We start from the raw sequence: 115,343 nt of genomic DNA on the forward strand, positions 1-115,343 counted from the left end.
TGTCCGACCTCTCAACCGGGGGGTATGAGAAGCCGGAACCAATAATAATATTGGCACTGACATTCATCGACACACTATTGAGTTCTCAAAGAACAGGCGCACAAAACAATTCCCGAGTCGGTGACTCAGGAATCCGTTGAGGCTGTTTCTATAGCTTAGCCCATCCTGCTCGGCGGAACCAAATCCGCTGATCAAGTGGAGCTGACGGCCAGGCGCTCCTCGTACAACCTCGTTATCCCTTGCCGCGCTCAGCCTTTCGGCTCTGCGTCTCGGCCCGGGTCGGTGTCCGTGTCGCTCTGACTCGAACTAAGTTACGGACGGCGGCGAACGAAGTCAAATCGGCTACAAAAGAGCTGGTCACCGCCCCCAGGCCAGTTTTATGCGAGTCGTGGCGAGGAAGTCGGCGGTCAATTCGCGCAGCGCCAGGAACTGGCCGCCGGAGCCGTACTTCTGACGGAGGGTGCCGAAGTCGGTGAACTCGGCGGCAGCGGCGATCTGATTGGACTCCGGGATTCGGGTCGGGAAAAGGCGCGGCAGGGTGCGGTTCTCGCGCAGGTCCTCCAGGATGCGGCGATGGATCGCGGAGGAGCGGCGGTACTTGGTGATCACCACGCCGAGCTCCTCTATAGGAGTGGACCACCGGGTGGAGAGGTGGCGGATGTGCGACTGCACCGGTGGGATGCCATAGGTGGACATCACGTCGGGGATGGTGGGGATCAGGTAGCCATCGGAGATCCGGAGACCGTTCTGGGTGATGATGCCGAGATTGGGCGGGCAGTCGATGAGCACGAAGTCGTAGCCGGCCAGGACTGCGGTCAGCGCGTCGGCCAGGACCCTGGTCGGGTCGATTCCCGCGAGGCGCGTCATATCGTCTTGCAGGGCAATGAGTTTCGGTGAAGACGGCAGCAGGTCCACCGAGGTGACCATCTGCATCGGGGAAACCTCGTGCTGGACCAGCGCCGAGACATCCTTCAAACGTTTTCGGTTCAGCGCGGCGGTGAATACCGCGGTGAGGGTCTGATCATTCGAATCCAGTTCCGCCGCACGAGTTTCCCCGACCATCATGGTGGTCAGATTTCGCTGCGGATCGAGATCGATGAGCAGGACTCGTTTGCCGAACTCGGCGGACAGGATTTCGGCGAGAGCGGCGGTGGTGGTCGTTTTTCCGACGCCGCCCTTGAGATTGAAGGTGGCGACCACATAGGGGCGTACTCGGCCGGCGACCGGGTTCGGTTCCCAGACACGTTGCGGGCGGTCGAATTCCAGAGCCCGGATGTTCTTGCCGGGCAACTCCCAGCCGAAACCGTTCTGGGGCGCAGCGATATCCGTCGAACGTGCCCGCCCGCCGGGCACCACGTCACCACGCAACTCCACCAACTCAACACCCTTCATCACCGTGACCGTCACGACAGTCGGCCCGAGCCTAGTTACTCGGGCCCCCGTGAGGGGCGCGACACGGAAAGCTGTGAATGAGCGGCTACCGAACTTCGCGACACGGCGGATAACGCGCCGAGCGGCCGAGTTCGTCGCGGCGAAGCACGGTTTCGAGGACAGAGCAGCGAATACACTTGCCGAGTGCAGAGAGATGACGCGCTCCGCAAAGGTATTCCGGATCGCGATGAGGCGCTCCGCAAAGCCCTGGAAACCATCGAAGCGCACTTCGGTCCGAGACGGGAACCCACGAAGCGTCCCCCGCCGAAGGAGCCGCGGCGCCCGCGGCGCAGCAGCACGCTCACCTACCGGGTGCTGGTCGAGTCGGTGAAGCCGAACGGGCGGATATGGCGGCGGCTGGAGGTGGCCTCCGATCTGTACCTCGATGAACTGCAGGATCTGCTGGAAACCGCCCTGGGGTGGGAATACCAGCAGCGGAAGCACTTCGGGTCGGCGGCGGTCTACAAGGATTACGACACCCAGCATTACCTGTGCACATGGGAAATCGAACGAGGCTGGCGGGGCGTACCGCTGGATCGAGTGCGGCTCGATGAGCTGCTGGTCGAGGCCGGGGATGAGCTGTTTCATCGCAATGGGCCCCGGAAGGAATGGCAGCGGGTGGTGCGGGTCGAGGCCGTGAGCGAGTTTCACGCCGACTCCCCGCGCGCGGTATGTCTCGAAGGCCCCAAAGGGGTGGATGTCGAAGCCGTCAATCTGGAGCTGAGCACCTTCGGGCAGGGTGCGGCCGATGAGGCGCCCATCAATCCCGAGGGTTTGCCCGAAGCGCTGGTGCGGATGCTGGGCGGTCCGCCGGGAAGGTCACTGCGGCGATTGCGGCATTTGACGGGGCAGGCCATGGTGAATCAACCGGTCACGATCGATCCCGTGGGGGCGGCCGATGCGATGCGGCCGTATTTGCGGTTGCTTGCGCATATCGGCGCCGATGGGACTCCGCTGACCGACACGAGGACGCTTCCACCACAGGTTCTTTCACCCCTGCTGGCCGAACTTCAATTGAATGCGCGATGGCTGCACGAACGGGGTGAGCCGGTACCGGTCGACGAATTGCGGGCTACCGCAGCCTATTTCGGTTTGACCGAGGAGAGCGGCGGCCGGTTGCGACTGACCGAAACCGGCATTCGACTGCTCGCGGATCCGGTGGCGCTGTGGTGGTATATCGCAGAACATCTGCCACGATCACCGCGCGATGAAATGACTGTGCTGCAGGTGCTGGCACTCGCGACAGATACCGGCGATCCGATCCGCGCGACCATGGGAATCTACAACGACCTGTACCAGTGGCCCGGGCCGGACCCCGACGAAGCGCCGGTAATCAGCTCGATGCACGATTCGTGGCGGGTTTTCCAATGTCTGCGGATGACGCCGCGAAATCAGCACTCGTACTATCGAATCCAGCATTCTTCGACGCGCAAATTCGCGCGGGCGGTGCTGCAGCGGTGGCCGCGCAGCACCGACTCCGATTAGGGCGGCGGGCGCAGCGCCCGCTCCCCCGCGCTGACTTCACCGAGACTTCCGTTGCGTGGCCCGTTGACAAGCAACACCTCAGCAACAATCGTCGATGTTTGAGATCGTCGACAGGCGGAATGCTCGAGCTGATCAGGCCGCGCGGTTGGCTCGGGCCTTCTGAGCCTCGGGCCGGGACAGAGGAGTCTGCGTGAATTCACCGGTGGGTGCGCACAGGTCGACGGGATCGGGGGCGGACAGCCTCGGGTACGTCATCTTCATTACCGCGGCAGCCGCCATGGGCGGATTCCTGTTCGGGTACGACAGTTCGGTCATCAATGGCGCGGTCGAGGCCATCCGCGACCGGTACGACATCGGGTCGGCGACCTTGGCGCAGGTGGTGGCCATCGCACTGATCGGCTGTGCGATCGGTGCGGCCATCGCGGGACGGATCGCGGATCGGATCGGGCGGATCTGGGTCATGCGGATGGCCGCGGCGCTGTTCACCGTCAGTGCCATCGGATCGGCGCTGCCGTTCGCGCTCTGGGATCTGGCCATGTGGCGTGTGCTGGGCGGCATCGGTATCGGCATGGCATCGGTGATCGGGCCTGCCTATATCGCCGAGGTTTCACCGCCGGCGTATCGCGGGCGGCTCGCCTCGTTCCAGCAGGCGGCGATCGTGCTCGGCATCGCGATTTCGCAGTTGGTCAATTTCGCGATTCTGAAGATGGCGGATGGCAACCAGCGCGGGCATATCGGGGGGCTCGAGGCTTGGCAGTGGATGCTCGGGGTGATGGTCATACCGGCGACGCTGTACGGGCTGTTCTCCTTTGCCATTCCGGAGTCGCCGCGGTATCTGATCTCGATCGGGCGGATCGATCGGGCCAAGAAGGTGCTCGAAGAGGTCGAGGGTGACAACCCCGATCTGGATGCCCGGGTCTCGGAGATCCAGCAGGCGATGCACCGCGAGCACAAGGCCTCGTTCCGGGATCTGCTCGGGTCGAAATTCGGCTTCCTGCCGGTGGTCTGGATCGGTATCGGGCTGTCGATGTTCCAGCAGTTGGTCGGCATCAATGTGGTGTTCTACTACTCCGCCACGCTGTGGCAGTCGGTCGGCATCGATCCCTCCAGTTCGTTCTTCTACTCCTTCACCACCTCCATCATCAATATCGTCGGCACCGTGATCGCCATGGTGCTGGTCGACCGGATCGGCCGGAAACCGCTGGCGCTGATCGGATCCAGCGGTATGGCGATATCGCTGGCCCTGGAGGCCTGGGCGTTCTCGGCCAAGCACGGATCCGGTGACAATGTGGCGCTGCCACACCTGCAGGGTGTTGTCGCGCTGGTTTCGGCGCATGTGTTCGTACTGTTCTTCGCCATGTCCTGGGGTGTGGTGGTGTGGGTGCTGCTGGGCGAGATGTTCCCCAACCGGCTGCGCGCCGCCGCACTCGGAGTCGCGGCGTCCGCGCAGTGGATCGCCAACTGGGCCATCACGGCCAGCTTCCCCAGCCTGGCCGACTGGAACCTGTCCGGCACCTACGTCATCTACGCCGCCTTCGCCGTGCTCTCGATTCCCTTCGTGCTCAAGTGGGTTCCCGAAACCAAGGGCAAAACCTTGGAGGAGATGGGCTGAGCTGCCTGGTCACGCTGCGCTGTCTCATGGATGAAGCTAAACAGCCTGCTGAGGGGTGCGCTTCTGGTTCGAAAGGTTCGCACCCCAACACGCCAGTGCGGTGAGTTAGTTGTCCAGGATCTGGTGCAGCTTGGCGGCGAAGCCGTCGGGATCGCCCTGCTGGCCGAATTCGCCGCCGAGGAATCCGGCGTGGTTGCTCGGGAAGACGACGGGGTCGGTGCCCAGCTTTGCGGCAATGGCTTCCGCGCTGCGGCAGGCCAATTCGCCGGTGGACTCGACGCCGATGGCGATGACTACCCGGGTGGATGCGGTGCGGAGGGCGTCGAAGTCGACCTCGTAGTGGGTGCAGGTGACGACGTTCTGGCCGAGCAGGGGGTCGCCGCGGGTGCCGTCGTCTTCGGTGGGCAGGCCGAACATGGCCGGATCCATCGGCTGGTCGACGAAGGCGGCGGGGATCTCGCCCTTCATGGAGACCAGGGCGATGAACTTGGCCATGGCGGGGCCGAAACCGTCGCGCTCGTAGGTCTCGTGGATGTTCGTGGTGGCGGCGAGGGCCTGTTCGGCGTCCGTGCCGTAGCGGACGGCGGGCGGCTCGTGCGCCACCACGGTGAGGATCTGCTCCGGGTGCTTTGATACCAGGGCGAGGGCATTGACCGCGCCGCCGCTGCTGCCGAACAGGTCCACGGGGCCGCCGCCGAGCGCGTCGATGACCCGGTGCAGGTCATCGGCGTGCTGCTCGGGGGTGGATTCGCTGGCGGGGTCGGCCTTGGTGCTGCGGGCGGTGCCGCGCGGGTCGTAGGTCACGACGGTCCGGTCCGAGAAGCGTTCGGCCAGGCTGACGAAGCCGCTGGCGTCCATCGGGGAGCCGATGATCAGCAGCGTCGGCTTATCGCCGGTGCCGCTCTCGGCCTGCCGTACGTCGTAGGTGATTACGGCGCCGGGGGCTTCCAGGGTGTAGGTCTTCATCTCGGACATCGGTGGCTCCTTGCTAGGTCGGTTGCTGGGTAGACGAACCGCGCCGGCAAAAATCATCGGTCTCCGCAGAGCCTACGACGGCTATTTGATGATCTTGGTGATCTGCCCCGCCCCCACCGTGCGGCCGCCCTCGCGGATGGCGAACTTCAGCCCCACCTCCATGGCGATCGGCTGGATCAGGACGACGCTCATCAAGACATTGTCGCCAGGCAGGACCATCTCGACCTCCTTCGGGAGCGTCACCATTCCGGTCACATCCGTTGTGCGGAAATAGAATTGGGGTCGATAGTTGACGAAGAACGGGGTGTGGCGGCCACCCTCCTCCTTGGACAGGATGTAGGCCTGACCCTCGAATTCGGTGTGCGGGGTGACGGTGCCCGGCTTGATGACGCATTGGCCGCGTTCGACGTCCTCGCGCTTGATGCCGCGCAGTAGCAGGCCCACGTTCTCACCGGCTTGGCCCTCGTCCAACAGCTTTCGGAACATCTCGATGCCGGTGACGATGGTTTTGGTGGTCTTCGGGCGGATGCCGACGATCTCGACCTCGGCATTGACCTTCAAAACCCCGCGTTCGATGCGGCCGGTGACCACCGTGCCGCGGCCGGTAATGGTGAAGACATCCTCGATCGGCATCAGGAACGGCTTCTCCACATCGCGGATGGGAGTGTCGATCCAGTCGTCGACGGCATTGAGGAGTTCGGTTATGCCGGAACCCCATTCGCCGGTGGGGTTTTCCAGCGCCTTGAACGCGGAGACACGGATCACAGGGGTGTTGTCGCCGTCGAAGTCGTACTCGCTGAGCAGGTCGCTGACCTCCATCTCGACCAGCTCCAAGATCTCCTCATCATCGACCATATCGCACTTGTTCAGTGCCACAACCATTTTGGGGACGCCGACCTGGCGGGCCAGGATGACATGCTCCTTGGTCTGCGGCATGGGGCCGTCGGTGGCGGCGACCACCAGAATCGCGCCGTCCATCTGCGCCGCACCGGTGATCATGTTCTTGATGTAGTCGGCGTGCCCGGGGCAGTCGACGTGCGCGTAATGGCGGTGCTCGGTCTGATACTCCACGTGCGCAATGGAAATGGTGATGCCGCGCTGGCGCTCCTCCGGAGCTTTGTCGATCGCCTCGAACGGCGTGAAGGGATTCAAATCCGGGTATTTGCTGTGCAGCACTTTGGTTATCGCCGCGGTAAGAGTGGTTTTACCGTGATCGATATGACCGATGGTGCCGACATTGACGTGCGGCTTGGTTCGCTGGAATTTCGCCTTCGCCACTGGAATCCTCCTGCGCGCTACGATCCGAAGCGGGCGGCAGGGGCTCGGAGTGGACACCGCCTGGCGGGCCCGACGACAGTGTCTTCCCAGCGTAGGGGGCGAATGCGGTGCGATGTCGGGGAAATGCGGGAATACGACGTCCAGCGGAGTTGACGGAAGATCAACTGGGCGTGCGTAGTTCGAGATACTCGGGTGCGACCGCGTCGGTGAGCCAGACGCCGTTTCCGGTGACGTAGAAGACGTGGCCGTCGCGGCACATGGCGGCGGTGTCGACGGTGAATACCGCGGGGCGGCCGTGCCTGCTGCCGACGTTCGTCGCGGTATCGATGTCCGCCGACAGGTGCACGGCATGGCGATTCATCGGCAGCAAGCCCTCGGCCAGGATTACCGGGACCGTTCGCTCACCGGTGCCGTGATAGAGCACGGCGGGCGGATCAGCGGGCTCGTAGCCGAGATCGACCGGAATCGAATGCCCTTGGCGCGCACGGATCATGACGCCGGTGTCGTCGAATTCGAAGCGCTTCTTATTGTTCTGCTCCACCACTGTCTCGAGGTGCGCGCGGGTGAAACGGTGACCACGGGCAGCCGAGAGTCGCAGCAGGTCGTCTACGCGCACCCAGCCGGCCGAATCCGGGTCCAGCCCGATGGCTTCCGGGCGGTGCCGCAGCCAGCTCGACAGGCGCTTGGACAGGCGGACGATTTCCTTGTCATTCATACCCGGCACACCGTCCCGCATCCGCGGGTGCGGCGCAAGCGAAATTCGGGAGTGTTCCCGGCCACGATCACGCTGAGCAGAAGCACATGCCTCTGCGGGCATACGTCATACGACCGGCAGGGACCTCACGGCAGCGCTCGAACAGGGGGCGCGCCGGACAGGTGGCCGCTCGGCGCTCCCAGTAATCTGGGCGCATGACAGCTGTTGCAGATCGTTCGCTCGGACCGGAATTGGCACGTACCGAGAGCATCGGCGAGGCCGATGTGCTGGTCGTCGGACTCACCTCCTCCGATGATGGGCCTGCGATCGCGCCGGCGGATGCCTTCGAGGATGTGCTCGACAGCGATGCGCGGGAGTCGCTGCTGGCCGCACTGCGCGCGGTCGGCGCGAAGGGCAAGCCGGAGGAACTGACTCGGATTCCCGCACCGGCGGGACTCGGCGTGGACAGCGTGCTCGCCGTCGGGCTGGGTGCGGCAGACAAGATCGATGCCGAACAGATCCGCAAGTCCGCGGGCGTGGCGGGGCGGGCGCTGACCGGCGTCGGCACCGCGGTCACCATTCTCTCGGGGCTGGATCTCGGGGCGGCGGCGGAGGGGTTCTACCTCGGCGCGTACCAGTTCAGTGAGTTCAAGTCCGGCAAGTCCGCGCCGAAGCCCGGCGATCAGCCGGTGCAGCGGGTCGAATTCCTCGTTCCCGATGCGGGATTCGGCGAGGAGGCCTTCTTCCGGGCTCAGGCGGTGGCCGAAGCCATCGCTACCGCACGGGATTTCGTGAACACTCCCCCGAGCCACCTGTACCCGGCCGAATTCGCCGACCGGGCAGCGGAATTGGCCAAGGCGGCCGGGCTGCTGGTCGAGGTCCTCGACGAGAAGGGGCTCGCCGCTGACGGTTACGGCGGCATTCTCGGCGTCGGCAAGGGGTCCTCGCGGCCGCCCCGGCTGATTCGCATCACCTATGCCGGTGGCGACACCAAGGTCGGGCTGATCGGTAAGGGCATTACCTTCGATACCGGCGGCATCTCCATCAAGCCTGCTCAGGGCATGGAGAACATGACCTCCGATATGGGCGGCGCGGCCGCGGTCATCGCCACCACGCTGCTGGCGGCGCGGTTGAGCCTGCCCATCACGGTCACCACGACCGTGCCGATGGCGGAGAACATGCCCTCGTCCACCGCGCAGCGGCCGGGCGATGTGCTCACGCAGTACGGCGGGACGACCGTCGAGGTCATCAATACCGATGCGGAGGGGCGGCTCATTCTTGCCGACGCCATTGTCCGTGCGGGAGAGGATGATCCGGATTACATCATCGATGTCGCGACGTTGACCGGTGCGCAGATGGTTGCCCTCGGCACCCGGACGCCCGGTGTGATGGGTACCGACGAATTCCGGGATCGGGTTGCGCGCATTTCGCAGTCGGTCGGCGAAAACGGGTGGGCCATGCCGCTTCCCGCCGAGCTGCGGGCGGATATCAACTCCAGGGTTGCCGATCTGGCGAATGTCGCGCCGCATCGGTGGGGTGGAATGCTTTCGGCCGCACTGTTTTTGAAGGAATTCGTGCCCGAGGGTGTGCAGTGGGCGCATCTCGATGTGGCGGGGCCGGCGTACAACACCGGTGGGCCGTTCGGGTACATCGGGAAGGGCGGGACGGGTGTGCCGGTGCGGACGCTGATCTCGACACTCGAGGACATCGCGGCCGAGTAGGTGTGATCCGGCCTGAGCGGTCAAAGATTCGCTTGGAGCGTCAAAAATTGACGGATCAGGGCAGTCTTTGACCGCTCAGGCCGGTTTCAGTAACCCTCGCGCGCGCGGCGCTGCAGGATCCGGAGCCGGGCGTCGTGGTCGCGCATGCGCTGCGGGTAGCCGACCTTGCGCACGTCGTAGACGGGGATGCCCAAGGTTGTGGAGAGCTTCTGCGCGCCGCGCTCACCCACGACTCGACGGGTCCATTCACCGTCGAATGCCACCAGTACGACCGTCACATCGGTGACCGTGGTGCGTGGTTCGACGAAAGCCTCGACGCCGCGGTGCGTTCGCGTCCATTCCGCGAGATGGGCCGCATCGGCCGGGTCCGCGCCTCGGTTCGAGGCGACGCTGCGGCCGAGAAAATCCAGGAAACTCATGTCGTAACCTCCTCCCCGGAGGTCGACTACGCACCGCCGGTACTTCGATAGTGCCAGCTCTTCGGGGGTAAGGGCGGGTCTCGCGGCAACTCCGAAGGGATACCTCAGGTAGTCCTCAGGAGCGGCTCAGGAGATGGCGTGTGCGAGGGGCCGTGGGCCTGTGAGCGGACAGCGACGGCCGAGCCGCGGATACGCTGCTGGTGCGAGGGGATTGGATGACGGGTCCTTCGCACCGATGCAAGCGCGCCTCGGGCGCTGTCGGGGGGCCGCGCCGATTCCGGCCGAAACGCTCGGGTACTTCCAGACCGGGCAGCGTTTGCCGGGAGCTACTCGCGGTGCTGCTTCCAGGTGGCTATTTCCATAAATGGCCATTCGCGACATTTGGTGCAATTCACGGCAATCGAACGGCCGAATACCGCATATCGACCAACCCCCTATTCACAATTGCGGAATGGCAGTTGCCGATTTGTCGGCGGTACCCGCTAATCTCATCGGCGTGGGCACTGGGGTGGAGGTGTATGCCGTCGAATTGCGCAGTGCGGCTGACTGGCTCGATGGCGCGGCACGGGATCTGGGTGAGCGCATCGACTCGCATATGCGTGCGGTGCGCGGGTTCGTCGGCGCGGAATGGACCGGTGCTGCGGCGGGGTCGCACGAAGAACCGTGGACGGACTGGGAGGACGGGGCTCGGCGCACCATCGCGTCCTTTCGCGCGGATGCGGGGATGCTGCGGATGGCGGCCGGTGAGTACGAGGCGAATGACCGGGCCCGCGCCGATGCGACCGACGCCGGCGGGTCGAGCCTCGATCTGCCCGGGGTGTGAGCGGTGGTCGACTATCGGGTGGATCTTGTTGGGCTGCAACAGCTGATCGATGCCACGGCCAAACTGGAGACCGCGATCGAACAGCAGGTGACGGCGATCGAGGAGCGCGTGGACGCGCTGCACGTGAGCTGGTCGGGCGATGCGGCGAACGGGCACCGGCAGGCGCATGACCAGCGCATTACCGGAGTCGCCGAAATGCGCACGGCGCTGCGGGAGTTGCGCGCCAAGCTCGGCATCGCGCGGGATGCCTATGCGAAAGTCAGTGAGACCAACCACGGGATGTGGCCGTGAGCGCCCCGGCCGTTCCATTGATCCTGTGCCGATCCGGCGAATATCACTCCGCCGCAGCGGTATTCGGCACACTCGCGCAGGATGCGGACACCACCCACATCGCATTGCTCGGCGTGCTCAATGCCTGTGCGGGCATGGCGGGCAGCGATAGCATCGGCCAGTCCTGGGCGACCTCCTATGACGACGCGGTCGGCTTGGCGCTCGCCGCCTCCGAACGACTCATCACCGCGTCCTCGACCACTGCCGACCTCATCACCACCGGTGCCCACAATCACGAAACCGGTGAAGCCGCAGCAAGTTTCGGCAACCTCGCTCCCCCGCTCGCACCTTCCGCGTGGCCGGTCCCGTGCGTTGTCACCCAAGCCGCCTCGGCCGCAGGCGACGGCCTCCCCGAACCCTTCGGCTGGTCACTCATCAAAGATCTGGTCGGCGCCGCCTGGCCCAACGGCCACCAGGACGAACTCCGCAGCGCCCAGACGGCGTGGTTCACCATCGCCGCCGACCTGTGCACCCTCGCCCTCCGCATCCCCGAAGCCCTCACCCTCCTCGGCAATCAGCAATCCCCCGAAATCCCCACCGCCCTCACCACCTGCACCGAACGCCAATCCGACCTCAACTCACTCGCCGACATCAGCCAAACATTGGGCGACGCCTGCGGCGACTACGCCAAACACCTCGACGACGCCCACCACCAAATCCTCGACGAACTCGAGGAATTCGCCCTCGAATCCCTCATCGGCGAGGGCCTCTTCGCCGCCGCCACCCCCTTCACCGCCGGCCTCTCCGAATACCTCGGCAACGCCGCCCTGGCCGCACGCCTCGCCGCCAAAGCCCGCCGCGTAGCGAGCATCATCACCGAACTCGCCACCCGCGCAGCCGCAATCACCACCAAAACCCTGAAGCCCCTCCTCGAGCACATCCGCCCGCTGGTGGCGAAGATCGGGAAGTGGGTCGACGACGCCAGGGTGACACTCCTCGGCGCACCGGCAGCCGGCAGCGCCGCACCGGCCGACGAAATCCTCGCGGCAATCCGGACAGTGAATCCTGGCAACGGAACCATGAATTGCGTGAACTGTGTAGTGACCACCGACCGAGTCCTAGATGGACTCGAGGTCTCGGCGCCGCTGCACGGCCCCGCTCCGATTGCGGTGCTGGAAGAGCATTTCGGAGCGAAGTTCGCCGCGACAACCGGGCGCCCCGGGATCGAGCAGCTGCTCTCCGAGGCCGGTGACGGCGCGCGCGGCGTGGTGTTCGCCTCGAACGGGCCCGGGCAGGTAGGTCATGTCTTCAATGTCATCAACGAACAAGGCACCGTGCGATTCCTCGACGGTCAGAGTGGCGGCGAAGCAACATTCGATGGCTTCAAGAACTTCTACGTAATGAGGTACAGATGACGAATATGAGCACAGCCAGGGAATCCGCGGAGCAGATGTTGGCCGAGCTGGCGGCCGCCGGCAAATTGGGCGAAGTGCGGATCGTGGACGACGCGATCGTCGAAACCGAAACCGATTGGTACTTCCCGTACGACGCCGTCGCATACATCGAACGCGGCGATATCTCTGCTGCACTCGCGGGGAACATCCCCATCCGGGTGACGAAGAGCGACGGCCAGATCAGTCTCTCCCCGCCGCCCAGGTAAACACGTTCACTGCGCAATGGATCGCGGCGAGCAGGCCTGCCGCTCCAGCGAACGTCGAGCGAACTCGGGGTGCGACACGCGTGGGGCTTGTGATGCAGGCCTCGGGATGTGGGTTGGTCGGGGTTGTGGGGGGTTTTGTCGGGTTGGTGGTTCCGGTGAACGGCCGCCCTGTGACACGCCGCACGCGATCGAGTGCAAGGATGGGGACCCGGAACAACAACCTACGGGTCTCCGGGGCTGCCGAAGGGTTGGCGGCCGCACGGGCTTTCGTCGCGACCAGCGGCGGACGCCCGCCGGGGGACGAACTGTTTAACCCGACGAGCAGTTAGAGGAGTCAAAGCACATGGCCTTCTCCGTCCAGATGCCGGCTCTTGGTGAGAGTGTCACCGAGGGCACTGTGACCAGGTGGCTGAAGCAGGAAGGCGACACGGTCGAGGTCGACGAGCCGCTGCTCGAAGTCTCCACCGACAAGGTCGACACCGAGATCCCGTCGCCCACCGCGGGCGTGCTGGTCAAGATCAGCGCCCAGGAAGACGATGTGGTCGAGGTCGGTGGCGAACTCGGCGTGATCGGCGACGCCGGCGAGGCTCCGGCCCCCGCCGCCCCGGCTCCTGCCGAAGCCCCTGCCCCGGCACCCGCACCTGAGCCCGCCCCGGCCCCGCAGCCCGAGGCCGCCGCACCGGCACCCGCCGCTGCCGCGCCCGCTCCGGCCGCCGCCTCCGGCGATTCGGCCTCCGGCACCTCGGTGAAGATGCCCGAGCTCGGAGAGTCCGTCACCGAAGGCACCGTCACCCGCTGGCTGAAGCAGGTCGGCGATTCGGTCGCGGTCGACGAGCCGCTGCTCGAGGTCTCCACCGACAAGGTCGATACCGAGATCCCGTCGCCCGTCGCCGGCACCCTGCTGGAGATCACCGCGCAGGAAGACGACGTCGTGAACGTCGGCGGCCAGCTCGGTGTAATCGGCAGTGGCGCACCGGCTGCCGCTCCCGCGCCTGCCCCGGCTCCCGCTCCGGCACCGGACCCCGCGCCTGCTCCGGCTCCCGCGCCGGCCCCCGCAGCCGCCGCTCCGGCACCTGCTCCGGCGCCCGCCCCCGCGCCCGCCCCGGCACCGGCTCCCAAGCCCGCTCCGGTTCCGGCCGCGGCCACTCCGGCCGACGAGCCCTCCACCAATGGCGGCGGCCCCTACGTGACCCCGCTGGTCCGTAAGCTCGCCACCGAAAACGGCGTCGACCTGGGCACCCTCCAGGGCTCCGGCGTCGGCGGCCGCATCCGCAAGCAGGATGTGCTGGCTGCCGCGGAAGCCAAGAAGGCGCCGGCTCCGGCCGCCGCCCCGGCTCCCGCTGCCGCCGCTGCTCCGGCCGCGCCCGCCGCCACCGCGGCCGCGCGTCCGAACCTGGCACACCTGCCGGGCACTGTGCAGAAGGCCAGCCGCATCCGGCAGATCACCGCCACCAAGACCCTCGAGTCGCTGCAGACCACCGCGCAGCTGACCCAGGTCCACGAGGTCGATCTGACCAAGGTCGTGGCATTGCGCGCAAAGGCCAAGGAGGCCTTCAAGGCTCGCGAGGGCGTGAACATCACGTTCCTGCCGTTCTTCGCGAAGGCGGCGATCGAGGCGCTCGGGGTGCACCCGAATGTCAACGCCTCCTACAACGCGGACACCAAGGAGATCACCTACCACTCGGTGGTCAACCTCGGCATCGCCGTGGATACCGAGCAGGGACTGCTGTCCCCGGTCATCCACAATGCGAACGATCTGTCGCTGGCCGGGCTGGCGCGGGCCATCGCGGATCTCGCCAACCGTGCGCGCAATGGCGGGCTCAAGCCGGACGAGCTGTCGGGGGGCACTTTCACCCTCACGAATATCGGTTCGCAGGGCGCGCTGTTCGACACCCCGATCCTGCTTCCGCCGCAGGCGGCCATGCTCGGCACCGGCGCAATCGTGAAGCGCCCCATGGTGATCACCGACAGTGGCAGCGAGTTCATCGGCATTCGCTCGATGGCCTACCTGCCGCTGACCTACGATCACCGCCTGATCGACGGCGCCGACGCGGGCCGCTTCCTCACCACCATCCGGCACCGGTTGGAAGAGGCGGCCTTCGAGGGCGACCTCGGCCTGTAAGTACTCGGTATGAAGGTCGTGGTCGCCGGGTCATCCGGGTTGATCGGGACGGCGCTCGTCGCGGCACTGCGCCGCGACGGGCATGAAGTCACCCGTTTGGTGCGCCGTCCCGCCAATGCACGCGATGAATTCCGCTGGGACCCGGCCAGTGCCGACCTGGACGAACGCGCGCTGCGCGGTGCCGACGCCGTAGTGAATCTCTGCGGCGCCGGCATCGGGCGGCGGCGCTGGAACGGCAGCTACAAACAGGAGCTGCGCGACAGCCGCATCGTCCCGACCGATGTCCTGGCCTCCGCGGCCGCCGCCGCGGGAGTGCGGACGCTGGTGAATGCCAGCGGTGTGCACTACTACGGCGGCGACAGCGGCGACCGCATCGTGACCGAAACCTCGCCTGCCGGAACAGGATTCCTGGCCGGGCTGTGCCGGGATTGGGAAGCCGCCGCGCGACCGGCCGCCGATGCCGGAGTGCGCACCATTCTGCTGCGCAGTGCCGTCGTCCTGGCTCGGCACGGCGGCATGCTCGGAATGCTCTATCCCCTTTACTTTCTGGGTCTCGGCGGCCGACTCGGCAGCGGACGGCAGTACGTCCCGTGGATCTCATTGGACGATGAGGTCGGCGCGATTCTGTTCGCCCTCACCGATGATTCGCTCTCGGGCCCGGTGAATATGGTCGGCCCCGCGCCGGTCACCAATGCGGAATTCACCCGTGCACTGGGACGCGCCCTGCATCGGCCGACTCCCCTGATGGTGCCCGCCTTCGCGCTCCGCATGACCGTGGGCGAATTCGCCGATGAGGGAATCCTGCACGGCCCCAGGGCAATCCCGACCGCTCTGGAAGACGCCGGCTACGCCTTTCAGCACCCCACCATCGGCGCTGCACTGGCCGCTACCGTCGGCCGCGGCTGAGAGGTCCGCGGCCGATCTCGTCATTCCCGCGTGCGTTCGGCGGGAATCCCCCGATATCAGCTGCGCCGCTACAGGTGTGGATCCCGGCCAAAAGCACGCCGGGATGACCGGAGCGGCACACCGGCGGACGAGGTGGGCGCGATCCAGATCACAGGGGTTCTCGCTATACCGTGTTGGGGTGAGCAATGAACCTCCCCTGCTCGCGCCCGCCGAGCTGCTGGTGCGGGATGCGCGCGAGAGCGATCTGCCGGAGATCCTGGCGATCCACAACCATGCCATCGCCGAGACCACGGCCATCTGGGATACCGAACTGGCCGATCTGGCCGAGCGGCAGGCCTGGTTCGCGGCCCGGGCCGTGGCCGGATGTCCGGTGCTGGTGGCCGAGATCGACGGTGCGGTTGCGGGATATGCCAGCTACGGGCAGTTCCGGCCGAAGTCGGGTTACCGGTTCTCCGTGGAGAATTCGGTGTACGTGTCCGAGCGGTTCCATCGGCGCGGAGTGGCCAAGGCGCTCATGGTGGAGCTGCTGGTGCGGGCGCGCCGGGGCGGGGTGCACACCATGATCGCGGCGATCGAATCCTCCAACACCATCTCCGTCACCCTGCACGAGAAGTTCGGATTCCAGGTGGTCGGACAACTGCCCGAAGTGGGACACAAGTTCGGGCGCTGGATGGATCTGACGCTGATGCAGCTGACGCTCCCCGATGGCGTAGCGTCGCAGCAGTGAGTGATAGCAAGACGGCCGCCGCCCCGGCACACCGGGGGGCATCGGCTCGGCTCGACGACACACCCCTGCTCGTCGAAGATCTGGGCCTCATCGACTACAACGACGCCCTGGAAGTGCAGCGCGGCATCGCCCGCGAGCGCGCGGAGGGCATCGGTCAAGATCGGCTGCTGCTGCTGGAGCATCCCTTCGTATTCACCGCGGGCCGCCGCACCGAAGCGGCGGATCTGCCGATGGACGGCAGCCCGGTGATCGAGGTGGATCGCGGCGGCAAGATCACCTGGCACGGTCCGGGGCAACTCGTCGGCTACCCGATCATCCGGCTCGCCGAACCCGTGGATGTGGTCGCGTACGTGCGCCGGCTGGAGGAGGCGCTGATCACCGTATGCGCCGGGCTCGGGCTGGAAACCGGACGCGTGGACGGTCGTTCGGGTGTCTGGCTGCCCGCCACCGAATTCCTGCCCGAGCGCAAGGTCGCGGCCATCGGCGTGCGGGTGCAGCGCGGCGTCGCCATGCACGGCATCTCGCTGAACTGCAATTCGACCCTCGACGGCTTCCAGGCCATCGTGCCGTGCGGCATCCGCGATGCCGGCGTCACCACGCTGACCCGCGAACTGGGTCGCGAAGTGACCGTCGAGCAGGTGCGCCCGCTGGTTGCCGATGCCATCACCCGGGCGCTCAATGGCGAACTGCCCGTCACCGACCACAGCTTCGCGCGCCCGGCCCCCGTTGCCGCACCGGTGCCCGCCAAGGCCGAATGATCACGAGCGTAGGGTGAACTGAGTGACCTCCGTCGATACCCCGACATCGAATACCCCTGAACCCACTGGGGCCCGGCCGAACACCGCGGCAACCGCGTCCGCTCCCGCCGGTCGGAAACTGCTCCGCATCGAGGCTCGCAACTCCGAGACCCCGATCGAGCGCAAGCCCAAGTGGATTCGCACCAAAGCCACCATGGGCCCGGAATACACCGAGCTCAAGGGGCTGGTGAAACGCGAAGGGCTGCACACGGTCTGCGAGGAAGCGGGCTGTCCCAACATCTTCGAATGCTGGGAGGACCGCGAGGCCACCTTCCTCATCGGCGGTGAACAGTGCACGCGGCGCTGCGACTTCTGCCAGATCGACACCGGTAAGCCCGCGGCGCTCGATCGCGATGAGCCGCGCCGGGTAGCCGAGAGTGTGCAGGCCATGGGTCTGCGGTACTCCACCATCACCGGCGTCGCGCGCGACGATCTGGACGACGGCGGCGCCTGGCTGTACGCGGAAACCGTGCGCGCCATCAAGCAGCTGAACCCGCACACCGGCGTGGAACTGCTCATCCCGGATTTCAATGCGGTTCCGGAGCAGCTGGCCGAGGTGTTCTCGACCCGCCCGGAGGTGCTCGCGCACAATCTGGAGACGGTGCCGCGCATCTTCAAGAGCATTCGCCCGGCGTTCAAATACGACCGTTCACTGTCGGTGCTGACCGCCGCCCGCGAGGCCGGGCTCGTCACCAAATCGAACCTCATCCTCGGTATGGGCGAGACCCCCGAGGAGGTCACCCAGGCCATGCGCGATCTGCACGAGGCCGGGTGCGACATCCTCACCATCACCCAGTACCTGCGGCCCTCCCCGCGGCATCACCCGGTGGATCGCTGGGTCAAGCCGGAGGAGTTCGTCGAGCACTCCGATATGGCCAATGAGATCGGCTTCGCCGGTGTGATGGCCGGGCCGCTGGTCCGCTCCTCGTACCGCGCGGGTCGCCTCTACGCGCAGGCCATGAAGCATCACGGCCGCGAAATCGCCCCGGAGATGGCACATCTCGCCGAGGGCGGCGCTGCCTCGCAGGAAGCGACCAGCGTTCTCGCGCGCTTCGGTTCCTGAGCTTCATAGCTACCGACACCAGGCCGGAACTCACTCGAGTGGGTTCCGGTCTTGTCGTCTCTACCTTGCTGTTTCCGGCGAAAGAACACGCCGGTGAAATGGCGGTGAACGTCTTATAGGCCGATTCGTGGACGGGAGCACCTCGCCGGTGGGAAGCTCGAAGTACCGCACGAATCGACCCCGGAGCGAGCCATATGGTCGAGCGAACGACGACGTCGGTAGGCGCCAACGGCAAGATGATCACGGCCGAACGGCCGGAGGACATCCGCAATGTGGTGCTCGTCGGCCACAGCGGGTCCGGCAAAACCACGCTGGTGGAAGCCCTCGCCCTGGCAACCGGGGCGGTGCCCCGGGCCGGGCGGGTGGAGGACGGCACCTCGGTCTCGGACTATGACGATATCGAGCAGCGACAACATCGTTCGGTGCAATTATCGGTGATACCGATGGGCTGGGACGGTACGAAGGTCAACCTCTTGGACACCCCCGGCTACGCCGATTTCGTCGGGGAACTCAGGGCCGGTCTGCGGGCAGCGGATGCGGCCCTTTTTGTGCTCTCGGCCGCGGCCGGGGTGGAGGGGATCAGCGGGCCGACGCTGGCCCTGTGGGAGGAATGCGCGAGCGTCGGCATGCCGCGCGCCATTGTGCTCACCCATTTGGATACGGCCCGGGCCGATTTCGAGGAGATGACCGAGACCTGCCGGGAGATTCTGGGCGGCGGCAGGGCGGAAAGCATGCTGCCGCTGCATCTTCCGGTGTACGGGCCGAAGAGTGCGGACGGCCATCGGCCGGTCATCGGGCTGATCGATCTGCTCTCACAACACGTTTACGACTACTCCGCGGGCGAGCACACCGAAACACCTGCCTCCGAGGAGCAATTGCCGCTCATGGCGGATGCGCGGGACCGGCTCATCGAGGGGATCATCGCCGAGAGCGAGGACGAGACCCTGATGGATCGGTATATCGGCGGTGAGGAGATCGACCTCGCCACGCTGGTGGAGGATCTCGAAAAGGCGGTCGCGCGCGGCAGTTTTCATCCGGTGCTGATCGCCGCGCCGCCGCCGGAGGGTGCGCGGCAGGGACTGGGCACGGTGGAGATCCTGGATCTGATCACGCGCGGATTCCCCACGCCCGCAGAGCATCCCGTCGCGGCCAGCAGCGCGGGCAGGTCCGAGCAGCTGGTCTGCGATCCCAAAGCGCCGCTGGCGGCGGAGGTCATCCGTACCGCCTCCGACCCGTACGTGGGCCGAATGTCGCTGGTACGAGTGTTCTCCGGGACACTGCGCGCCGATGACACCGTGCACGTGTGGGGGCATAGGACGGGCGGTGTGGAGGTCGAGCACGACTCGGACGAGCGCATCGGCGCCGTCTCCGCGCCGTTCGGTAAGCAGCAGCGGCCACTGGGTCAGGCGATCGCCGGTGACATCGTGTGTGTCACCAAACTCACCCGCGCCGAGACCGGAGATACCCTGTCCGCCAAGGACACTCCGCTGCTGATCGAACCGTGGTCGATGCCGGATCCGCTGCTGCCCGTCGCCGTCGAAGCGCACAGCAAGGCCGATGAGGACAAGCTCTCGCTCGGTCTCGGCCGATTGGTCGCCGAGGATCCGACGGTGCGATTGGAGCAGAATCCCGATACGCATCAGCTGGTGCTGTGGTGCCTGGGCGAAGCGCATCGCGATGTCGCGCTCGAACGGCTGCGTTCGCGTTTCGGTGTGCAGGTCGATGTGATCGATCACCGGGTGGCGCTGCGCGAGACCTTCGCCGGGACTGCGAGTGGGCGCGGACGGCATGTGAAGCAATCCGGTGGTCACGGCCAGTTCGCCATCTGCGAGATCGAGGTGGCGCCGCTGCCGGGCGGGTCCGGCATCGAATTCGTGGACCGGGTGGTGGGCGGAGTTGTTCCGCGCCAGTTCATTCCGTCGGTGGAGAAGGGTGTCCGGGCCCAGGCCGCGCGGGGCGTGGTGGCCGGATATCCGCTCGTGGATGTGCGTGTCACGCTGTTCGAGGGCAAGGCGCACTCCGTCGATTCCTCCGATGCGGCCTTCCAGATGGCCGGAGGTCTGGCACTGCGTGAGGCCGCCGCGGCCGCTCGACTGAGCCTGCTGGAGCCGATTGCCGAAGTGCGCGTGGTGGTCTCGGACGACTATGTGGGGCCCATCCTCGTCGACCTCTCCGGTCGCCGCGGGCGGGTGCTCGGCACCGAACCGGTGGGGTTGGGCCGCACCGCGATCCGCGCCGAAGTCCCCGAGCTCGAACTCAGTCGCTATGCCGTGGATCTGCGCTCCCTCGCGCACGGCGCGGCGACCTTCACCCGCACCTACACCCGCCATGAAGCGATGCCCAGCCAGTTGGCGGACACGATTCGCGAGAAGACCAAGAGCGCCGGATAGTTTGCCAATTTCGAGTCACTAGAGACCAGAATTGGGGCATTGACGAGGGCTGGGGGAACACACGCGAACGTCCGATTGATCCCGTCGCGAACCAATCGGTACCGGGCCACTATCCTGATCCCATGGCAGCAGGTAAGGGCGGCAACACCCCGTCGAAGGAAGCGAAGGCCGCGGCGAAGGCGGCGCGCAAGCAGGCGTCGAAGGAGCGCCGCCAGCAACTCTGGCAGGCATTCCAAATGCAGCGCAAGGAAGACAAGCTGCTGCTGCCGCTGATGATCGGCGCTCTGGTCGGCGTGACAGTGGTGTTCCTGGTGATCGGCTTCATATTCGGCCTGCAGTGGTTCCTGCTGCCGATCGGTCTGCTGCTGGGTGCGCTGGCCGCATTCATCCTCTTCGGACGGCGCGTGCAGAAGAGCGTGTACGCCAAGGCCGAGGGGCAGGCGGGCGCCGCGGCCTGGGTGCTCGACAATCTGCAGGGCAAGTGGCGTGTCACCCCGGGTGTCGCCGCCACCACCCAGATGGATGCCGTGCACCGCGTGGTCGGACTGCCGGGCGTGGTGCTGGTCGCCGAGGGTTCCCCGCAGCGGGTGAAGTCGCTGCTGGCGCAGGAGAAGAAGAAGGTCTCCCGCCTGGTCGGCGATACCCCGATCTACGACATCGTCGTCGGCAACGAGGGCGATCAGGTGCCGATCAAGGATCTGCAGCGCTACCTCACCAAGCTGCCGCGCAATATCGACGCGAAGCGCATGGACCTCATCGAGGGCCGCCTCTCCGCGCTCGCCACCCGCGGCGGCCCGGCGCTCCCCAAGGGCCCGCTGCCCGCCGGCGCGAAAATGCGCGGCGTCCAGCGCAGCATGCGCCGCCGCTGAATCACCCCGTTCCTCTTCGAGGCCCGCGTCCACACCGGACGCGGGCCTCGCGCTTTTTCAGCCGAAGTCCGCAGAGCGGGCACCGTCGGCCCGACCGGTGATGCGGTCCGCACTGCCCGCATGACGCGCCGCCCGGTCGAGTGATCCATCTTCGGACAAACGACACGCCTTTTCGCCGTCGCCTGTTACTAGACAGCTGATCACCAGGAACTGATGGCGGCATCGGCCGAGAGACGACCGCCATCAGTTCCTGGTGATCATGAAAGGCGCTCGGGGTAGGCGAGTCCGCTCACCGGACCGGTCGGGCGGGCTAGACCTCGGGTGCCGGGAGGCAGATCGCGGCGCCGTCGCCCAGGTCTAGCCAGCGGCCGGAGGGGGTGGTGGTTATGCGTAGTACCACGGCAGTGCAATGGGGGCAGCGGGCTACCGTGCCGGGACAGCAGAAGTAGACGAGGGCGCGGGCCAGGGGTTCGACGACTCCGCATGTGCCGCAGCGGCATCCGCAGGCGGTGAGATCGGCGGCGAAGATCTCGGACAGGACTCCGGCGAGGGCATTGCCGTCCAGGTAGAACGCTTCGGAGGTGCCGGTCACGTCGTTTGTCATGGCTACTTCCCTGTCGGTCCGAAGCGCTCGGTTCTGATCATGGCCGGGTCGTGACCGGCGGATACCAGTGCGGTGGCGGCGAATTCGACAAAAGGGGTCGGGCCGCAGACGTAGCAGGTGACGTCGGGTGCGGGCGGCAGGGCGTGGACCGCGATTTCCGCGGCGGTGAGCCGAGCTGGCGGGCGGGGATCAGCTACGGGCGCACTCCGGCTGTAGGCGAGGAATACGCCGACGTCGCCCTCGGATCCGCCGGGCACAGTGAGGGCGCCCGGGCGAACGGACAGGTCACCGCGGGATCCGGTACTTCCGTCACGAAGTCCGATCCCTCTGTCGCCAGGTTCGGGCACTCCGTCGCGAGTCTCGGTGAGGTCGTCGCGGGGCCCGGCGGGCTCGTCGGATGCGTCAGCGAATTCGCCGGGTGGGGCGAGGAGTTCGTCGCGGTAGTAGAGGTCTTCTGGGGCACGAAGGGTGTAGATGAGTCGGAAGGGTTTGGCGGCCATGGTGTTGCGGCGGGCGCGGAGCATGGCGGCGAGGGGGACTATGCCGGAGCCGCCTGCGACCAGGACGGCCGCTCCCCCGCTGTCGGGATTCCAGACGAACCAGCCGCCGACCGGGCCGCGGATCTCGATGAGCGCGCCGACCGGAAGTACATCGACCAGATAGCTGGAGACTTCGCCCCCGGGGACGCGCTGAACGGTGAGTTGGATGCGGTCTCCGTCGGCCGGAGCGGCGAGTGAGTAGCTGCGTTCGGCCTGGTAACCGTCGGGCGCGGTGAGTCGGACGTCCACGTGCTGGCCGGGCAGGTGCCCGGGCCAGCCGGGCACCCGCAGGGTCAGGGTGCGCGCCGAGGGTGTCTCGAATCGGGCGGCCAGGAGTTCGGCGGGCTGCCAGCGCATCAGTCGCCCTGGTAGCGCTGCTCACGCCACGGATCACCGTAGCTGTGGTAGCCGGCGCTCTCCCAGAAGCCGGGCTCGTCGTAGTCCAGGAGCCGAATTTCCTTGACCCACTTGGCTGATTTCCAGAAATACAGGTGCGGAACGAGCAGCCGGGCGGGACCGCCGTGTTCCGGATCCAGGTCCTGACCACCGTAGGTGTGCACGATCCACGCCTTGCCGCCGGTCAGATCTTCCAGCGGGAGGTTGGTGGTGTAGCCGCCGTAGCTGCTCACCAGCGCGAATTCCGCTTGGGTTTCGACGTTTTCGAGCAGGTCGTCCAGGGAGACGCCCTGCCAGTTGGTGTCGAGTTTGGACCACCTTGTCACGCAGTGGATGTCGACGTGCGGGCGGTCCTGTGTCAGCGACATGAACTGCGGCCAGCTCCAACTGTATTGGCGGCCGGTCTCATTGGTGATGGAGAATTGCCAGCGGGTCAGGTCGACGCGCGGGGTGGGTCCGGCGGACAGCACCGGAAAATCCTCGGTCAGATACTGCCCCGGCGGCGTTCGATCACTCTGCGGCCGGGGACGACCTTGAAAACCTGGCGAGAAGATACTCATGCGATCCCTTCCGGCGGAACGGCAGGTGTCACAGCGTGGGCGGCGTCGGCCTTGCACTTGGGGACAGATTACGCCGCGTTCGGCCAGGAAAACCGGCGATTCGGACAGCGAGAAGTCGTGAGCGCAGCGCGCCCCACCGATGCACCGAACCGGCCTCAGCCGACGTGACGGCCGAGGAAGCGGACCACATCGGGAGTGACCGTGGACCAGTACTCATCGGTGTGCGCACCCGGTGTCACCAGCGCGACCTCGAGGCGAGCCCGGCTCATGAACTGCCGGCAGCCGTCGATGAATCGGTCCCGATCCCCCACCCACACGCCGGTCGGGGCCGGGCCCAGCTTCGCAATGTTCTGCAGGGGATCGAGGGCGGCCCAATCGTCGGCATTGGCGAACGCATTGCGCTTGCTCATCTCGTTCCAGGAGGTGATGAGCCCCGGCGACATGGTGGCAATCGCCTTCGCCGGCCGCCCGCGTTCGGCCCGGCGGCGCGAGTACAGCAGTGCGCCGAAGCCGCCCATGGAGGTGCCGGTGCAGGCGAACGGCTCACCATTCGCGCCCGCGAGTCCGCGCGCGGCCAGCCAGCGCGGGGCCTCGTCGAGCAGCATGGTCATCGGGTCGTCGCCGGAGAAGTGCTGATGCCAATAGTTGTCGCCACCGTCGATGGCCATGAATCCGAAGGGCTGTACGAGCCGGGTCGAGACGGCCGCGGTGAGCACGTCACCGAGCCTGCCGACCGCGGCATTACGGGCATTGCCGTGTAAACCGTGCAGCAGCAGCGACATCGGCAGACCGTCGGCAGGCACGCCCGGCGGCAGGATGGTGACCACATCCACCTCACGCCCGCGCGCGGTGGAGTACACCCGATCGGTTCGGACAATCGGTTCGATGCCGAGCACGGTCCGCTCGATCGGGCCGCCGTACATCGTGTGCTGGTCACCGTCGGCGTCGGGAGCCGCGTTGACGCCCGCGCTCACCGCCGCCCCGGCCGCGACCAGACCCAGCAGACCCGTGGATGCCAGTACCGACCGCCGGCTGAATTTCCGCGCGGCAGCCCGGTAGCCCTCATCCATGGATCCTCCATCAGCACATCAACAGCTATCCGCCGGAGCGCACATTCGCATGCTCAGCCCCGCCAGACCGCCTGCGACCATACCGATCGAAAGCAACACGCGGTGAACTACGAGCTACATCTGCGAAGACGCCAGACCAGCAATCACATGATGGAACCGGACATATGAGGAAAGCGTGAGGATTCGAATCTGCTCGCGCAGAAAAGATGCTCGAGTCACATAGCGAGCGACCGAGCCGCAGGCGATCGACAGCGATCACCCGGAAATACCGGGCAACCCTCAGCGAGTGTGGGTCAGGGCGGTGCCGGTCGCCCGGTCGTGCATGCCACGGCCGTCGGAATCGGTGAAGAGCGCGGGGACCACGAAGACCAGGATGGCCTGGCGGGCCAGCGCGCGGATGAAACCGACCGGCCCATCCGTATCGACGCGACTCACACGGATCTTCATGAAGTACTGGCCGGGCGTGAACCCGAACAGGGTCACCGCCACCACGCCGAGCACGAACCACACCAGCAGCGTCGGCGTGGAGAGCGAACCCATCACCACCACGAAGTGCGGCGGCGGCGCCTCGCCCGCGGGCAGCTTCATCTTGGCGATGAGCTGATCGGCATTGGGCCGCACCAGAATCGCCGCGAGGCCGATCGAGATGAACCAGTCGAACAGCAGCGCGCCGATGCGGCGGGTCATCGGCGCGAGCGCGCCCGCACCGGATTTCGGCAGCCCCAGTTCCTTGCCCTGGTAGTCACCAGCGGGGTCGTCACCGGGATCGGCGTTCGGTCCGGACAGCCAAGAGCCGGTGATGCGTGCCATGTCTCCACCTTATTCGCCGCCGGCCTTCCGCTCCGCACAGCCCTCGCCACACAGGATTGCGACGGCGCGCGATCGGTGCGAAGCTACCCGCACAATTTGTCCGATGGATTGCGCAGCTCGGTGAGGATTCTCACGGCGCTCGGTCACGACTCGGTAAGACCTCTATATTTTCGCAGTCTTAACAACGCCGCGCCCGAGGTCGGTGGCAGGATATCGATGCTGGTCGAACGCCGCTCGGCGGGCGAAGCCGATGTTTCCGACATGTCGGGACACCGACGAACCCCCGGCCAGCTGTACGTGTAACACTGGCGAAACACAGCCTTCAGAGGCATACGGGCTGGTCATGAGGGAGATCACAACACCCCCGGGGCATCGATTAGTCATTTCGTAGTCAAACTCCCCAGTTTCAAAATTTCTGCGAACTCCTTGAGGGCTGGGGTGTTGTCGACGACGCGGCGAGTTCGCCCGGCCTTGTCGATGTAGTGCTTGATGGCGATGCTCTGGCCCTCCGCGTGGCCCAGCTGGGCACTCGCGCGCTTCGAATTGTCGTAGAAGTCGTCGACGACCGTGGCCACGGTGTCGCGAAAATGGGGGTACTTCAGCCAATCGAGCGGCGTCCCCTTGCGGGCGTTGATCAACGATCGACCGGAGGCGGTTCCAGTGAGAGCGCCGCCGGTTCGGGCACTGAATACAAAGTCCTTGTCGTCATCGAACCGGCAGTCCTGGCGCCAGTCGTCCAGCTCGGCCGTCAGCCACCCTGGCAGCTGGAGCCAGTACTTGTCACCCTGCTTGCGCCCGTCCTGCCGAATCGGTGGATCACCGAACACCGTGCCGTTGATGTGCGCAATCATCCAACCTTGTTCGTCGCGCTCGGCGATGTCGCACCATCGAAGCGCGCGGGCCTCCCCTGGGCGCATCCCTGTGCCCAGGAGGGTGAGGATCATCGGGCGCAAGTACTGCGCCCTGCCGTGACCGACTTTCGGCCACAGCATCGGCAGGCGTTCGACCTCAGACGCCAGTAGCGCCCTCTGATCGCCGCCCTCGGCCGACATCGGCTGCGGGACCATATCCATGGGTGACTTGTCCCAGGCGCCGCCGAGAGTGGCCATCTTGAACACGGCCCTGAGAATCACATGCTGAACGCGCGCAACACCCGGCGCCTTGGCTTCCACCGCATCGATGTAGTCGGCCAGGAAGGCTGGGCGTCCAGCCTGCCCGAGAGTCAGCCGGCCCATCTCCCTGTCCAGCCTGGGAGCTGTCTTGCTGGCGCGCTCGCCCGTCGGGTAGATGAATCGGCGGTAGTCACCGCACGACTGCTCCTTGATCTTGCCTCGGGCGACCTTCTGCTCCTGCAACACGAGCCAATGCTCGAACGCATCGGACATCAGATCCGTCGTCGCCCACTGTCGCCGTCGCGAGGCCACCGCAACCTGGGCGCCGCCATTGTTCACGTTCCGGTCGAAACTCTTGCGAAAATCGGCGGCGCAATCCCTCCTCGTCTTGCCTTTACCGCTGGAGCGGACGAGCTTTCCCGACCAGGCGCGATGCCAGGTCTGAGGAATCCTCCACACCCCATCCGCACCCTGCTTCGGAACAACATCATCCGGGAATTCGCCCGGTTCAAGCCGCGATGCGCCCATCGATCGTCTCCTACATCAAGTTGTTTTGCTCCCAGATTTCAAGCTCATCGGAGGGGTACAAGCACGTCCCGGTGCCGCCGCGCCTGACGTATTTCGGACCGATCCCCTGACTTGCCCAGTTAGCGAGCGTTTGGATTGAATGACGAAGCCGTTCAGCGGCTTCGGCGCGGGTGAAGTAGCTCGGTGCGCTCATTGAGACTCCTCAACACGGATGTCGTTCCACAAGAACCCAATAGGTAGCCAAGGTGTTGCTATGCGAGGGGCTGCATGGTCGGTGCGGGAAATCTCTTCACCCGAACGCAGACCAACAAGATCGCGTCAAATGACCACGAGATAGCCCCCGGAGGCAGTCGCCGATCAGCACACAGACTCCCGCCACACTCCAACAAATGACCAATGGTCGTGCGAGTTAAGGGAGTCATGCGCAAGAACCGAGTTGCACTCGAACTGCACACCGCATTCCGCGCCGTCAGGGCTGCCATCACAGTCCCTGGGATCCGATCACGTATATCCGACGTTGCCAATGGATTGCCGGGATCAGGTGTTATACACAGTATTCCCCGCGTATGACATGCGCAACATCTGCATCGTGGGCGATTTAGCAGCAGATTTTCATGCATGGATGCGCATATGTCAATTCAGCAGTTTAGGCAGTCTTGGCGCCCAACGGTTCAGTGCCGAATACGCACCCTCACCCGTAACGCCAGTGGCCCGGTCTCCAAAATCGGAGGGACGCTTAGGCGTTGGAGTTCGACTTCAACATTCCGCCACTGCCCTGTACCCCAAACAGGAATGCCATGGACTGAGCCACGCCTAGGGCGCTCTCGTAACACGGGGTGAGAGGTTGCGATCCCAGGGGAATCCCAACCCGTCCACCAGGGGAATCCCAACCCGTCAAGTCGGTCTCGTCAGCCTTTCGAGGGCGCGCTACGTCAGCGTAAGCCTTTGCAGCACAGAGGATTATCTCGACTGAGGCACGTTTTCGGCGGCGTGGCATTTGGACGAACCTGCAGAGAGGCCTCGCGAGCATGATCCATGGCACACTGTCGAATTCATACACGATCCCATGAAGGACACTGCGTACATGCACGACGAGTCTGCCCGCGACGGGCTGCCGGGTGGAGTCGACTCTGCCACAGGAGAATTCGAGCGTGCGGTGCCGTCCCGGCCAGTTCATGTATCAGACATTCCCGGACTAACCCCGAGCAACGACGCACCCGGCGCCGTCCAGAACGGCTCTCCGGATATCGATTTCACTCTGAGTAGGGGAAGTGCCCAACCTGCGCCGGAAGCCATCGAGCCGACAAAGGATTTGAGTCAGCGGGTCATTGCTGAACTCGTCGAACTAATTGCGCCGGACTGGCAGCGACTCGATGCGGTGTTCGCGATGACGGTGTCCGACGAGGCGGCGCAGATCGTGGTGTCAGACGATCGGCGAACCGCCAGGGTACTGCCTCCTGCTGAGCTGGTCGCGCGATTGCGCGAACTACGACACCTATCCGCGGAATCGGGCGATGGGCCGTGGTGGCGCGTGTTGGTGTCACTGAGCGACGCTGGTGACGTGCAGGTCGACTATGACTATGGGGCGGAACCGTTTCCGGACGACCAGCTGCTTCCTCCTCAAGCTTATCTCGCCGACCTGCAGGTTTATCCGCGGAAGCGGCTACCGGTATGGCTCGCAGCATATGTCGGTCACAACGGTAGCCAGGGGCGCAGCCCGAGGACAGCCGTGGCCCAGGTGCAGGCCGACCGCGCAGCTGAGGTCCAAGCAGCTCCGGTTACGAAAGGACTGCCACCGTTTCCGCTGTTGTGGGCGCGTTGGGCGGTGATTTCAGCGGCTTTCGTCGCAGCGAAATCGCCGTGGGGACCGCGGATCACGACCGCGCTCGGGTGGTTCGAAGGATCATCACGCAGCGGATCGACACTGCATCGATTTCCGGGCGATCGTGCGGTGCTGTCGGGAGGGCTGTGGAATGCACCGGAATTGGATGCTGTCTACAACGATGGTGCGCCGATGCCGTCCTTCTACCGTGGTGCACCGGAATGGGTGGCCGATCCTGTAGTGAATCCTCGTGCGGCGAACGGATTGTTGTCCTTCTGCTTCTGGTGGGACGGCACCGGGTGGCACCAGGGCGAATCGCCAGAGGTCGCTGGGCTGGGCGCGGCCCTACCCGGTATCTGGACGTCGGAAAGCTCTGTGGACGTGATTATTCGGGTACTCGCGGCCAGCCAGCGAAGTGCAATCACCGAGCTGGTCGCTGCCGCGGAAGCGGGCACTGTGACACGCTCCTTGCTCACCAGGTCATTGGAAGGTGAGCGCGTCGACGTCGACAGTGCCTACTACCAGCTGATGTCGGCCGGTGTGGTGGCGCAGGCTGTGCGACAGCCACTTTGAGTTCGCATCGGTTGCTCTGCCGTGTATAAGATCGGCAGCAGTTTGCTCCGATCATCAAGGCGGGGGTGGCATGGCAGGCAAGGTGGAAGTCGAAGTCGCCGGATTGCGGTCCACGGCAAGCGGACTCGATAGTTCAGCGGCCCGGATTCGCGCAATCCTGGCTGAGATCAGCGCGAAAGCGCATGCATCGAACGGTTGTTGGGGCGACGACGAGTTCGGGCGTCCGTTCGCTGAGGGGGACCAAGGGTACAAGGCCCGGAACGAGGCGCTGCAAGGGGTTCTCGGCAAGCAGGCCACGAACTTGGAAACCGATGCCGGCGGTCTGCGCGACGGTGCGACGACCCTGGAGACGGCGGAAACCAACAACACCGACAGTTTCCGATCCTGACAGATCACGTCGGGCGCAACGGCTTCCAGACCGTTCGAAGAGTGGGGACAGGGCAGTAGAGCATGGCGAATGAGGCAGAGAAAGCGCGACTAGCCGAGCTGAAGGAATTGGTCCAGGGAAGCTTCGCCTCGATCGCTCGCGCACAACAGGACCGATCTCGGCTGACCGCGACCGCCCATGCTGGCGGGCGGCGCATCACGATCACCGTCAATGCGGACGGTGTGGTGATCAAGACCGAATTCTCCGGTGACATCGAAGATCTGACCTATTCCGAGATCGCCGCCGCTGTCACCGCCGCGACACAGGACGCCGCCCGGCAGGTGCAACAGCAGGCTCAGCAGATCATCACCGCTGCGCAGCAGAAACAGGCCCAAGTCCCGCCAGTGTCCGAACTCTTCCCGATGATGCCCGACATTCAGTCCATGATCCCCACGCCGCCCGAGGCATCGCTGACACCGCCGGGATCCCCGGATCGAAAGGCAGTCGAACCCGACCCCGCGGTGCAGTTCACCGATATCGAAGAGTTCGAGCATGATCCGACGATTCGGGAGCGGTCCAGCATCGCCGCTCCAGAGTGGTGAGTGAAGCGGTCCGGGATTATTCGTGTCGGGATGGACGACGGTCGGGGATCAACTTCCCAACTCGTTGATGGCAGCACTCAACTTCTTTTCGGCCTATCCAAAGGGCGATCAGGACGAGCTGTTCGCGCTGGGTGATGCCTGGAAGCAGGCGGCGACCGAGCTCGGAAACCTCGAGACCGACCTGAAGCAGGTCACCGGCGGTTTTTCCCAGTACTACACCGGTGAAGGCGCTGACGCGATCCTGAAAGACTTCGCCGGGTATTTCGACAGCTCGGACACTTCCTTACCGGCACTGGTCAACAGTCTGAACCAGCTCGGCCACGACGCCCGCGCCACCGCCGCCGAAATCGAGTACACCAAGATCCAGGCCGAGATCTTCGCTCTCCTCACCCTCGTCGCCGTTGGGCAATTGTTGGCCAGTCTTGCAGGTTCGCTGGCGGTGCCGGCATACCTGGCGGTTTCCCGTGAGGTGTTGGCCGCGTTCGCACGCACGATGATGGAGCGCATCGAGGCGATCACCGCGCGAGCCGCGACACGAACGCTGGCCAAAGCAGTGACCAAAGAAATCGCCATCCCGCTCGCCGAGCGGGCCGTCACAAAGGCGCCCGCGAGCTTGCTCGCGAATACCCTCAAGGGCGGGGCCATCATGGCCGGGCTAGGAGCCGCCTCCGACGCCGGCGTCCAAGCCATCCAGCTCGGGGAAGGCCATCTCGACGACGGGTTCGACCTGAAGAAGACCTTCCAAACCTCGATCGAATGGGGCATCGGCGGACTCATCGGCGGACCGGCGCACATCAAAATCGCCGACATGCTGGGCAAACGCGGATTGTCGCCGCGCCTCGGCGGGTTGATTTCCGGAGGCCTCGGCGGCATGGCCGGTGGCGTCGGCATGTACGGCGGCGGCCTCGGAAATCAAATCTACGACCACTTCAAAAACAGCAAGCGCATCGACTGGTCGTTCAGCCCCCAACTCCTGCTCGGCGGCGCAGCACTCGGCGGCGCAGGCGGTCTACGACACGGGATTCGAAACGGCCACGCTGCGCCTATCGGCGAGGGACCCAGCGCTACCACAGCGGGCAACCGGATCGGCACTGATCCGCTGCACAATCACGTCGTCACCCCGGATAGCAATGCGAACGGAAGATCGCTCTACCGTGGCCTGCAACGCCAACTCCACTCGGACGTCCTAGACGGGAACGCTGCTCAGGCCGACATCCGATCCCACAGCGCGCAAATCAACGAACAGCTGTCCAAAATCAATAGTGAGTCAAAAACACTCGGCGGTTACAGCGATCAGCATGTAGCCCGGCTGGAGGACTTGCACAGCGAGTGGCAGAAGATCACCGTCGAAGGCGGTGACGGAAGCGTCGTCCACCCTGATGCTGGGACTACGAACTCGCACACGCCGGCCAGTCCGCCGGAACAGCGCGCCGGAGCCCCCGGCAGTGTCAGACCTGCCGACGTTCCGACCCGGCCAGCCACCGATTATACTGCGCGCCCGGGAATTGCGCCTGACCGTGCAGGTGACCCATCCGCGCTCCGGGATCCGGCGCTAAACCGGCAGTCGACTGCGGACAGTCCGGCGCGCATCGTCGCGAGCACGGCTTCCCCCGACAACGCCACGAATGTCGCTGCGGGAAACCAAGACAAGGCCGCACCGGCAAGCCAGGTATCCCCGCCCCGGACCGTCACTGCGGGCCCCGAAACCGAAATACGACCAGCCCCTTCTGAATTAACCCCGCGAAGAATCGGCACCGACACCCCCGACGCAGCCGCTCAACCGCAGCGTCTGCCCGAACCGCAACGCCCGCTCGCCGGAGACGCGAACTTGCGGACCGGCGATCACCAACCTGCGGTACCAAACCAAGACGCGAACCCGGCTGCCGACAGCCCGCCCTCCCCCACTGGATCAGAGCTGGTTCCGACCACACCCCCGCAGGCCGGCAAAGAAAACCCACTCGAATTCCGGCGCCGCATCGACCACATCACCGGCGTCGAACCCGATCCGGCACAGGCCAAGATCCGCGCAGACTTGCAGGACTTTTACCGAAACCAAAACATCGAAGCCGCCGACGCCACTCCGGTCACACCTCGTGAGGCCCCATCGGGCTCTCCCGCACCGGCATACGAAACGCGGCGGTTCAGCTACGGACCCGACAACTTCGTCCACAGCCTCACCATCCGCCTGCACCTCGACGGTGTCGACCATCTCCCAAATGATCACCTCGCCCGAATCCTCGACCAGCTCCACGCCACGGTCGACAGCACCTTCAACACCGGCCAACGCCTTCTGAGCGGTGACCACCTACAGATCCATATCGAACTCACCGACAATCTCGCCGAAGCGCACCTCCGCGCCACCGTCGGTGACCCCCAACATATTTCAGACCCGCGCACCTGGACCCGCGACACCCACCCGGACACGCTCGCCCGGCAACTGCGCGAACACCTCGGCCTATCAACCGACCCGAGCAAACAAGAACTCGACCATATCGACGTCCGTCAGCTCAGCAATGACATCGCGACCGCCAACACCGATAACCAGATAGCCGGGCTACCCCGAACACGAGTCATCGCTGAACATCGCCTGGATGATTTGGAAACGCCTACACACCAGTGGGCTGTCGAAGACGCACTCCGCGACGGCAACGGCTTCCTCGTCGGCGCGGACCCCCGCACCAACCCATACGGCGACCTCGTCAACGACGGCGGGCCCCATAACGACGGTCGCGGCAACAACTGCCTGGACAACAGCCTCGCGGCGCTGTCTTCGTTCCACGGTGATCCCCAGGTCGCCCACCCCCGTTGGCCCGACGTGCTTCCCGACGGCACGATCGACCAGTGGGGCCCGGAACAGCTGGGTAACGAGCGTGCACTCGACTGGCTCGGAGGCGGTTTCAGTACCTGGGCCGGGCAGATCAACCCCCCGGACGTCCCCCAGCAGTTCGCATGGCTGCACGACCATCTCTCTCAATTGGGTGAGATGTCCTCCGCCCTCGTGATCAACAAATGGAACGGCCCCGGCGCTCACGCCACTGTGGTCGTCTACCCGAAGGGCGCGAAGGGCCCGCTTTGGTGGGACCCTCAGCAGCGGACGATCTCCGAAACACCGCCCGTCAGTCTTACCCATGGCTCGACGGGACTATGGTTCCGTGCGCTCGATCCGAACGAACCCAATGGAGGTATCACCGGTGCCGGAGCAGTACCGAACTCAGCAGCAAGTGGAGCAATACCTGGCCCAGATCTTTCGTCCGGATCAGGAATTCATCATCCAGCAGAGCGAGTACGGCTGGATCTGCCACCCGAAACCCACGGAGACCGAACCTCGGAGCCCGACCATGCCACCGGAGCCGGGCCAGGCGAACTTCGTGGTGAACGCCCAGACCGGAGTGGTGACAGTCCACTCGAGCCTGTCGATGGAGATGATCGGGCAGCAGTACGACGAAGCGATACGGACCCGACAACCGATACCAGGCCATCAGATCTATCCCCATCGCTGGACAGTGACGATCCAGCGGGTCAGGGAGGACCAGACCGAGATCGAGTACCGGGTGACCGCCGAATCCCTGACCACGCCACCGGAACCGAACATGGAACATCAACTGATCATCGACAAGAGCACCCTGCGGTCCCGAACGAACCTGCTCGGAATCCCGGAGCCATGCAGGCGCGCGAAGGCCTGGGCCTACGCGAACCGGACGAACGAAATCTGGCCGGAAACCGGGACGTTCGAGTACTAGACGAAAAGCCCTCGCCACCAACACCATTCCGCGATAGTGCGCCTACACATCAAGCACCAAACTTGGAAGGCTCTCACAGCCAGTCCGTGGGGAGTCCCACCCCGGGCCAGGTTCCGAGCAACCACCCCGTCGAGGACAAGCCGTACTACGCCAACCCCGACTTCATCGACCCGCAGGCAGAACGCCGCTACGTAAGCAAATACGAGCACGGCTGGCGTGAGGTCCACACGATCCGAGCCGAGGAATCGGAACGACACCCGGCGATTGCCGGACTGACCGACGCCGAGCTCCACGCCATCAGGCGTAACCAGTTCATGGACCTGAACGAGGCAGTGAACAACGCCACCCGATGGGGCGACCTCACCGCTCTCGAAACCTACGACCCCGAAATCCGCACGCTGGTCTCGGCATACAACAAACTGCCCGACCACCAGGGCATTGTCTACCGGTCACTGCATCTCGGCGATCCCGTAGCCCTAGAACGTTTACTGGACGCCTACCAGCAGGGCAAGGTCGTGCCAGACCACGGATTCGCCTCCTCCGACAAATCCACCTCGATGCCGGGCGGAAACGTCGAGCTCATCATCGACTCGCGGTACGGCAAAGACATCTCGTGGACCACCCCCGCCCAAGAGGAAGTCGTCTTCCCACCCGGCAACCACTTCCTGGTCAAAGACCAGTACGTCGGTGCCGACCGTTACGGAAACCCCAAGTTCTACATCGAACTGCTCGACCTCGGAAGGGAACATGATGACACCGGAGGAGTTAGCCCGCATCGCACAGAAAGTGACGGCCAGACGCCAGCCTCTGTCTCCCGAGGACCAGGCCAGGGCCAACCAAATCCGTCAGCACACAGCGGAATTGGAAGCGACCGGACGCCCACCGGCAACCGAGGAGCAGACCAAGATCTGGCAAGCCTGGGGCGAAGCGGAGACCGAACGGATTCGCCAGGAGACGAACGAGGACCACTAGCCGATTCCGAGCAGAAAACAACCGACGACTACTACATCCCGTTCAGTCTGGGAGACGCCGTCGAGCCGAGCCTCCACGCGCCTTCGGCTCCAGAGCAGGCCGTAGATCCGGCGCCGGAGCCCGCGCCGCACGAGACCTCACTTGCCGCAGTGGAATCGGGTGCCCCGTCACCAGACGAGAAGCCCTTCACCCTCTCCACCGACCACAAGACGACCGCATCACCGCCAGACGCCGGAGCGCAGTCGGTCGAACCCACCGGATCGGGACCGCAGCGGACGCCCCCCGCTGAACTCCCGACCCGAGAACCCGGCAAACACGGTCATCCCCAGGCCGAGCTCGCCGATTTGGGTCAGCACGAGGAAAATCCGCTCCCCACAACCGAATTGGCCCGGATCGAGCAATCCTTGCCGATCACGGAAATGGTGCCGACCGAGGAGGTGCGGTTCACCCAGCGCACTGTGAGCCGAATGACCTCGACCGGTGTGCTGCTCACCGACCTAGCCGCGAGCATGGCCGAAAAAGGCTGGCGCGGCGGGCCATTACACGCGGTGGTGTTGGACGACGGCCGAATCGTCAGCCTGGACAATCGACGGCTCACCGCCACACGAATGGCGGGGTTCGAGCAGGTGCCTACCGCGATACACGCGCCGTCCGAACGTCTGGCGGACTGGCCGCACGAGTGGGATGCCACCCGAGGTGGACGGTACGCGCTCGCTGTCGATATTCGGCAGCTTGCCGACGGCACCCTGCGCGCGGGTGGAGATCAAGGGGTAGTCCTCTATCGCCGCGGTCAGATCCCGGAAACCTGGGGTGAATTCGCACAGTTCCGGATGGCCGATCCACGAAATCCCTTCCCGAGCGACCTGACCGGTTCCGGGCACGCACCCGTATACGCAGCCAAGCCCGCCGAAAAGGTCGATGTCCAACTGCCAGCAGCGGACAAGGAGTACATCGCGGCCGCAGTCGAGAACGCGCGGCCCGAAGCGGACCTGATTCTGGACGATCTCCGTGCCGCAACCGACCAGGTGACAACGGACCTCGGCACCGCGCACAACCCGCTGGAGCTACGCGGCGAAGAGCACCGGGTGAAGTCCGAGGAGTCCCTGGAGCGCAAGTACTACACCGAGCGCGAACACGGGGAGAGCGTCGATCAGTTCATCGACCGGGTCAACGATCTGATCAGGTTCTCCGCCCGACTACCCGCGGGTGAAGGCTACTTGCCCGCGCTCGAGGCGACATTCGAACGGCTGCGCGGTCAGGGATACGAGGTCGTGGATGTCAAGAACTTCTGGCTGGAGGGCAACCGCTACTACGGTCTGAACTCGACACTGCGATCGCCGGTCGGCAGGGAGTTCGAAGTTCAGTTCCCGACCGATACGGCGTGGCGGGCGAACAAGCTGACGCATGAGCCATACGAGATCTTCCGGCGGGGAGATGAACCCATTGAACGCCGGATTCACGCGTTCCTGGATACCTTGCGCATCAACAGCGAACTCGGTCTCGCGCACGAGATTCCGCCGGGTATCAGTGACCGCTGGCCAGCGGTCGACACCAGCTTGAACAAGTGGACAGGCAAGAACCCAGCACCGTGGCAGGGATACCACAGCTGGCTGGCGGAGAACAACCGTGGTCTGAGCTGGGTCACCGAACAGTTCGGGCTGGATCTGCGCAAGATGCTACCGAATTATGAATCCAGTCCACACGAAGTGGCGAACACCCCAGAGGCCGACCAGCCGCTCCTCCCGCACGAGTTCGCGACCAAGGGATCGATTGCGCTGGAGGAGCTTTCCCGCGAAGCGCAGCAGTTCGTGCTCGAGCTGTCGACGGTGGATCATATCGGAGTCGAGCCCGGCGAAGTGAGTACAACGCACCTCGCCGAACTGCAGCGCTATACCGGTGTCGAGCACGCGGTCGTGCAGAACGCCGCCGGCGAACTGCGACTCCTGCGCGGCGCGGAATCAATCATCACCATTCCCGAATCCCTCAGGGGTGAGTACGAATTCACCGTCCACACCCATCCCGAGGAACGCCTCCCGGGACCAGCCTCCGAGCACGAGATCAGCACCGCCGCAGCGACCGGCGACAGTATGCGGCTCGATGTACTGCACAAGGTCACACCGTATATCGAGGCCGTGGTCAGCAGTGACGGACAGGTCCGGTTTTTCGACGACTCCGGAGTGCTGCCCGCCGGAACCCACCACGAAGGCGGCCCCATCGACAGCCAGGGCCGGGTGGTCCCGGTCCGCGACCTCGCAGCGGCGAAACCGTCCGACGGCACTGCACCGACGCGGGAGATGGCACGGCATGCCCGAGGACCGGACGGACTGCCGTACCGACACGAACCTGGGAATCATCCTGGGGCTGGGCCTTACTGGGACGTCCGCCACGCACAGCGCGACGCCGAGGCGGCCGGTCCCGACCGCATCACGCCCGCAGCTCAGGCCTTTCGTAATGCGGCCGTGGAATTCCCAACCAGGCCACATCAGGAAAGAGCTGCAGACGCATATCGGCTTCCCGGTGAATCCGCCAAGCCGATCCCCGCGGTCCCGGAACGGTACGAAAAACTGCCGGCCGAGGCAGCTGCGAAGGGCCTGCAGCTGGGCCGTGACGGGTTGCTGTTCAAGGAGAATGACAAGCCGGACCACTGGCGCTCCGCCAAGGACGGGCATCTGCATGAGAAAAACGATAGGGCCGGGACCTATCGGGACGAGGGCTACAATCTCCGCGATGTATCAAAGCCCAGCCAGTTCGCCAAGGACCAAAATGTCGATCACAGTGGCGCTCCCCTCTATAAGGCACAGAAGGGCAAAGAAACGTCGTACCAGGTTACCGAGACGACTTCAGCCAAAGCCCTCGACGATAAATCCATCGCGCGAATAGATCAGCAAGCGGATCGCGATCCCGCCGGAGCAGCCGCTCGCGTACATTTCCCCGAATTCGGGATCAATCATATCAATGAGCTGTCCGCAAAGAAACTCACAAAAAAGGTGGCCGAGCTCACGGGGAATATCAAGAAGGAGAATATCAGCAGCGCGGACAAAAAAGCGAAACTAGATCGACTGGATGAAATGCGCGACAATGCCGATAAATATCACACCATCGGCACGGAAATGAATAATACTTCCAAAACCATGGGGGAGATTGCCACACTCGCATACGCCAACGATCCCGCGCAACATCCCAACGCCGTTGTGCTGGCCCCCCTCGGTCGCGCGATAGACGGCAGAGACACTTTCGATATCCCGGTGTTTCTACGGGAATCCGAAGGTCAGCCTCCAACCTTCAAGGCGCTCGAGGCCAAGGGCCTCGGGTCCGAACTTGGAGATGCGGATACCCCCGTGGGGCGTGCGGAACAGTGCTCTTCAGAGTATTACGCCCGAACAATGATGGAAGAGAAGAACCTGGCTCTGCTGCTGGCGGAAACACCAGAAACGTTGCGCGCACGCGGCATCGACCCGAACGAACCTCGCGTACAGAGAGTTCTCGAAGCTCGCGACGAGATGATGCGTGCCTTCCAGAACGGCACCCTCGTATACAAGTGCGAAAAAGTGCACGTCGATATCAATGGCCGCGTCACGGTGACCGAGTACATCCTCGAACGTGACGGCATAGCGATGACCATCGATAATATTGCTGGAATCGAACGTGTCCGCACCCCCCTCCTGGAGCTCGCAAAACAGCGAGAACTGGAACTGGTCCGAGTCATCGAAAAAGAACGTGAGCAGATTCTCGCAACTTTTACACCTGAGCAGCGGGAAATCATACAACTTACGCTTGATATAGCCGACGAGAACAGAAGCTTCGCTGCGGCACAACAGATCATCCTCACCCACGAGGCATTGACCAATATTGTGCGAGCGATGGATGACCACGACTCGCCTACACAGGTGAGCAAAAGCCTCGTCGATGCCAACGATGCCGCAGCGAAGGCAATACAGCTCGAAAGCGACAGTCGGCTGGCCGGGCTCCGCGAACTCGACCTGGGTCGTGATGCCGAAGTGATCAAACAGTTGGTGGGCCTGGACTCGGAATTGCGGAACCACGCGCTCATCGCCCAGATCAATATCCTCGAACGCGAACTGGTCAACCGGGCGATCGCGCAGACGATCGATGCCAGAGAAGTACCCTCGAAGGACCGTGCGATCTTCGTCCAGCACAATCTGAATCTCGTTCGGGCGATCGAGCCGGGCGCACCGCCCGAGAAGCTCCCGCAGCTGCGGGAGCTCTGCGACGCCTACGACTCCGTACGACAGGTGAACGAGCAGGAGCGCGGGCGTGACGCGCACGCGCTCGAGCGGATGGGATTGGACGAAAGCCACGCCCGTGCCGTCAGGCAAGCTCTGGAGGCCGACCGCAGCCGGACTCTCGAGCGGGCAGAAGAAGCCTTCGCGAGGGAGATCGTCCGGCAGGCAAGCGAGCAGACGCGTGACGCGCGTTCGCAGGAACAGGACGTACGAGCCAGGTCCGTCGAACAGGTGCGTGAGCTGGAGCGCGACTACCTGAACGGTACCGAACCCAGCCCGGTGCCGATCCGGGAAGTACACGATGCGCTTCATCGCGTCCTGGAACAGGAACGCGCTCGTGAGGCACAGACGCTCGAACGACTGCAACTCGGTGACCATCAGACACAACAGGTCGCCAGGGCACTAGAAGTCGAACATCGCCGCGACGCCGGACAGACGCTGGATGTGCTCAGTCGAGAGCTACAGCGGCAAGAGCACAATCGCATGTTCGGACCCGACAGTGGGATGCATATCCCGGGGCGAGCGGTGGAAAAATTCGATGCGCGGACCTACCAGCTCTGCCGCGAGAACCTGCCGGTCGAACTCAACGCCGCGAATAGGGCGCTCGTTTACCAGCAGGATGGGCGCACAATCGAAGTCCCATACGACTCGGAGGCTCGACGCCTGGCACAGGCCGCGCAGGAATTGGAGCACGGGCGGACGCTGGAGCAGGTACAGATCAATTACGCATTGAGTGTCGGCCAGGCCCGCGAGGCCGAAGCAGCGGTTCGGGATCGACAAACCGAAGCGGCGCAAGTGGTCCGGGCGCGGCAGCTCGAAGCGGCCGCGCGCGAACGGTCACGCGACCGCTCACGCAGACTCCTTTGATGGGCGACCGCCCAGCCGACACGTTTCAGGATTGGACTAGGGTGAATAAATGACCGAATGGCGTTCACTGACTGCGCCTGAAGTAGCTAACCTCGCCGCCCGGTTGCGATCTTTGGAGTGGTCTTGGCTGCTCACGGATGTACCGGCATTGGCCACCGAATTCGGCTGGACCGTAGAAAGAATCGGTCCGTCCTCCGCCAGGCTGGACACCGGATTCGGAATGGCCAGCGGCGACGTCTCAGGAGGGTCCGAGCGCCTCGGCCGAATCCGGGTGCAAGTCACCGATTTCGCGGACGACGATTCGGCTGGACGGGCGCGGGTTCGTGACGCTTTCACGGACATGGCGGTCGCGATCACCGGTGCGCTCGGCTCACCGACCCTCCGCGAGCCCGGCAAAGAGGCCGAGATCCGCTGGGCCGGAGCCGAAACCACCGTACGACTGTGGCAGTTCACCAGCAGCGTCTCACTCTTCCTGATGACCAACGCACTACTGGCTACCGAGGACCAGATCACCGAGATGGACGAACAGGGGCTGTTGTGACCACCTGGGACGAGTTCACCGATGGCCTGGCCGAGGAACTGGCCACACTCCCCGCCGGAGCCCTGGTGACCATCGATACCGATGCACCCGACACCCAGGCTGGTTTCGCACAGTTCGCCCAGACCCAGGACAAACTGCACGCCGAACTCGGTGCCTACGCCGATCTGGATCCGGCAGCTGGACCCGACGCACCCGGGAACCGACTTGTGCTCGGCGCGGGCTGGCACGCGCCCGGCGGTGATAACGACATCAACTGGTGGTTCGAGTTGCCTTGGCCTGTACGGTCGGCGATCTATCGGGAACTGGCCGCAATGGTGGTAGTCGGTCTGCGAGACGCGTTCCACGTGCTTGGACCCGACCGGTTGGTGTACCAAGCATGGAATTCGAGCGCCAACAACCAGCCTCTGGACCTTCCCCTGTTGGGGATCGCGAAGCAATGAACACCGAATACTCACCGCACCAGGATGATCCGGAGCCAGCCGCGGAGAGCCGGCGGCTGCTGAAACGACGCCTGGAACTGAACCTGCGTGGGGAACTCGACGCCGAGCAGCTCGACCAACTGCGAGGCAACCTCACACTCACCACGCCGGGCGTATCGAAGGATCCGGCGAATATCGTACTGGGGCAACGGATTGAATACCACCGACGCTATTCCAGAGTGGTGGCGATGGATATGCGCCTGCTACGCACGGGTACCGAAGAGTGGACGCTCACCATCGACGCCCTCCCCAACAGTGATATCGAACCGTGGCGCTGCCTGGCCGAAATAAGTACCCGCACAGCAAGATTGAAGATCGTAGCGATCAGAGAGCCCGTACACGATGCAGCTCCTGAGCAAGCGGAGCAGAACGAAGCGAGTCAAAATTCGGACCGGCCGAAACTTCGGGTCCGAGGATCCCTGGGCGCTGAACCCGTGAAAGATATCCCCGGCACGACCGCGATCGCCGACTTCACCGATTTCGAGATCCGGCTGCCGATCCCGCCGCGACGACCAGCCGAGCCCGGATGGTTCACCCTTACCGACACCGAGGTCGTCCACCTCGCGAAGGTGATGTGCGCCCTCGTCTGGACCTGGCGGATGAACGACATACTGGGATTGGGCGCGGTATTCGGCTGGGGCATTACAGATCTCGAGCCGGGCCTCGTCACGCTGGACACCGCCCTGGGGACCGCCGACAGCTTCGTTCACGGACTCGGCACCGCCGCCTACTCCCTCGATGTGGCGCTGACCACATACGCCGACGACACCGACGCCGGGCGCGACGCCTTGTACGAAGCGTACGGGCGTATGGCTCGCGCACTCATCGATGTCCTCGGACTGCCCGTTCAGATCGACCCCGAGGAGGACACCGAGATGTGTTGGGCGGCACCGCTCGGCACTCTCTCCCTGCTCTGCTCCGCAGGCACGGTGCGCCTGGTATTGCGCGAGGCTGGGCAACCACTATGAATCCGGGTCGTCGCGCGCAGCCCTTTTCTGGAGTTCCCGGACATGGAGGTCGTCGTTCCACGAGACGTCCTCGTGGTCGGGCGGGTCACCCTTCCACGCGAAGAACCATTCGATCCAGTCCTCGCTCGGCAATTCGCTGACCGGAGAACCATCGACAGCCAGTTGTCGGGCGAACTTCTCGGCAGTGACACGATCGACCGCCTCATAACGGTCGTCGTTGTTGTAGTCGGCAGTGAACCGCACGACGCGGGCTGGGTCGTACTGCCACATCTGAATACCCTGGTTCCATACCAAAGCGTCTTCCGACCGATCGGTGGTGACGAACAGGGTGAACGGCGGCGTCTTTCCGAATTCGCCATGGCACACGGCCTGGTAATACAACACGTCACACTCCTCGTGCTCTCCTGTGCTGCCACGCGCATCCGGTCGGCGGGCCACGCTGACGTCTGCCGACCCTATCAGCGCTGGGGCCCAAGCGAATCCGGCCGGTTGTAGGATGCGCGTATGTTCGACGAGCCCCACGCCTGCCAATTCTGCGGACGGTATGTACTCGAAGTGGAAGGGTGGGCCGAGTCACTCCAGCCGTATCACCGCATCCTGGCCCCGTGGGACGACGACACCACCTATTTTCACGGGTCCTACCACCTGTCCTGCGTTCGTGCGTTCGAGCTCCGTGACCAATTCCGCACAGAACTGCTGAACTGGGTATGCCGGGACGATCATCTGCTCACGGTCCGCGGTGACGATGGCCGACTGCACGACACGGTACGGACCGGGCTCGGATTCACCGAACAGATCAGCGCGCTCTCTGGTGGAGATATCTACGAAAGCCCGCGGTTCAACCGATGGGTTTTCGCGGAAACAGCTGGGCCGATCCATTTCTTGAGTTTCGATCAGGTTCAGACCCTCTGCGGAGGCCTACCGCTTCGCGGCGACAATGGCGGGCGTCGCACCTTTCTGCCGAACAACCCCGGCGACTCCATCTCACAATGGGGCCTGGTCGAACTTCTCGATTTTCTGGACGTCCAAGATCTCTACCAGGACCTACTGGACTCGCACACACCGGAATACAGGTTCTGGAAGGGCGCAACGAAAGGATCCGGATACGTGGCCGGCTACTCACTGTCCGCCGTCCGTCCGATACCGGAGGAGGTAGCAGATTTCTTCCGAGACTATCTGCGGCGATACACCCCGAAACAGCTCACGGATGCTCGCGCTACGGACAACCGATAGAATCGGCTTCGCTCATCCAGCCTTGGGCGAAGCACTACCGGAGAAGCGTCGAGTACATACCTGCATAGCGAAGGCCCGATATTCGACATCGATTCCGTTGAGCGAACGGAAGTATCCCGGCTGTACCGCCGGACGTTCGACATGTGGGCGGAGGAGTTCGCCCGGCAAGTGTCCGGAGCGCCACTACACCAATATTGGAAACACGTTGTAAGGCTCGTGTCCCGCGCAGGGAAGAATCCATAGCTGCGACTGGCCGCTGCCAGACAATCTCAAGGGGACGTGAGTACCGAACCTGCGAGCATCACGAAACGAGGCTGAGGAGTCGAAGGTTGCGTTCGGCGCGAATGAGATCGCGCGCAACGCTGTCAGGATCCCGGACCCGCTCGGGCGGAACCGGGTAGACCCACCAGCCTCGCGGTGGCTCCAGCAGCAGGATCTGGCCGCTCGGTTCCGACACTGCTTGGCGAAGACGGCTATCGGGGTCGCCACCGTATACCTTCGCCATATCGTCGAGCCATGACTGCAGATCGGCACGCGCTTCCTCTGCCGAGCCGAAGCCCCAGTCCGAGGTTGTGATGCCGATGCCGTCGACGTTCTCCTGCATCATGTAATTCTGCGGATCGTAGGTTTTGAACTCAACCCAACTCCACGACCACTGACCGGCCGGTACCCGCGAATACGGCTGCGGCGCAACTGAATCAGTGTGGCGTGGGCGGCGAATGACACGATTTTCGACGATGATCCCGCCGACCACAATCACCAGAACAACGAGGATGGCAAGCACGGGACTATTGGTCAGTTCACCGATGCCTCCGCCCGCGCCGGTCCCTGCGAAGGCTACGAGCAACCGCCATGGCCAAACAAGAAGCAAATCCCACCCACATTGTCGATGACCTTGCACGCTGATCCTAGCTGTGCACCGCCGACCCAGCAGATTCACAGACGGCGCCATGTCCCGGTTCCCGCCCGATGTTGGAAGCGATCCCCCAACACCCAGCCAGCACGGCATGCCGCTCAACCGAGCCAGCAGCGTCGATCTCCAAGTACCGCAACATGAACGCTCCCACCCCTACCGAAACAGCCGTCACGCCACCCGCCGTCGTGCGTTCTGGCAAGAGGCGCCAATCACCCGAACTGGCCGATCAATTCAGTCCAGGCAACCAAATGCACAGGCCAAGGGAGATCACCATTGGGACAACCTCGCCGTCGTTACCCCAGCGATAGCACGCCGAAGTACTCGACCCCGACTTCCACTACAGCCGCTGAGCAGCAGGCATGGCGGAACTGACAGAAGCCAACTCATCGACTCGTCACCTGGCTGTACGAAGGCCAGGGTGACGAAGACCAGCACGACGTCTGGCTCCAGACACTCGGCTCACACCGGAGCAGATAGTCGACAGGGGCACTGGCGTACACCCCCCGTTTGCCCGCGGGGGCCCCGAGTAAGCCGCACCGCGACAACCGTAGATTTCGAACGAAGTAGTCGGGAACTAGGTTTCGAACGAAGCCGAACTCGCAACGTGATCGCGTGCCGACATCGACGCCGTACTCGCCGGAACCGGCTCCTCGCCCTGCGAACAGGCGCGCCGCGAAGGCAAACCACGCAGACACTCCCGCCACGACTAGTGGTGGCTCGCGGCGCCGACTCCGCTGTGGTCACCGTAGTCGCTGTCATTGCCGAAGTCCGAGCCGTAGTGTCGACCCGGCGACGGCTCGACGGCCGGTCCAACTTGTAGTCCCGACGGGCCCACCGGGCGAAGGACCACACCACCAGTACCAGAACCCCGACGATCAGCCACATCAGCACACCCCGCACACTACGGGCGTGCAGTTGGCTTCGATCACGAACACGAGCACCACTCGGGTCGCGAATCTCAGAAGTCGCCAGCTCACGGCCGGTCAGAAATCCGGAACCACCACCCTTGCGTCATCCTGGTGACGGCCCAGCCGAATGCGGTCCGCCCCCTGTAGCGGTTGGGGCGCGGGCATCCTCGGCGGGTCGTCCACTCAGGGAAGCGACGGCTCCGTACGGCTGAGGTGCATGGCGTGGTTGGCGATATTGCTGCCGATGAAGCAAGGGACCGGCACCAGCAGCAGGGTCGCCAGAGCCCAGACGACCAGCCGGGTGCGGGTGATCGCTGCAATGATCACGCAGCCCAATCCGATCACCAGAACCGCGCCCATTCCCAGCAGAGAGACATTGATGCCACGGCCGACCTCGTCCATACAAGGACTGCCGGGCGCACACGAATCGCCCGCCATCACGAACATCCCGGTCAACCCCATCAAGAAGACCGCGGCCAAGAAGGCCAGAGCAAGACACAGGACCGCGATCCCCTTGTCCCACTCGGGAATTCGTCGGTGGCGGGTTGGCGAGCTCGAAGCCGTGTCGGATGTCGTTGTCACGCATACCAGCATCGTGGCCACACGGCTCTCGGCAAATGCGTAGAACTACCCGGCTGTCCTGAGTACTGCGGCGACCTGCTCGGCGGCGCCGAATCCTGTTGCCGACCGAGCCGACCGCCCATGTAGCTGGCGTGCTGAAGTGCTCGGCGAGTCACCGACCAAGGTGCCGGATGCGGCCCGGATTCACGAACACCAAATCGGGTGGTGCCGGAATTCCGATGATGAGTTTCTTCGCCAACGGCTACCGTGCGCACCTCCTGCCCGGCCGCTACTGGACAACGTTTCAATTCTGTGAAGCTGAGCTGCGGGTGTTGATCGCAGCGAGCCGGCACATAAGCGAGGGCGACGAATATTGCGGACCCGGTGAAAACCTCGAAACGCCCATCGCTGCGAGCTGAGGTTCCGACGGCCTTCCAGGCTTCGCATTCCCACGTTCTTACGTGGAGTTGGCGCTCAACCCCACGGCGTGTCTTCGCGTAGGTGCAGTCCTGCCCTGTGCCGAACCTGGCACCGCACCCCAGCGCCGCCGTTCCTGCACGGCAAACGCATCGACGTTGGCTGGCCACAGATTTCGTACCAGTCACCGTTGTACTCGAGACGTGCCAGGAACACCTGCACGCCGCTCTCGGTAGCTCCTTTAACCGTTTGGTTGGCATAGGTTCGACCGACGGTAACGCGTTCGGGGACATCGAGAACCCGCTCCCATGCCGGGGGCTCGGCCGGCTTCCATCGCTTGATCTCTAGCACTGCGCCGATGACGGGTGGCGTAGCCATTTCGCGTTTCCGCTGCTCGGCGGCTTGGGCTTCCTCACGGGCGATCCGGTCCGCTTCCAGCGCCTGCGCAATCTCTGTCTGTGCCCGCTCAATCTCCCAGCGACCGCGCCCTTCAGACCTCTTCCTATGCGTCCCACGAGGCTGCCCCTTCTCGTTCACGCATGGCGCACCGGGTGGAACTTCACAGACCGGGCACTCGTATTGCTCCCGGGCTGGGTCGTATACGACGACTAGAGCGTCGTCGTACAGCCCGGTGCCCCGTGGGTCCACGAACCGGCAGAAGAACTTCTTCGCACCGTAAGTGACCGACTTGAAGCCGCCGTTCCGTCCAAGCACCACCTCTGTGATCGGGCCGTACTTCCGTATCGCTTCTGCCGGGCTCAGGCGCCCGGTAATCGCTACTTGACCGTGTTCAGTCCACTCATGCCCGATGACAGGCTCGCCGAATCGCGCCCAGGCAACGGGCTCACCGCAGTAGCTGTCATAGAGAACTCCGCCGCTCATAGCCTCATCCTGCCCCGTACGGCCGGACGGCACGATGAGATAGCGGCACCCAAAGTTGTCGAGCAGGGCCACCAATGACTCATTCCGGCTCCATCGGACCACAGTCAGAGCCCTCCGAGAAAGCAGGGGACCTCACCGAGACCTACCCGCCCGAATGTGGCTGCGCAGCAGGCTGAAACACGCAGTCGACGGGGAAGGCATCAACTAACCGATTACCTCGTCAATGCAGCATTGAGGAACAACACCACCATCGCCACGGTCACCGTTAAGGCACCTACCCAGAGAGCTATTGATTCTGACTGCCGCTGATCCTCGTTAGGGCTGCGAATCGAGTCAGCAACCTTGTGGGCGAAACCTGACCAGGCCGCGATCGAGAGCGCGAACGCAAGAACCGCACCGGCCATCATCCAGATCCCCGGCCTGGCTTCCTCTGCGCCGCTTCCAAGGGTGATCCCTCCAGAAACCAGCAGAGTCAGGCCGACTGCTAGCGCGCCGACTTGCCAAGCGTGCTGGGAATCTTTGGCACGGAACAACCACAGTAGGAATACCGCCCATGGAAGCTCAAAAGTTACCCCAATCGCCTTCGCGTCGGCCGACTGATCAGAGTGGTCGAGCACCTGTACGGCCACCCAATGGCCGAGCAAATAGGGCCAGAACAGCGTTGCGAAAATGACAGCCAGGCCTGTTGCTCCGATTAACAACGGCGGCCAAAGCCGATTGTCTTTCCCCCCTTGTTCCACCTGGATAGGGTAGCTGGAACTGCCTGCTTTGCAACGTCTTTCAATCCAGGACCTCGAACTCCGAACAGCCCTCATGAACGTGCGGCATTTCACGGCATCGTTTCGCGCAGATTGCAGCCGCGGGGTGAAGCGATTGTGTGGCAACAACATCGAGACAACCGATCAGCCTGCGAACCCGACCAGACTTCGGCCGGCACTCTCGGTCACCAGGTCGGAGCCATTGTGCGAAAACAACATTGGCCCTGACGCACGACCGGAGCCGGGGTTGTCCCGGGAACCCAGGTCAGGCTTCGACACCCCGGTCGATGTATTCGCGCCAGGTGCCCCACCGCGGGGCTTGCTTCTCGCCCGGGCGCAGCTTCAGGCCCGGCACCTTCCGGTCGATCGGCAGGCCGGTCAGCGGGGGCGAGAGCCCGATCAATCGCCCCGGACCATTGCCCCGACGGCTCGAAGCCGCAACGGATTCCACCCCGGAAGGAGGTTCACCCGATGATCCGCACCGCCCACCCCGCCCGGCCTAGCGAAGCCGGTCTCGCCGAGGTAATCGGGGAGATCACCGCGGCCGCTGACCGCCGCACTCACGCGAGCATGTCGCCCGAGTGGAATTTCATTGCCGCGCTGCTCAATCTCACTCACGAGGAAGCCGCCGAGGTTCTCACCTTGGTTCGCGCGGACGACTTCGCGGACTACCTGTGTAAAGCGGTGTTCGTCATGATCCGCATCATCGTGGAACAACGCGGCGAGCAACCCACCCCGCAAGCCGTCGTGGCCCTTGCCCGCGGGCTAGGCGACAAGCTCGCACCGCTGCTGCTGTCCGCCGACCGGATCATGATCTGGGTGTCCGAGGTCTACTCGCTCGGCAACCCAATCACGACATGGTCAGCGCCTGCCAAGTCGTCGAAGACTCCTACCGCCGCCACTTCGCTGTGATCGGTACCCGTATGGCCCAAATGGCCGACGCCTACGCCCCGATCCCCGATATCGAGAAACTCGCCGGTGACGCTCGCCGCGACTTGCACACCGTCCGCGCCCGCCTGGTCACCCTCACCCACCGCGCTACCCGCTAATCCCGACCGCAAGGACCTACCGCGATGCCCTACACCGGACCCGACTGGACAGACCTCGCGATCGGCGACCGCCTGCACATCCGGCGCGAATTCGACGCACCACACCCTATGACCGGCGAACGGGTCGCCGAATGGACCGGCCGAATCTTCGAGGACATTTCGCAATACGGATTCTGACTGTACGGCGACGACACCGGTAACCGCCGGTTCCATTCCTGGGACCCCGGCGAGTCGATCCACCAGACCGTCAACAAGGCCGAGCGATAGCCCCCGGCCTATCCACCCCGCCCCCGCAGGCACAACGACGTGCCCAGGCAATCAGCGCCGCTTGCCGTGCGGCAACACAAGCCCCTGTTTGGACCGGTTACGGACCGGCCCAAACAGGGGCTTTTCTGCGTGCCCAGGTCAGGGAGTCAGCACCCGTAGCACCGGCAGCCGGAACACCCACGCCGCCAGCCCCGACCGCCAACAGTGCCAGCGCACGGCATACAGCCAATGCCCGGCCAGCCACAGCACGAGACCGGCCACCAACCATTCCAGCGCCGGCCGCAGCACCCACGGGAACAGGATCAAACCCCACGCGATCCGGTACAGCTGAGACAGGACCACCAGCGCCCCGAACCCGCTCAACAGGCCCGGCCGCGACCACACCAGCGTGCCCGCCACCGCCACCAGGCCCAGCGCGCCGACAGCGAGTATCAGCAACCCGAGTCCGACCAGCATCCATGCCCCCTTGCCCCGCGGTGAATTACTCCAGTACGGCCGCGGGCTCAGCCGTCGGAATCGGCGCGGCCACCGCCGGCGGTTTGGTCACTTTCGGTGTGGTCTTCTTCGGCGGTGCGACCAGGCGTAGTAGTCGCCGCACTTCCCCGACGTCGAGCCCGGCCAGCGCCGCCAACTCTGCCTCACCGGTCCCGCGGCTTTTGATCCGTGCCAGCGCACCCGCCTGCTCCAGCTCAGCTTTCGCCGTTGCCGCAGTGTAGGTCTCGTTCGCCGCCGCTATCGCCGTATCGCGCCGACCCGCCGCCCGTTCCACCGCCCCCGCGGCCTTGAGAAACGCCGTCAGATCGGCAGTAGTGAGCTCCTCTGCCTTGCGGTGCGCTGCCTCGATCTCCGCCACCCGCGCCCGTGCGGTCTGCCGGGCCGTCACCCGCGCCCCTGTGCTCTGCTGTCCGCTCATTGCGTCAAGCCCTCCCAGCGGGGCCGATCGTGGCCCCCTCGCGCCGGCTAGCGGCCCGCAAGGCCGGTAGCTAAGGTTTGCCCGAACAGGTTATTGACTCACCGTACGCCCGAACCGTTCCCCTCACCCCCCGAATTTCGTCCCGTTCGCATTTCGCGTCTCATCTACGCGTCTACGCGTCCCGTATTCGCCCTGTGCCCCTTGGCTGCGTGTATGCCCCGCTTCTACCCCCGTTAAGAGCCCTAAATCTGTACACACCTCTTGCACTGATTGTGAATTTTCGGGCTTGCCCCTTCCGATGCTGCAAATTTGCGCGCACACTCGATCTCGTGATGACCATCCACCCGATTCACGCGGGCGATGGCTACACCTACCTCACACGACAGGTGGCCACCGGCGACCGAACACGCGCCAACGACCAAAACCTGACCGACTACTACACCGCTTCGGGCGCTCCGGCCGGCCAATGGTGGGGCCGCGGCGCGCAGCTGCTCGGAGTCTCCGGGGAAGTCACCGAAGCCCAGATGCAAGCCCTGTACGGCGAAGGAATCCACCCCAATGCCGACGAAATGATGCTGCAAGCCCTGCACGACGGAAAGTCGGTCCGCGAGGCCCTAGCCGCGACCCAGCTCGGCAGTGGACACCACCGGCGCGGACAAGGCACCACCGATATCGCCGCTGCCTACGCGCAAGGCAAAGCCGAATTCCTTCTCACACAAGGCCGCTCCCCCACCAAAGACGAATGGGCAACTCTGCGCGAGAACGCCGCCCGCACCTGCCTCGCAGAGGATCTCGGTCAAGAGCCTTCCGACCACGACATCACCGATGCGCTCGCCGATGAGAAGCGGCGCCTGGCGCACGCGGTCGCCGCCTACGACTGCGTGTTCACCCCGCAGAAAAGCATCAGCATCCTGTGGGGATTGGCCGATGACGACACCCGCCGGGCGATCTGGGAATGCCACGAACAGGCCATCAAAGACACCCTCGACCGGGTGGAAGACAACTACGCCCTGGCCCGGCGCGGCGCGGGCGGAGCCCGCCAGATCGACGCGCACGGACTGACATTCGCGATGTATCAGCACTTCGACAACCGCACCGGCGACCCGAACCCACACACCCATGTCGTGGTGTCCGCGCGCGTGCGCGGCAGCGATGAGAAATGGTGCGCCCTCGACGCCCGCGCCCTCTTCTCCGCGACCGTTTCCCTGTCCTGCCAGTACAACGCCACTCTCACTGGCATGCTGCAGCGGCGGCTGGGATTGCGGTTCGAAGAACGCTACCGAGGTGGCATCTCCAAGGCCCCGGTCCTGGAAATCGCGGACGTGCCAGAGGAAATGATCACCGCGTTCTCCCGCCGCCCCGATATCCTGCGCGCCACCGAAGAACTGGTGCGCGAGTACCGGGCCAAGCACGGCCGCACCCCGAGCAAAGCGACCCAGATCAAACTCACTCAGGCCGCGACCCTGGCCACCCGTGATGCCAAACCGATTCCGAAAACGTTGCGGGAGATGCTCGCTGAATGGGCTGATCGCGTCGAAACCCTGCTCGGTGATGGGCGCACCGCGCAGGAGTTCGTACGCGACGTTGTCTATCTGAGCAACAACCCCGATGCCGTGCGCCGCTACACCGCCCAGCACGCCGCCTTGGCCGCCGGCATCGCGCTCGGTGGTGCCCAGGAAATCGCCCAAGCACCGCGCAGCCGTATCCGGGCCCGGATCGCCGAGGCCCTGCAGATGTACGAGTTCAGAAGCGACAGCGCCCGTACTGCCGCGGCGGCAGAGGTTTTCGAACTGCTGGATCCGGGCAACGACCGCAACCTCCTGGACCGCCTCGAACTGGCTGCTTCCGCTGCCGAGCGCACCGTGTACGACCCCGAACGCCTCGCCGCCGACGTGCTCGATACCGTGTCGCGGCGGCGCTCCACCTGGACCGAGGTACACGTCCGTGCCGCTGCCGAGGACCGGATCAGCCTGTGCCACTTCGACTCCGACCACGCCCAACGCGAGGCCGTGGAACAGCTCGTGGATGCGGTGCGCGGGCAGTGCCTGCAACTGAGCATCGACCCCGACCCGGTGCCGGCGGCCCTGGCCCGCCGCAACGGGGAAAACGTGTACAGCACCCGCGCGGCGACCACGATCCGCTACACCAGCCAAGCCGTCCTCGATGCCGAAACCGCGCTGTGCGAGGCCGCCCGCACCCCGACCACCGAGTTCGTCACCACGACCGCGGTCGATACCGCTATCGCTGCCACGGAAGCGGATACCGGTCAGCAGCTCAACGCCGGTCAGCGCGATATCGTGCGGCACCTGTGCACCTCTGGCACCCGGTTGGCGGTCGCGATCGGGCCCGCCGGAACCGGGAAAACCACCGCCATGCGCGCGGTCGCGAGGACCTGGATCGACGACGGGCGCACCGTGATCGCCCTCGCCCCGCAGAAGAGCGCCGCCCGCATCCTCGGCGAGGAAATCGAAGTCCCCGCCCGCACTATCGACGCCCTGCTCACCATCATCCGCGAAGGCGGCGACGCCGGACTAGGCGCCGGAACCATGCTGCTGGTCGATGAGGCAGGCATGGCGAACACACACAACCTGCACAAACTACAAACCATCGCCGACCACACCGGCGCAGTCGTGCGCTGGATCGGCGACCCCGCACAACTGTCCGCCGTCGAGGCCGGCGGAGTGCTACGCCTGATCTCCCGCGACACCCTCGCCCCACACCTACAAGAAGTCGTCCGGTTCACCGATCCGGACGAAGCCGATGCCTCACTGTTCGTGCGCGGCGGCGACGCCGAACAGGCATGGGAGTTCTACAAGAACGCGGGCCGTGTGGTGTCCGGGATGGCCGATGAACTGCGCGAGCAGATCCTCACCGCGCACCTGGACGACCTCGATCGAGGTGTCAGCAGCCTGATGATGGCCGCCACCCTCGACGATGTGCAGCTACTCAACGGGACCGCCCAAACCGCCTACGCGCTGCGCGGGCACGTCGACACCAACAGCGCCGGTGCGCGCCTGGCGGACGCGCACACCGCGCACGCGGGTGATCTCATCGTGACCCGCCGCAACACCAACAAACTGCGCATCACCGGCGGCTACCGCCGCGGTGACCCGGTCGACAACGGCGAGCAATGGCGGGTGCACGCCGTGCACGACGACGGCTCCCTCACCGTCACCGGCATAACCCACCATGGACACGTCCACCTGCCCACCCGATACGTGCGCGACTCCGTCGAACTCGGCTACGCCAGCACCGTGCACCGTGCACAAGGAATGACCGTCCAGCGCGCCTATGTGCTCATGGGCTCCGCGCTCGGGCGCAGCCTCGCCTACGTCGGACTCACTAGGGGCAGCGAATACAACGGCATCTTCCTGGCCACCGACACCCTGCCCGAACCCGACCTCGATCACGCCCCCGGTGAGGAGCTCACCGAGTACGAGGTGTGGTGCCGTGAACTCGAGCGCGGCGACGACAACATCAGCGCCACCGAACGCCTGCGCGAGGAGATCGCCGCCGGAGCCGACGATCCGCAGCGCACCCGCGAGATCTACGACTACGCCCGCACCCTCCTTTCGCATCCCCGCCTGGAGGACCTGCTCGAGCGCGCCCTGCCGGTGGATCTGGCTCAGCAGGTGCAGGCATCTCCGCACTATCCGACCTTGCTGGAGACCCTCGATCTCGCTGAGCAAGCCAGTGTGGACACCACCACCCTGGTCGGTCTCATCGCGACCGATCGCTGGCGTGCCACCGACGAAACCCTCGACGAGACAGGCGATCCCGCCGCCGTGCTGCGGGCCCGCGCCGACCGCCACATCGCCCGGTTACTCGGCCTGCCTGCCCGGGGCAGCGAATGCAAGTTCAGTGCGGTGCGTGACCTGCAAGTACCCGAACTTCCCGCGCTACCGCCACGGCATCCTGGCATGGACAGCGAACTGGCCGACTACGCCGCCGCACTGTACGAGCGCCTCTCCAGCGCCGAGCTGGTCGAGGAACTCGATGCCAATCCCGACCGGGTCGCCGCCATCTCCCACCTCGCCGACGCCCTGGCCCTCGACACCGACAGCGCCGCGGAGTTGCCTGTCAGGATCGATCGGATGCGTGCGGACTACGAACATTGCGCGAAAGTGTTGGGCCGGGACTGGGCCCGCTACCAGCTCGCCGAGCAACTCCCCTCCGGACTGCACCGTCTGGTCGTGGACGGCCGCGATTACGAGCATCTCTTGGATGTGCTCGCCGACGCCCGCGCCGCCGGTACCGACACCTCCGCGCTCCTCACTGAGATCACCACCGCGACCGAACCGCGCCTGGTCCGTGGCAGCGATATCGCGACCGTCTTCACCCAGCGCGCGGCGGCGATCCTCGAACGCCACCACCTCGAGACCGGCGAACCGGTCACCGCACCGACCCCGACCCCGCTGCCTCCGGAGCACCCGGACACAGATCGCGCGGTCTCCGATCACGCCACCGATCTGCTGCACCAGATCGGAGCGTTGCAGCAACTGCACATGCACCAGCAGATGCTCGCCGAACCCTTCCGGACACTCACTTCGGCCGTCCTCGACACTCGGATCCGGCAGTTGCGTAACTCCGTCACCAGCCTCGATCCGGCCGAGCTGTCGAACACCGGGCGCGAATCCCTCGAGGCCCGGATACAAGCCCAACATGAGCAGGTGGACGTCCATAGCGAGCGCATCCGCGCCGCGCAACAGGCATCCGCCGCAGCACAGCGGGCCGCGCACGCCCTCGCCGACGCCGAGCTCGCCGTGCGCGAAGCACAGCACGTTCTCGACGAGCTGCCCACCTACCGGCGAACCGCCCGCCGGGACTCGGCCGCCGCGCTCGAGGCGGCCCACGCCACCCGCAACGATCTGCAGGCCCGCGCCCGCACCACCGCGGCCGCGGCAGCCCGCGCGCGTACCGAAACCGGTGTGCCCGAGGCACAGTGGGCGGCGATGCTCGCCCGCGACACCGACACCGTGCGGGCCGCCGAACTCGCCGCCGCACGCGCCACAGATGCCCGCACGCAGGCCGCCCGGGAACGGCGGGACGCGCAGCGGACGACGGCCGCCGGACGACTCGAGCAGGCGCAGGCCGAACGCGCACGCCGCCGCGGCCTCTCCCCCGCCGAACGCGCCGCCGAACAGCGCTGGCGGGCCGCTCACCCGAACCCCGAGCACGACATCGAACCCGAAAACAGCGCCGCTCCACCCGAACAGGAGCTCGGCCACGGGCCCGACCACGGTGCCCACCTCTAGCTTCACGGCGCTGAGTCGGATCTCCCAGCGCCAGCGCGGTATCCGCTTACGGGCAGCCCCCACCGTCTACGGCTGCGGCTTTCCCTGCGTCGCGTAGACCTGCTACTGCGGCAGCCTGTTGCTCGGTGGTCAGACCGGCCCATTTATCGCCCTCGGGCATGCTCGTAATCAAACTTTCGACCAGGGCGTCCATCGACCAGTTCGGGTCCAGGGTCGCGGATGCGGCCTTGTTCTGCAGGAGCCACGGCAGAAACTGTGTGCACATGTCGCGGCGCAGCACCGCCGGTGACTCACGCTCCCACGCGTCATCAGGTACCGGCGCCGCTGTTGTAGTGGGGGCAGGTGCCGTAGGGGGGTCCGCCGGTGATGTGGAGGCGGCGGCCACAGTCGTTGACGTGGCAATTGTCGAACTCGCCGTCGAACTCGCCTGGGACGTTTGCTCAACTTGGTGGCCGCAGCCACCGACCATGAACGCGGAGATGACCCACAAGGCCACGCGCACTGATGTTTTCACCGACATGAGCGGCTTATCCCCCTGGAACTGATGGTATGCAATCAGCGCAGAATGCTAATCAGTTCACGCCGATCTTGTTGGTTTCCAGGCGAATTCAGCCCGCACAACCTTTCGCAGGTTGCGTTCAACACCTCACACGAACTCATCGATTCATCGTCGCGCCTGCGCAATACACTCGGTGCATGTACGTTCCGTGCGCGGTGTTCCGGCGAACCCCCCTCGAGCGTGCCGACGAACGCCTTGCCTGGGACCGGGACGATCAGTACTTCTTTGCGGCCGGCGCGTGTCACGTCCTGGCGTATGCGTTCTTGTCCTGCCACAACGGATTCGGGGTGACGGGGCTGTGGCCCGCCGGTGCTGAAAACCCTGGCCACGTGTACGCCTCGGACGGGGTGTGGGCCTTCGATCACTCCGGATGGATACCGGAACCCGAACTTCTCCTCACCTCCCGCGCGGCCGAACCCGGCCCTGACTATCAGGCCCGGCCGATCGATTTGAGTCTGGAAGAGCTGTGCGCCCGGTACTGGATGCGCGGCCGCCGTGAGTTCGCCCACGACCCCTGGCAGCGCGCCCACGATTACATCGCACGATTTCCCGACCCACGACCGCAGGACCACCGCGCCGCAAGATGAGCGATCAGGGCTCGATCGCGACCCTTCAGAAATCGAGAGTGAGCTGCGTGTCCTCACCATCGGCGGCCAATCGCTGCCGACCTGGGTGCTGGATCGGTCGCGCGGCTCGCAATGCGTGGATCTGGGGCAGATCGGGTTTGACCTGCTGCAACCGGCGCGCCACTTGCTCCGGGTCGGGTTCATCGGCGATGACGTGCCGGGCGTGGGTGGCGCGCAGCACCCCGGGGCCGCCTTGGGTTCAGGTGGTCATCGCAACACTTTATCGAGTGCTTCTGATGGTGTGCGTGATGTCGTCGAGCCTGGAGGCTGCCTCCGGTAATGACATTACCTCCTGTTCGATTCTCCGAAACGGCGCGGCTCCTGCTGTAGCCACGAAGTCGTACGCGGATGCTTCGGACCGTGTCAGGTGAGCGAATTTCGTTGCGCACGGCTTGATCGATCTGCCGGACTTGTCGTAGTTCACGCCGTGTTGGGCGTAGCGCTGAAGGTCGGTGATATCCATCAGGATGGAGGGGACAATCTTGGCGGGACCGCCGTGGGCAGTAGGTGTGGACATTGCCGCGCGGAGCCGATCGAGGATGCCGTAGCCGTCGGCGTCGATGTCGCCCCAGTAGACGACGTGCTCGGCATCGCGTATCCAGGGGACTTCCGATAGCAGGCCGGCGGCCGCTTTCCCGTTGCCTTCGACAACGATGGTGCCTGGCACCGGCGGGAACCACAGTCGGGAATCGCGATTCTCGACGATGAGAACAATTCGGGGCGTGTACGCGAGAGCGTGGACGTCGCCGGTGGTCCACGCGTCGTGTCGACGCCGGTCTGTGGCGAGGTACTCAGGGTCCACATAGGTCAGGTGAACGACAGCGAGTCGAGGTCGGACTTCGGCCCGCACGTTTCGCCCCGACACCATCTGCAGCACCGAGCTGTGGGTTTCGAGCCACTTCGAATGTATTCCCGGGATCGGGAGCTGCCGCGCGGTCCAGCCGCTGAGGTCGGGGTGCCCGGCCAGCCAGGACACCGCCGCGACCAGCGCTGCGGCATCGGAGTCACCAAGACGACACGCTGCCTTCAACGTGGCTGCTGTGAGGATTCCCCCAGCGTCGTGGAGCGATGCCGAGAGCGAATGGGCGCGCACAGCGTCGACTGTCGAGGTCGGACCCTCCGCGCGGCTCACAAGCTCTACGGCGGCGCCCAGAGTCTCGGCGACCAGGGTTGCAGGGACCTCATCGGTCAAGCCACGGACCGGCACCGGTTTGCCGATGATGCTGACGCCGGGTACACCAGCGACGATCTGTTGGTCGAAGGTTCGCCACGCCGTCCGCCATTCGTGCCATCGACCGAATCCCAGCTGTTCGACCGCCTTACCCGTGTAGATGCCAGGGCGCAGCTGAATTTGGAAGCTGACGTGTGCGCCGATTCCGCGCTCCGCGCACACCGCCTCGGCCCACCTCTGTTCGATCCTTCGCTGGATGACTGCAACGGCCTCGTTCGGCATGAGAAGTCGGCTGGTCACTGGCCTTCCCCCTCGGACACGCCGACGATGGGTTTGGCCCAGGATCTGCTCTGTGCGGTCTTGAGGATCAGGTATTGGGCGTCGACGTGCGGTTCGATAGCGCTGTTCTTGTCGTTGGGCGCGCCGACGATCAGCTGAAACCCGAGGCCCCGCCACGCTTGGATTGCGCGGCCGGTGTAGCGGGCGTCGGCCTTGATGAGTGCCTCGTCGAGGAACACTGGTGCGTACCTTGGCCGTTCCGCGTTGCCATCGCCCAGTTGGTAGCGCAGGGCAGACCCCACTATGAACGCAACGAGTTCCTGAGACTCGCCACCCGATTTCTCCCCGATGTGGTCGTAGAGGGCGACATGCTCGTCGGCCGCGTTGAGCTTCTCTGCACTGATGCGAATGTGGTTGCGGACGTCGACCAGGTCGCCGAAGTCGGGTGCATTACGCCTAATCCGATTGATCACCTTGCTCATCCGCAGGTAGGCCTGCTCGCGTTCACTGTCGCCAGCTGCCTGATCGATCGTCTGGCGAACCGCGCGAAGCTCATTGCGGAATCCCGCGCGCACAGCTGTGTGGCTGTCTCGAACGTCGATGCGGAGTCGGTGGTCCTCGTCAGAGAACGCGAGGCCGGCCAGGATCTGGTTGATCGGCTCGATCCGATCTTTGATCTCACGGATCGCCGCGTTGAGCTCACTGTCGAGGCTGGTGAGGTCGTTGCCGGACAGTTTGAGCAGGCTGTCGCGCCACTGCTCTTGCAGCTCGTGCAGCTGGCTGGCTTCCAGCTCGTCGAGTACGCGCTCGAAGTCGCCGTAGGATGCGTCCGGGTCGGTGCCGAGGTTCGGGTTCGGCCAGCGCTCGACGAAGCTGGCGAACGCGATGGCCAACGAGCGCCGAGCACTGGAGATCGCGGCTTCGGCGGTCTGCCGTTGCGCTGTGACCAGCTTCGCTACCTGGCTGATGGTCATATCGAACCAGTCGAGGGCCTTTTCCGGCGGCGCGTCGCCTCCGTCATTCGTGGAGAACAACTCGGTCAAGTAGTCACGGTGCTGCTCGGATACGTCCTGCCCGGATTCGACGGCGTCGTCGAGGGCCTGCAAGGTGTCCTCGGTCTCGGTATCACGAAGGGAAAAAGCCTTTTGTGTGTCTTGTGCCTTCACCTCGGCCCGCGCCCTGGCGCCGTCGAGGTCTTTCACCTTCGCGTCGATTTTTTTCGCTAGATCCTGGAGTCGGCTGATTTCGGGATTTCCGGACTGGACGTCGTCGATGATCCCCGCCCACCGGTCCCGTTCCGCGATGATGGAGTCGACATCGACTTGCTCCCAAGCCAGTTCAGCGACGGCAGAGTAGGCCAAGCGATGGTTTTCGAAGGACTTCAGGGCGGCGTCGGCATGTTCGAGCCGCCTAGCGGCACCAGAAGTTTCTTCGTCGAGAGCATTAATCTGTTCGTCGAGCAGCTCGAGCAGTCGATTATTGGTGAAGCCGAGAACGTTGCGGCGACCTTGCCCGCCGTGTGCGCCTCGACGGCCGTCCGAGATTTGGCCAGAGATCGTCAGTGCCTTCGAATGATGCCCCAGCGTGCGGGGCGACTCGACGCACACGTAGCGGAACCGTTGGGCGAGTTCATTTTTCAGCCACGCGGTGAAGGGCGAGTTCCGGTACTCCAGCCGTCCTGGGAGCTCGCGGTCGTTCAGGCTGATCGCGTCGCGCAGTCCGGTGGGCACGCCTTCGAATTGGATGCGGCGCGCGGTGCGCACCGAGTTGATCTTCGCTCGGAAGTTGTCCAGGTGGGCGGTGTCGATCAGAATTCTGGTCGCGAAACCGCCCAGCGCCAGGTTGAACGCTTCGCGCCACGGCTCGAATTCGGTACGTACCTCGATCAACTCGGCGACGAACGGCATCTGTTCCAGTGTGAGGCCGGCGGCCTCCGCAAGCTCCGCCCGTGCTTGCTGCAGATCGTTGGGAATGTTGTTCCGGTGAGCCAGCGCCGTTTTGCGTTCCGCGCCCAGTACTGCCAGCCGCTTCTCGAGGTCCTTTACGTGCGACCTGGCATCCGCGAACTTGTCGCGGGCAGACTCACGCGCCTTCTCATCCGCGAGTATGCTGCGGGCCTGCTCGACCAAGTCGGCGAACTCGTCCTTGTCTGCTGCCGTTCTGCCGAGGACCTCGAGATGGTTGTCGAGTCGCGACCGCGCCTGCCGTATTGGGCCCAGCCGCCGTTCGGCGGCTTCCTGCTCTCGGAGTGCATTGGCCAACCTGTCGCCGCCGGACATCCGCAGAGTTTCCTTGACGGCGTCTCGCTCGGCCGCGGCCGCCTCGGCCACGACCGATGCCGATTCGAATTCGGACTTCGCGCTGTTGCGGCGGGTCTCGAGGTCTGCCCGAACTGATTCGAGCAGCTCGACTCGCTTGCCGAGACACCACAGTCCCGCCGGAGCGGACGGCGCGGTGAACGAACCGATATCGTCGATCATCTGGATCTGTTCGTTCGCGTCGCAAATCGCCCGACGGTGTCCGCGTATCGGCGACAGGGCGTTGACCTGCTGCTGCGCCGTCTGCATCTGGATTCGTGTGTTGGACAGTTCATCGAACTGTTTGACCACCTCGTCGGCGGTGGCGAGTGTTGACGGCTCCTCGAGAACCATCGTCTTGTACAGCGCGTCGACGGTGGTGATCTGCTGTCCGGCCTGGATTCGCCCGAGTAGCGCCACGGCCTTGTTACCGTCGCCGGCGGCGCCAATCCCGAGGGCGGTATGTAGCCGCGCGACGTAATCTTTGTCGGTGTTGTGTGGTCTTAGCCCAAGCGCCTTGACCGCCTGGTCCGCGAGCCGGTTCTTCGAGGCTTGTTCCAGCATGCGGAGATCGAAGGTGTCGTCGCAGGTCGCTCGCAGCTGGACGAGATCGTCGACCGAGCGGGCGGCTGACGGCACGTACCATGCACGGACCGCGGTGAACGTCTTACCGGTCTGATCTACCCACGTCATCGCGATCGCCGACCAGGTGTCCCGGCCGTCGCCGCGCAGGACTCGGGCTTTCGTCTCGCCGGCGGTTCGGGATTCGTCGATCTTACCGCGCGCGTAGGAGACGATGTTTCGCTGGTCCTTACCACGCGGGCGGCCGACGATGCCGCCGTTGGAGGCACCGTTGAACGGCATGGTGTGCGGCATGATCAACGCGATGTAGGAGTCCATCAGCGTGGACTTGCCGGAGCCGGATTCGCCGCAGAGCAGAGTCGCGCCAGGAGAGAGACGCACGCGGTGGTGACCGTCGTATCCGCCCCAGTTGATCAGTTGGAGGTCGCGAGCGACCCATTGCTCACCGCGCGATGCTTGAGGGATCAGCCCGAAGAGCGTGTCGATCATGGTCATTGTTCAGCCCCCACCGATTCGGCGCCGCCTGTGCCATCTGCGCGGCTGCGCAGCCACTGGCTTAGCTCCCCCAATTTCTCTGTGCTCATCACGACTTCCACCAGCGGGGTGATTCGGTACCGTCCGGCGGTCTCCTCCTCGATCAGCCCTTCTGTCACCAGGCGGGCTGTCGCCTTGCGGATCTCTTGCTGTGCTTTGGCGGTGTTCGGGTCCTCGGGGTTGAAGTAGGTGAGCACTGTCTGCTCGAGTTCTTCGACGTCGACTCGCGCGGTGGTTTCCCCGACGGTCCGTTCCCGCTGAAAAACGGTGCGCAGGTGCACCAATACCAGGGTCTCGGCCCGGTTGTAGGGGTCCTCCTTCAGTAGAATCGGTACGTCGAGCTCCTCCGAGCGAACCTGATACTTGTAGGCGATACCGCGATCGTGATCGACGACGAGCCGGACGAACAGGTCGTGCAGCCGAGACTCGATGAGCTGCTGGTTCTCGAGGAGCGTGCGCCACTGGGCAGAGTTTTTGTCTGCGAACAGAACTCGCCGCTGCAGCAGCCGCACCAATGTCCGCCGCACTTCGGGTGGCAAGGTTCCGGCGTCACCCGGGAACAATTCGTCCGGGTCCTCCTCCATCGATACCGGGTTGATGAAGCCCGAGTCCTCGACCTGATGTAGCTGGCGTTCTTCGTCCATCTCTATCTTCCGTTTTCTCGCGGTTCGGGGTCGAAAGGACGCCGCCGAAGGCGAACTGTCGGCGGGTGCCATCGGGTCTGATCGCCTCGACGGTGACGACTTCCTCGGTCTCGGTCATGCCCGCACGGTGTGAGAGTTCGAGCAGGCCAAGGAGATCCACGGGGCGGCGGATATCGTCGGGGGCGTCGCCGAATGCATCAGCGACGGCGGTGAAACCGTGTTCGTTCGCCGGATACTCGGCCAGGTAGGCCGCCAGCGCAAGGTAATTCGGTCCGCCCCAGGCGCGGGTGTCGGTCGTCTGCGTCGTGTCGTAGTCCCACTCGGCCAGTGGCGGTGGTGGCACTGCGGGCCGGGGATCGGTGACTGTCTGACGTAGATGGTCGATGTTCAGAGTCGGCAGCCGTCGCAGCGGTTGGATCGCCTCGCCGCGGCGTAGGTCACGCATTTCCCGGTGGAGTCCGACCACCACGTCGCGCAGCAGCTCGTCGACTTGCCGGTCGCGCATCGGGTCGTGATTCCGCACCTGGGTCGTGATCACGTGTGACGCTTGCCGTTGTGCGGTCAGTACCTCCTTGACGCCCCGTTCGATTCGGCGGGCGATTTCGGTGAACTCACGTCGCTGTGGTTCGCTCATCTGGATGGTGAACCGGTGCCGACTCACCGTGCGCAGGCGGCCGGAAAGCTCGTCGATCTGCTCGGGGTCCCCGATCAGCCGCAAGGCGCCGGCGAATGCCCGCCCTTCAGGGGTCGCGTCCATGACCTGCTGCCCGCGTTCGAGGTATTCGCGCAAGACGTCGCCCGTCGGCCGGATATCCTGGCGGAGGTCGGTGACGACCTCTCGTTGCATGGCTTTGATCGACTCCGCGACCCGAGCGAAATCCGCGGGTAGCTCTCGGGCCAGATGCAGTACGTTCTCGGCTTCTTCGACCAGTTGATCATCGTCGGCCGCCTCGATATCGCCGCCGGCTTCCAGCCGCCGCAGTTCCTGCTGACGTTGGGCGATCTCGGCTTCGAGGCGGGCGACGTAGTCGGCCAGATTCGGGTCGGAGTCTTGTGCCAGCCGCTCCACCGCGTCGAGGAGAGTGCGGACCCGCGACTCCGACACCCGGGTCCGTGATCCCGCCACCCGGCCGGCGACCTCCAACGCGCCAACGCCGTGGGCGGACAGCCGATACACCTCCGTGTTGTCTTCCAGCGCTTGGCAGATGAGCCAGCCGGCATTCACCCAATACCGGCACAGCTCGCGAGCGTTCCCGGTAGGCAGCGGTAGCTGCCCGTCTTCGCCATATCCGGATGACCGCAGCTGGTTCAACGCGTCACCGATCTCAGCTTGTGCGTCGGCGACCGTCACCGTGGGCCGGCCGGCGGTGAACATGCTTGCCAACATGGTGACGACGAACGGAGCGTAGGTCTGGTGGAGCAGGTCGAGCATCGGTGTCTTGAACGTCCGAAGCGCACCTTGGTAGGCGCCTTCGATATCTCTGAATGCCATTACGTCAGCGCCTGCAATCCGGCGGCTACATCGGCGTTTACCAGTTGGTCGCGCTCGGCGGCGGTGAGCCAGTGTGCTGTGGATCCGGTGGGTTCGCGTTGTACCCACAGGACGTCGTCGACGGCTTCGGCGACAGCGTGCAGGTGGCTGATGACGATGACCATGCGGTCGCTGCCGGCTTGGGTACGCAGGACGTCGAGTGCGGCTTCGAGGGCGTCTGTGTCCAGGGTGGCGAATCCCTCGTCGAGGAAGAGGGATCCGAGGCGGGGGCCGCTGCGGGAATGTAGATCGGCAAGCGCCAGCGCCAGAGCCAGGGAAGCGAGGAATTTCTCACCGCCGGAGAGCCGTCCGGCGGGATGTTTGACGCCGGTGGCTCGGGTGACGATTTCGAAGTCTTCGGCGAAACCGAACCGGTCGCCGGTCATTTTGCCAAAGAGGTCGCTGGCGATGCCGAGCAGGGAGCGAGTGTTGCTGAGTGCCAGGTGTCGCAGAAACTTGGCGTCGACGAGTTCGCGCCGAAGCACATCGACGGCGGCCGCACGGGTCTTACCGGCGGCAATCGCGAAATCGAGGTCGGCGGCTGGCTTCACCTGTGCGCTGGCAGTCACTTCAGCGGTTCGGCGCTCTTCGGCTTGCCGGACCGCAGTGGCTTTGGCCGCGACCAGCGGGTGCATCGCGTTCGGCTCGGTCAGGTCAGTTGCAGGGTCGAATCCGTCTATGTCATTGAGGGTTCCGGCCAGCTCGCGCAGTTCGGTGGTGTGGGCGTCAACGAAGTGCTGGTGTCCGGTGAAGATCACAGTAAGTTCCTGGATCAGCAGGCCGGTGACCTCTGTCAAATCGACCGCGAATTCCCGCACCGAACCGATGTCGGGTACTGCGGGTCGCGGCGGCGGCCGGTGGCCGAGGTGGTGCTGGTCGCTGATGCGCTCGGCGGTGTCGGCCCGCGTACACAGTTGGTGCAGCAGTTCACCGACGGGCGTTTCGACTTGCTCGCGGATGGACTTCTCGACCTCGCGTTGGTCGGCCTGGAGTGTGTCCAGCAGCCGGCGAGCCCCTTCTCGCGAGTCGACGAGCACTCTGGTCTGTGCCAAACGGTCGGTTATCGCGGCTGCGGCGGCGGTGGTTTCGGCTGCTCCGAGGTCGTGGAGATCGTTCGGGAGCAGGGTGCGCATGGGGGTCGGCAACGTCGCGACGTCGCTGGTGATCCGGGTCCATGCCGTGTCGAGCCGTGTCGATTCCGCGGCGGCTTGACGACGAGCTTTGTCGAGCACTTCGCGTCGGTCTTGTAACACACGAGTTTCGGCGTCGACGGAAGCGGCATGGCTGTCGGCTTCCCGGCGCTTGGACCGTGCCCGGTCGTCGAGCTCACGTTCGGCATCGGTGATCATGCTGACAAGGTCGGCGATCAGGGTTTCCGGATCACCGACCGTTTCCGCCACCTTGGTGATGGCCGCTTTGAGCGCGGCGGTTGCGGCTTCGGCATCGAACGTGTCCGTGAGCGTAGCGAATTCCATGAGTGACCGGTCGGCCACTTCGGTCGCGTCACGGGTAGCCACCCGAGTCTGCTCTAGGGTCCGGTCCTGTTGGTTCACCGTGTCCACGGCTGCGGTAGCCGTCACATGTGCCTTGGCGAGTTTGTCGCGGAACTCGCGCCACCGCGCCCGGGCTGCGGCCTGCGCTGTCTGTGCGGCATGGATCTCGGTGTCGGTCGCGGTATCGCCGGGGGCGAAGGCGGCGGGAAGTTCACGCTGACAGACCGGGCAATCGTCGCCCGGATGCAGGTTTGCGGAGAGCGCGGCGGCTTGGTTGCGCTGGGTGAGTGTCGCTAGGCGGGCCTCGGATGTCTCGACATCCTGAGTAACAGTGGCCTCGTCGGCACCTAACGTCTCGAATGCCTGCGTCGCCGCTGCTTCCCGTCGCACCGCGTTCTGCCAGGTGCCAGCGACCTCAACAGTCCTGGACGCGGATGCTATCGCCGCGGTGACTGCGGCTCGTGCCGCGCTAGCCCGTGTGCGGGCGGCCGCCGCCGTCGACTCGGCGGCCTCCGCTGATTCGGTCAGCGAGGTAGTTTTCGCTGAGCGTTGGTCGAGTTCGGTGGTGGCTGCGTCGATCTGATCGTTCTCGGCGGCCAGTTGGGTGTCCCGCTCGGCTGCGTCAGCGCTGGTGATGCGATGGTCGCCGATCCGGGCGAGCAGACCGTCGATCAGAACGACCGCTTTGCCGAGAACCTCGACTCCGTCTCCCGCCGATTCCCGGGCCGCGATCCGTTCCACCAGGTCACGTTCGGCTGTGGCGGCCTCGGAGATGCGGCCGGCGAGCGCGGCCTGCTGGCCGGCGAGGCGATCGGCGATCGGCCGCAGTTCGTCCAGAACCATCACCGAGTTCGCACCGGCGGAACCGTCGAGGCGGCGGGCCGCGTCGCCCACCTGTCGCATGGTCTCCCGGCAGTCGGAAATCTGTTCGCACAGAGCCGAAATGGTGATGATGACCTCGGACAGCTGTTCGGCGCGCGCTTCGAACCCCGCGGCCGACTCACCTGCGTCGTGCGCGGCCTGAGCGGGATCGTCCGGCATGGTCGCGCGTTTCTGCTCCGCCTGCCGGATCAACCCGTTCAACCGTTCATGTTGGGCTCGTGCGGTTTCGCGCGCCTGGGTCAGCGAGTCCGCGCCAAACAGTTCGCGCAGCCGGGTCGTGCGTTCCCTGCCCGAGGCGACGAGCAGTTGATCGAACTGGCCCTGCGGCAGCAGCCCAACCCGCAGAAAAGTCTCCGATCCCATCCCGAGGATCAATTTGATCCGGGCGTCGACCGCTCGGGCATTGTCGATTTCCTCGCCGGTGTCGAGATTGGTGAGGTGGTGCCGAGCCGGGGTCGTGTTGCGGAAGTTGGTCCGTGACACCCGCCAGCGATGTCCGTCGTGCCGGAACGTGAAGTCCACGTTCATCGCGTCGCATTTGTCGGCGATGAGTTGGCTGGTGCTGCGGGCGTCCCAGGTGGTCACACCGAACAGCGCGTAGGTGATCGCTTCCAGGATGCTGCTCTTGCCCGCGCCGGTGTCCCCGAGGACCGCGGTCAGCCCCTTGCCGGTGAAGTCGATGGTGGCCGGGGCCGGGTAGCTGCGAAACCCGGTGACCGACAATGTCAATGGCATCATCAGCAGGCCGCCTTTGCCTCGGTGCCGACAGCGTTGAGCAGCCCGGCGCGGTCGGTGTCGGTGATGTCGTGCCCGCCGATCACCGCGTTGAGTACGTTCTCCTCGCAGCACGGTGCCGGTTCGGCGTGGTCGGGTTCGTTTTGAATCTGTGAGAGCGCGGCCAGTACGTGGTCGAGCTGCCGTCCGGTGACCTTGCGATCGGTCAGGTAGTCGCGCAGCAGATCGGTGACGCCGGGAACCTCGGCGGCGGCGGATCGGTCCAGTACTTCGCTGGTCGCGCCAGCGCGCCGCTCCTGGATGTCCACGATCGTCGCTTTGGGCAGCATGGCGGCCAGGGTTTGTGACAGGTCGGTGATTGGGCCGTCGGTGTCGACGATCACCTTCACCCAGGCGTCACCGATCCGGTTGGCGCGCTGGGCGATCGAGTCCAGGGTCCCGGTCAGGTTCGCCAGCCGCCGGCCGGCACTGAGCGGAACCAGTTCGATGTGGGGATTGCGGCCGGGTTCGATCTCGGCCAGGACCACGCTCTTGGTGTCCTTGGTCTCGCCGAAGTCCAGTTGCAGCGGCGAGCCCGCGTAGTGAGCGGGAAAGCCGATGGTGTCAATCCGTTGTGGCTTGTGGATGTGCCCGAGTGCGCCGTAGTCGACCAGCGGCAGACCGGCCGCCGCAACCGCGTAATCCGAGGCCAGCGAGATCTGTCGTTCCGAATACGCCGGCGTTGCGCCTTCGACGAACAGGTGCGCGGCGTAGACCAGGACGTCTCCGGGACTCCGCCCTGCGGCCAGTCGGCGTGCGACGTCGGCCTGTACGTGCCGCATCTGCTGCGCGAACGATGCGGTGGTCGCGGCGGGATCACCGAATTCGTAGGTGAACCGGTTCGGGTGCAGGTAGGCCAGCGCGCCGATACGGATGGTCTGCTCGCCGCGGGCGGCGGGATAGTCGGCGACCACGAGCCCGTCGGCGCCGGTGGCGAAACGTACGCGGCTGGAATCGCTGGTCAGGGTGAGCACATACCGCAGGAAGCCGAGCACCGCGTGGGTGTCGTGGTTGCCGGCAACAACGACGGTGGGCGCGATTTTTCCCAGGCGGCGCAGGGTGTCGGCGGCGCGCCGCAGATCCTCGAGGCTCGGGCGCGGCCCGTCGAACAGGTCGCCGCTGTGCACGATGAGGTCGGGCGTGAAATCCTCTGCGATGGTGATGATTTCGTTGAGCACCGCGTCGAACTCGTCGTCGCGACGGTACCGGCGGTGACCGATCTGGCGGCCCAGATGCCAGTCGGAGGTGTGAAAGATGCGTGCGGTCACTGGGATTTCTCCGGGAGATGACAGACGGCGAACGCTGCGCCGTCGCGAATCGAATGGAGCCGAGCACCCACGACTCTACGTCAAACTCGGGAGAAAGTCTGGAAAACTCTGGAACTCTGGTACGGTGGAGCTATGAGCGAACCGCTGGACGTGCTGGAGAGAAACATCGCCGCGCTGCGTCGAGCTATCCGCGACGCGTCCACCTCCGGCGATGCCGAACGAGCCACCGAACTCCGCGCCCAACTCCGACGCGCCGAACGCGCGTGGGACGCCCTGCTGGACATCACCGAGCCCGCACCTGCACGCGCCGAGGATCCGGCCGCAGGCGCAGCAACAAAGTCGCTGGTCTCGCAGGCGACGATGTTGCCCGCGCGCGAGCACGCGCACCGTGCGTTGATGTTGTTGCAGGTCCCTGCAGCCCCGAAACTGATCGTCAACGTGCACGAGGCGTTCTTTCCTGGCGAATTGTCTGCGGCGAAATTGTCGAGCTTGCGCCGCGACGAGGAACGGTCCTACCGGACTGCGCCCGGCGCGCGCCCCTACTATCTGTGCCCGGCACTGAACTACGACCTGCTCGGTCCCGCCCGCGCACTGATCACCATCAGCACCTGGTCGCTGGAACAGCGGATCCTCGGGCCGTTGTCGCCACGAGTGGACTTCCTTACCAGCACGATCAATATCGCCGAGGCGGTCCAGCTGGCCTGCACCACCGGAGTCGGCCCCACACCGGCAGCGCTTCGCCTACTGTGGCGATTCGCGGCGACCATCACTGACGCGACCGCGTCGACGTCGACCGCCGGGGGAGTCGGTGTGGATCCGCAACGGGTGATCGACGCCGCCGCAGCAGAACTGGCGATCCACGAATCCGCTGACCAGACCACTCGCACCGAAGCCGCGCGGCGCGTCCGCAAACAACTCACCGAAGAGCAGCAACTCTTCGGGGTCTCGATGCGACAGATCAACCAGGTGCGGGCTGGCAGCTGACTGGTCCGCACCAGTTCCATCCCACTGACCTTGCTCTTCCTTACCATCACCGAGGAAATCGACTCCCTGTGACCGCCCCCGACACTCGGCTGGACGCGCTGCGTGGCTCCACGGCCCGCCTGCCCTACAACGCCAGATCCCTGGCAGCATTGGAGAACAACCCGCGGTGCTCCCTACGCGCGGTCTTGGACGCCTCCGGCTCCGACAAACAGGCGATCGCGAAAGCCGCCGGCTACGAAACCCATTACGGGCAGTCCGTTTTCGCCATCACCCGCGGCGACTCGTTCGAAGCGATGGTCAAGGAAAACGGCGGCACCGAACTGCTGCGCGTACTGCGGGAAACTCTGAAACTGGATCCGTCCGAGGTCGCGCACGCCGACCTCAACGAGGTCTCCGGCGACCCGACACCCTCGGTCCGGTATACCCGAACCTGTCATCGGCTGGTGGCGGTCGCCCGTGGCGAAGAACAGGGCACTCTGTTCGATCACCCGATGCTGATGTTGACCGTCGGCGGGCATAGGGCGTTCCTGGAACCGGACCTGGTGGCGTTCCGGGTCCGCGGCAAGTTCCACGTCGTGGAGATCAAGAGCTTCCCGATCATCGACCGGCAAGCCAACCCGGACCTGGTCCGCGCGGCCACGACCCAAGCCGCCGCCTACATCATCGCCTTGCGAGCCATGCTCGCCGAACACGGCATCGGGCCGATAGCGGTGTCGGACGAGGTAGTTCTGGTGGCACCCAAGAACTTCAGCAACCGGCCCACCGGCGAGAAGATCGACGCCCGCAAACAGGTCCGCAACCTCACCCGCCAGTTGCAACGGCTCGAGAAGATCAGCGATCTCATCGACAAGCTGCCCGCCGGCCTCACCTTTGACCTGTCCGACGGCGCAAGCGGCGAACGTGCGAAAGAAGACCTGCAAAAGGCGCTGTCGTCTGTGGAGTCGGACTACCGGCCGAGCTGCCTGAATCACTGTGAAATGGCGTTCTTCTGCCGGTCCAAGGCCAGGGCGTCCGGATCGGTGGACGTCCTCGGTCCGGCCGTGCGCGAACAGCTCGGCGGCATCGACACCCTCACCATGGCGTTGGGTCTGGCACGCGGTGAACTGACCCCGACCGCGGATCAGGCCGAGATGGCCGCGGCCCTACGGCACGCCGCCCGCCTGCGCGGCGAACTCGCCGAAACTCCCGCAGCAGGTGCGCGATGAGCCGAGTGACCGCGCTACTGCGCCTCGAGGCAATGGAGACCATGCGGGCGGTCCCGATCACCGAGTACCGGCATCGGAGACTGTCGCCTCGGCCGCTGGTGGTCGTGCCACTGTCGATGGCCGGTGAAGCCGGGGCGCCGCTGGCGGCGATCGTCGGCCAGGCCCGACACGCGCCAACGCTCTTGATCGTCGAGCAGCCACGTGACCGGGTGCAGCGGTTTGAATTCACCGCCGACCTGGGCCGCGAAGTCATGGGACACATCAATTCCTGTCGCATCGACCGCCGCAACACGCCCAAGACGAGGGGCGAAGCCCAGTCCTTGTACACCGACGCCCCGCAGATCCTGGTCCCAAACTCCGGCGGTATCGGGTTCCTGGCCACCTTGGGACGCGCCTGCCGGTTCCGTGAAACCGGCGGTGATTACCCAGTTCCCGTCGGCGTCCCGGAATTCGGTCGTTGGCTGACCTTTCTCGCCGACTCCGCCGAACAGGCTGGCACCTCGATGCTGATGGCGGTCACCGACCTACTCGCCGAACACTGGGCCACCGGGCAGAGCGGCCTCGAAGACCGGAATCTGGCGTCACTGATGGCCTGGATCGAACCCCCCACCGGAACCAGTGTCGAACAAGCGATCCTGGACGCGGAGGACCCGATCCTGTGGCCACCCGCCGGGCCGGTCACCGACCCGAACTTCGACACCAAGGATCTGGGTCCAGCGCTGCGCGACCTCGGCGCCGCCCGCGCACACGGCGACCACACCGCGCTTGCTGCTGCGCGGACCGAGCTCCGCGAGCTGCTCAGCGGACAGATCAACCCGACCTGGCGGATGATGTGGCAGGCCATCGCGTTGCTGCGGGGAATCCCCGAAGCACCCCACGTCGAACGGCGATTCACGAACGACCGCGAGCAGTTCACCTACTTCTCCGACCTCCAGGACAGCCCCGACACCCGGCCGCAACACGCCCGCGACGGCGCTGTCGCCGCAGCCCGGCGACTCGACCGGCTCGAGCGCGCGCTGGCCGATTTCGAAGCAGCCACCGCGATGGACGACAAATTCGTACTAGCCGACCGCCGCAGTGTCGGTGAAGCGTTCGCCGGCGAGGTCATCGACACCGAACCCGACCGGACCGTGCTCAGCGACAAGAACCGGGCCACGCTGCGGCCCCTGATCACCCTCCGCACCCCCGACCCCACCCGGCTCGCCGACGGCACCGAACTGATCAGCCCACACATGCCCGACGGCCACAAAGCCACCATCATGTCGACCGTCTGGGAAGGTTCCGCGAGCATAGTGACCATCGAGGTCAACGGCGGCATGGGCACCCCTGCCAAGCCGAACCGGTCGGCAGTGCCGGATATCGGCCGCCGCATCGCCTACCTGCCCAACCCGGGCTGGCGACCGCGAGCGGTGTTCCCGGACTGGGCCGACACACCCTGGACCCACACTCATGCCGAAGCCCCTGATACCGACGACGGTGTGATTCCCGATGACGCGCACGCAGAGGAATGGGGCGATGATGATTGACCACACGAACGCCGCCGAGGCCGCCGAAGCGGCCACGACCACGATCCTCGCCGACATGGACGCCGGCCACCGCGCGATCGTGGTCGACTCACCACCCGGCGCCGGCAAAAGCACACTCGTAGTGCGTGCGGCCCGACACCTCGTCGACCACGACGAGCAACCGATCATCGTGGCGCAGACCAACAATCAAGTCGACGACATGATCGCGCGCCTGTCCGCCGAACATCCGAAGCTGAGCATCGGACGCCTCTCGGGCAGCACCTACGTCCCGACCCCGGCCGTGCGGGCCGCGGCCACAGTCGGACAGAAGATCACCGATCTGACCGGATGCCAGATCATCGTCGGCACATCGGCGAAATGGGCGACCGTACCCGACAGACGATACGGGTGGGCGATCCTGGACGAGTCCTACCAAATGCGATCGGACATGCTGCTGCGGATCGTGGCGCGCTTCGACCGTGGCTTGTTCGTCGGAGACCCGGGACAGTTGGACCCGTTCACCATGGTCGGCACCGAACGCTGGATCGGCCTGCCACACGACCCCTCAGTGAACGGAGTCACCGTCATGCTCGACCACAACCCCACCACCCCAGTGCGTCAGCTGCCGGTGTCGTGGCGGCTTCCCGATACCGCTGCCCCGACCGTCGCCGACGCGTTCTACCCCGAAGCCCTCTTCTCGTCCGGCACCGGACCCGGCACCCGCGCCATGGAGTTCCGGACCGCCGGGTTCGGCCGCACCGACCTCGACGAAACCCTCGCCACCGCATTTACGACCGGGTGGGCACTACATGAACTGCCTCGCCGCCACGTGCCCCGCACCGACGGCGAAACCATCCAGGCCGCAGCCGATCTCGCCGCACGCATCCTCGACCGCGGCGCCGTCGCCACCTGCGAACGCCACCGCGACGGCCGAGTCCTCACCGCCACCGACATCGCCATCGGCGTCGCGCACCGCGACCAAGCCGACCTGGCCCGAATCGCGTTGTCCAGCACCGGTCACCCGCACGCCCGCAACATCGCGGTCGATACTGCGAACCGGCTTCAGGGCCGCGAATACGAGGTAATGATCGTCGTCCACCCCCTGTCCGGCCGCCGCGACGCCACCTCCTTCCACCTCGAAGCCGGCCGACTGTGCGTCCTCACATCCAGACACCGACAGGCATGCATCGTGGTTGCACGAAAAGGGATCCCGGACCTGCTGGACACCCATCCGTCGACCGAGCCGGTACATCTGGGGGTGGCGGCGAAGTTCCCAGACGGGTGGGAGGCGAACCAGGTGATCATGGAGAAGTTGGGGAAGCACCGGGTGACGGCGTGATGCCGATTACTCGGTAGCTCCGCCCCGATCTGGCACGTCTGCGGCGCGGGCCACCAGCTCGTCGTACGAGTAGGGCCGGAAGCGTTCAGATTCGCCGTGGGCCGACCGGTCTTCCGCCGTTTACCCCGCAGCCTCGCGCTGAGCGAGGAGGCGTCGAGTCGTTCGAGAATCACCGCCAGTGGGTGCGCTTCCTGCTCCGGGGTGCAGTACCGAGGTAACCGTTGCCGGCTAAGTAGGGGCCTGCCCCATTGCTCGAACTAGCGGTGCCCTCCCGCACGGACACCACGATGTTTCGGCGACACGGGCGGCACGGCAATGACCGTCACCATCGGAACGGACCCACACAAACGCTCGGCCACGATCGAAGCCCTCGACCCGACCGCGAAGATTCTGGCCACCGGCCGATACAGCACCGACAACACCGGCTATACGCAAATGCTCACCGCGGGAAGACAATTCCCCGACCGGGTCTGGGCGGTCGAAGGTTGCAACGGCATCGGCCGCCACCTCGCCCACCGCCTGATCCACGACGGGGAAACCGTCATCGACGTGCCCGCGAAACTCTCCGCACAGGTACGGGTCTTCGCGACCGGCAACGGCCGCATAACCGACCCGGTCGATGCCTACTCAGTCGCCCTGGCCGCATTGTGTGCACCGAATCTGCGCCAGGTCGAAGCCGATACGGAACTTATCGCGCTCGGCATGCTCGCCGACCCGCGACGAACTCGGCCGTTCCCGCACCGAAACCGTGTGCCGGCTGCACCGGTTACTGCTGGAGTTGATTCCCGGTGGCGCCAAGACATTCCTGTCCACCCGCCAGGCCCGCGAACTGATCGCCCCGATCACACCAGCAGACGCGGCCGCACGGGTCCGGCTGCGTCTGGTCGTGGAATTGATCGAGGACCTGGAAACCATCGACCGCAAAACCAAAGCCGCGGACAAAGAACTGCGGCAGCTGGTCACCGAGCGAGGGTCCACGCTGATGGACCTGCACGGGATCGGACCATCCTCCGCGGCAAGACTTTTGGCCGATACCGGTGATATCCGCCGGTTCCGGGACCGGGACCGGTTCGCGTCCCGGAACGGGACCGCACCCCTGGACGCGTCATCGGGTGATCAACAACGGCACCGGCTTTCCCGGGCCGGCAACCGCAAGATCAACCGGGTACTGCACATCATGGCCATAGTCCAGCTCCGCAACCGCACCCGGGCAGGCTCTACTACGACGGCCGCAGAGCGGGCGGGAAAACCTCGATGGAAGCGATCCGAGCGCTCAAACGCCGACTCTCGAACGTGGTCTACGCCCAGATGCTCACCGATCAGCGACGGCGTGATTTGGCAGGCCCGGGAGGGCAATCGGGAACGACTCTTGACTCCAGCGCGACCGGTTCCAACCCGCACACCGATCCTTCGGACAAGCCACATCCCGGACCCACCACACAGGCTAACCCCACACCCGCAGCGACGTCTTGACATAGAGGGTGCCAGAACAGGGCGTGCGGTGAGTCGAAAGCGGCTGTGTTGTCAGGTGATTGGAGTGCACCCAGACCGTGAGGCTATTTGGGTTCGGAACGCGATCTGCTGGGCGGTCAGGCCGTTTTACGTGCAGATATTCGATGCCATCGCCGTCGAGTTCCGAACCGGGATAGCGTCACCGTCGAAGAGCAGTAGTAGCAACTGAGCTGGTGAGAGGCCCGAGCTAGCTGAGCCCCGTCCGGAATCCGGTTGGGGCTCAGTTGTTTCGGTGATCGCCGGGCGCCGCGTCTGCATGATGGCAACCACGTGCCAAGACCCCTGAAATTGTCGGTGCTATGTGTAAGGCTCGAAGTCCGGTGCCACAACCGATCCGTCTCCGCCGAGGCGCTTGCACCGGACTTCGGTCCGGCGTGGACGATCCGCGAGCGTGCGGAGCAAATGGGCGGCCGTGGCGGCGGAGCTAACGTCGGCCACAATCGTCACTGGTAGGTGGGATCGTACGAGTCTGCACTGGGACCTAACGGCGCATATCAGAGGCGCTTTCGCAGAAGCACTGCTCGCTGAATCCCTGTTCACCCGGTACTCCGACACGGAACTCTATCCACCGCGGCATCCAGGCTATGACGTCGAGTCGAAGCTTGCGGGTGTCCGTGCCGACGCGAAGGCTTCGTCGATTTTGTCGGTCGATCTGGGAGATGGACTTGAGGACGCAGTGGAGTGGGATGCTGGCGGGCGCTCGATGGCAGAGAGCGCTACCCACCTCGGGTTAGTGGTATTGGAAACCGATACAACGTTCCTGCACCTGCACGCCGCCGCCGGGTTCGGGTTGGAAGCTCGGGGCATGGTGTCTGCCCGAGTCTTCCTAGTGCCACGTCAGGTTGTGAACAAGCATGCGGCCCCGATCTGGGCCAAAACGAAGGACAGGCCGAGCAAAGGCAAGTATCGATACATTCGCCTCTCGACAGCGGTTTTACACGAGCTGTTTTGGACTGGACATGCGACAGGCCCGGAGCTTGGCCTCAACACTGGCGATACCTCGAAGGCACCTGAGCACTGAGGCACACGGTAATCCGTTGGCCTGTAACAGGTACCGGGTACAGGCGATCTGCCGCTGAGCCCGCGGGCGCGCCTGGCAGCCCGAATCTGTTGCGGTGCTGTCTCTTTCCCGCCCTCCCCCGCTCTACGCCGCTAATGTCGTGATGGTGGCGGACCTTCCCGAGGCGGTGATGGCGAGCGCCACGGCGCTCGCAGTGGCGCTCATCGGCGGAGCGATCACCATCCGCAATGCCCGCAAGACACCTCATGAGAACCTCAAATCCCTACTCGAGCTGCTCAAAGACACCGATGTTCAAGGCAGCGACCGCACAGTCCTCACCGCTGCTGTTCACCGGGAAATCGCTCGCATCGGACTACTGAACGACGCCCGCCTGCAAGGGTTTTGGGCCTACCAGCGCACCCGATACCTCAGCCGAATGTCCCCGTACACCCAACGCGCAGCACTCACTGCACTCGTATTGCCCGCGGTGACATTCCTGACCACATGGGCTTGGCCCCTGTACGCGGAGTATCCCGCGCCTACCGGTTTGGGAACAGCCGATAGTTTCGTCTTCGAGGACAACGACCAGCACTTGGATTGGGCCCCAGAGCTATGGAACTACGTACTCGAAGTCTCATACGCGTCCGGGTGGCTGCAGGCCACTTCGCTGGTTCTAGTCGTCGCTGCCGTTTGGTTGTTGACCCGAACTGGTATCACGGCCGCACGAGCCGGTGGGCTACTGCGGGCGTGGCTGATCTTTGGCGCGCTCGCAGCGCTCAGCCAGGCAGTTACGTACTTCTGCTTTCGACTGTTCAGCCACATCCCGCCGACCACCTACAGGTACTTCCAGGACCCGAACCCGCCACTACCGCCGTGCCCTGGCGTATACGATCCCGCCCTGGTGGCAGGGTACGCTGGCGGCCCGACAATCCCTGTGTGCGTCAAACAGCATCTCCTCACAGGCTGGGACATGTTGATCTACCGCTGGTTGCAGTTCAACGCTCAGATGATCATTTTCGGGGTGGTTGTCGGCTGGGTCGTGGTGGTTTCGATCCTGGTGCGTGTGGCACCCGCCGGTCGGCGGGCGCTGTCGCGCATCCATCCTCTTACCTGGGTTCGTCGGCGCATGTGCCGATTCGCGTGGTGGCCCTGGCCCTGAGACGGGGCGTGCACGGGCCACCCGAACCGATCACCGGGTGCCTATGTAGACGTGGAATGCGCGGTCGTCCTCGCCGATGCGGCGATGGTCGGTGACGGTGAATCCGGCTTCCTCGAGGAACTGTGAAATCTCCTGCGGTGCACGGCTGATCATGCCGTCACGAAACGGCAGACCGGCCTGGTAAGCCGGGTCGGCCGCACCGAGGACCAGCCGGCCACCGGACTCGAGAACCCTCGCCACCTCTTTGAGCGACGCGGCCAGTGGTTCGTCCTCGATGTAGTAGACGGTGTTCACGGTGGCTACTCCTGCGAGGCAGGCATCCGGCAGTGGCAGTTCGTCCATCGGGCCGTGGTGCAGTTTCAGCCGGCCCTCGCGGATGGGCCTGCGGAAGACCTTCCGTGCCTGCGCGATCACTGTCGGCGACAGATCGATGCCGTACACGGTGCCGGTCGGGCCGACCTGCTCGAGCAGTGCCCGCAACCCGTGGCCACCACCGAAACCGATATCGGCGACCATATCGCCCGGCCGGGCGTCGAGGGCCGCGGCCGCGCCGTCCATCAGCTTGCGGTTCGCCACGTTCAACAGCTGGGTCACAGCTAGGCCGGTGGCGCCACTGGGGAGCGCGAGTTGCCGGGCAAATCCGGCCATCAGGGCGGCTTTCACTTCGCCAATTCGCATGGTGCCCAGTCAATCACACGTCCCATCCCCCGCCAGGGCTTCGCCGGTGCCGACGGGAAGGGAGTCTGAGGTCCTCCCGCCGGCACTTCGGGCGGTATTGCGTGTTCGGTCTCGTCCCGGCTGAGAGGCGAGACCATGAAGGCCACCGGGCGATGTGGCCGTAGACGGTTCGCGCGACCGTCCTGAGCATCCGAAGGCAGAGGCGATTCCCTCCCCTATCCCCGAATCCCCAAGCGGGACAGTAATACTGTGCACAACCCCACCGCACAGTTCTGGACCGAGGCGGCACAGACCGTCCGGTAGTCGGCACAGCACGTCACGCGATCTGAGCAAGTCCGGCAGAGAGGATGACACATGGATATCACTGAGGTGCGCTACACGATCGGAGATGCGACCACACCGCGCGCCACCGGTCCCGCGATCATCGGCCATATCTGCAACGACATCGGCCGGTGGGGCAAAGGGTTCGTGCTGGCGCTCTCGGCGCGGTGGCCCGAACCCGCCCGCGCATACCGCGATTGGTACCGGCAGCGTGGCACCGGCGACTTCGCGCTCGGCGCGGTCCAACTCGTCCAGATCTCCCCGAACTTGCACGTCGCCAACATGATCGGCCAGCACGACATCAAGGCCGGACCGGACGGGCCACCGATCCGCTACGACGCGGTCGATCGGTGCTTGGGCACTCTCGCCGAATCGGCCTTGTTCCTGAACGCGTCGGTCCATCTACCGCGCATCGGATGCGGCCTGGCCGGCGGGACCTGGGACCGGATAGAACCGCTGCTACGGAATCGCTTGTGCGCGCGAGGAGTACCGGTCACGGTCTACGACCTGGGTTAGAAATCGCCCCTCGAGACTGGCATGTGAGTCCAATCCGTGCGGTAGCAAATGACCGAAAAGACCGACTTCTGTTTGGTAGCGGTGGCAAAATCGCCCACGTGAGCTCCACCAGCAAATCCTCGGACATCGAGACCAGGGAACGCACCTTCCAGCTGCGGGACTACCCGGATATCGCTCTGTTGACTGCACCAAGTCCTTGATTGCTACGAAGGAGTTGGTATGGCCGATGATCTCCGAATTACTCTGCTCAACGGCGCCGTGGCGTTGCCTCGGATGGGTGCTGTCGTCGCCGGACCGGGGCGCGTTCCTCCGTTTTTAGTGATCGATGAGCATCAGGTGCCAGTGGAGCCCGCGCTTCAGTACCTGCGCGATCTCGCGTTGAGCGATGTCAGTCCGTTGACGTGCAAAAGCTATGGCTATGACCTGCTTCGCTGGTTCCGGCTGTTGTGGCTGCTGGAGATCGAATGGGATCACGCCACCGAGGCGGAGACCCTGGTGCTGGTCGGGTGGCTGCGCACATCTTCGAATCCGCAGCGCCGCAGCCAGGTTCGAGGATTTCCGTCTGCGGGGGCGGTGAATATCCGGACCGGGAAACCGACGTTGGGGGCGGGGTACGCGCCGCGCACGATCAATCATTGCTTGTCGGTGATCTGGGGCCTGTATAACTACCACGCGGGTTTCGGGCGGGGCCCGCTGCTCAACCCGGTTCCTGATTCCGCGCAGCGGCGAGGTGCGATGAGGCACCACAGCCCGTTGGACCCGAAACCGTCTGTGCGGCGAGCCCGTTTGCGACAGAAAGTGTCCAAAACCCAACCGCGTTCGATTCCGGACCGGTTGTGGGACGAACTGTTCGACGCGATGCACACCGATCGTGACCGTGCGTTGCTGCTGTTCTACGTCTCCAGTGGAGCACGAGCCAGCGAACTCCTCGGGATCGAGCTCACCGACCTCGACTGGGGTGGGCTACGAATATGGGTGGTGAGCAAAGGAACCCGGATCCGCCAGGACATTCCTGCCGACCCTCGAGCCTTCCTTCACCTGGCGCAATATCTGGAGCAGGAAGGACTGCCGGAGCCTGGGCAGCCGGTGTTCCGCACGCTGCGCGGCGAGCCCCGCGCATTGTCGTATTGGGCGATGCGTCGTGTCCTGCAGCGGGCCAACACCAAACTGGAAACGAACTGGACCTTGCACGACCTTCGGCACACGGCAGCGATCAGGCTGGTCAGCGACCCCCACATGACGTTGCCGGAGGTTCAGCGCATTCTGCGCCACGCGAACCTCTCAACGCTGAGCGTCTACACCGCTGTACGCGTCGAGGACATCTTCGACCGGCTCCAGCAGCACTACCGCCGGCCCCGTCCGGTGACCACTTTCCCGGCCGGATACGACCCGCAGGACGTGCGGACGGTGTTCGGTGCCTGACAGCGAGCCTGCGGGCACCTTCACCGGCAGGGCCAGACGAACTCGCGAAGTGCGGTTTCGTGAGGATCCGAACGGTATCAACACCAAATACATAGCGGACATCAAAGCCGCGCCCGCGCCGCGGCCGCAGAGCCCACCCCGCCCGTTCGGCGTCTTCGACATCGAGTCCGCCGAGACGATCATCGCGGCCGCGCTCACCACCTTGCCGAGTCATCGGAACACGGCGCGCAGTCTGCTCAAGACAGGGTTGGGTGACGTTCTGACTCACCTGGCAGGGTTCGATGGCGACACCTGGCAACGCAGATGGGTCGCAGCAGGGCTTGATAATGGCGGGGCCCGCGGAGGACTCGCGGCGACGTTGTTCCCGGACAGCAAGCACCGCCGATCCTGTGTCGTGGTGGCAATTCGCACCCTGTTCTGTATGCGCGTGATCGAGCCCTCCCTCCTCGGGTTCCGGGCCAACCCGCTGCGGGAGTACGGTGACTTCTTCCGCGCCGCTCAGCGAGATCCATTACTGGACAACTACTTCGCTGAGGTAAATGCCCGCACGGCTATTGCGCTGGGCCACAGAAGGATGGCGCAGTTCGATGTGTGTTGCGCCCTCACCACACAAGGCATCGCGTTGACCGATCTGACCCCCTCAGCACTGCTGCATTACGCATACCAGTGTCGAGTCCACGCCGTGAAGTACCACGCGGTCGGCAGCCGCACACGATTCTCCGGACTGCTCGCGTGGCAGGTCCTGTACGAGATGGGGCATTTCCCACCCTCGACGCCACCGACCTTGCACGCGTTCGTCTATGCAGGACAGCGCTCGGTCGAAGAACTCGTCGACCGGTATCAGTTGCGTAGCCCTGAAATCAGACGGGTCCTGATTGACTATCTCACCCGACGCAAACCTGATCTGGACTATTCGACCCTGGACAACCTGGCACAGATACTCGCGGACCGTTTCTGGGCCACGGTCGAAGCGGCCAACCCCGCTCAGGGCGATTCGCTGCGACTGGATCAATCCACCTACGAACAATGGCGCGAGAGCATCAACTGGCGCCGAAATGGCAAGCCGCGCTTGAATATCGACGGGATACTCGTCACCGTCCGCGGCCTGTACGTGGACATTCACACCTGGGCGATCGAGGATCCGGGCACCTGGGGGCGATGGGCTGTGCCCTGCCCGATCCCACCGCGGGAACTACGCGGGTCGGGTCGGCGACAGCGACGAGTCAAAGAGCGCACCGACAGCCGCACTCGCGCGCGTCAACCGCTGTTGCCGGCGTTGGTCGAATACGCCGAGCAGTCCTACGAGCAGGCGCGCATCCTGCTCGGCGTCGGCGAGAACGCCGAACCCGGTGCCGAATTCGTGCACAACGGCCGCCGGTACGAACGAGTCGGCTGCCGCTACGACAATCAACGGCCCGAGCACCTTCCGGTCCGTCTGCGGGACATGGACACAGACGAGACTACGAATGTCACTGTCCGAGAAGACCTGTGCTTCTGGCGATGGGCCGTGATCGAGATCCTGCGCCTATCCGGTATCCGGATCGAGGAACTGGTCGAACTCACACACCTGAGCTTGCGCCAATATCAGCGACCCAACGGTGAAGTCATCGCCCTCCTCGTGGTCGCCCCGTCCAAATCGGACAGAGAACGGGTCATCCCCATGTCCGCCGAACTGTTCCACGTCATCGCGTCGGTCATTCGCCGCCTCACCGGCAATGGGCACACGGTCCCGTTGGCGCACCGCTACGACACCCACGATCGCATCTGGAGCGATCCGCTGCCGTTCTTGTTCCAACGCCGGATCGGCAGCCTCATCCGAGTCGTGGCCATAGCCACCATCCACGACTGGATGCGAGGGATCTGCACCGAACTGGCATCGACGCACACCGCGTTCGCCGGCCTGCACTTCACTCCGCACGATTTCCGCCGGTTGTTCGCCACCGAACTGGCCAACAGCGGGCTGCCCATCCATATCGGTGCCGCCTTGCTCGGACACCTCAATCTGCAGACCACCAGCGGCTACATCACCGTGTTCGATGAAGAGGTCGTCCGCCACTACCAAACCCATCTCGAAAACCGGCGCCAACGACGCCCCGCGGAGGAATACCGTGAAGCCACCGCGGACGAATGGAACGACTTTGTCGCCCACTTCGACAAACGCAAAGTCGAACTCGGCGGCTGCGCGCGCCCCTACGGCACCGGATGTCAGCACGAACATGCCTGTATCCGTTGCCCGATGCTCAACATCAACCCCAAAATGCTTCCGCGCCTGGACGAGATCGAAGCCGACCTCCTCACTCGTCGTGTCCGTGCCGAACGAGAGCAGTGGCACGGCGAGATTGAGGGAATCGATTTGACCGTGGCCTTCCTGCAGCAGAAGCGCGAGCAAACGCTGAGATTGACGCGTCTGACCGAGGCGGGACCCGTACTACTGACCCTCGAAACGCCTTGGTCGCCAACCTGACCCGACAGACCAAGCAGTCGATAGTCGAGAGTGTGCGGTTGGATTCAGCTGCAGCAGTTGGGGTCCAGAACCAGACACAGCGCCGACAGGGCATCGCGGCGGGCGCGGTGGTAGATGTTCATGCCGCGGCGTTCGGACTCGATCAGGCCGGCTTTCTTCAGCTGCCCGAGATGATGGCTGAGCGTGGACTCGGCCAGCCCGACCGTCGCGGCCAGCGCGCCGGTGTTCTCCTCGCCAAGCGGGTGGGTCAGCAGCAGGGACATCAGCTTGACCCGCACCGGATCGGCGAGCGCTTTGAGCCGCAACGCGACTTCGAGCGCGGCGTCGTCGTCGATCGGCCCGGCCGCCACCGGCGAGCAGCAGACCGGGGCAGACATATCGATGACGGGCAACGTCTTGGGCATGGGACCAATCCTAGCCACCTTCTTGACATATGTCGAAGTTGTGACCGAGACTGGTGCAGCAAGTACTTCGACATATGTCTCACAAGTGGAGGTTCTCATGTCTCGCATCCAGCTCGCCCTCAATGTCGACGACCTCGATCAGGCGGTGGCGTTCTATTCGACACTGTTCAAGACCGAACCGGCCAAGCGCAAGCCCGGATACGCCAACTTCGCCATCACCGAACCGCCGCTGAAGCTGGTCCTGCTGGAGAACCAGGGCCAGGGTGGCAGTATCAATCACCTCGGTGTCGAGGTCGATGCCTCCGAGCAGGTGCACTCGGAGATCGCCCGACTCTCGGACGCGGGCTTGTTCACCGAGGAGCAGATCGCGACCACGTGTTGCTTCGCCACCCAGGACAAGGTGTGGGTGACCGCCCCGGACGCCGAGCGCTGGGAGGTCTACACCGTCCTGGCCGACAGCGAAACCTTCGGTGTGACACCGGAAATCGCTCTTGCCGACGCCGCGCAGAATGCCGAGCAGGGGCCGTGCTGCGGCACCGCCCAGGAAGCCGCTGCCGAAGGAGCGTGCTGCGGCAGCACCGCGAAGGCCGAAGCGGTGGCTTCCGGCAAAAGCTGCTGCTGACCCGCACCGTCGGAGACTCGGGAGAGTGTCATGAATACTGATCGCGACCAGTTGCAGGAAGCAGTACGCGCCCGATATGCCTCGGCGGCAACGCAATTCGTCGAAACATCGCAGATCTCGGACGACGGACGGTGCGGTCCGGCGGACTGCGATGGCAATGTGGTGCGTTTCGATGACGCCGGGTTCGGTGCCCGCCAGTACTCGGCGGCCGAGCAGGAAACGATTCCCGCTGATGCCGTCGCCGCGAGCCTGGGCTGCGGCAATCCCCTCGCGGTGGCCGATCTGTCGATCGGTGACGTCGTCCTCGACCTGGGGTCGGGTGCGGGCCTGGATGTACTGCTGTCCGCGCGCCGGGTCGGCCCGACCGGCAAGGCGTACGGCCTCGATATGACCGATGAGATGCTCGCCCTCGCGCTGGCCAATACACGCGAGGCCGGCGCCACCAATGTCGAGTTCCTCAAAGGCACCATCGAGGACATCCCGTTGCCGCCGGGTTCGGTGGACGTGGTGATCTCCAACTGCGTGATCAACCTGTCGATCGACAAACCGGCGGTGTTCGCGCAATCGTTCCGGGTCCTGCGGCCCGGCGGCCGGTTCGGAGTCACCGACGTGGTGGCCGAGGATCATCTGACGCCACAGGATCGGATCGCACGCGGGAACTATGTCGGCTGCATCGCCGGGGCATTGACCTTCGCCGAATACGAGGCGGGTCTGACCGCGGCCGGTTTCACCGGCATCGAGATCACCGCCACGCACGAGGTGGCCGAGGGAATGCATTCGGCGATCGTCAAGGCAATCAAGCCCCGATAACCGGGCCGGACGCGGCCGGGCGAGAGCGTTCACCGGTTGTTCGTTTGCCTACGGGTTCGATATCCATCAATATCGACAGGTGTCGAATCGAGAATTGCCGCTCACGGAGGTGACCTCACCGGTGTGTGAGGTCACCTCCGTCGTGCGCCGTCCCTTGACCGCGGAAGCAGCCGGTGATCTGGCGGCAGCGTTCAAAGCCCTGTCCGATCCGGTGCGGTTGCGCCTGTTGTCGGTGGTGGCCAGCCGCAGCGGCGGCGAAGCCTGCGTGTGCGATCTGTCCGAGGGGTTCGACGTCGGCCAGCCCACCATCTCCCACCATCTGAAAGTGCTGCGCGAGGCCGGGTTGCTCACCAGCGAACGCCGTGCCTCCTGGGTGTACTACAAGGTGGTTCCCGAAGCACTGCAACACCTTTCGCAGGTGCTTCATCTGCAAACCGACACAATGGAGGTCCACGCGTGAGCACGAGCGCGCAACAGCCCGGGGTAGTCGGCAAGCTCTCGACCCTGGATCGGTTCCTGCCGGTCTGGATCGGCGTCGCGATGCTCGCCGGGTTGCTGTTGGGCCGCATGATCCCGGGGCTCGGGGACGCGTTGAGCGCGGTGCAGATCGATGGGATCTCACTGCCCATCGCGATCGGGCTGCTGATCATGATGTACCCGGTGCTGGCGAAGGTGCGCTACGACCGCCTCGACACCGTCACCGGCGATCGGCGGCTGCTACTGGGATCGCTGCTACTGAACTGGGTACTCGGCCCGGCGTTGATGTTCGCCCTGGCCTGGATCTTCCTGGCGGACCTGCCCGAGTACCGGACCGGGCTGATCATCGTCGGCTTGGCACGCTGCATCGCGATGGTCATCATCTGGAACGACCTGGCCTGCGGAGACCGCGAAGCCGCCGCCGTCCTGGTCGCTTTGAACTCTGTATTCCAGGTGATCATGTTTGCCGTCCTGGGCTGGTTCTATCTCTCGGTGCTGCCCGGCTGGCTCGGCCTGGCCCAAACCACCATCACCACCTCGCCGTGGCAGATCGCCAAATCGGTGCTGATCTTCCTCGGAATCCCTTTGCTCGCCGGGTTCCTGACCCGACGTATCGGCGAACGGGCGAAGGGCCGGGACTGGTACGAGAGCAAGTTCCTGCCCCGCATCGGGCCGTGGGCGCTCTACGGGTTGCTGTTCACGATCGTGATTCTCTTTGCCCTGCAAGGCAAACAGATCACCTCCCACCCCGTGGACGTGCTGCGGATCGCGCTCCCGCTGCTGGCCTACTTCGCGATCATGTGGGGCGGGGGTTATCTGCTCGGCGCCGTGATGGGGCTGGGCTACGAGCGCACCACGACTTTGGCGTTCACCGCGGCGGGCAACAACTTCGAACTCGCTATCGCGGTTGCGATCGCGACCTACGGCGCGACCTCCGGGCAAGCACTCGCCGGAGTCGTCGGCCCGCTCATCGAAGTCCCCGTCCTCGTCGGCCTGGTTTACGTGTCCCTGGCACTGCGCCCACGATTCCGGGCAACCACACCGGCACCCGTCACGGAAGGAGTGTTGGAGCGATGAGCACGACACCGTCGGTGTTGTTCGTCTGCGTCAAGAACGGCGGCAAGTCTCAGATGGCGGCCGGACTGATGCGCCAGGCCGCCGCCGGGCAGGTCGTGGTGCACTCCGCCGGAACCAGCCCCGGAGGCAGTCTCAACGCCCTGTCGGTGCAGTCGCTGACCGAGGTCGGTGTCGACCTCACCGGCGAATCACCCAAACCTGTCGACCCGGACCTGCTGAGCACCGTCGATACGGTCGTCGTCCTGGGCCGCGAAGCCCAACTCGACGCGCCCGCGGGCGTGCGAGTCATCCACTGGGACACCGACGAACCCTCCGAACGCGGCATCGAGGGCATCGAACGCATGCGCCTGGTCCGCGACGACATCAGCGCCCGCGTCCACGAACTCCTCACCGAACTCACCTCACCCGCCTGAAGTTTTTCCCGAGCAACGGAATTCCCCATGAGCGACAGCCCTTTCGCGCCCGCTATCCACGCCCTGACCATCGATCAGCAACTGGCCCTCAAGACCGCCGCTACCCGATTGCAGGACGAGTTCGCCGATACCTTCGGTATCGAGACCATCGAGAAGTTCCTGAACTCCTCCTACGACCAATTCGCTGCCCGGGCAACGGTTCTCAACTTCCTGCCACTGCTGGCCGAGCGCTTCGCCCGCCAACGGCTGCAAGCACTGGCCAAGGTCGAGGGCAAAGCCTTGATCGGTAAGCCGACCGTGTTGTTCCTGTGCACCCACAACGCCGGACGCTCTCAGATGGCACTCGGGCACTTCACCCACCTCGCCGGAGACAATGCCGTCGCCTGGTCCGGTGGCTCCGAACCCGGCAACGAGATCAACCCCGCCTCGATCACCGCCATGGCCGAGATCGGCATCGACATCGCCCGCGAATACCCGAAACCGTGGACCGAAGAGATCCTGCGTGCCGCCGACGTCATCATCACGATGGGCTGTGGCGATGCCTGCCCGATCTACCCCGGCCGCCGCTACGAGAACTGGGAACTGCCCGACCCCGACGGGCAACCCCTCGACGAAGTGCGCACGATCCGCGACCAGATCGAAACCCGCGTCCGCGCCCTGCTCGCCGAACTCGACATCCCCACCTCCTGAAAGGTGTTCGCACCCATGGCTTCCACGCCCAGCGTGCTGTTCGTCTGCGTCCACAACGCCGGACGCTCCCAAATGGCCCAAGGCTTCCTCGCCCAACTTGCCGGTGACGCGATCGAGGTCCGTTCCGCAGGAACCGCGCCCGCCGACACCATCAACCCCGCCGCCGTGGCAGCGATGGCTGAACTCGGCATCGACATCACCGACCAGCAACCCAAGGTCCTCACCCCCGACACCGTGCAAACCTCCACGGTCGTCATCACCATGGGCTGCGGCGACGCGTGCCCGTACTTCCCCGGTGTCGACTACCGCGACTGGAAACTCGACGACCCCGCCGGGCAGGGGCTGGACGCTGTCCGTCCCATCCGCGACGAAATCCGCACCCACGTCGAAGAACTCATCACCGAACTATTGCCCACCGGACAACAAGATTGAGGACCACTTCGGTGAGCCCTCTTGCATAGTGCAGAGAAGAATGCTCCGCCGTTCTGGTCCGCCCGGCGGGCCGCGGACCCGAAGCGTGGATGCTGGCCGAGCTCGCTATCTGCTCACTCGGCGGACCGGTCATATCCGAAGACCTGCCTTCCACCCAGCAGCTGCTGCAGGCCGCGCTATACGAACCGGCGGACACCACCCGAACTGCGCCCGCCGCGCAGGACATGGACTGGGTTCCTACGCAGTACCGGCAGGCGCTGGACCTACACGGGGTCACCACCACACATCAGCTGCTCATGCTCTCGACGGACCAGCTCTGCGCGGTGCAAGGGATCGGAGCATCAGGCGTGCGAGCGATCGACGAAGCCCACGCCCGATACAGCGCGGCCCGCCTCACCGACCTCGCGCTGGGCCACACCGACTAGCGGGCCCCGTACCGCGGCCGCCGCACGCAACGTCTGCTTCGGCGAAGAATCCTCACGGCATGTTCATGCACGTCAGCGGACACCGGCACACCTATCGTGGGATCTGTCAGGCGCGCTTCCCAACGAGGTGGAACGAGGTAAGTCATGGCAGGCAAGTTCGAACTGTTCGCCGACGCAGCCGACAAGATCCGGTGGAGACTCAAGGCCGCTAACGGCGAAGTGATCGCCCAAAGCCAGGCCTATGCCAGCAAGGAAGCAGCCAAGAAGGGCATCTCGTCCGTGCAGACCAACGCGGCCGGCGCCGCCCTGGTCGATCTCACCGACGCCGCCAAATAGCCTCCAACTCCTGAAAAATGAGTAAGTCCCCCACCCGCACCGGATGGGGGACTTACTCATTTCGTCCCCCCGCTCAGGTCAGCCCTGGCCCACGCGCCGCTACCTGCGGCACTTCCGATATGCGTGCTCGCGGCACCAGCTATAAGTACGGTGTCTGCGGGCACCGCCAGCACGAGGGCGGACTATCGGCCGACCAGCTGGATAGACCTCGTGTCCGGGGTGCCTAAGGGCCGCTTCCACCAATGGCCTCGCGCCTGGTCTGACGCCGGGTCGTTTCGCTGTACGACAGTTCCCCGCACCAGTGGGTGGTGGCACCCAGCAATTGCGCTCCTCCGCCACCCACTGGTGCGGTTACCGATCCGAACGCGGCCCATCCTGTTGCGGCGCACCAGGATTCACCCGGTAGGAGGAATGTATGTCGACCACAGATCCGGCCCCCCACTCCGCGGGAGCAGTACGAGTTCTGGCAGAAATCCTGTCCCGCTACAGCAGCCTAGACGCGTTCTGCATGCGGTTACGTCATGAACTGGATGAACCCACCGTCGTCCTGGCGCCCGTTACCAACCCCGCCGACTCCTCGCCGGGACGTCATTCCCTCCGAGTTCACTGACGCGCAAGGCCACTCTTCATACAAGCGCGGCTTGACCTCCCCAGCTTCGTCGCCCGGCACCACGAGCGAAAGGTGCGGCGGGCGGCCGGCAGCAACGTGGATCAGATCGTCATCGTGGAATCCGACGCCGTCCGCAGCGGGCGCGCGGTGCGCCTGCGCCGACTTCGAGGTGGTGCGCTTCTTACGTTTCTTGGAGGTCGGCATGATCGCCAATCCTCAACGAACATGCTCATCTTGACCAATTTGTGGGCTGCCGCCCGTGGAGGAAAGCGAGCACTCCGGCCGGCGCGGTGGGCTGATCGATGCGGGAATGAGCTCAGAGCGGGTGCAGGACAACGCATTCCCGGCAGCGTTCCCACCCCTCCGGAATCGGGTGCGACCAGGAAAACCCGTGAGGAAGCATCCGAACATCGGTTCCACATTCGGGCCAGCTGCTTCCTGTCGCGACTGCGTGAGCGATAGGTGGCCCGTCACTGATGAACGAGATATTGGCGTAGTTCGCGGCATCCATGGGTTGCGCCTTGTCTGCAGGGACAAGTCTTGTGTTGTTCCCATGGAACCAGGTTTCGTAGGCCACGTCCGGAGCCTAATGAGCTCGGCCAACCAGTCCGGAGAGCCGACCAACGCGCGGGTCGCGGTGCAGGTTCAGGCGGTCATCGCAACACTTCATCAGGACTAACCCAGTGTTGCGCAGACCCATTGAGACCGCAGGCAATACAGTGCGTTCGGGCACATGCCGAAGGCGCGGCAACCTCTAAAACGACGAAAGGTCCTCAGCTCGAAGCGAACTGGCCTGGGGGTGTTTCGCATTCAGTGTTGAGCTGCCGCTCAGTCCACGTCCGCAGGTCGGCAGTGCTGACCGAGTCAGTGTCCGAGGAGTGGGTTACCAGTGTCATCGCATGCCTTCCAACTTCCGCCTTCCTTGTGGAAGGACACCCAGTCGAGCCGCTGACCGGCATATGGCCCCGAATCCTGAGGGAGGCCGTTGGAGGAGTACGGAAGTCCGCCGACGGCGTAGTCGCCATCGATCTTGATTTGCTGCAGATCCTGTTTGAACACTGTGTCCTTGCTCAGATCCGTCGAGTCGGGCATCGGGCCCTCTGCGGCACAGCGCAGCGAATTCGCGGTCGGGATGTCGCCATCGGCGACCGCGTGCCGTCCACGGCTCCACAAATCCTGGATCTGCTCGACGTCCGACTTCGGGTGGCTCTGACTAGTTGAACTGCAGCCGACCAAGCTAACCGAGGCCAGGATGAGGAGTGAGACTGCTGACGAATGCCGCACTTTGGTCCCTTGCGTACTAAACGCTTGACTGAATCGACAACGAGTTGTGATTGCCACAACTGTATGGGGGCGGCCCGCGCACCGCGTCGATTCCCGCAGATGCGCGTATCGGCAATACAGTGCGTTCGCTGGCGCGCTCAACCTGCCAGACACGCAGATCGAGGACATCAGGTTTCGCCGATACCAACGGATCTCGGCCAGGCCGGCTGACGCCAAAGGTCGCCGATTGCCGACGACCGGATTCACCAGCGCAGCCATACACCCCGTCGATCGACCGGCAGGAATTTGAGGAGTTCGTATACTCCGGTGTTGCCGGTTGTGCGGCGCTGGTGTTCCGGTGTCGAGAGTCCGGTGCCGGCGGATCGGACCGACCCGCCCGCCCGCGATCACGACCGGTTCGCACATCCAGTCCATCGGTGCCGCCCACACGATTCCGATCTCTTCGGTGTAGCGGCGTACCCGGTCGGCGTATTGGCGGGCGGTGGCGGAGATCCAGGCACCGTGCTTCTTAGTGCGCTGAAACCGCCACTGTCGATGGCGATGTCGCCGCAGGCCCGGGGCAGGGTCTTGCGGTTTCGCAGCCGGACATCACTGATGAACAGGGGCTCGGTGGTGAGGGTGACCCAGTTCGGTTGGTGGGTGCCCAGTAAGAATTTCACCTCGGTAAGGCCAGGTCAGGCATCTGCTGCGGCGGCCGCCATCCGATCAGATCGGTACCAATGCGCTGATATTCGCCGATCTTGATTTCCTTGCGCCGCAAGTACTCTTCGCTGTCCAAACCCCAAACCTCGATCACCGTAGGCTGGGCGGTATCGGTGAGCACGAAGTCCGGCAGCGTCAGCACGGTGTGGTGGTAGCGAACCGGTTTGAGGAATGCGCGTCCGGCCTGCTGCAGGGCAGCGGCCATGACGAGTTCATGGCTCGAATCCGCGGGAATGTAGGTGCCGGCGGTGGTGAGCATGATCGCCGCGCCAGCCAGCACCGCATGCCCTTTCGGGGAACGCTCGATCAGGAACAGCCCGACCCGGCGGCCGTCGTGCTCGGTCGCTGCGCGGGTGAAAGCATGGCTGTAGGAGCGCAGGATGCGCTGGTGCAATTGCCCGCTGAGGAACACTCGCTTGGCCAGATGCCTGATCTTGTAGGACATTCCGTACTTGGTCGCCTCGACTTCGACCAGTTCCCCGAGTAGCAGTCCGCGCCGGATCTGGTCGCGGGGGCTGCGCAAGCGATCGAGCCAGGCGTCGAACGCGGCGATGTTGGCGGGCCCGATATCGGGTCGGTAGGGCGGGACTGGGTAGAGCACTTCGACCAGGGCGCGGCGGCTGATCGTGCAGTCCTGGGCGCAGTGTGCGATGTCGTGGACCACGCTGGCCCAGTTCCGGCGGATCCCGGGGCGCCAAGAGTTGAGTTGGGTGTCCTCCCACAGGAAATGCAGCAAACCCAGTAGCCCGACCGCCCGGCGGCCACTTCCGGCGGCACTCGCGCGCAGATCCTCCGCCGCGCCGTCACTGGCGGTAGCGGTGGTGCTCAGCAGCGGAGTGTCGAAGCGGATGGTGGTGCCCTCGACGCCTTCGACGATGGCGTTGTCGGCGTAGGCGGAGCGGCCGCTGAGGGTGGGATCGGGCTGGTGGAACGGGCACGCGTCCTGGTGTTCGGCGCCGTCGCCGGGCCAGCGGGCCAGGAAGTGGCGGGTGTTGAGGCACCGGATCACCAGGCGTCGGGGCTCGTCGGTGCGGCACAGGCAATGGCCGTGTCCGTCAACGGCTTTGGCTTCGGTGAACAGGCGGGTGTACCGGTGCGGGTGCGCCCGCAGTTCCTCGAGCCGCACCCGCTGTCCGGCCAACTCCACGACATCTCCGCGCCCCATCGGATCTATTCCTCTGCAGTCGGGGCGGGTCTGTGGGGTGCGGAAATGATCGTGATCAGCGTCGTTGTATTGGTCGTGAAAAATCCGGGCGGGACCGGTTCGACCGGCAGGCAAGGTATATCGCGATGTTTTGTCGGGCTGCAGGCGTGCATGGGCCCGTATTCGCCGTCGGTGAGTGCGCGCATGGTGGCGTCGTAGTCGTAGACGTACCAGCCGTGCAGGGCGTGATCGTCGCCGGAGCGCACGGCTTTCTCCCACGCGTGCCACAGCTCGTTGAGCCGCACCACGACCGGCGGGTGTTCGAACCATTTCGCGCACCAGACCCGGCCGCGGCCGCCGTCGGAGAGCTTCAATGCTGTTGCCGGAGCGAGCCATTCGGTGACCCAGACCCCGACGTCCGGATACTTGTAATCCTCGCCCTCCTCGTCTTTGGGCGGGGGTGGGCCGTCGCCGCCGGTGAATGCGTCGTCCATGCCGAGATCGAGAGTCATAGCAGCTCCTTCGTCGTCGCGGGCGGGCTGTAGTGGCGCAGGGAGTCGCCGATCGCATCCGCGTAGCGGCCGTCCCACCACAGCGATTTGCGCACCAGCACAGGCGCATTGCCGCTGGTGGACACCACAGCCAGGTCTTTGGGCAGTTCGGCGAGCAAAGACACAGGCAAGGTCGGTTCACGTGACCAGGACTGACTGCGCGAGGATCCGCCCCGGCCGAGGCTGTCGGCCCAGCGGGCCACATCGTGGTCACCGATCTTCTCGCACCAACCCTGTAGGTATTTGGCGTCTTCCACACCGCCGGCATAGATGTGGCAGTTCGACGCCGAGATGAGCTGGTCGAGTTGGTTGGTGCTCCACACCTCACTGGCCTGGGCCGGGGATTGCAGGAAGGTGAGCATGACCACCCCCTGGGAGCCCAAATGGCTGTAGAGCGCAGGCAATTGGGTCAACTTGCAGACGTTCGCGGCCTCATCCAGGACACCGACCAGCGGGGTGGGCAGGCGCCCGCCGGGTGAGCGGGCCGCGACTTTGAGGGCCTGATCCAAGACTGTGCCGACCAGGGCGGTGACCAGGGCGGTCGCCGAGTCCGGGCCTTCCATACTCAGCAAGTACAGGCTGTCGCGGGAGGTCACGAACGCGGCCGGGTCGAACTCGGGCAGCTCATGTGTGGGAGCCCACGCACCCAAGGGGCTCAGATCGCCGTCGAAGAGCTTGCGCTGCGGCGGCAACACCGTGCGCGCGTACTGCTCATCACTGAGCACCCCCAATAGCCGTCTGGCCATGTCGAACAGGCCGTCACGCTGGCGGGCGTTCAACGATTTGACGGTGCGCAACTTTCCCGCGGCGATAGCGTGACCTGCACTTTCCAGGAGTTCCGCGGGCACGCGGGACTCTTCTTCGGCGAGCCAGCTGAACGCGTGCATGATGTCCCCGCCGCCAACGCCTGCCGCAAGCAGGTGCAGAGCGGCCAGTTCCAGGGCGCCGCCTTGGAAGTAGTTGTCCGAGCGGGCATCCGGGAGCGTGGTTTCGGCCTCGAAATAAGAGACCAGACGCCGGGCGGCGGGGAGCCGGTCGATTCCGGCCAGGATGTTCCACCACCAGTCCTGCTGTGGTTCGCCGGTGCGGCCCTGTAGATCCGACACCCACGCCGTACCGACGCGTTCGCGGACCCCGCGGGTGTGGTCGTGCATATCGCGTTTGTTGCTGGTCGTCACCAACGGGCCGGGGGCCGCGCACGCAGCGCTGATGGCCATACCAGCGGTTTTGTAGGTGCGCGGGCCGCCGAAGATGATCAGCTCGTCTTCCCAGGAGGCGTAGATCGGTATATCGCCGATCACGGTGCGCCCGAGCTCGATTCCGGTATCGGACGCGCGCACCACCTCCAGGTCCGGGCGCAACCGACGTGCTTTCTTGGTGGCGCTGGCCCCGCTGACCTCCGACAGGCGGCGCGGCGGGGTCATGACCTGGGCGCGGCGGGTGACTTCGTGCCGGCGGGCCCGGCCCAGCACCGTGCGGGCGGTGAGGGCCAGGAGTGCCGTTTCGGCGAGGGCGACGAACACCACGGCCACGCCCGGCCAACTGCTGGGCCGGGTGAACGCCTCCCACGTCGGGTCACCGGATCCGGTGAGCCCCAATGCCATCCGCCAACTGCCGTAGCCCACAGCGAGCAGGGCAGCGAAAGCGGCGAAGGCGATGATGACCGCCACGTCGCCCGTGACCCGCCCACTCGAGGCGGCGCGGCGGGTGGTCACGGCGCGACGCCCGCAGACGGGGCAGCGGTCGCCGCAGCAGACTGCTGCTGTGTGGCCTGCTGCTGCTGTGTGGTGGGTTGGGCCGCCGGTTGTTTTGCCGCCTTGGCCTTGGCCGCCGGGGTGGGTTGCGCGGCGTTCATCAGTTTCGCTGCCGCCTGTTTCGTGGCACCACCCGCCGCCTTGCCGTTCCCTGCCGCCGTGCCCGCCGCAGGTGCCTTCGCTGCCGTGGCCTTTTTCGCTGCGGCAGCCTTTTTCGGGGCCGCCGGATCGGGGCCCGCTGCGGGTTTCTTCGCTGCGGCAGCCTTTTTCGCCGGTGCGGCAGTCGCCGCCGGTGCGGCCGCCTGCTGAGGTGCCGGATTCTGCTGTTCGATGACCGCGCGGGCTGCATCGAGCTCGTCGAGGGTGTACTTGGTGGCCAATCGTGCGACCCGCTCAGGATCGACAGTCGGCTGGGCGACAACGGGCGCGCCCTGTTCGATTTCAGCAGCTTTGGCGCGCACCCGATCCGGGTCCACACCGGCAGCGCGCATCCGCTGGTCGGATTCCTTCGCCGCAGCTCCCCAGCCTTGTTCCAGCTTGACGGTGTATTCATGGGTGGCTGTCTTGGCTGCCCAATCTGCCACCATGGCTTCGACCGGATGCTGCTGCGCTTCGACGGTGCGAGCCCGCTCCCGGGTGGCGTTATGGATAGCCTCACGGATCCGATCGGCCATCCGGCGCCGAGGCCGAGACTCGGTTTGCTCCTGCTGCTTGCGGGCTGGTTTGTGCTGCGCGGCTTGGCGTTCGCGTTCGATCGCCCAATGCTTGACGGCTTGGCGGGCGGCGATCAGTGCGAGCGCGGAGGCTTGCACCAGCTGGGCGGACTCGACGACGATCTGCTCTTCCTCATGTACTGGCATGACATGCCCTTTCTCTACGGGTTCAGATGAGTGAGGTGGGTGCTCGAATCGGGGCCGCTACACCTCCGCTTCCACTGCCGGCGTGGCCGTCACAGTCGGGTCCGGTGGCAGAGCCCGCGCAGGTGCGGACTCTGAGGAAAGGGCGGGCGACCGGTTGCGGGTGGTCGCAGCCGCGATCAAAGACGCCGCCGTCGCCGCCGCACCGCTGACCGGCACACCCACGCCGATCCGCTGGCCCCGCACCTGCCCGTAGTGCGCGGCGGCGCTGTCCCATCCCGGGCCGGGGTCCCCTTCGGTGCTCAGCGATTCGCGCGAGTAGCCGCGCCGGGCGGCGGCCTGAATCTGCCGCTCCCGGTTGCCTTCTCGCAGCGCCGCCAACTGCGCGGGAGTCGCCGCCCGCTTGGGGACCGAGCGGGCGATATCGAACAGGTACGCCACGATCTCGCGGCCGCGCCTCCTGAACTTCAGCAGCGCCGCGATTTCCTGCCGTCCAGGCGAGCGTCCCTGCGCACGCAGTTGGCGGCGCGTTCTCAATCCCGGTGGCGCACTGAGCCGGGAGTAGGTCGGCAGCGACGGTTCACCGCTGCGATCGGTGACCACCACGACGCCTTCGGCTGTCCTGCCAGCGCCGCCAGACGCGCCGCACAGGAAGCGGATAACGGATCGGTCGAACAGCCATCGGGTTCTCCTTCACGGGGTTTCAGTGCGAATCGGTGACGGTGAAGCCGTCCAGGCGCCATCCATCCGGGCTGTCGGTCGTGCTGGCATCGATGTCCATCACCCGCCAGCGGCTACTGGTGCCGTCGCGATGGAGCACCGTTTGTGTGAGAGCGACTTTGAGCAGGCATCGCCCGGCGGCCGGGGCACTGATCGCGGTGGTGGTCGCGGTCGCGGTGACCACATCCCCGTCCTGGCGCCACTGCGCCCATTCGGCGAGGGGTCTGATCCCGGTCGCCGCAGGCATATCGGCGGAAGCGGCCAGTTGCCCGCTCAGCCAGGGTTTCGCGCGCGCGAGCCCGGCGCCGGCGGATTCATCGTGGGCGGGCTGCCAGGAGAACATGCCCGTGAGTGCTTGCTGCGCCGCGACCGCGGGCCCGGCACCGTGCGGGGTCGGCCCGGTGATGGCGTAGTCGCCGTCCCCGCCCGGTATGGGCGCGGGTGGGTTGTGGTGTAGGCGGGTGAGGGTGACCGTCACCCCGGCCAGCAGCACGATGACTGTCAGGCCGAAGATCAGGGCGAGTGTGCGTTTCACGACGGGCCTCCTTGTCTCAGCTCAGAACTCGCGCGTATTGGGGTTCCATCGCCAGGATGTTGTCGACATACGGGCGGGTCTGGACGACGTAATCGTTTGAGCCCGTGGGGAATCCGCCAGAACTCAGGACGGCACCCTCTCCGGCGTTGTAGCCGGCCAAATAGAGTTCGCGCCGGTCAGCGGGGGCGGTGACTTTGCCTTCGGCGATCCATCCGTCCACCGCGGCCGCGATATGGCACATGTAGTGGCCTTGGGCCATGATCGCGTCGCTGGGTTTGTGGATATCGCCGGTGCCAACCGGCCCGATCGAGTTGCCCTGATCATCGACCGGGGCACCCCAGGTCAACCAGGTCCCCGGCTCGAACTGCGAAGGCCCTTGCGCGCCGGTGGAACTCAGGGCAGCGGTGTTCGCGCCGCCTTCGGGGCTGAATCCGCCTTCCTGGCGGCCTTGCGCCGCCAGCAGGCTGGAGGAGATCTGCGGGCATATCGTCCCCGCGCGCCGGTACCAGGGCTCGAATTCCGGTGGCACCTTGCCCGGTTCGAGGTTGTCGACCCCGCCGCCGCCCGCAGTAGTGCACCCCGAACTGCTGCTGGTGGTGGTCGGTGCTGGGGCGGCCGTGGGTGTCGGCGCGCCGGGAACGGCCACTCCGGCAGGATCGACGGTGGGGCCGGGTGCGGCAGTGGTAGTCCCGGGAGCGGGTGGGCCGCCGGGGTTGACTGCGCCTTCCAGCCAGGGCACCGAGTCGATCGGTGTGCCACCGTGCAAGCGCCCTCCGGCAGTCCAGACCTCGAAATGCAGGTGGGGGCCGGAAGATTCGCCGTTGGTGCCGACCCGGGAGATCAGCTGTCCGGCGCTGACATGGTCGCCCGCGTGGACGAGGAGGTCTTGCTCGTACATGTGCCCGTAGACGGTGGACCAGGTCGCGCCGTCGATGTTGTGGTCGATCACGATCCAGTCGCCGAAACCGGACGCCGGGCCCGATTCGGCCACGACACCGTCCATGGCCGCGTAGATCGGGGTGCCTTCGGGCGCTGCGTAATCGGTGCCCTTGTGCGCACCACCGCGGGCACCGAATCCGTCGGTGATCGTGAACACCCCTTGCGCGACCGGATACACCTTCGACCCCGCCGGCACCGGCCCGGCAGGGGCGGGTCCGCCTGGGCTGCACGAGGAATCGTCATCGAGCAGGAACACCACCAGCAGCGCCGCTGCGGTGATCCACAGCGCGGCGATGGCGGCGACGATCTTCATGACCGGGGCCGGTCCTCGAAGGAATCGTGCAGGGCGTCGGACAGGTCCTGATTGAGCTGCTGGGAGGAGGCCAGCTCCCGCCGCAACCGTGCGACGGTCGCTTCGAGGCGAGGCACGCTGCGCCCGGTGGGCGGCCCGTCATCAGCCGAGACCCACAAAAGAATCGTGTTGAAGTGGCGGCCGATATCGGCGGCAACGACTTTCGCGGCCGCGGTCCGGGACATTCCGGCTGGGGAGAGTTGCCGGACGCGTTCGACGGCGGCGCGGCGCACGCGTTCGTCGACCGGCCCGTACCGGCGCTGTGGTGCGCTCATGAGGCGACCCTTTCGTCGGCTTCGGCGTCGCCGAAGTGGCTGAACCGCTGGGAGGTCTCGTGGATCCCGCTCTCGATCTCCACCTCGGTGAGCTCCATCAAGAAGGGGATGCCGGGACGGCGGTCCTCGGAGACCTTGAGCAGGAACTTGCCGACACCCGACGCGAGCGGCGCGGCCGCACCCGGGCGCACGGGTTCACCGGTGAGGGCTTGCGGGGCTGACCAACTAGTCACCATGGACGCCTCAGCGGCGGTGAGTTTCACGACGCCGTCCAGGGCTGCGAGCTCATCGGCAGGGAGTGCGCCGAGGATTTTGGCGCGGGCGCGTTCGAGGAATCCGACGGCGCGATCGGCGGCCGCGCCGAGGGCTTGCAGGTCGCGGATGGAGTGGCTGATCATGATCAGGCTGGTGGCCAGGGAGCGCTGCAGGCGCGTGAGCTCGTCCACGCGCGAAATCATGAAATCGCCCAGGCCCAAGACTTGCCACAGCTCGTCCATGACGACCTGGAAGTAGCGTTGCGGTTCCAGTCCGACCTCGGCGAGCAGGTTGAGGGCTTCGATGGAGGCGAAGCCGGCACTCCAGCAGGTGAGCATCGCGGCGGCCTTGAGTCGCTTGTCGCCCTTGGGGATATGGGAGACGTCGATGCAGACACCGACCGAGTCCATGTCGATCGGGGTGGTGGTGTGCCCGTTGAAAACAGAGCCGAACGGACCTTCGGTCAAGGCGCGCAGGCTGCGCCGTAGCGGGATGATCGCGTCCTGGTAGTGCTCGTCGGTGCGCGCGGCCGCGTCCAGCCACAGATCCGGGTTACCGGTCGCGATGACCGCCGCCAGATCTTCCAGCAGCGGCGGGGCCGCGGTAGTGAAGCCCTGTCCGCCTTCGGATTCGGGGGTGAGCAGCAGTTTCAGGCCGGTGGAGATGAGGGTGTCTTCGAAGTCGTGCAAGCGTTCTCCGCGAACGAGTTCGACCAGGCCACCAATCAGATTGGTTTGCCGCGCACGCAATTCCGACCGCAAGTTCTGCGCTTCCAAGGCGAATCCGCCCGCCTCCAAGCGGTCGATCGCGGTGCCCATCACGCCGGCGTCGAGGGGGTTGATCGTGCCGTGCCCGTAGCCCAGGTCGATGACCTGCCCGCCACACATCGCGATGGTTTCGCGGTAGTCGGGTTTGACGTCCGCCAGGACAAGGGGTGTGACGCCTTGGGCGATGCCGCCCAGGACGATGCGGCGCACGAGGGAGGATTTGCCGAATCCATTGAGGCCCAGCACGAACAGGCTCGGGGCGGTGATGAACCCGCCGCGGCGGAACCAGTTGATCGGGTCGAAGCACACCACTTCGCCGGTGTCGAGGTGCCGACCCAAGGGGGTGCCGATGACCGGGGCGCCCGCGCCTACACACCAGGGCCACAGGCCCGCGACCTGCGCGGTGGTGGCCCGGTATTCCGGTGGTGCGGCGACCGAGCGCGAGACGCCGCCGCCGGGGCCGGGCACGCCGGTCGGGGTGACGCGCACTGCGGCCCTTTTCTTTCCGCTCTTCTTTACGGCGGTGTTCGGGTCGGCGGCACGCCGTCCGGCGGCCAAGCGCCGGTTGTCGTCGGTGCGCAACTGCACCCGCGCCCACCCCGCCGAGAGCAGATTCCCGTTCGCCGCCCGTGTTTCGCAGGTGGCGCGCTGCGCGTCGGTCAGCACCCGGGTACCGAACCCACCCTTCGACCCCTTCGCACTGGAATCGGACTGGACTGTCGCCTTTTTCGCGGTGTGTGCGGTGTCCCGGGGAGAAATCTTGCCGGAGGTCTTTGTTCTGGCCGGGGTGGGTTTCTTCGCCGGTTTCCCGGTGGTGCCCCGGCGTAGGCGGGGGGTCATTCCTTCACGACCTTGGGTAGGGAGGCCATCTGAGGTAGCAGCACCCCGGCGCCGAGGCAGGCGGCGAAGGCGGCGGCCTGGTACCGGTAGCAGCGGCGGATCTTCAGCCGTGCTTGCGAGGACAGATCCTTGGTGATCGCTTCCAGCGCAGGATCATCCGCACCGGCGGGTTCGGTCACGGTGATCAGCGCCGCGAACCGGGTCACCCCGTGCCCTTCGGCCTGCTCGCGGCGGGCCTGCTCGGTGGACTGGCGGCGCATGGTCGCGGTCGCGGAGCCGACACCGCGCTGGGTTTGCTCGGCGACCAGGGCGTCTTTGTAGTCGCCGTCGACGATTTCCGCGGCATCGCCGGAGGAATGTGGACGGTAGACGATCGCGACCCGTTTGCGGGTGAGCTGGTCATTGGGGGCCAGCAGCCGTTGCAGGACACGTTCGCGGACCACACCGGCGGGCGGGAGTTCCATTTCCCAGGTGATCGAGACGACCCCGTCGTGCACCAACTTGCCCAGCCGCTCATCGTGGTGAATCGGTCCGGCATCGTTCCAGGTCAACCCGTGCGATTCCCCGGCTTCGGCCGCTTCCTCGAGGTCGGCTTCGGCGGCCGGATCCCACGCGCGCCGCAGCAGCGCGATGGCCTCCTCCCCCGTCATCGGGCGTGCTCGCACCCCGGCGTCGGACAGGGCCGCCACGATCAGAGGCAACCTTCGGCCGACTTCCTCGGCTTGCTCGGCGGGGTCTTTGCGGCGGGCGGGGGTGGTGGCGTGGAAGCTGACCGACAGCCACGCTTCCATACGCACCGACTCGCTCGGAAGTGTTTGTGCCAGTTGGGCCATCATCGTGCGCGCCGGAGCGGGTGCGTTGTCGCGGGTGAGCCGGTTGACCTCGGTGGCCAGGCGGTTCCCGGTCTCGGGCACCGAATCGACCACCGCGTAAATCGCTTCCACATCAGGCTTTTCACCCAGCGTGGCCAAAACTTGGCTCCAGGAGGCCACCCATTGGTCGATGGTGTCCTGATCGACCGCGCGTGCTCCTTGGGGCCAGCAGCGGATGAGGACGGTGTAGAGGTTGTGGGCGGGCATGTGGGTCATGCCGAACCGGTAACCGGCCGAGTCGATGCCCTCGTAGAGTTTCGAGGAGGCCATCAGGCCGGGCAGTTTGCAGACGCCCAGGCGGCTGAAAACACCGGAGAGGTAAATGTTTTCGCGCCGCAGCCAGGTGCGGAACCAGCCGATCATAAGTAGTCCCCGTTCGTATCCGGTGCGACCACCACGGCTGTGTGCCATCGGGGCCAGCACGATGATTTCGATCAGAAGCACCACCGCGGCGGGCATCAGCCCGACCAACATCACCACCAGCAGCGCGATCACCACCGCCGCGAACGCGGCCACGCTGACCGCCCAGCCCATGCCCCACATGCCTTCCTTACGGGGACGGGTCCACTGCCCGTAGGTGCGTTCGACCTGCTCGGTGCTCATCGCGGCACCGCCGCACTACCGGCCCCGGACGGGCGAGCCACCGGTCCGGCCGCCGCACCGACCATCGAATCAATGGCCCGATGCGCCGATCCGACTGCCTTGACCGCACCGGCGGCAATCGCACCGGCCGGACCGCCCGCCGCGGCAACCCCAGCGGCCGCCGGTCCCCCGGCTTTGGCCGCACCTGCCGCTCTGGCAGCGCCTTTCGCGCCCGAGGAGCCACCGCCCCCGGACCTCCCGCCCCCGCCACCACCGCCCTTGCCTGCACCGGTCGGCGGCACCCCGCCACCACCGCATCCCCCGCCACCTCGGGAGGGGCCGCCGATATTGCCGGAGGAGGAGGGCGCGGCACCGGTCGCGCCGGCGCCGCCGACCGCCCAATTCGCGGCGGACGTGACCGCTCCGGCACCGATCAAGGCACCGGAGATGCCACCACCCATCGAGGTCAGGGGCGAGACCAGGCGCATTACCGCGGGTAGCACGAGGGCGGCGCTGCACAGCAACACGACCCCGACCAGTGCCCGCTGCGCATCATCGGAGGTGGGTACGCCGTCAGCGGCGGCCTTCGTGCCCCCGGTCCCGGCCATTTTGAACGCGACCATGTACACCAGCGCCGCGATCGGCTTGTAGAGCACGAACGCGAGACTCCAGGCGGTGAGTTTCTCGTAAAACCCTTTGCCGGTATGAGTTCCGGAGCTCGCGGCCGCCAAGGGCAAGATCCCGACCACGACCACCAGCAGCGCTTCCCGCACGACCGCGAACACCGCTTGAGCGAGGGCGCCGATCATGCCGATGAGCACGATCACGAACACCAGGCCGGGGCTCAGCGCGGTAAAGACCTGGGTTTGCACGATCGCTTCGAGGGTGCCCTTCGCGTCATTGTTGGTCGCGGCGTTGATCACCCAGTCGGAGAACGCATCTCCGGCCTGCGTGCCGAGCACCAGCACGGTGGAGAAGATCGCGGAGGCGAACACCGAGCGAGCCAGGACCCGGAAGGTCTCGGTCGCTTCGGCGGCCGCGCCGCTGCGGTGGGCCATGGCCAGGCGGATCGCGCACATGATCATCGACCCGGCCAAACACAGAATCTGCAGCTGGAACGTGTACGCCCTGATCTCGCCGAACAAATCGCTCTGCGAGACGACATTCGAGGTGGGGATCTTCGTCCACCACGTCAGCGAAATGACCAGCGCCTCACCCAGACCGGTCAGCAGAGAGTTCACGACCTTGCCGAACGAGGTGTCCCACGCTTTGTCTGCAATGGCCGTGACGGCGTCCCCGGGGTGGGTGCCGGCATTGAGTAACTTGCATCCGGTGCCGGTTACGTCGCCGAGGCTGGGTACGCCGGGAATCCCGAAGCCGCCCAGGCCCTGCTGTAGCTGCTCGCACGCGGAATTGAATCCGTAGGTGCCGCCGCCGCTGGGGTCAGGATCGGCGGCCGCGCTCGCGGCAGGGCCCAGCACCGCCAGCATGGCCACCAGCATTGCGAGCACAATCGCCCGCCCACGACGGCGGCTACCTAGGCTCACCATGTCGTCCACCCCGCCAGCGAGCTGATGAAGCTCTTGGGAAGCTCCCGGTCCGCAGCCAAGCGCAGCCGCCAGTTGGACCCGTCCCACGCCATCACTACTTGGGAGGCCAGCCACCGCTGTCCCCCACCGGAGGTGGCCGGATCAGCCTTGGTGGCCAGGCGCAGCACGCACAGACCCCCTGCGCTGGACCAGGATTCGATGTGGAAGGCGTCGGGAGCGACCAACCACCGGGTTTGGGAGGCGGGGGCCAGGTCGGGGACCTTGCCTGCAGCCTTGAGCCGGTTGAATTCGGCGTGGTCGGCGTCGGTCATCACTTCCATTCGTTCGTGCAATGTCCAGTCGCCGGGACGCGCATACGCCTCCCAGGTCGTAAATACCGCCGCGAGGGCCGCGCCTTGCGGGGTGTGGGAGTACCCGGTTGGGATGCCGTCGTTGATCGCGGTCGGCCCGTCCGAGGTCGAGAACGGCACCGACACCGCGAACACGCGTTGCCATCCGCCCTGTTCGGGCAGGGTCGGGGCGGCGGTGAGCCACAACGGATCTCCCGGCTGCCGCGGCCCGGAGGTCTGCGCCAGGGTTTGCCCGTACTTGTTGTTCGGGATGTCGACCCTTCGGCCGAACGCGTCCACATCGGGCGCCGCGAACCCGGTCTGCTCCTCCCCTGGCGCAGGAGCCGCTGCGGGCGTCGAGGTAGCCAGCGCGCTCTCGTGTGTGTTGTCGCGGTGCGTCAGTGCGACGGTGACCGCGCCGATCACCACGAGGGCGATCACGACGACGGCCAGGATCAGCGTGGCCGAACTACGCTGTGGGGCTTGTGGGGTGGGCTGCTGCTCGCTCATCGGGTGGCCTCGAATCGGACGGTGCCGCTCGGGAGCGTCGCAATGGATTCCATCACCGGGGTTTTCGCGCCCGGATCCGGAAGGACCAGTCGCCAGTCACCGCCGGTCCAGGTCATCACGTGGTGGTAGGCGGCCAGCGACTTGTCGGGAAACCGTGTGTAGAGCGCGATTTCGGCGCGGCCCGGGGTGTAGGTGGTGAAGTGGTAGCCGACAACGGCCGGGGCGATCCTCGGATCGGCGGGCCCGGTGATGGAGAACTGGGCACGTGCGAGGACGAACGCGTCTTTGCCGGGCCCGGTGACCAACGATTTCGCTGCGACCTGCGACCAGAGCGAATCCGGGGACAGGCTGGTGCGCAGCGAATCCTGGATCGCGGCAATCGCCGCACCTTGGGGGCTGTGTGAATACCCGGTCGCGGCACCGGAGACCGTGGCCGGTCCGTCCACGCTGCTGTAGGGCAGCTGCACGCCTTGCCAGGACTTCCACTGCACCTGCGCCGGCGCCCGGCCCGGATCCGGTGGTGGGGTCGGTGCCGCCTCGTGGTGGGTGGCGCTACCGCAGCCTGCTACGGCGGTGGTGATCACCGCAGTGGCGGCTAGGAGAACGAGTTTGCGCATCACAATCCCCTTGTTCGTCGTGTCGGTGCTTTACCGCGCTTGCAGTACTTCGATGGCGATGGTCATGCTGGCGTTGGCAAGCACCGCGGCAACCAAGCTCCGTATGACCGCGTTATGGGCTTCGGCGTAGGTTTCGACCGTGGAGTGGCGCATCGCGAAGTACTTGCAGCCGGCCAGGATCAGCCAGAACAGGCAGATCAGTTCGGCGAACCACAGCCCGTAGTCCAGAAGCCGCATCAACGGCACGGACACCCCGTCCGGCAAGTCCTTGTGGTCTTCCGCCTGCAGCGCGGTCATGACGTCAGCTGCCTGCGGCGTTGATGATCTGGGTCATCAGGGCCCCGGATGCGGCGACGACGGCCCCGCCGATCAGGGACGCGGCGACGATCTTCGGGGATTCGCACACCCCGCCGTTCCACTTCTCGACCGCGAATTTCGCGCCGCCGTAGACGATTCCGAGCAGCCCGACCAGGTAGGCCAGCCACTTGAGGTAGTTGCCCAGCAGCAGCAATCCGTTGGATCCGGGAGGGGCTTGCGGGTTGAGGTTCTCGACGGCTAGGACTGCTTCCAGGGACAGGTGGGTGATCATGAGTGCGCTCCTGAGGGTTTCGCTTTCGACGCAGGGCCGCCGATCAGGGCGGTGACGGTGGCGAGCAGGGAATCTCCGAGCTCGCGCACTCCGGCCAAGGGGTCACGCCCTTTGGCGGGTGCTTCCTCGCCGGGCTGCCATACCGGCAGGTCCCGGATCGAAGTCAACGGCCAGCTGCTGTGCCAGCCGAGGCGGAACATCGCGCCCGCGGGCACGAGATCGGCGATGACGCCCTTGTACCGGCGAATCGGCGCCGGAACCCGCCCGGGTTGGGCGGCCACGGTGACCAAACCCAGCAGGATCGCCCGGCCGGGACCAGCCTGGCCACAGTGGTATTGACGCAACACGTCGTGTGCCCGGGTGAGGCCTTCGATGGTTTCGCGGGCGACGACCAGCACGAACGGGGACTCGTCCCCCAGGACCGCTGGCCACATGCGGGCGCAATCGGCCGCGGGGGCGAGCTGGCGGGCCAGGGTGCTGACTCCGGCGCCGCCGTGTGCACCCAGTAGCCACAGCAACGGCGCGTGGCGTTCGTCGTGGGTGACGGGCTTGTGCCACACCCCGATTCGCTTCTCCGGTTCCGGCGGCAGCGCGGCGAACGCGAGGCAGTGCTTGCGTACGCTGCTGAGCTGGGCGGCTTCCGCGCGCCGGGCAGAGCTACGGGTGCGGGTCTTACCGCGCGGCACCGGCAGCGGGGGCGGGGTCTGCTCGAGGGTGACGGTCATGACCGCACCGGGTTGCGTGTTCGGTGACCGATCTCGTTGTGCACTACCAACATCGGTCCCACCGCCTAGGCATGAGTGTTTGGGCATCGGATGCTCAATTGCTCTCGCCGGTGGTGGCCCCACCAGCACTGGAATCGGACGGTCCCGGAGTCGGAGCGAGCGTCACGCTCGGCACCACCGAGGACGTGGTCGGTGCACCGGAACCGCCGGAAGTGGTGGCCGCGCTGGAACTGCCGGACGTAGGCGCGGACTTGGCCGCGGCCGCCGGGCCCAGGCCGGCGACGTCTCTGGCTGCGGCGGCGAACCATTCGCCGGTCCAGTCGGTGGCCGATTTTCCATCTCCGGAGATCGAATCGTGCTGGTAGGAGCCGTGCCGCAGCAGCACGTCGGAGTACTTGGTCCAGGTGCCGACGTCCAGCAGGTCGGTGTTGTCTTTGACGTCGTTGACCACTTCGGTGAAGGTCGACTGAATCAGCCGGGACGCGGTCGCGGGGGGAATGAGCTCCGGCACTGCCGAGAGCAGCTTGGTGCCCAGAACGGCCAGGCCCGCCACAGGATTGGCCAGGCCCGCGGTCGCTATCTCGGCGATACTCGACGGAGTCAGCACCGTCTTGACCACCGTGGAAATCGCGTTGATCGCGATCGTGCCGACCTTGAGAACGGCTTTGAGGACGTCGGTCGGATCGACTTCGGTCCGCGGATCCGACGCTTCAGCCAGCGACGCGGAGATCGACTTGTTCGAGTTCAAACTCAAACTGGCGAGGGACGTGCCGGTGATGTTGTTGTTGACCACGTTGGTAGCGGCCTTGATCGCGGTCAGGCCGAGCGCTTGGGTGATGCTCTGCAGGGACTTGATGGGGTCGTTGCCGATCTCGACCTGCCCGGCGACATTGGCGACCGTCCGCAACAACGCGGCATTGTCTGGGGCGTCGCAGCTCAGATCTCCTGGGGAGCAGAAGGACGCGACCCGGCCGGTGAGATCACCGAAGCTCACCGCGATATCGCGTTGCGGGCCGATGCCACCGCCTTGGGCCGACATATCGGTCACCGCGGCGACCGAACCGACTGCGCCGCCGGAGGTACCGGGCACCGGCTCCGGAGTGGTGCGATCCGGGGCACCGGGAAACACCGAGGCGGAGCGGTTGCGGGTCGGGTCACCGAACAGCGCCACCCCCGCGATCTTCGCCGCCGGAATCGGCCCGCTACCGGCGCCGATCTTTTGCGCCAGCATCGAGACCACATGCGCGCCTTGCGAATACCCGGTCAACGCCACATAGGACGACGGGCACGAGGCAGTGATCTGAGTGACCTTGTCCGTCAGCGCGGTCAGCCCATCGTTCACGCTGGTCTCGTAGTTCGTGGTCGCGGTGGACGGGCCCATTCCGCCGAAGGACGCGTCATAGGGGATGTAGGCGCGATCGACGCTGACACCGGCGGTTTGGGCAGCTGCCATGAACGGGGTGAAAACCGTGCTGAGCATGCCGGTGTCGGTGGTCGGAGCGGCATCGGGTGAGGATTCGCCGGTGCCCTGCACACCCAGGGCGTACACCGCCGGGCAGCCACCGCTGTCCTGATCGGCGGCCGCGACCGCAGTAGCGAACCCGGTCAACAGCAGCGCGGCCGCGGCCGCGGCGGGGTATCGGAAAATGTTGGTACTCATAGCAATCCTCCCAGAACGAGCCGGTATGCATCGCGGGTGGCGTCGTCCAGGCGCTCCCAGATCAGAGCCCCACCAGCCGCCAGATGACGGTCGTAGGGGACATCGACCACGTCGCGGACCCATTTGGAGAGGTGGGTGCGGACGTGTTCGACCGCGCCGGCACCGAACCCGCCGGGAATCTGGTGGCAGACCACGATCACCGTGCGCTGGATCAGCCACTCCCCATGCCGATCCACCAACACACCCAGGGTGTGGTTGAGGGAATTGAGCGAGTCCGCACGAGCGGCCACCACGACCGCCAGGCCGATACGCGGATCAGCGATCAGAGGAGCGATTAGGGCCGAGCCGACGTGCCCGCCACCGTCGAATACCGGTGTGATCCGGGCATCTTCGAGGTGACGATGCACCGACACGAAGGTGTCCCCACCGGGCAGCGGGTCCGCGGTGCGGGTCATCACGTGCACACCGGTGGAAGTACGTCCGGAGCACGCAGCGACCGCCGAGCGCAATCCCGGTTGCGGCGTGGTCAGCCACGATTGCACGGTGGAGACGCTGACCTGGGCGTCGCAGCCGCGCCGCCCGAGATCTCCGCCCCACGCGGTGGCGTCGACCGCGACCATGTCGGGGATGTCCTGCCCGGTCGCGGCCGCGCTGGCCAGGCCCAGGGCGGTGGTGGTGACCCCGACTCCACCCCCGGAACCCAGGACCAGCATGGACGGAACCTGTACGCGGATCAGATTTTTCGGTCCCGCACCCGCCGGCAAGAGATCTGTCGGAGCACCGGCGGGTGCGGCCGTATTGAACGTCCCGGCGTCATGTTCGCCCAGGACCGGATCGAGGAAATTGATGCGCAACATCACTGCCCCCCAGCGGTGATCGCGGTAATGACGGTGTGCCCGTCCTGCTGACCAGTGGTCACCGTCTGCTGCCAGCGCGGAGCGGTCCCGTCCGGTCGGCGTTCCTCGATCTGCACGTCGAACCGGTCCGGCGCCAGGGTCGTGATCGACACGCAGTGCTGGGTATGGGCCGGGACCGCCGCGACCGCAGCACGTGCCTGGTCGGGATCGGCCGCGACCGCGTCAGCGGACAGAACAGTGCGTGCGGCATCAGCGTTGCGGGCGACGTACCACTGGTACTGCTGGAACAGGATCAGATCCGGGCCGGTGACACCCGGGGTTCCGGGGGCTTTACCCTGACCGTTGCCGACAACCAGAGTAGGACTGTGGGTTTCGGCGCACCACGGGGCCGCCGTCTTGGTCGCGGCCGCGGGTTTCGGTGCAGGCGCGGCAGCCGGGGAGCCGCTGTGCCCGGTCAGCATCACTACTCCCCCGCCCACCAGCGCCAAGGCTGCCGCGGCGCCGATTCCGGCCCGCACCATCTTCCTGCGGGTGGCAGCGAGGTCGGAGCGTCGGCGCATGTCTGCGGCGATCTCACTTATCGGATCGTCGGTATCGACGAAGACCTCGCCCGGCTGCTCGTCCAGCTCGGAAAGTTCGCTGTCGGTGTCGGGCTGGTCGGGTAACCAGCTTCGCCAGCTTTGGGTTGTCGTCATGGTTTTCACCCCTTCCAGCACGTGATTCGAGGTCAGTTACCGACTGCGGCCTGCACGGCAGCGAGCGCGTCATTGATCGGTGCCGCCAACGCGCCGAGCTGGTCCGGAGAGACCGGCGGGAGCGCCGCGACCGCGTCACGCAAGGAATTTGCGGTGTCCTCGAGGGCCGGGTTATCCGCGGTCACCTGCGTCACGGTGGTGTCGACCTGCTCGGCGACCTGCTGAACCACCGGTGCGACATCCGGTACCGGCATCGGGTCCGCGACCGGGGCCGAGGCCGCATCCGCCACGGGGGCCGGATCCGGGGCAGGAGCATCGACCGGCGCGGGAGCCGGATCCGGTGCCGGGGCAGATGCGGGGGCATCGACCAGGGGCGGAATGTCGTTGGGCAGGGCCACGTCTCGGTCTGCGCCGCCGATCACCGCGCCGGTTCCGGCACCGGCCAATCCACCGGCCAGGCCTCCGGCGGCCGCGGCACTGGCACCGCCGCCCACACCGCCGACACCGCACCCGATCGCTGCGCCGATGCCCGCACCGGGCAACGCCAGCGCACCGGCGGTCGGGATTCCGCCGATCAACGCGCCTGCGACCGCGCCGACTGCGGCGCCGACACCGCAACCCACACCCGCCCCGACCGGGGCCGCGAGGAGGGCACCGGCGGGAGCGCCGATCACTCCGCCTCCGATCGCGGCGGCGGCCATGCGGTCGGAATCGTTGCGCGGCAACCCGAGTGAGTCACCGACCGCCGCCAGGTTCCATTCGGCCAGGTCGGTGTAGGCCTGCGCTTTGTCGTGCGTGCGCTGATCGACCCCGTCCGGCAAAGCGACGAGGGTGGTGCCCAGGCGCAAGGTGTGTGGATCGGCCGCGGGGATCGGCGGCACCGGATCGGCCGGGGTATCGGCGACGGTGTCGGTTTCCTCGTCCGTGGTTTGCGGGGCCACCCACTGCTGGCGCGGGGCGACCTGCTGCGGGGCGCTGCGCTGCGGCACGACCTGCTGCTGGGGCTGGGGTGCGACCTGCTGCTGCGGGGCTACTTGCTGTTGCGGGCGCGGGCGGTTCGGCACGGGCAGAACGGTTTCCGGATCCGGAGCCCAGTCGGCCATGCTCGCCGGCGGCGGAGTCTGCACCACCGCGGCCGGAGGCGAGGGCACGGTGCTCATGCCCGGTTGCCCGGTCCCGGGTGAGACCATGCCGGGCTGGCCGGGGTTCGCGGCGGCGACGCCGGTGGCCACGGCCAGGAGGGCGGGCCAGGTGCCCAGGGCGATCAGGGTCTTGTGCTTGCGCGAGATGCTCATTGTTGTGTCCCTTCGATGCAGCGGGTGACCTGGGCGAAATGCTTGGAGGGTCCCCAATTTCGGGGGCCGACGACACCGCCGAACACCGGCACCGTGGACATGTCCATACGGGCCGGGACCGGGGGTGTTGGTGGTACAGCACATTGAGCGTGGCGCAGCTGCGCGCGGCAATATGCCGCGTGCAGCTGCGCCCGCGTATCGGTGGCGGCGAGGGTAAAGACCCTGCACGCCAACGCAAATGGGGAATCCACACGCACCCGCCCTTGTCGTGTGGCGGTCCCGCCGGCACCTGGCCCCGAGGTTGGCCGGGCCGGACGGGACCGCCACAACCCCCGTACCCGCACGAGGACGGGCCGGGTGACTGTGGGATTGCTACGAATCTGGGGTGCGTGAATAGACATGACAGGGACCCCCTTTGGGGTAGGTGGCAGGAAGATCCCGACGCGCGCACCGAATACACCCGGTACGGGGGGATCGAAATGAAGGAATGCGAGCTGGAAGAGGTTCCGGAACAAACGGAGACCAGCTACACCTTCAGGGCTGCCACTACAGTCCCTGGACCACTCAGTTCAAGCAATTTCAGCGTTGCTGATGTGTTGCCATCTGCTGAGCTGGCTTCAGAGTAAACCCTCGAATGTCAACCACACAACAGGTCATCTGGTTTGTTTTTTTCATGCCCACGTCAGCACACGAAAAAAGGCCGGGACGCGCGGTGCGTCCCAGCCTGACAGCTGGTGCTGGTCGAAATCCGCCTGCCGCCAGGACTTTTGGCGGGTGTTCGGGCCGGTCGGGTCAGGCTTTGCTGATGCGGACCACGTGCAGGTTCGCGCCGACTTCACCGGGGTAGCGGCGCGAGATCATCGTGATGGGCTGCCACCCGGACTCGGTGAACGCCCGGATCCGGCACGCTGTCGTGCGTTCCTCATCGGGCCCGATCTCCTGGAAGGTCGCGCGGATCGTGTCCCAGTCCTCGGGGTGGAACATCTGGGTGTCGCCGTTCTCGCGTTCCCAGTCGATCCACGCCGGGGTCTTGCCGATCCATTCGGCGATCACCGGACGATCCACGGACTCCGTCGAGGCCAGCAGCGCGGCGGCGGGACCGTCCACGGGCCGGTCCGTGGTGATCCCCAGCGCCTCGAGAGGGCTGATCGCCGGGGTCTGGAAATCGGTGATGTCGAGATTCAATCCCCGCATCCCGGTGTGCTTCTCGTCTTTGCGTCCCCGCCCGGCCGCCTGCCACTGCATCAGATGCCCGTCGTTGTGCAGCACGGTGAGCAGAACGTCGTGGACCGCGTCCGGATCCGGAGTGACCCCCATCGTCACCAGTTCGTCGATCGCGTCATAGCGCACCACCCTGCGGAACATCTCCGCCGGCGACAAGGTGCCCGCACCGGCGACCTCGCCGGGCAGGTTCGACATCTCCCACGACTGCGCGGTCAGCTGCGCGGCCAGGGTCTCTAGGTGGAAACACAATCCGGCCGCAGGCCGGTGCGGGGTCGGCTCCTCCTCCAGGCCGCCGATCCACAGATGCAGCCCGTACACATCCCCCGTCGGGCCCAGCACCGGCACGATGCGCACCATGCGCTCGCTGCCGTTTCGCGCGCGCACCACCCGGTCCACCACCGCGCCGCTGTCGCTGCCGCGTACTTCCTCGAGGAGCTCGTCGAGGTCGAGTCCTTCGTGCCGGTGCAACGACCGCAGCGACGTCCACTCTCTGGGCGCGCCGTCTTTGTTGATGATGGTCATCGGGGCCGGTGGATTCGCCAGGGCTTCGATGAAATACCAGGTCAAGGCATGCCTTTCAGGTCGCAGGGACTACCGGCGGCGGGCAATGAGCTCGAAGGGTTCGGGACGCAGACTGCCCCGCTCGTACAGTCGCAGACCCCCACCGACATCGCGTGCCGCAGCACCGACCGGAAGTGCCAAAAAATAGCTGTGCAGAATCCTGGCCAGCAGCAACGTCGCCTCGTGCAACGCGAACGCCATCCCTATACAGGCACGAGGCCCGGACCCGAACGGCTTGAACCACGCATCCGGATAGCTTCGCCGCCGGGTTGCCTCGAACCGGTCCGGGTCGAAGCGATCGGCATCCTCACCCCAGACGAGCGGGTCGCGCTGAGCGGCCAGCGACAGCAGGAAAACCGCGTGCCCCTTGGGAATTCGGTAGCCGCCCAGGACACGGTCCTCCCGGGCTACCCGGAACAACCCCGGCACCGGCGGATGCAACCGCAGCACCTCGTGCAGGAGGTTGCGGATATCGCGCATGCCCGCGACCTCGTCATATCCCCACCCACCGCGCGCTTCGATGCCGGCGCGCAACCGCTGCTGCAGGACCGGATCGGCAGCCAGGTAGTACAGGGCTGCCTCGAGCAGTGCCGCAGTGGTCTCGTGACCGGCCACCAGGAACGTCAACACTTGGTCCGCGATGTTGTTGTCGGGCAACGCTTCCCCGGTCTCCGGATCGAGGGAGGTGAGCATCAGCCCGAGCAGATCCTCCGCGTCGGTGCGCCCGCTCGCCCGCCGTTCGGTGATCAGGCCCTGCACATAGGCGCGGGCCGCACCGATATCGCGGCGCATCCGCGGCGCCTGCAATCGTGTGCGAATTGCGCCCACGACCGGCAGATCGTTGGTTTGATCGGAGGCCCACCGCAGGATCCGGGCGAGGGCATCGACGAACCATTGCGCCTCGACGGCCTGCGCGGGAGCCGCACCGAGCAGCCCGAAGGGTTTGCCGAATCCAGCGCGCGCGATCACTTCCAAGGTGGCCGCGGTCATAGACGCGTGCACATCGATCCGCCCACCCGGGGCGTGGTCCCACGCCGCTTCCAGGTCATCAGCGACGGTGGTCATGGCCTGGTGGTAGGTGCGCATCGACGCCTGGGTGAATCCGGGAGACAGGATGCGATGCGCTTTGCCCCACAACGGATCCCGTGACTTGGCGGTGAACAACCCCGTGGGCACGATTCCCCTCAGCACCTCCCCCGGCCCGGCCAGGCACCGCGCCCAATAGGTCTCATCGCACGCTTCGGTCGCCAGCGCCGCGCCCGCGACCACGATCACGTGCGAGGACAGAATCTTGCGGCCGAAGATCGGGCCCAGACTGCGCGAGAGGGCGAGTTCGTGCTGGGTCGGGCGGACCCGATCCACCGAGGCGAGGTCACCCAGGATCGGCAGCCGGCCCGGGGCGTGCGGCAACTTCTCCAGGGGCAGCGGGGCGGTTCGTGTCATAGCGCGAGCTCATTTCTCGTCTCGGAAAACAGGCAGAAATCGCGTTGAACTGGTCATAGACGGTTTAGCTATGGGTGATTGACGTCACTGGATCGGAGTGTTCTACTGATCTTGCGCTGGGCGGTTTCCCCTGGTGGCGTCGCAAACTTCATCCGATTCTCCGCAAGCCCGCGCAGCGGGTTTGCTGTCGCTGATCGGATACCGACGCCCACCTTCGAAAGGGAGAGACCGCCCATGTTGTGTTTCACCCCCACCATCACCCGAGGATCCACCGCCCACAGCCGAACACGCCGGGGCGGGGATCGATCCTGCCCACGTATGGAGGTCAGTCATGCGTACGAACAGACCGCTGGACCCCACCACCTCGACCCCGACCCCGGTCAAGCCCGCCGCTTCCGGGCCCGAATCCCCTGAGCGGCAGGGAGCACGGTGGCAGTGGGTGGTCATCGACACCATGAGCGAAGTGCCCTCCCTGATCCTCGACGGCAACAGCCCCCGCAACTTCAGTCGCCTCAACCGCGCCTCGATCGCCCGCAACAGCACCGTCGCCCGCTTGCTCCCAATACTGGTCAGCGAGGTACGCCGCACCGGCCAGACCGCTTCCAAGTATTTTCCGGCCGGGCGCGACGAACACATGCAGCGCCTGATCGCCGTGCCCGTCCTCGGGCCTTCCGGCGACGTCCACGCCGTCGCCGCCTGGGCTGGCCCCTTGCACGAGCCGCTACCGCGGATGCCGATCATCGGCGCGCTGAGCTGGACTCCGTCCGGTGTCGTCACCACCACCCCGCCCGCGCAGTTCCTGTTCCGCGACCCGTCCGGGGACCTGCTGACCGGGCACACCATCCCGCAGATGCTCAGCCACTTCGATATCTGGGACGACCGCGCGACGTTCCTGGAAATGTTCAACGTCACCAAACTCAGCGCCCCGGCGCCCACCGACCAGTGGTGCGGCACTGCCACAAAAACCTACGAGGACGGCAGCCCGCACCAACTGTTCCTCGCCGCCCGGGCCACCGGCACCGGCACCGCCCGGGTCGTGCGCGCCGTCGTCGCCGACATCACCGGCGGAGTCGACCCCTCCCGCCCGGACCTGACCCTGGTCGCGATCCGGCACATGCCCATCCCACCCGGCCACGCTCTGGCCTTGTGCGACTTGAAAACTGGCTTCGTCCACGAATGGCTGACCGCCCCGACCAGTCCCCTCGCCAGCTGGCGGCACCACAACCCCGAGTTCAGCGTCGATGACCGCCTCGCCGTCGCGAACGCCTGTTTCGATCTGGCTTCCGGACTGGCCGATACCGCCTCCATCCGCGCGCATGTGCGCTTCTCCCCCACCAGCGAGTGGATCGAACTCGTCGGGCACTGGACCCTCCTCATGGCCGGCGACCGCCCGCAAGCCCTCATCGACATCACACCGCTGAGCACGATCCCCACCCCTGTAGTTGCGGACTGCCCGATGTGCCAGGACATGGCCCAAAACAACAGCCCCGCCTCCTGAACCTGGGAAGTCAGCTCGGAAGCAACGCCGTCAGAATCTCGGCTGCGTGATCGACGAAGAGAAGGTGCCCCGCGCCTTGGACTTCCTCGAACTTGCTGCCCGGCACCATGGCGGCCAACCGGTAGCCGTCTTCGATCGGTACGTTGCCGTCACCATTGCCGTGCCAAATCTCCACCGGCACAATGATATCGGCGGGGTCAAACCCCCACGGCCTGGCGAACAACACCTGGAAATCGACCGCCACACCCCGCGTACCAGTTTTGAACGCCTCCTGGATATTCGCGGCCAGCTGATCCCGCAACCAGTCATCACCAGTGATGCGATCCCGATCGGCCGGGGACATCTGCGCAATCATCGCCGCCAACCCTCGCGGCTTGCGCACCACCTGCTTCATCCGGGCGGCCGCCGGACGGGCCAGGAACGGAAACCGCCGGAGGATCATCAATCCGCCCGATCGCTTGACCCCACCAGCACCCTTACCAGCGGTCTGGTCATCGAACGGGGCCGGAGAACTCACCACGACCGCCTTGCTGACCCGCTCAGACAGCCGCGCCGCAGCGGCTAGGGCGTACGGGCCGCCACCGGAGGCACCGAGAACCGCGAACCGCTCCACCCGGAAGTAGTCGGCCACGGCCGCCACGGTGTCAGCGAAATCCGCGACTTGCTTACGCGGCGACAGCGTCGACATGCCCATCCCTGGCCGATCGAGCGCAATCAGTCGCACACCCACCGCTCTCGCGGCCGCATCGGCGAAAGCGGTGCCTTCCACATGCGAGCCCGGCGCGCCGTGGAACGCAATCACCGGATATCCGTCCCGGTCACCGCAGTCCATCCCACCCACCGCCGCACCCTGCAGTGTCATTGTCCATGGTTTCGGAGTCGTCATGCCCGCAGAATAGGGGTCAGCAAATCCGCAGCACATCAAAACTGTTGACACCGCCCGGTTTCTGGCACAAACCGTCGCTACCTGCACAGAAAGGTCGCCCGACCGGTTGGCATTGGTATTGGTAGCTCGGAACCTGCGCCCGAGAGCCGGACGGCCGTTCTATGGCGGAAACGCCAACCGGGACACGAGAAGCGCTGACAATCAGCATCATTCGTCGCTGTCCCATCGTTGGGGTTCAA

At 65.4% G+C, this 115,343-nt stretch carries 104 protein-coding genes; 50 read left to right on the forward strand and 54 right to left on the reverse strand.

Translation table 11 applies throughout. From position 1 onward, the window contains the following. Positions 1–357 precede the first annotated feature (357 nt). Positions 358–1,392, reverse strand: coding sequence for a ParA family protein (locus tag ABZX86_RS23785; RefSeq protein ID WP_355126868.1), 1,035 nt, complete (start codon positions 1,390–1,392; stop codon positions 358–360). Positions 1,393–1,575: 183 nt separating this feature from the next. On the opposite strand from ABZX86_RS23785, the gene ABZX86_RS23790 reads away from it, so the two are divergent. Next, a complete protein-coding gene (locus tag ABZX86_RS23790) occupies positions 1,576–2,916 on the forward strand; it encodes a hypothetical protein (protein WP_355126869.1) in 1,341 nt (446 codons plus the stop codon). A gap of 190 nt (positions 2,917–3,106) precedes the next feature. Beyond that, entirely contained in the window at positions 3,107–4,528 is a 1,422-nt protein-coding gene (locus ABZX86_RS23795) for a sugar porter family MFS transporter (protein WP_355126870.1), read from the forward strand. A gap of 105 nt (positions 4,529–4,633) precedes the next feature. Here the strand turns inward: ABZX86_RS23795 and ABZX86_RS23800 are convergent, their stop codons facing one another. The 3 genes from ABZX86_RS23800 to ABZX86_RS23810 all read right to left on the reverse strand — a co-directional run bounded on the left by ABZX86_RS23800 (position 4,634) and on the right by ABZX86_RS23810 (position 7,496). Then, positions 4,634–5,503 carry an alpha/beta hydrolase gene (locus ABZX86_RS23800; RefSeq protein WP_355126871.1) on the reverse strand — a complete coding sequence of 290 codons (870 nt, stop codon included), beginning with the start codon at positions 5,501–5,503 and terminating at the stop codon, positions 4,634–4,636. A gap of 81 nt (positions 5,504–5,584) precedes the next feature. After that, positions 5,585–6,781 (reverse strand): elongation factor Tu, encoded by a 1,197-nt coding sequence (tuf, locus tag ABZX86_RS23805; protein WP_355126872.1) that lies wholly within the window; start codon positions 6,779–6,781, stop codon positions 5,585–5,587. A 160-nt stretch (positions 6,782–6,941) separates the two neighbouring features. Continuing rightward, positions 6,942–7,496 carry an RNA 2'-phosphotransferase gene (locus ABZX86_RS23810; protein WP_355126873.1) on the reverse strand — a complete coding sequence of 185 codons (555 nt, stop codon included), beginning with the start codon at positions 7,494–7,496 and terminating at the stop codon, positions 6,942–6,944. Positions 7,497–7,690: 194 nt separating this feature from the next. Here ABZX86_RS23810 and ABZX86_RS23815 point away from each other — a divergent pair, with 194 nt between their 5' ends. After that, positions 7,691–9,196 (forward strand): leucyl aminopeptidase, encoded by a 1,506-nt coding sequence (locus ABZX86_RS23815; protein WP_355126874.1) that lies wholly within the window; start codon positions 7,691–7,693, stop codon positions 9,194–9,196. Between the two features lie 86 nt (positions 9,197–9,282). On the opposite strand, the gene ABZX86_RS23820 is transcribed toward ABZX86_RS23815, so the two are convergent. Next, entirely contained in the window at positions 9,283–9,615 is a 333-nt protein-coding gene (locus ABZX86_RS23820; RefSeq protein ID WP_327141167.1) for an oxidoreductase, read from the reverse strand. A 496-nt stretch (positions 9,616–10,111) separates the two neighbouring features. Here ABZX86_RS23820 and ABZX86_RS23825 point away from each other — a divergent pair, with 496 nt between their 5' ends. The 11 genes from ABZX86_RS23825 (at position 10,112) to ABZX86_RS23875 (ending at position 21,242) form a co-directional block, all read left to right on the forward strand. Beyond that, on the forward strand, positions 10,112–10,438 hold the full coding sequence (locus tag ABZX86_RS23825; protein ID WP_355126875.1) for a hypothetical protein: 327 nt from the start codon (positions 10,112–10,114) through the stop codon (positions 10,436–10,438). A 3-nt stretch (positions 10,439–10,441) separates the two neighbouring features. After that, positions 10,442–10,729: a WXG100 family type VII secretion target gene (locus ABZX86_RS23830; protein ID WP_355126876.1), complete on the forward strand. Its 288-nt coding sequence runs from the start codon at positions 10,442–10,444 to the stop codon at positions 10,727–10,729. Further along, entirely contained in the window at positions 10,726–12,123 is a 1,398-nt protein-coding gene (locus ABZX86_RS23835) for a toxin glutamine deamidase domain-containing protein (protein WP_355126877.1), read from the forward strand. The genes ABZX86_RS23830 and ABZX86_RS23835 overlap by 4 nt, the downstream gene beginning before the upstream one ends. Before the next feature lie 5 nt (positions 12,124–12,128). After that, a complete protein-coding gene (locus ABZX86_RS23840) occupies positions 12,129–12,368 on the forward strand; it encodes a YrhB domain-containing protein (protein ID WP_355126878.1) in 240 nt (79 codons plus the stop codon). A 343-nt stretch (positions 12,369–12,711) separates the two neighbouring features. Continuing rightward, positions 12,712–14,490, forward strand: a complete 1,779-nt coding sequence (sucB, locus tag ABZX86_RS23845) for a 2-oxoglutarate dehydrogenase, E2 component, dihydrolipoamide succinyltransferase (protein ID WP_355126879.1) — start codon at positions 12,712–12,714, stop codon at positions 14,488–14,490. A 9-nt stretch (positions 14,491–14,499) separates the two neighbouring features. Beyond that, positions 14,500–15,396 carry a TIGR01777 family oxidoreductase gene (locus ABZX86_RS23850; protein WP_355126880.1) on the forward strand — a complete coding sequence of 299 codons (897 nt, stop codon included), beginning with the start codon at positions 14,500–14,502 and terminating at the stop codon, positions 15,394–15,396. Positions 15,397–15,610: 214 nt separating this feature from the next. Beyond that, positions 15,611–16,123 carry an N-acetyltransferase family protein gene (locus ABZX86_RS23855; protein WP_355127280.1) on the forward strand — a complete coding sequence of 171 codons (513 nt, stop codon included), beginning with the start codon at positions 15,611–15,613 and terminating at the stop codon, positions 16,121–16,123. Then, positions 16,120–16,881, forward strand: coding sequence for a lipoyl(octanoyl) transferase LipB (gene lipB / locus ABZX86_RS23860; RefSeq protein ID WP_355126881.1), 762 nt, complete (start codon positions 16,120–16,122; stop codon positions 16,879–16,881). The genes ABZX86_RS23855 and lipB overlap by 4 nt, the downstream gene beginning before the upstream one ends. 118 nt (positions 16,882–16,999) lie before the next feature. Next, entirely contained in the window at positions 17,000–17,983 is a 984-nt protein-coding gene (gene lipA / locus ABZX86_RS23865; RefSeq protein WP_327146661.1) for a lipoyl synthase, read from the forward strand. Positions 17,984–18,177: 194 nt separating this feature from the next. Next, on the forward strand, positions 18,178–20,373 hold the full coding sequence (locus tag ABZX86_RS23870) for an elongation factor G-like protein EF-G2 (protein ID WP_355126882.1): 2,196 nt from the start codon (positions 18,178–18,180) through the stop codon (positions 20,371–20,373). 122 nt (positions 20,374–20,495) lie between these two features. Next, the gene (locus ABZX86_RS23875; protein WP_327141176.1) at positions 20,496–21,242 is read left to right on the forward strand and encodes a DUF4191 domain-containing protein; all 747 of its coding nucleotides are present in this window, start codon (positions 20,496–20,498) and stop codon (positions 21,240–21,242) included. Positions 21,243–21,552: 310 nt separating this feature from the next. On the opposite strand, the gene ABZX86_RS23880 is transcribed toward ABZX86_RS23875, so the two are convergent. The 7 genes from ABZX86_RS23880 to ABZX86_RS23910 form a co-directional block, all read right to left on the reverse strand. After that, complete coding sequence (locus ABZX86_RS23880; RefSeq protein ID WP_355126883.1) at positions 21,553–21,846, reverse strand: DUF6510 family protein; 294 nt, start codon at positions 21,844–21,846, stop codon at positions 21,553–21,555. Between the two features lie 2 nt (positions 21,847–21,848). Next, positions 21,849–22,742, reverse strand: coding sequence for an FAD-binding oxidoreductase (locus ABZX86_RS23885; RefSeq protein WP_355126884.1), 894 nt, complete (start codon positions 22,740–22,742; stop codon positions 21,849–21,851). Continuing rightward, the gene (locus ABZX86_RS23890; RefSeq protein ID WP_355126885.1) at positions 22,742–23,341 is read right to left on the reverse strand and encodes a sulfite oxidase-like oxidoreductase; all 600 of its coding nucleotides are present in this window, start codon (positions 23,339–23,341) and stop codon (positions 22,742–22,744) included. Before ABZX86_RS23890 ends, ABZX86_RS23885 begins: the two co-directional genes overlap by 1 nt. Positions 23,342–23,496: 155 nt before the next feature. Beyond that, complete coding sequence (locus tag ABZX86_RS23895; protein WP_355126886.1) at positions 23,497–24,411, reverse strand: alpha/beta hydrolase-fold protein; 915 nt, start codon at positions 24,409–24,411, stop codon at positions 23,497–23,499. A gap of 279 nt (positions 24,412–24,690) precedes the next feature. Continuing rightward, positions 24,691–25,221 carry an RDD family protein gene (locus ABZX86_RS23900; RefSeq protein ID WP_327141181.1) on the reverse strand — a complete coding sequence of 177 codons (531 nt, stop codon included), beginning with the start codon at positions 25,219–25,221 and terminating at the stop codon, positions 24,691–24,693. 380 nt (positions 25,222–25,601) lie between these two features. Beyond that, entirely contained in the window at positions 25,602–26,861 is a 1,260-nt protein-coding gene (locus tag ABZX86_RS23905) for a site-specific integrase (protein WP_355126887.1), read from the reverse strand. A 10-nt stretch (positions 26,862–26,871) separates the two neighbouring features. Next, complete coding sequence (locus tag ABZX86_RS23910; RefSeq protein ID WP_355126888.1) at positions 26,872–27,054, reverse strand: helix-turn-helix domain-containing protein; 183 nt, start codon at positions 27,052–27,054, stop codon at positions 26,872–26,874. Between the two features lie 873 nt (positions 27,055–27,927). Here ABZX86_RS23910 and ABZX86_RS23915 point away from each other — a divergent pair. The 7 genes from ABZX86_RS23915 (at position 27,928) to ABZX86_RS23945 (ending at position 42,036) form a co-directional block, all read left to right on the forward strand. Then, entirely contained in the window at positions 27,928–29,256 is a 1,329-nt protein-coding gene (locus tag ABZX86_RS23915; RefSeq protein WP_355126890.1) for a hypothetical protein, read from the forward strand. Between the two features lie 70 nt (positions 29,257–29,326). Beyond that, on the forward strand, positions 29,327–29,644 hold the full coding sequence (locus ABZX86_RS23920) for a hypothetical protein (RefSeq protein ID WP_355126891.1): 318 nt from the start codon (positions 29,327–29,329) through the stop codon (positions 29,642–29,644). Positions 29,645–29,706: 62 nt separating this feature from the next. Beyond that, positions 29,707–30,225, forward strand: a complete 519-nt coding sequence (locus tag ABZX86_RS23925) for a YbaB/EbfC family nucleoid-associated protein (protein WP_355126892.1) — start codon at positions 29,707–29,709, stop codon at positions 30,223–30,225. A gap of 22 nt (positions 30,226–30,247) precedes the next feature. Further along, on the forward strand, positions 30,248–40,048 hold the full coding sequence (locus ABZX86_RS23930) for a toxin glutamine deamidase domain-containing protein (protein WP_355126893.1): 9,801 nt from the start codon (positions 30,248–30,250) through the stop codon (positions 40,046–40,048). 49 nt (positions 40,049–40,097) lie between these two features. Next, positions 40,098–40,589 (forward strand): DUF6301 family protein, encoded by a 492-nt coding sequence (locus ABZX86_RS23935; RefSeq protein WP_355126894.1) that lies wholly within the window; start codon positions 40,098–40,100, stop codon positions 40,587–40,589. Next, a complete protein-coding gene (locus ABZX86_RS23940) occupies positions 40,586–41,029 on the forward strand; it encodes a hypothetical protein (RefSeq protein ID WP_355126895.1) in 444 nt (147 codons plus the stop codon). Before ABZX86_RS23935 ends, ABZX86_RS23940 begins: the two co-directional genes overlap by 4 nt. Continuing rightward, positions 40,966–42,036 (forward strand): DUF6301 family protein, encoded by a 1,071-nt coding sequence (locus ABZX86_RS23945; RefSeq protein WP_355126896.1) that lies wholly within the window; start codon positions 40,966–40,968, stop codon positions 42,034–42,036. The genes ABZX86_RS23940 and ABZX86_RS23945 overlap by 64 nt, the downstream gene beginning before the upstream one ends. On the opposite strand, the gene ABZX86_RS23950 is transcribed toward ABZX86_RS23945, so the two are convergent. Continuing rightward, positions 42,031–42,558, reverse strand: a complete 528-nt coding sequence (locus tag ABZX86_RS23950; protein WP_355126897.1) for a hypothetical protein — start codon at positions 42,556–42,558, stop codon at positions 42,031–42,033. The genes ABZX86_RS23945 and ABZX86_RS23950 overlap by 6 nt on opposite strands. Between ABZX86_RS23950 and ABZX86_RS23955 the strand changes: the two genes are divergently transcribed. Beyond that, the gene (locus tag ABZX86_RS23955; RefSeq protein ID WP_355126898.1) at positions 42,541–43,269 is read left to right on the forward strand and encodes a hypothetical protein; all 729 of its coding nucleotides are present in this window, start codon (positions 42,541–42,543) and stop codon (positions 43,267–43,269) included. The genes ABZX86_RS23950 and ABZX86_RS23955 overlap by 18 nt on opposite strands. A gap of 301 nt (positions 43,270–43,570) precedes the next feature. Here the strand turns inward: ABZX86_RS23955 and ABZX86_RS23960 are convergent, their stop codons facing one another. Together ABZX86_RS23960 and ABZX86_RS23965 are read right to left on the reverse strand one after the other, a co-directional pair. After that, positions 43,571–44,053, reverse strand: a complete 483-nt coding sequence (locus ABZX86_RS23960; RefSeq protein WP_355126899.1) for a hypothetical protein — start codon at positions 44,051–44,053, stop codon at positions 43,571–43,573. A gap of 1,223 nt (positions 44,054–45,276) precedes the next feature. Beyond that, positions 45,277–45,675: a hypothetical protein gene (locus ABZX86_RS23965; RefSeq protein ID WP_355126900.1), complete on the reverse strand. Its 399-nt coding sequence runs from the start codon at positions 45,673–45,675 to the stop codon at positions 45,277–45,279. A gap of 170 nt (positions 45,676–45,845) precedes the next feature. On the opposite strand from ABZX86_RS23965, the gene ABZX86_RS23970 reads away from it, so the two are divergent. Beyond that, the gene (locus tag ABZX86_RS23970; protein ID WP_355126901.1) at positions 45,846–46,073 is read left to right on the forward strand and encodes a hypothetical protein; all 228 of its coding nucleotides are present in this window, start codon (positions 45,846–45,848) and stop codon (positions 46,071–46,073) included. Between the two features lie 55 nt (positions 46,074–46,128). On the opposite strand, the gene ABZX86_RS23975 is transcribed toward ABZX86_RS23970, so the two are convergent. The 3 genes from ABZX86_RS23975 to ABZX86_RS23985 form a co-directional block, all read right to left on the reverse strand. Further along, on the reverse strand, positions 46,129–47,025 hold the full coding sequence (locus tag ABZX86_RS23975) for a hypothetical protein (RefSeq protein ID WP_355126902.1): 897 nt from the start codon (positions 47,023–47,025) through the stop codon (positions 46,129–46,131). 140 nt (positions 47,026–47,165) lie between these two features. Further along, positions 47,166–47,693, reverse strand: coding sequence for a hypothetical protein (locus ABZX86_RS23980; RefSeq protein WP_355126903.1), 528 nt, complete (start codon positions 47,691–47,693; stop codon positions 47,166–47,168). 283 nt (positions 47,694–47,976) lie between these two features. Beyond that, complete coding sequence (locus ABZX86_RS23985; protein WP_355126904.1) at positions 47,977–48,114, reverse strand: hypothetical protein; 138 nt, start codon at positions 48,112–48,114, stop codon at positions 47,977–47,979. Between the two features lie 68 nt (positions 48,115–48,182). On the opposite strand from ABZX86_RS23985, the gene ABZX86_RS23990 reads away from it, so the two are divergent. From ABZX86_RS23990 to ABZX86_RS24000, 3 genes are read left to right on the forward strand one after another with little or no spacing between them, the layout of a single operon-like run. Next, positions 48,183–48,623: a hypothetical protein gene (locus ABZX86_RS23990; protein ID WP_355126905.1), complete on the forward strand. Its 441-nt coding sequence runs from the start codon at positions 48,183–48,185 to the stop codon at positions 48,621–48,623. Positions 48,624–48,634: 11 nt separating this feature from the next. Next, entirely contained in the window at positions 48,635–48,760 is a 126-nt protein-coding gene (locus ABZX86_RS23995; protein ID WP_355126906.1) for a hypothetical protein, read from the forward strand. 24 nt (positions 48,761–48,784) lie between these two features. After that, the gene (locus tag ABZX86_RS24000) at positions 48,785–48,937 is read left to right on the forward strand and encodes a hypothetical protein (protein WP_355126907.1); all 153 of its coding nucleotides are present in this window, start codon (positions 48,785–48,787) and stop codon (positions 48,935–48,937) included. 228 nt (positions 48,938–49,165) lie between these two features. Here ABZX86_RS24000 and ABZX86_RS24005 read toward each other — a convergent pair whose 3' ends face one another. Together ABZX86_RS24005 and ABZX86_RS24010 are read right to left on the reverse strand one after the other, a co-directional pair. Next, positions 49,166–49,483, reverse strand: coding sequence for a hypothetical protein (locus ABZX86_RS24005; protein ID WP_355126908.1), 318 nt, complete (start codon positions 49,481–49,483; stop codon positions 49,166–49,168). Between the two features lie 25 nt (positions 49,484–49,508). Next, complete coding sequence (locus tag ABZX86_RS24010; RefSeq protein WP_355126909.1) at positions 49,509–49,940, reverse strand: hypothetical protein; 432 nt, start codon at positions 49,938–49,940, stop codon at positions 49,509–49,511. A 332-nt stretch (positions 49,941–50,272) separates the two neighbouring features. Between ABZX86_RS24010 and mobF the strand changes: the two genes are divergently transcribed. From mobF to ABZX86_RS24025, 3 genes are all read left to right on the forward strand, one after another. Then, positions 50,273–55,195, forward strand: coding sequence for a MobF family relaxase (gene mobF / locus ABZX86_RS24015; RefSeq protein WP_355127281.1), 4,923 nt, complete (start codon positions 50,273–50,275; stop codon positions 55,193–55,195). 395 nt (positions 55,196–55,590) lie between these two features. Then, entirely contained in the window at positions 55,591–55,740 is a 150-nt protein-coding gene (locus ABZX86_RS24020) for a hypothetical protein (RefSeq protein WP_355126910.1), read from the forward strand. Positions 55,741–55,891: 151 nt separating this feature from the next. Next, on the forward strand, positions 55,892–56,341 hold the full coding sequence (locus ABZX86_RS24025) for a hypothetical protein (RefSeq protein ID WP_355126911.1): 450 nt from the start codon (positions 55,892–55,894) through the stop codon (positions 56,339–56,341). Positions 56,342–56,366: 25 nt separating this feature from the next. Here the strand turns inward: ABZX86_RS24025 and ABZX86_RS24030 are convergent, their stop codons facing one another. From ABZX86_RS24030 to ABZX86_RS24060, 7 genes are read right to left on the reverse strand one after another with little or no spacing between them, the layout of a single operon-like run. After that, complete coding sequence (locus ABZX86_RS24030) at positions 56,367–56,561, reverse strand: hypothetical protein (protein WP_355126912.1); 195 nt, start codon at positions 56,559–56,561, stop codon at positions 56,367–56,369. Between the two features lie 39 nt (positions 56,562–56,600). Beyond that, positions 56,601–57,833 (reverse strand): Wadjet anti-phage system protein JetD domain-containing protein, encoded by a 1,233-nt coding sequence (locus tag ABZX86_RS24035; protein WP_355126913.1) that lies wholly within the window; start codon positions 57,831–57,833, stop codon positions 56,601–56,603. A gap of 14 nt (positions 57,834–57,847) precedes the next feature. Then, positions 57,848–61,204, reverse strand: a complete 3,357-nt coding sequence (locus ABZX86_RS24040; protein ID WP_355126914.1) for an SbcC/MukB-like Walker B domain-containing protein — start codon at positions 61,202–61,204, stop codon at positions 57,848–57,850. Next, entirely contained in the window at positions 61,201–61,887 is a 687-nt protein-coding gene (locus ABZX86_RS24045; protein ID WP_355126915.1) for a DUF4194 domain-containing protein, read from the reverse strand. The genes ABZX86_RS24040 and ABZX86_RS24045 overlap by 4 nt, the downstream gene beginning before the upstream one ends. Next, complete coding sequence (locus tag ABZX86_RS24050; protein ID WP_355126916.1) at positions 61,793–63,379, reverse strand: DUF3375 domain-containing protein; 1,587 nt, start codon at positions 63,377–63,379, stop codon at positions 61,793–61,795. Before ABZX86_RS24050 ends, ABZX86_RS24045 begins: the two co-directional genes overlap by 95 nt. Continuing rightward, complete coding sequence (locus tag ABZX86_RS24055; RefSeq protein ID WP_355126917.1) at positions 63,379–66,531, reverse strand: SMC family ATPase; 3,153 nt, start codon at positions 66,529–66,531, stop codon at positions 63,379–63,381. Before ABZX86_RS24055 ends, ABZX86_RS24050 begins: the two co-directional genes overlap by 1 nt. After that, positions 66,531–67,835 (reverse strand): exonuclease SbcCD subunit D, encoded by a 1,305-nt coding sequence (locus ABZX86_RS24060; protein WP_355126918.1) that lies wholly within the window; start codon positions 67,833–67,835, stop codon positions 66,531–66,533. Before ABZX86_RS24060 ends, ABZX86_RS24055 begins: the two co-directional genes overlap by 1 nt. Positions 67,836–67,967: 132 nt before the next feature. Between ABZX86_RS24060 and ABZX86_RS24065 the strand changes: the two genes are divergently transcribed. The 8 genes from ABZX86_RS24065 (at position 67,968) to ABZX86_RS24100 (ending at position 76,539) form a co-directional block, all read left to right on the forward strand. Continuing rightward, complete coding sequence (locus ABZX86_RS24065) at positions 67,968–68,819, forward strand: hypothetical protein (protein ID WP_355126919.1); 852 nt, start codon at positions 67,968–67,970, stop codon at positions 68,817–68,819. A 68-nt stretch (positions 68,820–68,887) separates the two neighbouring features. Further along, positions 68,888–70,024 carry a hypothetical protein gene (locus ABZX86_RS24070; protein ID WP_355126920.1) on the forward strand — a complete coding sequence of 379 codons (1,137 nt, stop codon included), beginning with the start codon at positions 68,888–68,890 and terminating at the stop codon, positions 70,022–70,024. Continuing rightward, a complete protein-coding gene (locus ABZX86_RS24075; RefSeq protein ID WP_355126921.1) occupies positions 70,021–71,550 on the forward strand; it encodes a hypothetical protein in 1,530 nt (509 codons plus the stop codon). Before ABZX86_RS24070 ends, ABZX86_RS24075 begins: the two co-directional genes overlap by 4 nt. Next, positions 71,540–72,868, forward strand: a complete 1,329-nt coding sequence (locus ABZX86_RS24080; protein WP_355126922.1) for an AAA domain-containing protein — start codon at positions 71,540–71,542, stop codon at positions 72,866–72,868. The genes ABZX86_RS24075 and ABZX86_RS24080 overlap by 11 nt, the downstream gene beginning before the upstream one ends. Positions 72,869–73,183: 315 nt before the next feature. Further along, positions 73,184–73,909 carry a transposase gene (locus ABZX86_RS24085; RefSeq protein ID WP_355126923.1) on the forward strand — a complete coding sequence of 242 codons (726 nt, stop codon included), beginning with the start codon at positions 73,184–73,186 and terminating at the stop codon, positions 73,907–73,909. Continuing rightward, a complete protein-coding gene (locus tag ABZX86_RS24090; protein WP_355127282.1) occupies positions 73,851–74,549 on the forward strand; it encodes a transposase in 699 nt (232 codons plus the stop codon). Before ABZX86_RS24085 ends, ABZX86_RS24090 begins: the two co-directional genes overlap by 59 nt. Before the next feature lie 222 nt (positions 74,550–74,771). Next, on the forward strand, positions 74,772–75,401 hold the full coding sequence (locus ABZX86_RS24095) for a hypothetical protein (RefSeq protein WP_355126924.1): 630 nt from the start codon (positions 74,772–74,774) through the stop codon (positions 75,399–75,401). 94 nt (positions 75,402–75,495) lie between these two features. Continuing rightward, positions 75,496–76,539 carry a hypothetical protein gene (locus tag ABZX86_RS24100; RefSeq protein WP_355126925.1) on the forward strand — a complete coding sequence of 348 codons (1,044 nt, stop codon included), beginning with the start codon at positions 75,496–75,498 and terminating at the stop codon, positions 76,537–76,539. A gap of 30 nt (positions 76,540–76,569) precedes the next feature. Here ABZX86_RS24100 and ABZX86_RS24105 read toward each other — a convergent pair whose 3' ends face one another. Further along, positions 76,570–77,217 carry a methyltransferase domain-containing protein gene (locus tag ABZX86_RS24105; RefSeq protein ID WP_355126926.1) on the reverse strand — a complete coding sequence of 216 codons (648 nt, stop codon included), beginning with the start codon at positions 77,215–77,217 and terminating at the stop codon, positions 76,570–76,572. Positions 77,218–77,571: 354 nt separating this feature from the next. Here ABZX86_RS24105 and ABZX86_RS24110 point away from each other — a divergent pair, with 354 nt between their 5' ends. From ABZX86_RS24110 to ABZX86_RS24120, 3 genes are all read left to right on the forward strand, one after another. Then, the gene (locus ABZX86_RS24110; protein WP_355126927.1) at positions 77,572–78,054 is read left to right on the forward strand and encodes a macro domain-containing protein; all 483 of its coding nucleotides are present in this window, start codon (positions 77,572–77,574) and stop codon (positions 78,052–78,054) included. 219 nt (positions 78,055–78,273) lie between these two features. Beyond that, on the forward strand, positions 78,274–79,476 hold the full coding sequence (locus tag ABZX86_RS24115; protein WP_355126928.1) for a site-specific integrase: 1,203 nt from the start codon (positions 78,274–78,276) through the stop codon (positions 79,474–79,476). Next, positions 79,469–81,940 carry a site-specific integrase gene (locus tag ABZX86_RS24120; protein WP_355126929.1) on the forward strand — a complete coding sequence of 824 codons (2,472 nt, stop codon included), beginning with the start codon at positions 79,469–79,471 and terminating at the stop codon, positions 81,938–81,940. Before ABZX86_RS24115 ends, ABZX86_RS24120 begins: the two co-directional genes overlap by 8 nt. Before the next feature lie 44 nt (positions 81,941–81,984). Here the strand turns inward: ABZX86_RS24120 and ABZX86_RS24125 are convergent, their stop codons facing one another. Then, positions 81,985–82,344, reverse strand: coding sequence for an Rv2640c family ArsR-like transcriptional regulator (locus ABZX86_RS24125; protein WP_355126930.1), 360 nt, complete (start codon positions 82,342–82,344; stop codon positions 81,985–81,987). 97 nt (positions 82,345–82,441) lie between these two features. On the opposite strand from ABZX86_RS24125, the gene ABZX86_RS24130 reads away from it, so the two are divergent. The 9 genes from ABZX86_RS24130 (at position 82,442) to ABZX86_RS24170 (ending at position 87,626) form a co-directional block, all read left to right on the forward strand. Continuing rightward, positions 82,442–82,966 (forward strand): ArsI/CadI family heavy metal resistance metalloenzyme, encoded by a 525-nt coding sequence (locus ABZX86_RS24130; RefSeq protein ID WP_355126931.1) that lies wholly within the window; start codon positions 82,442–82,444, stop codon positions 82,964–82,966. A gap of 30 nt (positions 82,967–82,996) precedes the next feature. Beyond that, positions 82,997–83,776, forward strand: coding sequence for an arsenite methyltransferase (gene arsM, locus ABZX86_RS24135; protein WP_355126932.1), 780 nt, complete (start codon positions 82,997–82,999; stop codon positions 83,774–83,776). Between the two features lie 79 nt (positions 83,777–83,855). After that, entirely contained in the window at positions 83,856–84,236 is a 381-nt protein-coding gene (locus ABZX86_RS24140; protein WP_355126933.1) for a metalloregulator ArsR/SmtB family transcription factor, read from the forward strand. Further along, the gene (gene arsB / locus ABZX86_RS24145; RefSeq protein ID WP_355126934.1) at positions 84,233–85,330 is read left to right on the forward strand and encodes an ACR3 family arsenite efflux transporter; all 1,098 of its coding nucleotides are present in this window, start codon (positions 84,233–84,235) and stop codon (positions 85,328–85,330) included. Before ABZX86_RS24140 ends, arsB begins: the two co-directional genes overlap by 4 nt. Then, positions 85,327–85,743: a low molecular weight phosphatase family protein gene (locus ABZX86_RS24150; RefSeq protein WP_355126935.1), complete on the forward strand. Its 417-nt coding sequence runs from the start codon at positions 85,327–85,329 to the stop codon at positions 85,741–85,743. Before arsB ends, ABZX86_RS24150 begins: the two co-directional genes overlap by 4 nt. Before the next feature lie 27 nt (positions 85,744–85,770). Next, positions 85,771–86,433: an arsenate reductase ArsC gene (locus ABZX86_RS24155; RefSeq protein ID WP_355126936.1), complete on the forward strand. Its 663-nt coding sequence runs from the start codon at positions 85,771–85,773 to the stop codon at positions 86,431–86,433. 15 nt (positions 86,434–86,448) lie between these two features. Further along, on the forward strand, positions 86,449–86,865 hold the full coding sequence (locus ABZX86_RS24160) for an arsenate reductase ArsC (RefSeq protein ID WP_355126938.1): 417 nt from the start codon (positions 86,449–86,451) through the stop codon (positions 86,863–86,865). Positions 86,866–86,954: 89 nt separating this feature from the next. Next, entirely contained in the window at positions 86,955–87,290 is a 336-nt protein-coding gene (locus tag ABZX86_RS24165; protein ID WP_355126939.1) for a hypothetical protein, read from the forward strand. A gap of 144 nt (positions 87,291–87,434) precedes the next feature. Then, on the forward strand, positions 87,435–87,626 hold the full coding sequence (locus tag ABZX86_RS24170; protein WP_355126941.1) for a DUF1508 domain-containing protein: 192 nt from the start codon (positions 87,435–87,437) through the stop codon (positions 87,624–87,626). Between the two features lie 514 nt (positions 87,627–88,140). On the opposite strand, the gene ABZX86_RS24175 is transcribed toward ABZX86_RS24170, so the two are convergent. From ABZX86_RS24175 to ABZX86_RS24290, 24 genes are all read right to left on the reverse strand, one after another. Then, positions 88,141–88,440 carry a hypothetical protein gene (locus ABZX86_RS24175; RefSeq protein ID WP_355126942.1) on the reverse strand — a complete coding sequence of 100 codons (300 nt, stop codon included), beginning with the start codon at positions 88,438–88,440 and terminating at the stop codon, positions 88,141–88,143. Between the two features lie 660 nt (positions 88,441–89,100). Continuing rightward, the gene (locus ABZX86_RS24180; protein WP_355126943.1) at positions 89,101–89,520 is read right to left on the reverse strand and encodes a hypothetical protein; all 420 of its coding nucleotides are present in this window, start codon (positions 89,518–89,520) and stop codon (positions 89,101–89,103) included. Between the two features lie 655 nt (positions 89,521–90,175). Beyond that, entirely contained in the window at positions 90,176–91,387 is a 1,212-nt protein-coding gene (locus ABZX86_RS24185; protein WP_355126944.1) for a DUF1173 family protein, read from the reverse strand. Positions 91,388–91,392: 5 nt separating this feature from the next. Further along, complete coding sequence (locus ABZX86_RS24190; protein ID WP_355126945.1) at positions 91,393–91,878, reverse strand: DUF4913 domain-containing protein; 486 nt, start codon at positions 91,876–91,878, stop codon at positions 91,393–91,395. After that, complete coding sequence (locus ABZX86_RS24195) at positions 91,875–93,632, reverse strand: TraG/TraD/VirD4 family protein (protein WP_355126946.1); 1,758 nt, start codon at positions 93,630–93,632, stop codon at positions 91,875–91,877. Before ABZX86_RS24195 ends, ABZX86_RS24190 begins: the two co-directional genes overlap by 4 nt. Next, entirely contained in the window at positions 93,629–94,531 is a 903-nt protein-coding gene (locus ABZX86_RS24200) for a hypothetical protein (protein WP_355126947.1), read from the reverse strand. Before ABZX86_RS24200 ends, ABZX86_RS24195 begins: the two co-directional genes overlap by 4 nt. Before the next feature lie 57 nt (positions 94,532–94,588). Beyond that, positions 94,589–95,134: an RRQRL motif-containing zinc-binding protein gene (locus tag ABZX86_RS24205; RefSeq protein ID WP_355126948.1), complete on the reverse strand. Its 546-nt coding sequence runs from the start codon at positions 95,132–95,134 to the stop codon at positions 94,589–94,591. A gap of 97 nt (positions 95,135–95,231) precedes the next feature. Continuing rightward, the gene (locus tag ABZX86_RS24210; protein ID WP_355126949.1) at positions 95,232–95,783 is read right to left on the reverse strand and encodes a hypothetical protein; all 552 of its coding nucleotides are present in this window, start codon (positions 95,781–95,783) and stop codon (positions 95,232–95,234) included. A gap of 16 nt (positions 95,784–95,799) precedes the next feature. Further along, a complete protein-coding gene (locus tag ABZX86_RS24215; protein WP_355126951.1) occupies positions 95,800–97,035 on the reverse strand; it encodes a M23 family metallopeptidase in 1,236 nt (411 codons plus the stop codon). Next, positions 97,032–97,349: a hypothetical protein gene (locus ABZX86_RS24220; protein WP_355126952.1), complete on the reverse strand. Its 318-nt coding sequence runs from the start codon at positions 97,347–97,349 to the stop codon at positions 97,032–97,034. The genes ABZX86_RS24215 and ABZX86_RS24220 overlap by 4 nt, the downstream gene beginning before the upstream one ends. Further along, positions 97,346–99,211 (reverse strand): hypothetical protein, encoded by a 1,866-nt coding sequence (locus ABZX86_RS24225; protein ID WP_355126953.1) that lies wholly within the window; start codon positions 99,209–99,211, stop codon positions 97,346–97,348. The genes ABZX86_RS24220 and ABZX86_RS24225 overlap by 4 nt, the downstream gene beginning before the upstream one ends. Further along, positions 99,208–100,686, reverse strand: coding sequence for an SCO6880 family protein (locus ABZX86_RS24230; protein ID WP_355126954.1), 1,479 nt, complete (start codon positions 100,684–100,686; stop codon positions 99,208–99,210). Before ABZX86_RS24230 ends, ABZX86_RS24225 begins: the two co-directional genes overlap by 4 nt. Further along, on the reverse strand, positions 100,683–102,215 hold the full coding sequence (locus ABZX86_RS24235; protein ID WP_355126955.1) for a hypothetical protein: 1,533 nt from the start codon (positions 102,213–102,215) through the stop codon (positions 100,683–100,685). Before ABZX86_RS24235 ends, ABZX86_RS24230 begins: the two co-directional genes overlap by 4 nt. Continuing rightward, the gene (locus ABZX86_RS24240; RefSeq protein ID WP_355126956.1) at positions 102,209–103,054 is read right to left on the reverse strand and encodes a hypothetical protein; all 846 of its coding nucleotides are present in this window, start codon (positions 103,052–103,054) and stop codon (positions 102,209–102,211) included. Before ABZX86_RS24240 ends, ABZX86_RS24235 begins: the two co-directional genes overlap by 7 nt. Then, the gene (locus tag ABZX86_RS24245) at positions 103,051–103,671 is read right to left on the reverse strand and encodes a hypothetical protein (protein ID WP_355126957.1); all 621 of its coding nucleotides are present in this window, start codon (positions 103,669–103,671) and stop codon (positions 103,051–103,053) included. The genes ABZX86_RS24240 and ABZX86_RS24245 overlap by 4 nt, the downstream gene beginning before the upstream one ends. A 30-nt stretch (positions 103,672–103,701) precedes the next feature. Beyond that, entirely contained in the window at positions 103,702–103,968 is a 267-nt protein-coding gene (locus ABZX86_RS24250; RefSeq protein ID WP_355126958.1) for a hypothetical protein, read from the reverse strand. Positions 103,969–103,972: 4 nt separating this feature from the next. Continuing rightward, entirely contained in the window at positions 103,973–104,260 is a 288-nt protein-coding gene (locus tag ABZX86_RS24255) for a hypothetical protein (protein WP_355126959.1), read from the reverse strand. Continuing rightward, the gene (locus ABZX86_RS24260) at positions 104,257–104,985 is read right to left on the reverse strand and encodes a hypothetical protein (protein ID WP_355126960.1); all 729 of its coding nucleotides are present in this window, start codon (positions 104,983–104,985) and stop codon (positions 104,257–104,259) included. Before ABZX86_RS24260 ends, ABZX86_RS24255 begins: the two co-directional genes overlap by 4 nt. A 94-nt stretch (positions 104,986–105,079) precedes the next feature. Next, a complete protein-coding gene (locus ABZX86_RS24265) occupies positions 105,080–106,645 on the reverse strand; it encodes a cutinase family protein (RefSeq protein WP_355126961.1) in 1,566 nt (521 codons plus the stop codon). Beyond that, positions 106,642–107,502 (reverse strand): hypothetical protein, encoded by an 861-nt coding sequence (locus ABZX86_RS24270; RefSeq protein ID WP_355126962.1) that lies wholly within the window; start codon positions 107,500–107,502, stop codon positions 106,642–106,644. The genes ABZX86_RS24265 and ABZX86_RS24270 overlap by 4 nt, the downstream gene beginning before the upstream one ends. Continuing rightward, entirely contained in the window at positions 107,502–108,197 is a 696-nt protein-coding gene (locus ABZX86_RS24275; RefSeq protein ID WP_355126963.1) for a hypothetical protein, read from the reverse strand. Before ABZX86_RS24275 ends, ABZX86_RS24270 begins: the two co-directional genes overlap by 1 nt. A 32-nt stretch (positions 108,198–108,229) precedes the next feature. Further along, positions 108,230–109,492: a hypothetical protein gene (locus tag ABZX86_RS24280; RefSeq protein WP_355126964.1), complete on the reverse strand. Its 1,263-nt coding sequence runs from the start codon at positions 109,490–109,492 to the stop codon at positions 108,230–108,232. 792 nt (positions 109,493–110,284) lie between these two features. Beyond that, positions 110,285–111,283 (reverse strand): GAF domain-containing protein, encoded by a 999-nt coding sequence (locus ABZX86_RS24285; protein WP_355126965.1) that lies wholly within the window; start codon positions 111,281–111,283, stop codon positions 110,285–110,287. Positions 111,284–111,307: 24 nt separating this feature from the next. Further along, positions 111,308–112,720 (reverse strand): cytochrome P450, encoded by a 1,413-nt coding sequence (locus tag ABZX86_RS24290; protein WP_355126966.1) that lies wholly within the window; start codon positions 112,718–112,720, stop codon positions 111,308–111,310. 439 nt (positions 112,721–113,159) lie between these two features. Between ABZX86_RS24290 and ABZX86_RS24295 the strand changes: the two genes are divergently transcribed. Next, positions 113,160–114,218, forward strand: coding sequence for a GAF domain-containing protein (locus tag ABZX86_RS24295; RefSeq protein ID WP_355126967.1), 1,059 nt, complete (start codon positions 113,160–113,162; stop codon positions 114,216–114,218). Between the two features lie 10 nt (positions 114,219–114,228). Here ABZX86_RS24295 and ABZX86_RS24300 read toward each other — a convergent pair whose 3' ends face one another. After that, a complete protein-coding gene (locus ABZX86_RS24300; protein WP_355126968.1) occupies positions 114,229–115,020 on the reverse strand; it encodes an alpha/beta hydrolase in 792 nt (263 codons plus the stop codon). Positions 115,021–115,343: the final 323 nt, after the last annotated feature.

Origin of the sequence: Nocardia sp. NPDC006630 (assembly GCF_040611495.1) — a bacterium.
Lineage (GTDB): Bacteria > Actinomycetota > Actinomycetes > Mycobacteriales > Mycobacteriaceae > Nocardia.

Coding starts and splice junctions, on each gene's coding strand:
- ABZX86_RS23920 (WP_355126891.1), top strand. CDS start 29,327: ATGGCAGGCAAGGTGGAAGTCGAAGTCGCCGGATTGCGGTCCACGGCA.
- ABZX86_RS24275 (WP_355126963.1), bottom strand. CDS start 108,197: ATGACGACAACCCAAAGCTGGCGAAGCTGGTTACCCGACCAGCCCGAC.
- ABZX86_RS24035 (WP_355126913.1), bottom strand. CDS start 57,833: ATGCCGAACGAGGCCGTTGCAGTCATCCAGCGAAGGATCGAACAGAGG.
- ABZX86_RS24110 (WP_355126927.1), top strand. CDS start 77,572: ATGGATATCACTGAGGTGCGCTACACGATCGGAGATGCGACCACACCG.
- ABZX86_RS23820 (WP_327141167.1), bottom strand. CDS start 9,615: ATGAGTTTCCTGGATTTTCTCGGCCGCAGCGTCGCCTCGAACCGAGGC.
- ABZX86_RS23955 (WP_355126898.1), top strand. CDS start 42,541: ATGTTCGACGAGCCCCACGCCTGCCAATTCTGCGGACGGTATGTACTC.
- ABZX86_RS24115 (WP_355126928.1), top strand. CDS start 78,274: ATGGCCGATGATCTCCGAATTACTCTGCTCAACGGCGCCGTGGCGTTG.
- ABZX86_RS24200 (WP_355126947.1), bottom strand. CDS start 94,531: ATGCCAGTACATGAGGAAGAGCAGATCGTCGTCGAGTCCGCCCAGCTG.
- ABZX86_RS24270 (WP_355126962.1), bottom strand. CDS start 107,502: ATGTTGCGCATCAATTTCCTCGATCCGGTCCTGGGCGAACATGACGCC.
- ABZX86_RS23925 (WP_355126892.1), top strand. CDS start 29,707: ATGGCGAATGAGGCAGAGAAAGCGCGACTAGCCGAGCTGAAGGAATTG.
- ABZX86_RS24080 (WP_355126922.1), top strand. CDS start 71,540: ATGATGATTGACCACACGAACGCCGCCGAGGCCGCCGAAGCGGCCACG.
- ABZX86_RS24255 (WP_355126959.1), bottom strand. CDS start 104,260: ATGATCACCCACCTGTCCCTGGAAGCAGTCCTAGCCGTCGAGAACCTC.
- ABZX86_RS24165 (WP_355126939.1), top strand. CDS start 86,955: ATGCTGGCCGAGCTCGCTATCTGCTCACTCGGCGGACCGGTCATATCC.
- ABZX86_RS23810 (WP_355126873.1), bottom strand. CDS start 7,496: ATGAATGACAAGGAAATCGTCCGCCTGTCCAAGCGCCTGTCGAGCTGG.
- ABZX86_RS24170 (WP_355126941.1), top strand. CDS start 87,435: ATGGCAGGCAAGTTCGAACTGTTCGCCGACGCAGCCGACAAGATCCGG.
- ABZX86_RS23905 (WP_355126887.1), bottom strand. CDS start 26,861: ATGGGCGCATCGCGGCTTGAACCGGGCGAATTCCCGGATGATGTTGTT.
- ABZX86_RS23890 (WP_355126885.1), bottom strand. CDS start 23,341: ATGAGTATCTTCTCGCCAGGTTTTCAAGGTCGTCCCCGGCCGCAGAGT.
- ABZX86_RS24190 (WP_355126945.1), bottom strand. CDS start 91,878: ATGACTCTCGATCTCGGCATGGACGACGCATTCACCGGCGGCGACGGC.
- ABZX86_RS24235 (WP_355126955.1), bottom strand. CDS start 102,215: ATGGTGAGCCTAGGTAGCCGCCGTCGTGGGCGGGCGATTGTGCTCGCA.
- ABZX86_RS24160 (WP_355126938.1), top strand. CDS start 86,449: ATGGCTTCCACGCCCAGCGTGCTGTTCGTCTGCGTCCACAACGCCGGA.
- ABZX86_RS24185 (WP_355126944.1), bottom strand. CDS start 91,387: ATGGGGCGCGGAGATGTCGTGGAGTTGGCCGGACAGCGGGTGCGGCTC.
- ABZX86_RS23910 (WP_355126888.1), bottom strand. CDS start 27,054: ATGAGCGCACCGAGCTACTTCACCCGCGCCGAAGCCGCTGAACGGCTT.
- ABZX86_RS24225 (WP_355126953.1), bottom strand. CDS start 99,211: ATGACCCCCCGCCTACGCCGGGGCACCACCGGGAAACCGGCGAAGAAA.
- ABZX86_RS24220 (WP_355126952.1), bottom strand. CDS start 97,349: ATGAGCGCACCACAGCGCCGGTACGGGCCGGTCGACGAACGCGTGCGC.
- ABZX86_RS24250 (WP_355126958.1), bottom strand. CDS start 103,968: ATGACCGCGCTGCAGGCGGAAGACCACAAGGACTTGCCGGACGGGGTG.
- ABZX86_RS24005 (WP_355126908.1), bottom strand. CDS start 49,483: ATGCTGGTCGGACTCGGGTTGCTGATACTCGCTGTCGGCGCGCTGGGC.
- ABZX86_RS23970 (WP_355126901.1), top strand. CDS start 45,846: ATGCGGCCCGGATTCACGAACACCAAATCGGGTGGTGCCGGAATTCCG.
- ABZX86_RS24215 (WP_355126951.1), bottom strand. CDS start 97,035: ATGAAGATCGTCGCCGCCATCGCCGCGCTGTGGATCACCGCAGCGGCG.
- ABZX86_RS23995 (WP_355126906.1), top strand. CDS start 48,635: ATGGCCCAAATGGCCGACGCCTACGCCCCGATCCCCGATATCGAGAAA.
- ABZX86_RS23900 (WP_327141181.1), bottom strand. CDS start 25,221: ATGGCACGCATCACCGGCTCTTGGCTGTCCGGACCGAACGCCGATCCC.
- ABZX86_RS23785 (WP_355126868.1), bottom strand. CDS start 1,392: ATGAAGGGTGTTGAGTTGGTGGAGTTGCGTGGTGACGTGGTGCCCGGC.
- ABZX86_RS24065 (WP_355126919.1), top strand. CDS start 67,968: ATGAGCGAACCGCTGGACGTGCTGGAGAGAAACATCGCCGCGCTGCGT.
- ABZX86_RS23850 (WP_355126880.1), top strand. CDS start 14,500: ATGAAGGTCGTGGTCGCCGGGTCATCCGGGTTGATCGGGACGGCGCTC.
- ABZX86_RS23875 (WP_327141176.1), top strand. CDS start 20,496: ATGGCAGCAGGTAAGGGCGGCAACACCCCGTCGAAGGAAGCGAAGGCC.
- arsM (WP_355126932.1), top strand. CDS start 82,997: ATGAATACTGATCGCGACCAGTTGCAGGAAGCAGTACGCGCCCGATAT.
- ABZX86_RS24260 (WP_355126960.1), bottom strand. CDS start 104,985: ATGACCGTCACCCTCGAGCAGACCCCGCCCCCGCTGCCGGTGCCGCGC.
- ABZX86_RS23895 (WP_355126886.1), bottom strand. CDS start 24,411: ATGGATGAGGGCTACCGGGCTGCCGCGCGGAAATTCAGCCGGCGGTCG.
- ABZX86_RS23935 (WP_355126894.1), top strand. CDS start 40,098: ATGACCGAATGGCGTTCACTGACTGCGCCTGAAGTAGCTAACCTCGCC.
- ABZX86_RS24155 (WP_355126936.1), top strand. CDS start 85,771: ATGAGCGACAGCCCTTTCGCGCCCGCTATCCACGCCCTGACCATCGAT.
- ABZX86_RS24010 (WP_355126909.1), bottom strand. CDS start 49,940: ATGAGCGGACAGCAGAGCACAGGGGCGCGGGTGACGGCCCGGCAGACC.
- ABZX86_RS23990 (WP_355126905.1), top strand. CDS start 48,183: ATGATCCGCACCGCCCACCCCGCCCGGCCTAGCGAAGCCGGTCTCGCC.
- ABZX86_RS24075 (WP_355126921.1), top strand. CDS start 70,021: ATGAGCCGAGTGACCGCGCTACTGCGCCTCGAGGCAATGGAGACCATG.
- ABZX86_RS24290 (WP_355126966.1), bottom strand. CDS start 112,720: ATGACACGAACCGCCCCGCTGCCCCTGGAGAAGTTGCCGCACGCCCCG.
- ABZX86_RS24025 (WP_355126911.1), top strand. CDS start 55,892: ATGTACGTTCCGTGCGCGGTGTTCCGGCGAACCCCCCTCGAGCGTGCC.
- ABZX86_RS24105 (WP_355126926.1), bottom strand. CDS start 77,217: ATGCGAATTGGCGAAGTGAAAGCCGCCCTGATGGCCGGATTTGCCCGG.
- ABZX86_RS24245 (WP_355126957.1), bottom strand. CDS start 103,671: ATGCGCAAACTCGTTCTCCTAGCCGCCACTGCGGTGATCACCACCGCC.
- ABZX86_RS23800 (WP_355126871.1), bottom strand. CDS start 5,503: ATGTCCGAGATGAAGACCTACACCCTGGAAGCCCCCGGCGCCGTAATC.
- ABZX86_RS23815 (WP_355126874.1), top strand. CDS start 7,691: ATGACAGCTGTTGCAGATCGTTCGCTCGGACCGGAATTGGCACGTACC.
- ABZX86_RS24090 (WP_355127282.1), top strand. CDS start 73,851: ATGGACCTGCACGGGATCGGACCATCCTCCGCGGCAAGACTTTTGGCC.
- ABZX86_RS24265 (WP_355126961.1), bottom strand. CDS start 106,645: ATGAGTACCAACATTTTCCGATACCCCGCCGCGGCCGCGGCCGCGCTG.
- ABZX86_RS24280 (WP_355126964.1), bottom strand. CDS start 109,492: ATGAGCATCTCGCGCAAGCACAAGACCCTGATCGCCCTGGGCACCTGG.
- ABZX86_RS23945 (WP_355126896.1), top strand. CDS start 40,966: ATGGAATTCGAGCGCCAACAACCAGCCTCTGGACCTTCCCCTGTTGGG.
- ABZX86_RS24125 (WP_355126930.1), bottom strand. CDS start 82,344: ATGCCCAAGACGTTGCCCGTCATCGATATGTCTGCCCCGGTCTGCTGC.
- ABZX86_RS24000 (WP_355126907.1), top strand. CDS start 48,785: ATGCCCTACACCGGACCCGACTGGACAGACCTCGCGATCGGCGACCGC.
- ABZX86_RS24240 (WP_355126956.1), bottom strand. CDS start 103,054: ATGAGCGAGCAGCAGCCCACCCCACAAGCCCCACAGCGTAGTTCGGCC.
- sucB (WP_355126879.1), top strand. CDS start 12,712: ATGGCCTTCTCCGTCCAGATGCCGGCTCTTGGTGAGAGTGTCACCGAG.
- ABZX86_RS24130 (WP_355126931.1), top strand. CDS start 82,442: ATGTCTCGCATCCAGCTCGCCCTCAATGTCGACGACCTCGATCAGGCG.
- ABZX86_RS23915 (WP_355126890.1), top strand. CDS start 27,928: ATGAAGGACACTGCGTACATGCACGACGAGTCTGCCCGCGACGGGCTG.
- ABZX86_RS24175 (WP_355126942.1), bottom strand. CDS start 88,440: ATGCCGACCTCCAAGAAACGTAAGAAGCGCACCACCTCGAAGTCGGCG.
- ABZX86_RS24055 (WP_355126917.1), bottom strand. CDS start 66,531: ATGATGCCATTGACATTGTCGGTCACCGGGTTTCGCAGCTACCCGGCC.
- ABZX86_RS23880 (WP_355126883.1), bottom strand. CDS start 21,846: ATGACAAACGACGTGACCGGCACCTCCGAAGCGTTCTACCTGGACGGC.
- ABZX86_RS24040 (WP_355126914.1), bottom strand. CDS start 61,204: ATGACCATGATCGACACGCTCTTCGGGCTGATCCCTCAAGCATCGCGC.
- ABZX86_RS24150 (WP_355126935.1), top strand. CDS start 85,327: ATGAGCACGACACCGTCGGTGTTGTTCGTCTGCGTCAAGAACGGCGGC.
- ABZX86_RS23885 (WP_355126884.1), bottom strand. CDS start 22,742: ATGCGCTGGCAGCCCGCCGAACTCCTGGCCGCCCGATTCGAGACACCC.
- ABZX86_RS24085 (WP_355126923.1), top strand. CDS start 73,184: ATGACCGTCACCATCGGAACGGACCCACACAAACGCTCGGCCACGATC.
- ABZX86_RS23870 (WP_355126882.1), top strand. CDS start 18,178: ATGGTCGAGCGAACGACGACGTCGGTAGGCGCCAACGGCAAGATGATC.
- ABZX86_RS24230 (WP_355126954.1), bottom strand. CDS start 100,686: ATGAGCACCGAGCAGGTCGAACGCACCTACGGGCAGTGGACCCGTCCC.
- mobF (WP_355127281.1), top strand. CDS start 50,273: ATGACCATCCACCCGATTCACGCGGGCGATGGCTACACCTACCTCACA.
- ABZX86_RS24045 (WP_355126915.1), bottom strand. CDS start 61,887: ATGGACGAAGAACGCCAGCTACATCAGGTCGAGGACTCGGGCTTCATC.
- ABZX86_RS24050 (WP_355126916.1), bottom strand. CDS start 63,379: ATGGCATTCAGAGATATCGAAGGCGCCTACCAAGGTGCGCTTCGGACG.
- ABZX86_RS23840 (WP_355126878.1), top strand. CDS start 12,129: ATGAGCACAGCCAGGGAATCCGCGGAGCAGATGTTGGCCGAGCTGGCG.